Raw genomic sequence first — 115343 nt, forward strand, 5'->3', positions numbered from 1 at the left:
TGGTGGTGGGGGACGGGCATGTCCGCCAGCTGGCTGACATGAACGGGGGATGCTGCCGCCGCGGGGGCCGCGAGGGTGCCCCGTGTCCGCGAGATGGTGGTGGGGGACGCCCATGTCCGCCAGCTGGCAGACATGAACGGGGATGCTGTCGCCGCGGGGGCCGCGAGGGTGCCCCGTGTCCGCGAGATGGTGGTGGGGGACGGGCATGTCCGCCAGCTGGCTGACATGAACGGGGGATGCTGCGGCCGCCGGGCAGATGGGCGGTGGGCGTCCGGCGCTACGGGCTGACGGACGCGGCGAACCCGCCGACGAGCTCGGTGAGCCGCGCCGTCATGTCAGCGTCGGAGATTGTCGGGTCTCCGTCGCCGGGCTGCGGGCCGTAGTCGCCGAACGACGCGTGACCGGCACCGGGAATCTCGACGAGCTGGGCATCGGCCGGAAGCAGGTGGCGGGCGTCCGCGATCTTGTCGGGAGTCGACAGGCCGTCGTCGGTGCCGGCGATGCTGAGCACCGGCACGGCGGAGTGCGACAGGTCGTTCGCGCAGTAACTGGCGAAGAGCACGAGCGCATCGGCGTCGGGGGCGAGCTGGCAGGCCTTCACTCCACCCAGCGAGTGCCCGCCCACCATCCAGGTGTCGATCCCGGGCGCGAGCGCGGTGAAGGTCGACAGCGGCCGGAGGTCGAAGAAGGCCAGGTTCAACCACGGCTTGGTGATGAAGACCGTCACGTTGTCTTCGGCGACGATGCCGGACAGCTTCGAGGAGTAGGCCCACGGATCGACCTTGGCGCCGGGGATGTAGACCAGTCCGACCGTCGATTCGCCCACGGTCGGAGAAAGCACGATGCCCTCAGGGTGATCCGTGATCGTGATCGCCGGATCGGCCTGCACGGCGGCGAGAGGGTCGGGCTCTGCGGCCATCACGCCGAGCTGGCTCCACACGAGCACGCCGACGACGGCTGCGATGAGCACGGCCGCGATAGCGCCGAGCGTCCACCACAGGATCCTCCAGCCGCGCCGGCGCCGTCGCGGCGCCGGCGCCGGCACGGACGCCGCCGACCCGTCCCCGTGATCCGGCCCCGGATCGTCGACAGGCGGCACAGGCGCGCCGCCATCGGCAGGCGGGGGAGTGGTCACCTCACGACTGTAGTTCGGCCTGCCTGTCGCGCACGACCGATTCGACCTGTGCGAAGAGCGGATGCTCGGGCTCGAGGCCCGTCACGGTCGCGGTGAACGTCGCTGCATCCTGTTCGCGCAGCATCCGCTGCATGTCGACCGACTGCGCGTCCGCGTCGTCATCGAAGGCCAGCGCGGCACCCACCGCAGACACGAGTGCCGAGGTGGCGAGGCTCCGTTCGGCTGCTTCGGCGGCAGGGCCGACGAAGCGCTCGTGGCGCGAGAGCTTGCGCAAGGGCTGCCGGCCGACGCGCCACACGGTGTCGGGCAGCTCGGGGTTGCGGAACCGCGCCAGGATCTTCCGTCGATAGTCGGCCTGCACGACGGGGTCGAGCTCGTGCTTGGCCACCAGCAGCGCCGAGGTCTCTTCCAAGGCGGCCTCGACCTGGGCGGCGATCGCCGCGTCTGCCAGCACGTCGGAGATCTTCTCCACGCCGGCTTGCGCGCCGAAATAGGCGGCGGTCGCGTGACCGGTGTTGACCGTGAAGAGCTTTCGCTCGATGTAGGGTGTGAGGTCGTCGACGAAGTGCGCGCCGGGGATGTGCGGCGGCTCGTCGCCGAACGGGGGACGCTCGATCGCCCACTCGTAGAACGGCTCGACGGTGACATCCACGCCGCCGCCCTCGGGCTGGCCCGGAACGATGCGATCGACGGCGGTGTTGGCGAACACGGCACGTGCCGCGAGGGCATCCCACGCCTCGCCGGCGAGTTCCCGCACCGCGTCGCGCAGCACGTCCGTGGCATTGATCGCGTTCTCGCACGCCATGATCTGCAGCGGCGGCGACGACGGATCGCGCAGGGCGAGCCCTGCGACGATGTGCGGGGCGACGAACTTGAGGATCGTGGGGCCTACGGCGGTGGTGACGACGTTCGCGCCCGCGATCTCGTCGATCACCTCGTCGGGGTGCGTCGCGCTGTTGATCGCACGGAACCCGGTGACCATCGTGTCTCCACCCCCCTCGCCGACGGCGTGCACGGTGTATTCGTCGACCGCGTTGATGGCATCGACCAGGGGGGCCGCGACATCCGAGAACACCAGCTCATAGCCGCCTTCGTGCAGCAGGAGCCCGACGAATCCGCGACCGATGTTGCCCGCCCCGAAGTGGACCGCCTTCATCAGACGCCCGAGGCCGAGACGAGGGCGTACAGCTCGTCGGCGGTACCGGCCGCCTTCAGCTTGGCCACCTCGTCGTCATCGGAGAAGAGGACCGCGATCTGCGAGAGGATCTCGAGGTGCTCGTCGCCCTTGCCCGCGATGCCCACCACGAACGTGACCGGTTCTCCGCCCCAGTCGACACCGCCGTCGTAGCGCACGACCGACAGCGCCGATTCGAGGATCGTCGATTTCGTCTCGTTCGTGCCGTGGGGGATGGCCAGCTCGTTGCCCATGTAGGTCGACACGGTCACTTCGCGCTGCTGCATCGCGTCGTAGTAGGCACTGGTCACGGCACCCACCGCCTCGAGGATGTCGGCGGCCTCCTTCATCGCCTCCTCGCGCGTCGCGCCGCCGGAGTGGATGCGGACCTGGCCGATGCTCAGGACGTCACGTGCCATTTCATTCGCCTTTCGTAGGGGGATGCCGCGGCCCCCGCGGCCGCGGAAGACTCAGGGGTGGTGCAGGCAGAGGCTGTGGAGACGGGGGCGTCGCGCCACCCGTCCCCACAGCGGTCTCAGGGCCTACGCACCATCCTTGTGCTGCTCGCGCACGAGTTCCACGACCTCTTCGTACTTCGGCGAGTTCATGAAGTTGTCGACCGAGACGTGCACCGAGTTGGGCGATTTTGCGCGTGCGCGGTCGGTCAGCTGGTTCTGCGTGATGACCAGGTCGGCCGTGCCGTCCAGGGCGGCGATCGCCTGGTTGACGACCGTGACCCCTTCGATGCCGGCCTTCTTGATCTTGTTGCGCAGAACGCTCGCGCCCATCGCCGACGACCCCATGCCCGCGTCGCACGCGAACACGATGTGGTTGATCTCCCGCTCGGTCAGGACGGCAGGCTCGATGCCGCCTCCCGCCGAGGTAGCTGCCGCGCCGCGCAGGCTGCCGAGCGCGTCGGAGGACTTGCCCTTCGCCGCCTCGGTCTGCGTGATCGCCGCGCCGAAGGCGTCGTCGGTCACCGCCATCGCCGCGAGGTCGCGCTTGCGGGATGCGCGCAGCAACAGCGCCGCGAGGATGAACGTCACCCCCGCCGAGAGGATCACCGACAGGATGACGGCGAAGTACGAACCACTCGCCGTCTGGGCGAGGACCGCGAGGATCGAGCCCGGGGCCGCGGGCGCACGCAGGGCGCCGCCGAGGAGCATGTTCGTGGTGACGCCGGTCATGCCACCGCCGATGAGAGCCAGGATCAGGACGGGCTTCATGAGGGCGTACGGGAAGTAGACCTCGTGGATGCCGCCGACGAACTGGATCAGCGCCGCGCCAGGAGCAGAGGCGCGCGCGGCGCCGATGCCGAAGAACGCGAACGCGAGCAGCAGGCCGAGGCCCGGACCGGGGTTCGCCTCGAGCAGGAACAGGATCGAGGATCCGCTTTCGGCGGACTGCTGGATCCCGAGCGGTGTCAAGACGCCGTGGTTGATCGCGTTGTTCAGGAACAGCACCTTCGCCGGCTCGATCACGATGCTCGTCAAAGGCAGGAGGTTCGCCGCGACCAGCCAGTTGACGGCGTTGCTGAGAACCTGCATGAGCCCGTTGACGAGCCATGCGATCGGGTAGAAGCCCACGACCGCCATCACGAAGCCCCAGATGCCGGCGGAGAACATGTTCACGAGCATCTCGAAGCCCGACCTGATCTTGCCGTCCCACAGACTGTCGAGCCACTTCATCGTGTAGGCCGCGATCGGCGCCATGATCATCGCGCCGATGAACATGTGGACCTGCCCGAGCTGGTTGTCGGCGGGCTGGGTCGCGTTGATGTTCGCGATGAGCAGGTCCGAACCCGCGATCGCGCCCATCGTGGCGATCGAGGCGACGACGCCACCGCGGATGCCGTAGACGATGTTGCCACCGGTGTAGGCGATGATGATCGGCAGCAGATAGTGGATGAACGGCCCGACGATCGTCGACAGGTCGGCGTTGGGCGTGAAGCCGGCCTTGATGAAGAACGCGGTGAAGATTCCCCACGCGATGAGCGCGGGGATGTTCGGCATGATCATGCCGGACAGGAACGTGCCGAAGCGCTGGACTCCGACCCGTACCTTGCTTGCGCCCGGTGCGGGCGTCGACGTCATTGTCATGAGACGGTCTCCTTCTGGGTGATGGTGGTGGCGGTGGTAGCGGCCTGACGGGCCGCATCTCGGGCGGAGGCCGCGTCATCTGCGGCCAGGGCGGCCTCGGCGACGTTACGGGCGTCGTCGAGGGAGTGTTGCAGGAGGCTGGCGCGCACGTCGGCCAGCGCCGTGGGTGCCATCGACAGGCTGGTGGCGCCGAGGCCGACCAGCACGACGGCCAGGAGCGGATCGGCCGCGGCCTCGCCGCAGATACCGACCGGCTTGCCGTGCAGGCGCCCGGCGTCGCCGACCTCGCGGATGAGGCGGAGCACCGCGGGGTGCCACGGATCCTGGAACGACGCGACCGACCCGAGCAGGCGGTCGGCCGCCATCGTGTACTGGGTGAGGTCGTTCGTGCCGATCGAGGCGAAGTCGGCGTGGGCGAGCACCCGGTCGGCGAGCAGGGCCGAAGAAGGCACCTCCACCATGACGCCCGCGGTGCGGATGCCGTAGTCCCGCGCGAGCGCGGTGAAGTAGGTCGTCTCCTCGACGGTGGCCACCATCGGTGCCATGACCCACAGGTCGGCCGGGCCTTCCGCAGTTGCGCGGGTCGCCGCATCCGCTTCGGCCAGCGCCGTCAGCTGCTCGCGCAGGATGTCTTCGCTCGCGCGGAGCGCGCGGATGCCGCGAAGACCCAGTGCGGGGTTCTCCTCGTGCGCATCGTTGAGGAACGGCAGCGGCTTGTCGGCACCGGCGTCGAGCACCCGCACCACGACCTTCTTGCCGGGGAACGCCGACAGGAGCGCGGTGTACGACTCCTTCTGCTGGTCGATGGTCGGTGCGCTCCCCGAGCTCAGGAAGAGGAATTCGGTGCGGAAGAGGCCCACGCCTTCTGCACCGAGGGCCACCGCCTCGGCGGCGCCCGCGGGGTTGCCGAGGTTCGCGAGCAGCGGGATCGGGGTGCCGTCAGCCAGAGCGCCGGGCGTGATCGGTGCGGATGCAGCCGAGGCGCGGGCTTCGGCGCGGTTCTGCGCCCGCTCGAGCTCTTCGGGCGTCGGCGATGTCGTGACGACGCCGGCCGCAGCATCCACGATCACCGTCTCGCCGTCGACGAGGTCCTTCGCGGAGGCGACCCCCACGACGGCGACAATCGACTTCTCGCGGGCGAGGATCGCGGTGTGCGAGGTGGGCCCGCCCTCGGTGGTCACCAGGCCCAGCACCTTGTCGAGATCCAGCAGGGCGGTGTCGGCGGGCGCGAGGTCTTTGGCGACGAGGATGAACGGATGCCCGGGGTCGGGCACGCCCGGAGCCGGCACGCCTCGCAGACGTGCGATCACGCGCTGGGCCACATCGTCAAGGTCGGCCGCGCGCTCTCCGAGGTAGCCGCCCATCGCCGACAGGGTGTCGCGGAACGCGGCGAACGCGTCGAAGACGGCGAACTCGGCGGTCTTGCCCGCGCCGATCCTGGCGTCGATCTCGGCTTCGAGGCTCGGGTCTTCGGCCATCATCGCCTGGGCCTCGAGCACGTCCTGCGCGGCGCCGCCGGCCTGCGCTCCGCGCGCCTCGAGCTCGCGAGCGACCGCGGCGACGGCGTCGCGCACCCGTGCCGACTCCTCCGCCGCCGATGCGGTGCTCGGGGCATCGCTCGGCGCCGGCAGCGGCTCGGCCATCCGGGCGATCGGGCCCTGGGCGACGCCGAGGCCGATTCCGACCCCTCTGAGTTCTGCCATGTCTTTACTCCGCGTCGTGATCGGTCGTGAGCAGTTCGCTCAAGGTGTCAAGGAGCCTTTCGGCGCCGTCGCCGTCTGCGGTGAGAGTGACGTAGTCGCCCTGCTCGACCCCGAGCGCGATGACGCCCAGGATGCTGGCCGCGTTCACGGGCTTGCCCGCGTCCTTGGTGATCGTCACGGGCACGCCGGAGTCTTTCGCGGCCTGCGCGAACAGCTTGGCCGGCCGCGCATGCAGGCCGTGCGACGAGCCGATGCGCACCGTGCGGGTGAGCTGAGCCATGTCGATTCCTCTTCCTCGTGTGTGTGAGCGTCGTGTTCGACGCGGTGCCTGGGATGTTCGTGGGTCAGGTGGCGAGCGGGTCGGGGCTTCCGATCGCGTCGCTTACGAGCTGGAGCGTCCGCGTGCCGTCGAGATCCGTGAAGATGTCGGCCGGCAGCAGCACCACCGTCGTTCCGCGTGCGAGTGCATCCCTGCGGATGCGCTCGAGAGCATGGGATAGATGCGGACCCACCAGCACGACGTCTGCGCCGTCCAGATCTATCGGCAGCGAGAGCTCGGTGCCGGCGAAGGCCGAGTACGGCAGGCCGCGGTCCTGAGCGGCATGACGCACGCGCTGCGCCACGAATGTGCTCGATGCTCCCGCACCGCAGACCACGAGGATCCTCATCGATCCGCCTCCATGGGTCCATTCTTGTGAAAACGCTGAGAGCCGACAACCAGTGTTGTTTCCGCCCCTGCGGAATGCACTCTCCTGCCCCGGCCGCACGGGCGGTGGGGCGTGGTTGACTGGGGGCGGCGCTCGAGGACGGCGCGGACCACGGAGGACGACGTGACCAGAGCGCGACAGGATCGCCTGCTCGGGATCCTCTCGCGCGAGGGCGAACGGGCCACCGAATGGATCACCGCCGCGACGCTCGCCGATGCCCTCGGGGTCACTCCGCGCAGCATCCGCTCGTACGTCACCGCCGTCAACGCGCGCGTCGCTTCGGGCGCCGCGATCGAGTCAGGACCGCTCGGCTATCGCGCCGGGGTGGACGCGTCGGCCGCGCTGCGCGTGGGATCCGGAGGGGATGCCGGAACCCCGCGCGATCGCCTGCACACCGTGGTGCGGTCGCTCCTGGACACCCCCGACGGCATCGACGTGTTCGAGACGGCCGAGCGCCTGCATGTGAGCCCCGCGACCGTCGACGCCGATCTCGCGCGCGTGCGTGGACTGCTCGGGGGTACCGAGCTCACGCTGGAACGCTCGGCCGCACGGGCACGCCTGCGCGGCACCGAGATGGCGCAGCGGCGGCTGTTGAGCAGGCTCGCGCACGACGAGATGGACGCCGGGTCGTTCGACCTCGACGCGCTCCGCCGCACGCTCGGGGTCGGATCGGTCGGCGCGCGCGCCTTCGGACCGTTCAAGACCGACATGGTCGCCGAGCTCGGCGCGCTCGGCTACTTCGTCAACGAGTTCGGCATCGGCGACGTCGTCATGCACATCGCGATCGCCGCCGATCGCGTGCAGCGCGGGCGCGGGCTGGACGTACCGACGCTGGACGAGACGGCGTCGCAGCGCGAGATCGGCGAGATCATCGACCGTCTGGCCCTCCGCCACCTCGACGTGCAGCTGGGCGCCGGCGATCGCCAGCACCTCGCCACGCTCGTGCTCACGAGGGTTGTCGCCCCCGGAGCATCCGCTCCGTCGGAGGATGCGCGTGCACGGCTCGAGCCCGACGTCGCGAACGCGGTCCGCGATGTGGTGACGCTCGCCGCGTCCGAGTTCCTCGTCGACATCGCCCACGAGGATTTCGTCCTCCGCCTCGCCCTGCACGTGCAGAATCTGCTGCACCGCTCGCGCGAGCAGGCCTGGTCGCGCAATCCGCTGACCCGGTCGCTCAAATCGACCTACCCGATGATCTTCGAGGTCGCGGTGTTCATCGCGAGCGGGCTGCAGGAGCGCCTGGGCATCCCGCTCCTGGACGATGAGATCGCCTACATCGCGATGCACGTCGGCGGCCGGCTCGAACGCAGCAGGCGCGCCGACCAGCTGCTCACCGCGACGATCGTCTGCCCCGGCTACTACGAGCTGCACGAACTGCTGCGCTCGAGCGTCGACCGCTCGCTCGGTCAGGCGATCGAGGTCGTCGGCGTCGAGACGCGCGTCGACCCCGAGTGGGAGGCGATCGACACCGACCTGGTGCTCTCGACGATCGACCCGCCCGCCGCGAGCGACCGGATCGTGCGCATCCAGCCGTTCCTCACCGACACCGACATCGAACGCGTGCAGGCCGCGGCGGGTCGCATCCGGCGCGGCAGGCGCCTGGCGCGCCTGCGCACCGAGCTCGAGCGGTACTTCGACCCCCGGGCGTTCGTGCGCGGACTGGATGCCGAGCACGGCGAAGACGCGGTGATCCGGCGCCTGGGCGGCCTGCTCGTGGACGGCGGCGTGATCGATCAGGACTATGTCGAGCGGACCATCCAGCGCGAGGCGCTGTCGTCGACCGCGTTCACCGATGCGCTCGCCGTGCCGCACGCGCTGGGGATGACGGCGACGCGCACCGCGATCGCGATCGGCCTGGCCGATCCGTCGATCCCGTGGGGCGAGGCGCGCGTGCAGGTCATCGCGATGGTGGCGTTCTCCGAGACCGACCGCGAGGCGTTCCAGACCGTGTTCGAGCAGTTCGTCGAGGTCTTCTCCGAGCGAGACAGCGTGCAGCGGATCGTCCGCCGCGGCACCGACTTCGCCGGGTTCCTCGACGAGCTCGTCGCCGTCATCGACGGCTGAGGCGCTGTCCAGTCCTGGCCGCGTGTCCGGGAGTGTGTCGTCCGGCGCACGCATGTCCGCCAGCTTGCGGACATGGGTGGGACGCGTGAGGGTGCCGGCCGAATGCGGGCTCTCTCCTGCGAGTGACGGATGCTGCGGCATCCGCTCACCGACGGCTGAGGCGCTCCTCGAGGCCGCGCCGCACCGCGGGCCACTCGTGGGGGAGGATCGAGTACACCACCGTGTCGCGGAGCGTGCCGTCCGGGCCCAGCCGGTGGTTGCGCAGCACCCCGTCGCGCTTCGCGCCGAGGCGTTCGATCGCGGCCCGCGACTGGCGGTTGTGCCAGTGCGTGCGCAGCTCCACCGCGATCGCGTCGCACGCCTCGAACGCGTGGGCCAGGAGCAGCACCTTGGCCGCCGGGTTGACTGCCGTGCCCTGCGCTTGCACCCCGATCCAGGTGTGCCCGATCTCGACGTGCCGGTTGCGCTGGTCGATGTTGCAGAACGTCGTCATGCCCACGACGCGGCCGGTGTCGAGCCGGCGGATCGCCCACGGGTTCATCGATCCCTCGTCGCGCCATGTCAGGCGCTGGGCGATGTCGGCGTCGATCGCGTCGGGGGTCGGCACTGATGTGTACCAGGCGTGCTCGAGCCCCACCGCGGCGACGGCGAGGTCACCGGCGTGCACGGTGGTCAGCGGCTCGAGCCGAACGAACGCATTCTCGAGGGTGACCGGGGCGGTGAGGTCCATACGCCGAGCCTACGAGGTGGGCGGCGGGCATCTGGAAGGATGCCTGGGGCCCGAGTAGCCCCGGCGGGCCGTTCGCCGCATCACGAACCCGATTCATCGTTCGACGTGTCCGGCGCCGCCGCGCTACTCGCGTCCAGCAGCTCGCGCGCGCCCGCGGAGAGCGCCGAGATCCGGGCCGCGGCCTCGCCCGCCGACTCCCCACGGACGTCGAGGTACACCTTGAGCTTCGGTTCGGTGCCGCTGGGCCGCACGATCACTCGCGACCCGTCGGCGAGCCTGAAGCGCAGCACGTCTGCGGGCGGGAAGCCGTCGGCGCCCTCGATCAGGTCGTCGACGCTCACGACCTCCACATCGGCGATGCGTTCGGGATGCTGCGCCCGCAGCGCCGCCATGATCCGCGCGATCACGGACACATCGTCGACCCGCAGCGACACCTGGTCGCTGTCGAAGAAGCCGAACGTCGCCCCGAACTCTTCGAGGAGCTCGGGGATGCCCGCGCCGCGCCCCCGCGCCTCTGACACGAGGCCGAGCATCGCGACCGCCGCCGAGATGCCGTCCTTGTCGCGCACCGTGCCGGGGTTGACGAGGTAGCCGAGGGCCTCTTCGAAGCCGTAGACGATCCCCGGCGCGCGCGAGATCCACTTGAAGCCGGTGAGGGTCGTGTGGAACGCCAGCCCGTAGTGATCGGCGACCGCCTGCAGCCCCGGAGACGACACCAGCGAGCACGCCAGGGACGCGTCGCCGGTCGCGCCGAGTTCGCTCGCGTGACGTGCCGCCTGCCAGCCCAGCAGAAGGCCGATCTGGTTGCCGGTCAGGCGCCGCCAGCCCCCGTCCACTCCGGCATCGGGGATCGCGACCGCCAGCCGATCGGCATCCGGGTCGTTCGCGATGACCAGTTCGGCGCCCACCGAGCGGGCGAGCTCGAACGCGAGGTCCATCGCCCCCGGCTCTTCGGGGTTCGGGAAGGCGACGGTCGGGAATACGCCGTCGGGCTCGATCTGCGCGGCGACGAGGTGGGGGGCGGGGTAGCCCGCAGCATCCACGATTCGCGACAGGGTCTCCCAGCCCACCCCGTGCATGGCGGTGTAGACCCAGTTGAGGTCGGCTGCGCCGCCCGGTGCCGGAGCGACCTCGACCGTCGCTGCGACGTAGTCGGCCACCAGCGTCTCGGGCGCGGTCTGGTAGGCGACCGAGCGGGGGAGCACGGCGATGTCGCCGCCCGCGGCGACGCGGTCGATGTGCGCGGCGATCGCGGCGTCGGCGGGTGCGACGATCTGCGAGCCTTCGTCAGCGCCGCCGAGGTAGACCTTGTAGCCGTTGTCGTTCGGGGGGTTGTGGCTCGCGGTCACCATCACGCCGGCGTCGGCGCCCAGCGCGCGGACGGCGTAGGCGAGCACCGGGGTCGGCAGCAGTCGCGGCAGCACGATGGTCCGAAGCCCCGCGCCGGCGAACAGCTCGGCGGAGTCGATAGCGAACACACGCGAATTGCGCCGCCCGTCGTAGCCGACGATCACGGTCGGGGCCGCGGCATCCCCCGCCCTCTCGCGCAGGTATGCGGCGAGGCCCGCCGCGGCCTGCGCGACGAGCACCCGGTTCATGCGGTTGCTGCCCGCGCCGAGCTCGCCGCGGAGCCCCGCGGTGCCGAACGCGAGTCGCGCGGCGAAACGGTCGGCGAGAGCATCGGATGCCTCGGCATCGCCCCGCTCGGAACCGTCGATGAGGGCGCGCAGTTCGGCGCGGGTCTCGCCGTCGGGGTCTTGCGCCAGCCACGCGCGCGCGGTCGTGAGGAGGTCGGGGGCGGAGTCGGGCGCGGCTTCCGGGGCCGGCGGCTCCTCGGGCTCGGACTCTCGCTCGGCTTCCGCGGTGGGCGGCTCCTCGGGTTCGGGCTCGGGCTCGGGCTCGGGCTCGGGCTCCGGCTCGGGCTCGGGCTCAGCTTCGAGCTCTACCGGCGGCTCCTCGAGCTCTACCGGCACCTCTTCGAGCTCTACCGGCACCTCTTCGAGCTCTACCGGTGTCTCGGCGACCTCGGATGCGGCTTCCGGCTGGGCGACAGCATCCTCTCGACCATCGTCGAAGGAATCGGTCAGCACCGGCGTCTCAGGCCCGACGCCCGCGCGCTCGGCGGCGCGGGCGAGCTTGGCGGCCTTGCGCTCCGCCTTGCTCACAGTGCCCCGATCACGCGCGCCAGCAGGTCGGAGATGACCGGCTCGGCCTCGCGTCCCGCCTCGATCACCTCTTGGTGGCTGAGCGGAGTGGTCTGGATTCCGGCGGCCATGTTGGTGATCAGCGAGAAGCCCAGGACGTCCATGCCCGCCTGCCGGGCGGCGATGGCCTCGAGCGCCGTCGACATGCCGACGATGTGGCCGCCGATCGTCTTGGCCATCTGCACTTCGGCGGGCGTCTCGTACTGGGGCCCGCGGAACTGGCAGTACACGCCCTCGTCGAGGCTCGGGTCGATCGTGCGCGCGAGGTCGCGCAATCGCAGGGTGTACAGGTCGGTGAGGTCGATGAAGGTCGCGCCCTCGAGTGGCGACGCGCCGGTGAGGTTGATGTGGTCGCTGATCAGCACGGGCGTCCCGGGCTTCCAGTGCGACTTGATCCCGCCCGCGCCGTTGGTGAGCACCATCGTGCGGGCCCCGGTGGCCGCGGCCGTCCGCACGCTGTGCACGACGCGGCGGGGTCCGTGACCCTCGTAGAAGTGGGTGCGGGCGCCGATCACGAGCACCCGCTTGCCGCGCGGCGTGAGGACGCTCCGGAGCGTGCCCACGTGCCCCTCGAGCGCCGGCGCGCTGAATCCTGTCACATCGGTCGCCGCGATCGTGGCCGTGGTCTCGCCGACCAGCTCGGCCGCGCGTCCCCAGCCGCTCCCGAGCGTGAGGGCGATGTCGTGCCGCTCGACGCCGGTCAGGCGTGCGATGTCGGCGGCAGCGTCCGCCGCGATCGCGAACGGATCGGCGGCGGGATCGTCGAGAGGATTCGTGTCTGACATGCCCCTACCTTAGGAACGCCCGGCCGTCAGGGCCAGCAGCGGCGGGTCGCCGGTTCGGGCACGATCCCCGGCGCGGGTCATGGGGAGCCGGCCGCAGGTCATGAGGAGGCGGCCGCACCGGGCAGAATGGTCGCATGTCGTTGAGCTTCGAGAACACGCAGAGCGTCGCGATCATCGGCGGCGGACCCGGCGGGTACGAAGCGGCGCTGGCCGCGGCTCAACTCGGTGCCGAGGTCACGGTCGTGGAGCGGGCGGGCATCGGCGGCTCGGCCGTGATCACCGACGTCGTACCCTCCAAGACGCTGATCGCGACCGCCGACGCCGCCGTCGCCATCTCGCAGGCCGGCGACCTCGGAGTCCAGCTGTTCGCCCGCGGCGGCGAGGGCAAGCCGCTCAAGCCCGAGATCGCGATCAACCTCGCCGCGGTCAACAAGCGGCTCCTCTCGCTCGCCCGCCAGCAGTCCGACGACATGCGCGCCTCGCTCGTCGAGGCGGGGGTCCGCATCATCTCCGGCCATGGGCGACTCGACAGCGACAACGCCGTGGTCGTCTCGACGGGTTCAGGCGGGACCGACTTCGACCGCGTCGAGGCCGACACGCTGCTGATCTCGGTCGGCGCCTCGCCACGCGTGCTGCCGAGCGCCAAGCCCGATGGCGTGCGCATCCTCACCTGGACCCAGCTGTACGACATGACGACGCTCCCCGAGCACCTCATCGTGGTCGGGTCGGGAGTCACGGGGGCCGAGTTCGCGTCCGCCTACATGAACCTCGGCGCCAAGGTCACGCTGATCTCCAGTCGCGACCAGGTGCTTCCCGGTGAAGACACGGATGCTGCGGCCGTCCTCGAGCGGGTGTTCAAGCGCGGCGGGATGAACGTGCTGTCGAAGTCGCGCGCCGACAAGGTCGAGCGCGACGGCGACGGCGTGGTCGTGACCCTCGCGGACGGCCGCACGGTCGAAGGCAGCCACTGCCTGCTCGCCGTGGGGTCGATCCCGAACACCACGGGCATGGGATTGGAAGAGGCGGGCGTGCAAATGACCGCCTCCGGCCACATCCAGGTCAACAAGGTCGCGCGGACGTCCGTCCCGAACATCTACGCCGCGGGCGACTGCACGACATTCGTGCCACTGGCGTCGGTGGCATCGATGCAGGGGCGGACCGCGGTCTTCCACGCGCTGGGCGACGTCGTCATCCCGCTCGAGCGACGCCGCATCACCTCGAACATCTTCACCGCGCCCGAGATCGCCACCGTCGGCTGGCAGGAGAAGGACATCACCGACGGGCTCATCAACGGCGTCGTCCACAAGCTGCCTCTCGCGGCCAATCCGCGCGCGAAGATGATGGGCATCAAGGACGGGTTCGTCAAGCTCATCGCCCGCGAGGGCAGCGGTACCGTGATCGGCGGCGTGATCGTCGGGCCCCGAGCATCCGAACTGATCTATCCGATCGCGATCGCCGTCGAACGCCGCCTGACGGTCGACCAGGTCTCGCGTGTGTTCGCGGTGTACCCGTCGCTGTCGAGCAGCATCACGGATGCCGCGCGCGCGATGCACGTCGTCGACCACACGGTCTACGGCGGGGCCTGACCGCAGCCGGCGTGTCCGGGAGTTGGTCGTCTCGGGAGGTCGGTGGCCGTCGGGTGCCCGCGCTCAGGCGCCCGCGTCCGGGAGTTGGTCGTCCGGCGCGCTCATGTCCGCCAGCTGGTAGACACGGGATGCCGGGCCCGGCGGGTGCCCGCGCTCATGCGAACCCCGTGTCCGGGAGTTGGTCGTCCGCCGCGCTCATGTCCGCCAGCTGGTAGACACGGGATGCCGGGGCCGCCGGGCGCCCGCGCTCATGCGAACCCCGTGTCCGGGAGTTGGTCCGCCGGCGACCCCATGTCCGCCAGCTGGCTGACACGGGATGCCGGGCCCGCCGGGTGCCCGCGCTCACGCGAGTCGCGTGTCCGGGAGTTGGTCCTCCGGCGACCCCATGTCCGCCAGCTGGTAGACACGGGATGCCGGTGCCCGTCGCACGCCCGCGCTCATGCGAACCCCGTGTCCGGGAGTTGGTCCTCCGGCGCGCTCATGTCCGCCAGCTGGCTGACACGACCAGCGACGCCGGCCCGCCAGACCTAAGAGATCGTCAGCAGCTGGTGCCCGGCCGACACCGTCGTGCCGGGCGCGGCGTTGATCGCGCCGATCACGCCGTCCTTGTGGGCCTGGATCGGCTGTTCCATCTTCATCGCCTCGAGCACGACCACCAGGTCGCCCTTCACGACCGACTGCCCGTCCTCGACCGCGAGCTTGACGATCGTGGCCTGCATCGGCGCCTTCACCGCGTCGCCCGAGGCTCCGGCGCTCACGCTGGGTGCGTGCGAGCGGCGTGACGGCGGCACCGCGGCCGGTCGGCCACTGGTGGAGGTCGATCCCACGATGCGGTCGGGGAGGCTGACTTCCAGCCGCTTCCCGCCGACCTCGACGACCACAGTGTGCCGCGCCTCGGCGGCCTGCGGCGCTTCGAGCTCGCCGTCCCACGGCGGGATGTCGTTGACGAACTCGGTCTCGATCCAGCGCGTGTACACGCCGAACCGGCCGTCCTCGGCGGTGAAGGCCGGGTCGCGCACCAGCTTGCGGTGAAATGGCAGCACGGTCGGCAGCCCCGCCACTTCGAACTCGTCGAGCGCGCGTCGGGCCCGCTCGAGCGCCTCGGCGCGATCTCGGCCCGAGACGATGATCTTCGCCAGCAGCGAGTCGAACGCGCCGCTCACGCTGTCGCCCGCGGTCACCCCCGAATCGAGGCGGATGCCGGGGCCTCCGAACGTCTTGAAGACGTGGATCGGCCCGGGCTGCGGCAGGAACCCGCGGCCCGGGTCTTCTCCGTTGATCCGGAACTCGATCGAGTGGCCGACCGGCACGGGGTCGCCGTAGTCGAGCGTGCCGCCCTCGGCGATCCGGAACTGCTCGCGCACGAGATCGATTCCGGTCACCTCTTCAGAGACCGGATGCTCGACCTGCAGGCGCGTGTTCACCTCGAGGAAGGAGATCGTGCCGTCGGCGCCGACCAGGAACTCGCACGTTCCCGCTCCGACGTAGCCGACTTCGCGGAGGATGGCCTTGGACGACTCGTACAGCGTGCGGTTCTGCTCTTCGGTGAGGAACGGCGCCGGCGCTTCCTCGACGAGCTTCTGGTGCCGGCGCTGCAGCGAGCAGTCTCGCGTCGAGATCACGACGACGTTGCCCGCAGCATCCGCGAGGCACTGCGTCTCTACGTGCCGTGGCTTGTCGAGGTACTTCTCGACGAAGCACTCGCCGCGGCCGAAGGCGCTGATGGCCTCGCGGGTGGCCGACTCGAACAGCTCGGCGATCTCGTCCAGCTCGCGGGCGACCTTCAGGCCCCGGCCGCCGCCGCCGTACGCGGCCTTGATCGCGATGGGCAGGCCGAACTCGCGGGCGAACGCGACGACCTCGTCGGCGCCGTCGACGGGCCCGGGAGTACCGGGGGCCAGCGGTGCGCCGACCTTCTCGGCGACATGCCGGGCCGTGACCTTGTCGCCGAGCGCTTCGATCGCGTCGGGCGACGGGCCGATCCAGACCAGGCCCGCGCCGATGACCGCGCGGGCGAAGTCGGCGTTCTCGGCGAGGAAGCCGTATCCGGGATGCACGGCGTCGGCGCCGGAGCGCCGGGCGATCGACAGGATCTTCTCGATCGAGAGGTAGGTCTCGGCGCTCGTGGCGCCGCCGAGGGCGTACGACTCGTCGGCGAGCCTGGCGTGCAGGGCGTCACGATCCTGGTCGGCGTACACCGCGACCGAAGCCTTGCCCGAGTCGCGTGCGGCACGGATGATCCGGACGGCGATCTCGCCACGGTTCGCGATGAGGACCTTGGCAATCGAGGGCATGGAGGCCAGCCTATCCAGGTGAAGGCGGCGCCTTTTGACTGCTTCCCACAAGAAAGCCCGCGAAAGGTGTGGTTGAGTCTACGACTCAGTGCCCGTCAGACCCGGTTCCAGAGGTCGGTCCACGCGACGCCCACTTCGCCCGCGAGGCGCCGGACGGTCGAGAGCGACATGCCCACGACGGTCGACGGCTCGCCCTCGATGCGCTGTATGAACGCGCCGCCCAGGCTGTCGATCGTGAACGCACCCGCCACGTGCAGCGGCTCGCCGGTGGCGACGTACGCGGCGATCTCAGCATCCGTCACGTCGCTGCTGAACGAGACGGATGCCTCGGCCACCGCGTGCGCCTCGACCGGCGGTGCGCCGGGAGAGAGGCGCACGACGCTGTGTCCGGAGTGCAGCACGCCCGTGCGACCGCGCATCGCCCGCCAGCGGGCGGTCGCCGCCGCCGCGGTGTAGGGCTTGCCGAGCACCTCGCCGTCGAACTCGAACATCGAGTCTCCGCCGATCACGATGCCGTCGAATCGCGGATGCCGGGTCCCAACGGTCGCCGCGACATCGGCCGCTTTCCGCCGGGCGAGCAGCAGCACGTGATCGGCCGGCGCGAGCGGCCCCTGTGCCGCCTCGATCTCGGCGATGACCGCCTCTTCGTCGACGTCGGGCGCGCGCGTCTCCGGCTCGATCCCGGCCTGGCGCAGCAGCATGAGCCGAGCGGGCGAGGTCGAGGCGAGGCAGACGCGCATGGGTCAACGCTAGCCCGCCCTCCGGGCGCCGACGGGGGTGTGCGATGCTCGAAGCGTGAACCCCGGCGACATCATCGACCTCGAGATCACCGGCGTCGCGCACGGCGGGGTCTTCGTGGCGCGGCACGGCGCCGCCACCGACAGCCCCGGGCGGGTCGTCTTCGTCGCCGACGTGATCCCCGGCGAGAACGTGCGCGTGCGGTTGACCGATACGGGCAAGCAGTCGTTCTGGCGCGCCGAGGCGCTGGAGGTCGTGGATGCCTCGCCCCACCGCCGTCCGCACGTCTGGCGTGCCGCTGACATCGACGTGGCTCCGGAGGATCGCCCCGGCGGCGCGGAGTTCGGCCACATCGCGCTGGAGCATCAGCGCGACCTCAAGGAGCAGGTGCTCCGCGACTCGCTCGCCCGCATCGGCGGGCTGGACGTGCCCACCTCGATGCGTCCGCCCCTCGTTCCCGCGGGCGGGCCGGCCGAAGAGCCGGACGGCGCGGCCTGGCGCACCAGGATCAGCCTCCACGTCGACCGCGAGAGCAGGGTGGGTCCCTACGCCGCCCGCAGCCATCGCGTCATACCGGTCGATGACCTGCCGCTGGCCACCGCCGGGGTCGAATGGGTCGGCCTGGGGCTCACGACGGGAGCGCCGGGGCGCATCGACCTCGTGCAGCCGGCCGACGGCCGAGTGCGGGTCATCCCGCGCCCGGATCCGCCGCGCGCCGCCCGAGCACGCGGCGGGCGCAGGCCGCAGCATCCGATCGCGCCCGTCCCGCCCGAAGCGCATGAGGTGGTGCTCGAGCGGGTCGGCGATCGCGACTTCCGGGTCGACGCCGGCGGCTTCTGGCAGGTGCACCGCTTCGCCGCCCACTCGCTGACCCGGCTGGTCACGGGGGCACTGCAGGACGGTGCGCTCGTGGATCCGGATGCTGCGCACCTCGACCTCTACGGAGGCGTCGGCCTGTTCGCCGCGGCGATCGGCGATGTCGGTGGCGCGACGACCAGGGTGACCTCGGTGGAGTCCGACCCGCGGGCAACGCTCCACGCCGGCGAGAATCTCGCGGAGTGGGTCGGCGCGCGGGCCGAGACCGATCGCGTCGACCGGTTCGTCGCACGCCTGGCGGCGACCGCATCTGCCGCGGAGCGTGCGCGCCTGGCCCGCGGGGTCGTCGTCCTCGACCCGCCCCGTGCCGGAGCCGGCCGCGAGGTCGTCGAGGGTATCGCCGCGCTCGGCCCTGCGGCCGTCGTCTACGTCGCGTGCGATCCGGTCGCCCTGGCCCGAGACCTCGCGACATTCCGCTCGGCCGGCTACGAGACGCCTCGGGTGGACGCGGTCGACCTGTTTGCACACTCGCATCACCTCGAGGCGGTCGCGGTCCTGACCCGCGGATAGGCTGAGCCCATGACGACTCGGGTGGCGCTGATAGACGATCACGAGTCCGTTCGCCTCGGACTCGGGGCCGCGTGCGCCCGCGCGCACAAGACGGTGATCTTCTCGGGCGCGAACGTCGTGGACTACCTCGGCTGGCGGAGATCGAGCAAGTCGAGTCCTGCGGATGTCGTGGTCCTCGATCTGACCCTCGGAGACGGCACCACGATCACCGAGAACGTGCGCCGCCTCGTGGTCGACGGGTCGAGCGTGCTGATCCACTCCGTCGCCGATCGCCCCGCCGGAGTACGCGAGGCCCTGGTCGCCGGCGCCGCCGGCGTGATCAGCAAGTCCTCGCCCATCGACGAGGTGATCAGCGCCATCGGCACGGTCGCGCGCGGCGAGCCGCTCAACAACGTCGAGTGGGCCAGCGCCGTCGAAGGCGATCGCGCCTTCGCGGACGCGCAGCTCTCGGTGCGCGAGCGCGAAGTCCTGCGCCTGTACGCCGCGGGGCTGCCCCTGAAGATGGTCGCAGAGCGCCTCGGTGTGGCGTACTCCACCGCGAAGGAGAACATCACCCGCGTGCGGGTCAAGTACGTCGAGGTGGGCCGCCCTGCCCCGACGAAGGTCGATCTGCTGCGGCGCGCCATGGAAGACGGCATCGTGGGCCGGAGCGCGGGGGATGCCGGTGGCGGCTGACAGCGACCGCGCGGTCCTCGCCGACGCCTGGGGGCACATCCCCCAGTCGCGCGACACCACTGCCGGTCTCGGCTCGTTCACTCGCCGACGGATCGAGCGGATCATTGCGCCGGTGGTGGCGGCGGGGTGCATGGCACTCGGTGCGCAGGCTTTCCTTGCCGCGCTCGGCCCCGGCGATGAGCTGCCCGGCTGGCACATCCCGCTGATGGTCATGACGTTCGTGCCGCTGCTGGCGATGCTGATCGCGTGTTTCGTCGGGCGCGGCGTCGCGATCTTCGCGGGCGCGTTCGCTGTCATCTATGTCGTCGCGCTCCTCCTGTGGCCGTTCGCCACTGCGGGAATGCCGTCCGATCCGGTCGTCGAACCGTGGATCTGGTACCTCGTCACGGTGGCGACCGTCTCGGCCGTGCTCGCCTTCCGCTTGTCGCTGCAGATCCTCTGGGCGGTGATGGTTCCGCTCCTGTTCGGTCTCGTGCGGCTCATTCAGGGCAGCTTCGGCGTGGAGTACTGGATCGCGGTCGGACTCGACGTGTCGTTCGCACTGATCCTCGGTGGGGTGCTGCTGGGCGTGGGGTGGGTGTTCCGGGGCGTCGCGACCAACGTCGACGAGACCCGTGCCCGCGCCGTCTCCTCCTATGCGGGCGCGGCCGCGGCAGACGCCGCCGAGCAGGAGCGCGTCGCGGTCGCAGCGCTCATGCACGACAGTGTGCTCGCCGCCCTCATCGCGGCCGCGCGGGCGACCTCGCCCCGCGAGCGTCAGCTCGCCGTCGGTATGGCGCAGGAAGCGCTGACGCGTCTGGCCAACACCGAGCAGGAAGCGGGGGAGGGCAGCGACGAGCCACGGGATGCTGCAGCTCTTGCCGACGCGGTCGCCCGCGGTGCCGCCGACCTGGGTGTGGAGGGCCCGGTCACCCGATCGATCGACCCGGCCACGCCGGTCGTGCCCGGCCGGGTGGCGAGGGCGCTCGTGCTCGCCGCCATGCAGGCGATCGCGAATTCGATCGAGCACGTCGACGGCGTCGGCCTGCACGTCGACGTCGCGAGCACGCATGCACCCGGCGGGGTGCGCATCGACGTGAAGGACACCGGCGGAGGCTTCGACCTCGACCAGGTGCCCGACGACAGGCTCGGCATCCGGGCGTCGATCATTGCCCGGGTGGCCGCTGTCGGCGGCACATCCGAGATCGTCACGAACGCGCACGGCACGACGGTGACGCTCGAGTGGAAGCATCCGATCACGTGATCAGCGTCCGCCAGGTCCTCACCGCGCTCGGTTTCGCGTTCACCGCGTACCTGGCCGGCCGGGGTCTGTACTGGACGGGCCCGGTGCAGTACCCGTTGGTCATGATGGCGACGCTGGGACTGTACCTGCTCACCGCGTGGCTGTGTCTCTTCTGGTACCGCCGCCCAACCGAGGCCGACGCCGGGCCTGGGGACGGGATCCCCTCGCCGGAGCGCCTGCCCGCATGGGCGTGCGTGATGGCGCTGGCTGCCGCGCTGCTCGCCCCGACGACGATCGCGCTCGCCGTCGGACCGAATGCCCGCACCGCCCCCTACGCGACGTGGGCGATCGGCGGCATCGGGGTGCTCATGGTGATCGTCATGGTGCGCCGGCGCCCGTGGGTTGCCTGGGCAGGCATCGTGATCATGGGCGTGGAGAGCATGATCTGGATGGGCGCCATCCCCGCACTCGCGCTCGGTTTGGTGGGGTCGATCGTGTGGGTGGCGGGCACCCAGGTCATGATCGTGCTGCTGGACCGCGCCGCCCTCGACACCGCGCACCTGGCGACCCTGCAGCGCGCGGCGTCGGCCTGGCAGGCGTCGCAGACCGTGCGGCAGCGGGAACGCCGGCTGCAGGTGCAGCGTGCGCTCGTCGTCGCGGGCCCCGTGCTGACGCGCACCGTCGCATCAGGCGGTGAGCTCGACGAAGCCGATCGCATCGAGGCGCGCATCGCCGAGGGGCGCCTGCGCGACGAACTGCGCGGACCGCGGCTCCTCGACGACGACGTGCGGGCTCAGCTCGATGCCGTCCGGCGTCGCGGCACGGCCGTCACCGTGCTCGACGAGGGGGGACTCGAAGGTCTCGACGAGAAGTCGCTCGCCCTGATCCGCTCGCGCCTGGCCGACACGCTGCGCACGGCGAGCTCCGACCGGCTGTACATCCGCACGTCTCCGCACGAGCGGATCGCCGTGACGGTGGTGGGGCGCTCCGGGGCGGGCTCGGGGCTGTCGGAAGAGGATGCGGTCGACCTGTGGGCCGAGATCCCGCATGCGGTCGACGACGACCGCTGAGCTCCGACCCAAGCCACTCTTCCCCGCCCCGGCGGGGGAGGGAAAAACCGGGGCGGGGAAGCGTGAACGAAGGAGGCGAGGGGCGGCGAAGCCGCCCGCCCCTCGCCCGGCGGACGATTACCCGAAAACCGTCCGCGTGGCCGAACCTGGCTCGACAACCCTGCAGTCGAGCAGGCTGACCGAACGCAAGAAGCGTTCCAGCTCATCCAGTATCGAACACCGTCCGATCCGCGTCTGTAGGTACTTTGGGGGACACCGAATCCGAGCTCCGCAAGGTTTTCGCGGCCTTCGGGGGGATCTCGATACGCTCGCAAGCTCGCTACTCGATCACCGCGGCCCTGCGGCAAGCTCGCCACTCGATCACCGCAGGGATGCGGCGAGCTCGCTACTCGATTACCGCGGCCCTGCGGAGGTCGAGTAGGCGCGCCAGCGCCGTATCGAGACCCCAACGCCTGACCGCGTCAGCAGGCGGAGCGGCTCCAGCCCAGCTCGCGACGCAGCGGAGCGCGCAGCGCGCGCTGCGACACGCCCCACGCCGACATGCCACGCGAATCGTCGGCGACCGCGGCAGCCGCCTCGCGGGCGTAGGCGTCCGACACGACGGCTGTCAGCGCGGCCAGCTCCTCGGGCGTGGGGTCGCCGCGGCGCACGCCGATCGACAGTTCGTCGGCGCTCGGAGTCTCGTCGGCGGCGGGCGCAGCATCCATCCCCATCGTCGTGACGGTCATAGCGGGATGTTGCCGTGCTTCTTCGGCGGCATGCTCGCCCGCTTGCCGCGCAGCGAGCGCAGCGCCTTCGCGATAGCGACGCGGGTCTGCGCGGGTTCGATGATGCCGTCCAGTTCGCCGCGCTCGGCGGCCAGGAAGGGGGATGCGACGTTGTAGGTGTACTCGTTGGCCAGGCGCGTGCGTACTGCCGCGACATCCTCGCCGGCCTCTTCGGCGCGCTTGATCTCGCCCCGGTAGAGGATGTTGACCGCGCCCTGGCCGCCCATCACCGCGATCTCAGCGGTCGGCCACGCGAGGTTGACGTCGGCGCCGAGCTGCTTGGATCCCATCACGATGTACGCGCCGCCGTAGGCTTTGCGGAGGATCACCGTGACGAGGGGAACCGTCGCCTCGGCGTAGGCGTACAGCAGCTTCGCGCCGCGGCGGATGACGCCGGTCCACTCCTGGTCGGTGCCGGGCAGGTAGCCGGGCACATCCACGAGGGTGACGATCGGGATCGAGAACGCGTCGCAGAACCGCACGAAGCGGCTGGCCTTCTCACCGGCCTCGATGTTGAGGGTGCCTGCCATCTGCGACGGCTGGTTCGCGATGATGCCGACCGAGCGCCCCTCGATGCGGCCGAAGCCGATCACGATGTTCGGCGCGAACAGCGGCTGGACCTCGAGGAACTCCTCGCCGTCGACGAGGTGGCGGATGACGAAGTGGATGTCGTAGGGCTGATTGGGCGAGTCGGGGATGATCGTGTTCAACGCGCGATCGGCGTCGGTCGTCTCGAACTCGAAGTTCGACTCGTACACCGGCAGCTCGGCCATGTTGTTGTCGGGGAGGAACCCGACCAGGGTGCGGACATAGTCCAGCGCGTCGTCCTCGTCTTCGGCGAGATAGTGCGCGACCCCCGAGCGGGTGTTGTGCGTGTACGCGCCGCCGAGCTCTTCCATGCCGACGTCCTCGCCGGTGACCGTCTTGATGACGTCGGGGCCGGTCACGAACATCTGGCTCGTCTTGTCGACCATCACCACGAAGTCGGTGAGGGCGGGTGAGTACACCGCGCCCCCCGCGGCGGGGCCCATGATGATCGAGATCTGCGGGATGACACCGGATGCCGCGGTGTTCAGCCGGAAGATCTCGCCGTACTTGCCGAGGGCCACGACACCCTCTTGGATGCGGGCACCGCCGGAGTCGAGCATCCCGATGATCGGCATGCCACCGCGGATGGCGTACTGCATGATCTTGATGATCTTGTCGCCGGCGACCTCGCCGAGCGAGCCGCCGAAGGTAGTGAAGTCTTGCGCGTACACGGCGACCGTACGGCCCTGGATCGTGCCGACGCCCGTGACGACAGAGTCGCCGTAGGGCCTGCTGCGGTCCATGCCGAACGCGGTGGTCCGGTGGCGGACATACTCGTCGAACTCGACGAAGCTGCCCTGATCGAGCAGCAGCGCGATGCGCCGACGGGCGGTGAGCTTGCCCTTGGCCTCCTGCTTGCCGTGGGCGACCGCTTCGGCGTCCACCACGGCCTCGGTGTAGCGCGCGCGAAGGTCGGCGATCTTGCCGGCGGTGGTGAAGAGGTCGGGCTGATCGGTCACGCGTTCCACCCTAGCGGCGGGCTTCGCGCGCGCGTTGGAGGGTGCGTACAAGCACTTGCGGGATCCGCTGTGGATTGTCCCGCGGGGTGTGTCGACGCGAGCGACGTCGTTCGCACCATCTGCACCGGAACTCGGGCGAGCAAGAGCCGTACAAGTGGACTTCCGTCCCATCCGTCGCAAAGCGTCCTGCAGACGGCGCACCGCCACCGGCCATGTCAAGGCCGCGATGCTCTGCGCGACGCCGCGTAGGGTGTGGGCATGCCGATCCCCTCCGCGGGCTACCCCCGCTCCGCCGCCGTCAGCCCCCGCGTGCAGGTCGTCGAGACGACCGGCTCGACCAACGCCGATGTCGTGGCCGGCGTCGTCGCCGATCCGGACGGATGGCCGCACCTCTCGCTCGAACTGACCACCGACCAGCGGCACGGCCGCGGGCGGCTGGACCGCACATGGACGGCCCCTCCCGGCACCGCCCTGGCCGTGTCGGTGGCCGTGCAGGTGGGCGGCATCCCGATCGCCAGCCGCGGGTGGATTCCGCTGATCGCCGGAGCGTCGATGACCCGCGCCGTCGCTGCGCAGGTGCGCGGCACCGGTCACTCCGCGGGTCTGAAGTGGCCCAACGACGTCCTGATCGACGGGGCGAAGATCTGCGGGATTCTCGCCGAGGCCGTGGCGGGGCATCCCGATGTCGTCGTGATCGGGTCGGGCGTGAACACGACCATGTCGGCGGCGGACCTGCCGGTCGCCACGGCCACGTCGTTCGCCGCGCTCGGCCGCGAGGTCGACGACGACGCGCTGGTGGCGGCGTACCTGACCGCGCTCGACGAGCAGCTGACGGCGCTCGCCGCGGCGCACGGAGACGCGGCAGCGGCGGGAGTCCTCGGCGAGATCGAGGCGTTGTGCACGACGATCGGCTCCGACGTGCGGGTCGCCCTGCCCGGCGGCGCGACACTCGAGGGTCGCGCCCAGCGGATCGACCCGGAGGGCCGGCTCGTGGTCGTCGCCGGCGACGTCGAGACCGCGGTGGCCGCCGGCGACGTGGTGCACGTGCGCTGAGGCGTGCGCTGAGCCGCCGCGCTGACCTCTCCCCGCGGGAAGGCGGCGTGGGACGGCGGCGTGGGGCGGCGATGGTGTCGGCGCCCCGCGGCAGAATGGTGGGGTGACGCAGCCTACGACCTACGGAGGGCGTCCCGCCATGCCCGGGCCGGGTGCGCCCACGCCCGAGCTGCGCATCGCGCGGTTCCGCACGCACGCGCGCCGGCTGGCGTGGTCGGCGCTCGTGCTGATCGCGGTGGCCGCCGCCGTCGGATTCTTCCTCGGCAACCTCCCCGCACCTTTCGAAGACTGGATGCTGCTGACCGCCGCTGGCGTGGTCGTCGTTCTCGCGGTCGTGCTGCCGTTCCTGCTGTGGTGGGGGCACACCTTCACCGTCACGACGCGACGCGTGATGGAGCGCTCGGGCCTGTTCGGTCAGCGCCGTCGCGAGTTGTCGCATGTGCGCGGGTACACGATCGGCGTGCGGCGCGGCATCCTGCAGCGGATGTGGGGGGCCGGCACGCTGACGCTCTCGAACGGGATCGAGGCGCCGATGGTGCTCGCGAACATCCCGAGCGTCGAGCTCGTGCACGAAGCGCTGGTCGATCAGGTCGAGGTCAACCAGATCCTCGCGCATCGCGACGCCCAGGCGCTCCCCGGCATCCCGCCGATGCCGCCGCTTCCTGCCTGAGCCGGTCCTTCCCCTCTGACCGCTTCCCGGAGTGCACCCTCGATCGTCGGGGTGCACCCTCGGTCGTCGCAATGCACCCTCGGCCGTCGCAATGCACCCTCGATCCTCGGAATGCACCCTCGATGCTCGGAGTGCACCCTCGGTCGTCGCAATGCACCCTCGGTCGTCGGAATGCACCCTCGATTCCCGCAGTGCACCCTCGGTTCTCGCAATGCACCCTCAACCGTCGCAATGCACCCTCGAGACGCGGGTGCGCGAAGATGGGGGAGTCGGAAGGGGCACCAGCATGGTCTTGCGCGTCGGAGTCGTCGGAGGCGGTCAACTCGCCCGCATGATGATCGCGCCCGCTGTCGAGCTCGGCATCGAGCTGCGGGTGCTCGCCGAAGAGCCCGGCATGTCAGCATCCCTCGCCGCGACCGCGGTCGGCGACTACCACCACGCCGACGTGGTGCTCGCGTTCGCCCGCGAGGTCGACGTGATCACGTTCGACCACGAGCACGTCCCGCAGGACGTGCTGGCCGCGCTCGTCGAAGCCGGCGTCGCCGTCCACCCCGGCCCGCACGCGCTGCGGTTCGCCCAGGACAAGCTCGAGATGCGGGCGCGGCTCGCAGAACTCGGGATGCCGCAGCCAGACTGGGCGGCCGTCTCCGATGCCGGCGAGCTCGACGACTTCCTCGCGGCCCACGGCGGTCGCGGGATCGTGAAGACCCCGCGCGGCGGATATGACGGCAAGGGCGTGCGCGTGGTGAACTCGGGCGTCGAGGCCGACGACTGGTTCGCCGCGCTCGCCGAAGACGCCCGCGGCGGATCGCTGCTCGCCGAAGAGCTCGTCGAGTTCTCGCGCGAACTCGCGCAGCAGGTCGCCCGGCGGCCGTCGGGGCAGACGCGCGCGTATCCATTGGTCGAAACGGTCCAGCGCGGCGGCGTGTGCGCGGAGGTGCTCGCACCTGCCCCGCACGCGACCGACCGTCTCGTCGAGGTGGCCGCTGAGCTCGGCATCGCGATCGCGAACGGTCTGGATGTCGTCGGGATGCTGGCCGTCGAGCTCTTCCAGACGATCGATGACCGCATCCTCGTCAATGAACTGGCGATGCGCCCGCACAACAGCGGGCATTGGACACAGGACGGCGCGACCACCAGCCAGTTCGAGCAGCACCTGCGCGCGGTGCTCGATCTGCCGCTCGGCGACACCGCCCCGACGCAGCCGTGGTCGGTGATGGTGAACATCCTCGGCGGCCCGGCCGAGGGAGCGCTCGAGGAGCGGTTCGCCCCGGCGATGGTTGATCAGCCCAGCGCGAAGATCCACACGTACGGCAAGGCGCCGCGCCCGGGCCGAAAGGTAGGGCATGTCACCGTCGCCGGCCACGACCTCGACGACGTGGCGTACCGCGCTCGCGCCGCGGCGGCGTTCTTCACCGACTGATCCCCGCAATGCACCCTCGGTTCTCGCAATGCACCCTCGGCGAGGGTGCATTGCGACGGTTGAGGGTGCATTGCGACGGTTGAGGGTGCATTGCGACGGTCGAGGGTGCATTGCGGGGGTGCAGGACGGGCCGCGCCGTTGCGGGCTTCTTCCAGGGTCGCGCCCTAGCCTTGACGGGTGACTGCGCCCGCCCAAGGAAATGTGCCCCTGCACTCCTCCGACGCGCCCCTGGTCGGTGTCGTGATGGGCTCCGACTCCGATTGGCGCGTCATGAGCGATGCGTCGCAGCTGCTCACCGACTTCGGTATCGCCCACGAGGTCGAGGTCGTCTCGGCCCACCGCACGCCTGACAAGCTCATCCGTTACGGCCGCGAAGCACGGGGGCGCGGCATCCGCGTGATCATCGCCGGAGCAGGCGGCGCAGCGCACCTGCCCGGCATGCTCGCGTCCGTCACGGCGCTGCCGGTGATCGGCGTCCCCGTGCCGCTCGCCACGCTCGACGGTCTCGACTCGCTCCTCAGCATCGTCCAGATGCCGGCCGGCATCCCGGTCGCGACGGTCTCGATCGGCGGCGCGAAGAACGCGGGACTCCTCGCCGCACGAATTCTCGGTACCTCGGATGCTGCGCTCGGCGACCGCGTCGAAGCCTATGCCCGCGAGCTCGAGGCGCAGGTCGACGAGAAGAACCGCAGTCTGAAGGAGTCGCTGTGAGTGTCGTCAGCCCTCCCCGACAACGCCCGAACACCCCAGCGCCCCTGCTCGAGACCCGCCCGCTCCGTCGCCCCGACAGCTCGTCGCCTCAGGTGATGACGCGCCGGGCGTGGTGGCTCGTCGGTATGAACTTCCTCATCCCGGGTTCGGCGCAGATCCTCGCCGGCAACCGCCGCCTCGGCCGCTTCGGGCTCGCATCGACGCTCGTCATGTGGACGCTGGTCGTCCTCACGGTGCTGTGCGGCATCCTGTGGCAACAGGTGTTCCTTACGATCGCCACCAACTGGTTCGCGCTCCTGGTCGCCCAAGGCCTTTTCCTTGCGTACGCCGTCCTGTGGGTCGTGCTCACGGTCGACACCCTCAGGCTCGTCCGGCTCGTCAAGACCAAGCCCGCCGCGCGCTTCGGCGTCGCCGTGGTCGCGATCGCAGGCCTCGTGCTCGCGAGCGGCGGCGCGGTCTACGCCTCGCAGGTCGCCGGCACCACGCGTGACACACTCGGTGCGATCTTCGGCGTGAGCGCGCCGTCGGTGCCGCCCTCCGACGGCTACTACAACATCCTGCTGCTCGGCGGCGACAGCGGCGAGGGCCGCGACTCGATGCGCTTCGACAGCATCTCGGTCGTCTCGGTCAACGCCGTGACGGGCGCGACGACGATCACCGGCATCCCGCGTGACATGCCGGACTTCCCCTTCGCACCCGGCCCGATGCAGGACAAATACCCCGACGGCCACACCGGCTATGCCGATGACACGTGCGGGTGGGGGAGCGGCATCAACCAGCTGCGCACCGAGGTCGAGGTGTGCCAGGACGGCAACACGCTCTACCCTGACGCGGTCGCCAATGGTTCGGAGCCAGGCATCGAGGCCACGAAGGATGCCGCGGAAGGCATTCTCGGCATCCAGATCCCGTATTACGTTCTCGTCGACATGCACGGCTTCGCCGCCCTCGTAGACTCGCTCGGCGGCGTCGACATCACCGTCACCGAACGGCTGCCCGAGGGCTGGGGGCCGACGTACGACGGCGAACCGGCCGAAGACTGGGCGATCGGCTGGATCGAAGAGGGCACGCAGCACATGAACGGCGACACCGCGCAGTGGTACGCCCGATCGCGATACACCACGAGCGACTTCGACCGCATGGGGCGCCAGCGCGAGCTGCAGCAGGCGATCCTCGCGCAGTTCACCCCGCAGGCGGTGCTCACCCGGTTCCAAGATCTCGCGTCCGCGAGCACCAACCTGCTCCAGACCGATCTGCCGCAGTCGCTCCTACCCACGCTTGTCGAGCTGGCCATGAAGGCGAAGTCACAGCCGGTGACACCGATCGAACTCACCCCCGCGGGCGGAATCGACGAGTACAACCCCGACTTCGCCTACATCCAGCAGCTCATCCAGACCACCCTGCACCCGCCGACCGCGACGCCGGCGAGCGGCGGCTGACGCGAATGACGGCGACACTGAGGGTCGTGCTCGACCAGCTGGCCGCACCGACCGAACCGCACCTGGCAGACGCGACCCGCGAGCTGACGCACGCCCTGATCCTCGCGGCTCCCCGCGGTTGCGAGGTCGCGGGCATCGTCCCTGCGCTGGGGCAGGGAGCGCGGGATGCTGTCGCCGACGCCCTCCCCGGACTCGCCGATCTGCACGCCATGCCGCTCGCGCGCCGTGAGCTGGCGGGTTCGTGGCAGCTGGGCGTCGCGCCCGGTGTGGGTGGCGGGATGATCCATTCGCCCTCGCTGTTCGCCCCGCTCGTGCGGCACGACCGCGTGCACGACAACGATCAGACCGTCGTGACGGTGTGGGACCTCCGCCCCTGGGAGGCGCCGGACGAACTGCCCCGGACGACCGTCGCGTGGCACAAGGCGATGCTCAAGCGGGCCAAGAAGCACGCCGACGCCATCGTGGTGCCGACGCATGCGATGGCCGAGAGACTCAGCGATCTCGGTCGGGTGGGTGATCGCGTCCGCGTGATCTCGGGTGCGGCTCCCGTCGGCTTCGCCGTTCCTCGCGACGAGATCGGCCGCCGCCGCGAGCTGGGGCTCCCGGAAGGATTCGTGCTGCTCTCGGGCGGCGCGGCCGCCTCCGATGCCCTGTCGGACGGCTTCGAAGCGGTAGCCGCTGCCGGACTCGACATGCCCGTCGTGATCGTGGATGCACCCGAAGGCGAAGAGCCTGCGATCGTCGAGTTGGCGTCTGCAGGCGGCATCCCGGAGCGTCTCGTGCACGTGCGTGGAGCGCTCTCTGCGACGGAGCGAGGCGCGGTGTTCGGCGCCGCGGTCGCCCTGGTCGCCCCTTCGCGCCGCTCTGCTTTTCCATGGCGGGTCGTCGAGGCGCTCGCACTCGGGGTGCCGGTGGTCGCGTCCGATTCGCCGGTGCACACCGACGTTCTACTCGACGGCGGCGCCCTCGCCGCCGACGTCACCGCGCTGGGCGAGGGGCTGGCGCGCGCTCTCGGCTCTGCCACGGAGGTGGAGCGGATGTCGGTGCTCGCCGCCGACCGTGGGCGCGCGTTCTCGTGGCGCGACGCGGCCGACCGGGTGTGGCAGCTGCACGCGGACCTTTAGGGCCTTCTAGGCTGTTGTCATGCCCGCGCGCGTAGGAATCGTCGTTCGTACGGTCGACAGACCCGAGTTCCTCACTCGTGCCCTCGCAGACGTCGACGGTCAATCCCTGAACGACTGGCACGTCGTTGTGGTCGACGACGGGACCGATCGTGCGCGGGTGGATGAGGTCGTCGCCGCATCCGCGATAGCTGATCGCGTCACGGTGATCGGCGCACGAGAGCCCGGTGGGCGGTGCGCCGCTGCCAACAGCGGAGTTGAGTCCCTCGACACCGAGTTCATCGTCGTCCACGATGACGATGACTTGTGGGATGCCGAATTCCTCACGCGCACCGTTGGCTGGCTCGACGAGCATCCGACCGATGTCGGCGTCGGCGTCGCCACAGCCATCGTCTATGAAGAGCGGACGGACGGCGCCTGGGTGGAGACCTCCCGCGTTCCGTTCTGGGCAGACCTTGACGCGTTGCGGTTCACCGACCTCCTCGAGGTCAACCGGGCGGTCCCCATCTCCCTGCTCTACCGTCGCAGCATCCACGAGACAGTTGGGTTCTACGACGAGACGCTGGATGCCGTCGAGGACTGGGAGTTCTACCTGCGTGTGCTCGCCGTCGCGACTCTGGGGTTCATCGGCGGCGAACCGCTCGCATTCTGGACGCAGCGACCGGGAGTGACAGGTGCAGATGGCAATAGCATGACGGCGCTCGGTCATCTGCATGACCGAGATGACCTGATAATTCGAGATCGCAAGCTGCGCGAGTGGGTCGCCGTCAACGGGGCGGGACTGCCGCTGTATATCGCCGATCTGGAGCGCCGCATCCGTCGCGATCTGCGACAAGAAATCGAGAATGCCCTCGAGCGACAGCGTGCGGATATCCGTGCGGATATCGATTCGCACCAGCCCGTATGGTCCCGGCTCAGGCGTCTCCGCCGGAGGCTAGGTCGCTCGACACGGTGACATCCCCACTACCGCCCGGCGTGGGAGGGCTCGGTCGCTCGTGCGCGCCGTCACAATGATTGCGTGATGCGCACTCGTGAAGGCACGCCGGTCCGGCCGATCAACGCTCGTTTGTGGTTCGCCGGGTTGGCGGCGGTAGGCCTCCTAACCCTCGCGGCATGCGCTACGCCGTTGGGTGGCTCTACGTCGCAGACCGGCGGAGCCGAAAGCGCTGAGCCATCGCCGAGCCTGACCTCGCCGACTCCGACGGCCTCGCCGACTCCCACGGCCTCGCCGACTACCACGGTCACCCCCACCGAGACCTCGGCGCCCTACAACGGCGATGTGCTGATCGTCACGGCCGAGGTGATCGGGCAGGAAGTGCAGGTGACCGCAATGGTGCCCGGGATCAGCGAGCCGGATGGGACCTGCACGCTTGAGCTCATCGACTCCGGATCGTCCGCCCAGGTTTTGGGTACGGCCGGCAACGGGGTGACCTACTGCGGCGTCATGTCGTCGTCGCCCGACGCTCAGAGCGCTGGCGACGTGCGGTTCCGTGTCCGGTACGAGTCGGGATCGACCCATGCCGAGTCGGCCATCTCGACGGTCGAGCTGGGGCGGTGATTGGGTCGCGCGGCGTCCGATCCTGGGTCGCCGTCCTCGCGGCGTGCATCTGTGCCGCCGCTCTCATGGTGGGGCTTCCCGCTACGGTGACACCCGCGCCGTCCGCTGCGGCGGCCGACGCATCTGACTGGAACCCCGGCAACATCATCGACGATGAGGTGTTCTACAATTCCAATGCCATGGACTCTGCCGCTGTCCAGGCCTTCTTGGACGGGCAGGTGAAGATCTGCCGCGCGGGATACACATGTCTGAAGGACTACCGGCAGAACACTGACGATCGTCCCGTCGACCGCTACTGCGATGGATACAGTGGGCGAGCAAATGAGAGCGCCGCCACAATCATCGACAGGGTGGCTCGATCGTGCGGGATCAGTCAGCAGGTGATCCTCGTCCTGCTCCAGAAGGAGCAGTCGCTCGTCTCGTCGACCGCGCCGTCCTCAGACGAGTACTCCGCTGCGGCTGGCCAGGGTTGTCCCGATACGGCGCCGTGCGACCCGTCCACAGCGGGTTTCTTCTACCAGGTGTACTACGCCGCACGGCAGTATGAGATCTACCGGCTGAACCCGACGTGGTGGGGTTACCAAGCCGGGCGGTGGAACAACATCCTCTACTCGCCCTATGCCGACCGGAACTGCGGAACGGCGCGCGTGTTCATAGAGAATCAGGCCACGGCGGGGTTGTACATATACACCCCCTACACGCCAAACGCGGCCGCGCTGAACGACATGTACGGGGAGGGCGATAGATGCTCGGCGCACGGAAATCGCAACTTCTGGCGCCTCTTCACAGATTGGTTTGGCTCGACCCATGCGCCACGCAACCCATACGGTCCGTTTGGTGCCGTTGATGCTGTTATCGCGGTACCTGGTGGTTTCCAGGTCTCAGGATGGGCCGCGGACCCTGAAACGGCAGATCCAATCCCCGTCCACGTGTATGTCGACGGGGTCGGACACGCCACCACCGCCGACGCGTACCGACCGGACATCGCGGCGGCATATCCGGCACTCGGCGGTACACACGGATTCTCTCTCTTCGTTCCCGCCACCTCGATCGGAGTGAACGCGGTCTGCGTCTACGGCATTAACTTCGGCGCGGGCGGCAACTCGCAGCTGGATTGCTCGCGTGTAACGGCGATGGCGGGTTCGCCTGTCGGCGTCTTCGAAGCCGCGACCCCGGTGGACGGGGGGATTTCGGCAGCCGGCTGGGCGCTTGATCCGGATTCGACTTCGCCGATCGACGTCCACGTCTACGTCGACGGTGTCGGCACCATCGTCACCTCCGACCTCGCGCGTCCCGATGTGGCGAATGCCAGCCCGGGGTATGGACCGACCCATGGTTTCACCCGCACGGTGCCCGCCGCCGCTGGGTCTCATATGGTGTGCGTGTACGGAATCAATGTCGGGCTCGGCGCGAACGTCCAGCTGGGTTGTCGGGCCGTCGTCGTAGCGGCTGTGATCGACGGGGGTCGGGTTCCGATCGGCGCTCTCGACGCCGTCACGGCGAACGGAGCCGTGGTCACCGCGAGTGGATGGGCGATCGATCCCGACACGGCCCTGCCTATCCGAGTGCGCGTGGAGGCCTCGGGATCGACGACGACCTCGACGGCCGATGCGACCCGCAGCGACGTAGGAGCCGCCTATCCGGCCTACGGCACGGCGCACGGGTTCTCGACCCGAGTGTCGCTGATGGCCGGCACCCACCAAGTGTGCGTGTACGCGATCAACTCGGGCGTCGGTGGCGACACTTCGCTCGGGTGTCGCACGATCACGATTCCGATTCCCGAGTTGGGGACTGCTCCCATCGGAGTGATCGATGCCGTGGCCGTCAGCGGCCTGACGGCCACGGTGAGCGGATGGGCGCTGGACACCGACACGACTGCGGCGCTCTCCATTCACATCTACGTGGGCAGCCAGAGCGCTGCTTACGCGGCAGACAAGTCCCGCCCTGACGTGGGCAGCGTGTACCCCCTGCAAGGCCAGAATCACGGCTTCTCGGAGTCTGTCATCGTGCCGGCGGGGACCTCCTCCGTGTGTGTCTACGCGATCAACAATGCCGCGGGTGGCAACACTCTCCTGGGGTGCCGAACGATCGATGTTCCCGATCATTCCCGACCACCGATCGGGAACATCGAATTCGTCGGCGGAACGGCGGGGGCGATCGGCGTGAGTGGCTGGGCTTTGGACCCGGATACGGCGTCGTCCATTGACGTCCACGTGTATGTCGACGGTGTGGGCCGGTCCGTTCGCGCGGATGGATCACGCCCGGACGTTGCGGCAGCTTACCCCGGCTCGGGCGCCCTGCACGGATTCACGGTCGCCATCGCGGCATCGCGTGGGACGCACACCGTATGCGTCTATCCAATCAATGACGTGCCCGGCGCGAACACCCTGCTCGGCTGCCGGAGCGCTACGGTTCCATGAGTGAACTCAACGAGTGAGATACTCGGCGAGCGACTGCTGGCTGTCAGCTGGTTCGAAACCCGACTGCTCCACGCGTGTGAGGTCGAGCACGCTGTTGGAGGGTCGCGGTGCGATCGGACCCGTCGCCGACGCGAAGTATTCCGCCGTGGTTACGCCTGTCACACGAGCCGGATCGTGGCCTGTGAGGCGGAAGACCTCACGCGCCACATCCGCCCATGACATGGCCACACCGGAGCCGGTCAGGTTGTAGGTGCCGAACGCGGGGCGCGTGCTCAGAAGATGACGAATACCGCGGGCAAGGTCCCGCGTGAAGGTCAGTCGACCGACCTGATCCTCCACCACTTGCGGGTCGATGCCGCGCTCAGCGAGGGAGGCCATTGTGCGAATGAAGTTCTTGCCCTCGCCGATCACCCACGATGTGCGCACGTTGTAGTGGAGCGGGGCGACAGCGGCCGCCGCCTCCCCTGCCGCCTTCGTCTGCCCGTACACGCCGACCGGGCAGACTGGATCGTCTTCGCGGTAGGGGCGGTCGAGGGTTCCATCGAAGACATAATCGCTGGACACGTGCACCAGTGTGATGCCATGCTCCGCAGCGATGCGTGCGAGGACCGCCACGCCTGCGGCGTTGGCAGCCCATGCCGCGCGCCGACCCTTGGGTGACTCGGCGGCATCGACCGCCGTGTAAGCGGCGGCGTTGATTATGACTTCGTAGTCACGCCACCTGCGTGCAGATAGCAGATTCGGCGAAGTGAGATCGAGGTCGTCGCGCGTCGCGTACTCGACGTGGGATGCCGCGGAGAATTCCGCGCGCAACGACCGACCCAGCTGACCATCCGCACCGAGCACGAGAAATTTCCGCTGCGCGATCGGTTCAACCTCAGTGAGGCGAGGATGCGCCCTGTCCTTTGCGGAGACCTCGGCATCCGCGAGTGGAATGGGCCAATCGATGGCGACCGTCTCATCGCCTAGGTTGAGGAACGAGTAGGCGGCGTTCGGCGACCAGTGATCGTTCACGAGATAGGTGTAAGCGGTGTCCGGTTCGAGGGTCTGGTAGGAGTTGCCCACGCCTCGAGGCACAAATATCGCGCGCGAAGGATCGAGCTCTGCGGTGTAGACGGCCCCGAAGGTAGGCCCCTCGCGCAGATCCACCCACGCGCCGAAGATGCGGCCGGTCGCGACCGACACCCACTTGTCCCATGGCTCGGCGTGGATGCCACGTGTCGTTCCGATGGCATCGTTGAACGAGATGTTGTTCTGAACCGGATGGAAGTCCGGGACGCCGAGCGCGGTCATCTTCTCGCGTTGCCAGTTCTCTTTGAACCAGCCCCTCGCATCACCGTGCACGGCTAGCTCCATCACAACAAGACCCGGGATGACGGTACCCACTAGGGATGGCGCTTTGCCGAACTCCCAGGAGCTCGGATCGGTCATGTTACTGCCCCTTCGACGCGTAAAAGGCCTCGGTCGAATCTTTCGACGGGGACCACCACTCCTCGTTATTCCGGTACCAGTCGATGGTCGCGGCCAGACCCCTGTCGAAGTCGCCGTACGACGGCGACCATCCGAGTTGCGTACGCAGCTTCGTGGAGTCGATGGCATACCGAAGATCGTGACCTGCCCGATCGGTCACATGGTCGTACGCGTCGCGCGGCTGCCCCATCTTCTCGAGAATGATCTCGACGACCTCTTTGTTATTCTTCTCTCCGTCTGCGCCGATGAGATAGGTCTCGCCGATCGTGCCTCGCTGCAGGATCGCGAGCACGGCGGATGAGTGATCCTCGGCATGGATCCAGTCCCGGACGTTCTCGCCCCTTCCATATAGCTTTGGTCGGATGCCGCGGAGCACATTCGTGATCTGGCGAGGGATGAACTTCTCGATGTGCTGATACGGACCGTAATTGTTCGAGCAGTTGGAGATCGTTGCTTGCAGGTCGAACGAGCGCACCCAGGCGCGTACGAGAAGGTCGCTTCCCGCTTTTGTGGAGGAATATGGCGACGAGGGATTGTAGGGTGTCGTCTCGGTGAAGCGCTGCGGATCATCGAGCTCAAGGTCGCCGTATACCTCGTCTGTGGAAATGTGGTGGTACCTGCGCCCGTGGCGGCGAGCAGCCTCCAGCAGGGTGTAGGTGCCGATGATGTTCGTGTCGAGGAAGGGCCGGGGGTCATTTAGAGAGTTGTCGTTGTGCGATTCGGCTGCGTAGTGCACGACCGCGTCGGAGTGCTGCACCAGTTCGTCGATGACCGCGGCATCGACGATGTCTCCGCGTACGAACGCCACGCGCTCGTCCGGCAGGCCCGCCAGTGATTCTCGATTACCGGCGTAGGTCAGCTTGTCGACCACTGTTACGTGCATATCCGTGTGCGCAATGACGTGATGAACGAAATTCGACCCGATGAAACCCGCTCCGCCAGTGACGAGGAGTCTGTACATGCATCCAGGGTATCGGAGCGCAGAGAGGCATTTTGGCGACCACCGCCGATTGAGCAAGACTAGGAGAATGCGCGGCATTATTCTCGCGGGCGGCACGGGATCACGCCTGCATCCCATCACGCTCGGCGTCTCTAAGCAGCTCGTGCCGGTCTATGACAAGCCGATGATCTACTACCCGCTGTCGACGCTGATCCTGGCCGGCATCCGCGACATCCTCATCATCACCGCGCCGCACGACGCCGACCAGTTTCAGCGCCTTCTCGGCGACGGATCGCAGTTCGGGGTGTCGATCACCTATGTTTCCCAGCCGTCACCCGACGGCCTCGCCCAGGCATTCGTCCTCGGCGAGGAGCATATCGGCTCAGATTCGGTAGCGCTCGTGCTGGGCGACAACATTTTTTACGGCCAGGGCATGGGCACCCGTCTGCGGCAGTACAGCGACATCGACGGCGGCGTCGTCTTCGGCTATTGGGTTGACGACCCCAGTTCATACGGTGTCGTCGAGTTCGATGATGCCGGAAGGGTCGTCTCATTTGAGGAGAAGCCGACCATTCCCAAGAGCAACTACGCGGTGCCGGGGCTCTACTTCTACGACAACGACGTGATCGAGATCGCGAAGAATCTCAAGCCTTCGCCACGAGGGGAGCTCGAGATTACCGACGTCAACAAGGAGTACCTGAGTCGCGGCAGCCTTCGGGTCGAGATTTTGCCGCGCGGAACGGCGTGGCTGGACACCGGAACTTTCGACTCTCTTAGCGAGGCTACGGAGTTCATCAGAACTGTCGAGCGACGACAGGGCCTGTCGATCGGGTGCCCGGAAGAGGTCGCGTGGCGCATGGGCTTTCTCAGCGATGAAGACCTTCGCTCCCGCGCGGCGGCTCTCGCCAAGAGTGGCTACGGGGCCTACCTGTTGAAAGCGCTGGCGCAGGGGCTCGGCGCCTCGCAATGAGCGCGCCAGAACTACGGCCGGCATCCTTCCCGGCCGACGGCAGTCGCCTCGTCGTCTACGCCATGGATGACCGACGTGGCGGCGTAGAGGATTTCGTACTGTATGCATTGAAGGCGTTGCGGCCCTTCGCCGACCGCATTCTCGTGGTCGCGGTCGGGGACCTGACGGCTACCGCGCGCCAGGCGATCGAAACGACCGCCGACGAAGTGATCGTCGCGCGCGGTGGCAATCCCGGAATCTGGGCACACCGCGAAGCGCTCGCGCACGTGGGATCCGCTGTCACCGAATACGACGAGGTCCTCCTCACCGGGGACGGCTGGTTCGGCCCTGTGCACTCTCTTGGCCCTGTCTTCGAGACAATGGAGCGACGCTCTCTGGATCTGTGGGGGATAACGGACCGGCGAGATCGGTGGGACGACGACACGCCGAGGGACGGAGTTGTCAGTCTGAGTCCATACTGGCTGGCGGCGCGGAGCCGCCTCGTTCGATCGCAGGAGTGGGCGCACTACTGGCGCACGCTGCCGCCGCGTCGCCCGGCAGGATGGAGCGCGGAGCGGATGGAACTGGATCTGACCGCGCACTTCTTGGCGCGAGGCTTTCGGAGCGGCAGTGCTTTTCCTGAGGTGGACTATCCTTCCGATCACCCCGACATGTTCAACATCGAGCTGCTGATTGCCGATGGGTGCCCGGCCGTGGTGCGTAACGCCTTCGACAACTACCCGCTGTTCCTCGATCAGCACGCCGTGATCGGTCGCCGGATCGCTCGGGTGATGGGCGAGGCAGGATTCCCCCTCGAGCTTCTGTGGCGCACTCTCTCGCGCACGGTCGCTCCGAAGACGCTGAACACGTCGGCGGCCATGCTCGAGGTGCTCCCCGACTATCCCCGTATACCGTCGCGCACAGATCGTCGCATCCTGGTGGTGACGCACATCGCCCGAAACGAGGGCGTCACCGAATTGTTCCGCCGGATCCGCTCGATCCCGGGTCGGCTGAGTGTAGTTGCGACGGTCGCGGAGAGCGACTGGACGGATGACATCCGAGTGTGCTGGCAGCAATCCGGTGACGAGGACGAGTCGGTCACGTTCGAGGTTCGGACCGCAGCGGGACGTCATGGCCCCGACAGCGTCACCGTGTTCGCTGAGTGCCGGGACCTTCTGGAATCCGGACAATACGAGCTGGTAGTCGCCGTGCACACGGGCGTACCCGACGGCGTCGTCCGAAACACGCAACACTATTTCCGGAAGCAGCAGATCGAGAACCTGCTCCACACCCCGGGGTATATCGCCAACCTCCTCGGGCTGTTCGACCTCGAGCCTGGACTCGGCTTGGTCTTCCCGCCGACGCCGCACATCGGCATGTCCACGCTCGGGGCGGGCTGGGGGGATTTCCGGCCTGTCGCCGAGAAGCTCACGAAGCAGCTCGGAGTCGAAGTGCCGCTCGACTGGGCCTCACCCCACGGCCCCGTCGGCGGGATGTGGATCGGACGCCCTGACGCGGTCGCACCACTCGCGACGCTCGAGTGGCCACCGGATGATCTCGGCCGCACCGCCGCCCATTCCCGATTGCACGCATATGTGGCGGGCGAAAGAGGGTATCACACGCGCACGGTCGCGACCGCCGAGCATGCGGGACTCAGCCACTCATCGCTCGAATACACTCTCGATCATATGTCGATGACGATGTATGGGTACCCCGCAGGCTACACAGCGTTGCTCCACCGTGCGGGGCCTTTCGGCTCGGGGCGAGCGGCCGACTTCGCGCGGATGTACCTCGGCCTCCACCGTCCGCGCGTGCTGCGGGTCTTCGCACCCGTCAGGGGGCTGAGCAGGCGTCTGCGAAACGCCGTGCGCACGCTCAAGCGGCTTTCCGGTCCTCCTGCGGGAGCACAAGGATGACCATCGAACCTGGGCCCTCGTCCGCCTTGCCAGAGGTATCGCGACGTCTCGTCGTTTACGTGGTGTACGACCGCCGCGGCGACGTAGATGACTACATCCCGGTCGCGCTCGATCGATTGCGCGAGCACGCGGATTACATCCTCGTCGTGGTCAACGGACTGCTCACGGACGAAGGGCGCCGACGGCTGGATGCCTCCGCGGACGAGGTGCTCGTCAGAGAGAACGCTGGATTCGACATATGGGCGCACAAGGCTGCCCTGACCCACATGGGGGAGAGGATCGCGGAGTTCGACGAGTTAGTTCTCACCAACGACACTTGGTTCGGTCCGGTGCGACCGTTTGGCCCTGTGATTTCGGACATGGACGCGCGCGGTGTCGATTTCTGGGGACTCACCGACCACCCGAGCGTCCCGCAGGAAAGTTCGTGGACGGGCGCACCGATTCCCTACCATCTGCAGTCCTTTTGGATAGCGGTACGCAGACGGATGTTCCTCTCATCGCAGTGGGCGGCGTACTGGCGTGATCTTCCTGTCATCGCGAGTTGGACGGACGCGGTGATCAAGCACGAGGTCGAATTCACGGCACACTTCGCCCGCGAGGGCTTCACCCATGCTGCGGCGTTCGGTCACGAGCGCTACGACTCCGAGAACCCGTCCGTTTTCAATGCAGACGAGATGCTGGAGGACGGCTCTCCCGTGATAAAGCGCAAGGCGCTCTTCTTCTGGCCGCCCTCAATGGACCACTATGCGGCGGTCGGCAGGTGGACGCTCGCAAACGCCGAGCGCTTTGGCTATCCGCGTGAGCTCATGCTTCCAAATCTCGCGAAGAACTCGCCCCCCAGGGACCTCTCGACTGACCTCGGGATGCTGGAGATCTTGTCAGACGTGGACGAGTCATACGACGTCGATCGCCCGTTGCGCATCCTCGTCATTGCGCACGTGTTCTACGTTGACATGGCGCAGGAGCTACTGGAACGCAGTGACTTCGTACCGGGGCCCTACCGGCTCGTGGTGACGACACCGGACGCAGACCGGGCAGAGCGGATCGAGCAGATCATAGCCGCCCACCCTCGTCCTGGCCGAGAAGCGGAAGTGCGGGTGCTGCCGTCCAACGATGGTCGCGATCAGAGTGCTTTCCTCATCGCGTGTCGTGATCTTCTCCTGGGAGACGAATTCGACGTCGTAGTGAAGGTCCATTCCAAGAAGACTCCGCAGCAGGGCTATGCCGTTGGCCAGCACTTCAAAGAGCAGCAGCTGGACAACATCCTCCCCAACGCGGGGTATGTCGCGAATCTGCTCGCGCTGTTCCAAAAGGAGAAGGGCATCGGACTCGCGTATCCGCCGATGATCCATATCGGTCATGGCACTCTGGGTCATGCCTGGTGGGGTAACCGCCCTCGATTCGAGGTCGTCGCCCGCCAGCTCGGGATACGGATTCCCATCGACGGGGTGTCACCGCTTGCGCCCTACGGTTCTATGTATGTAGCGCGTCCGGCGGCACTTCGTCTCCTGGTGGAACATCCGTGGCGTTATGCGGAATTTGGCGGGTCGGACGCATACAAGGACGGGGGGCTGGCTCATGTCCTCGAGCGCATGCCTTCGTATGTCGCGGCCGAGCGCGGATTCCACACCCGGACAGTACTGTCGGCCGAGTATGCGGCACTCAGCCACACCTCCCTCGAATTCAAGATGGACGAGATGTCCGCGACGATCCCGGGCTCGCCCCGGGAGAAGATCGCGTTGCTGCATCGTGCAGGATGGATGGGCACTGGACGCGCCGCCGACTTCTTCTGGATGTACGTCCGCTATAACCACCCGGGTCGTGTGGCGCGGCTGGAGCGCATGCGCGACCTCATCACGTCACCCCGACTGTTGGCGAGACGAGCGAAGGGCGCGCTTCGCGGCGGATGGCGACGCGGCTGAATCGCAGTGTGCTGCAGATAGTATCGTTCCTTCCGACAGACACGGGTGAAGCATGGAGACAGCGGCGAGGTACGCGCGCATAGCGGCGCTTCCGTTCGCGACCGTAGATTCTCGGGGCATGAAGGTATCCGCTGCGGGAGGAAAGCTGCACGAACTCTTCTCCCGTCGCGATCTGCTTCTGTTGCTCGTCCGTAGAGATCTGCAGGCGCGCTATCGCGACAGCTTCCTAGGATTCCTCTGGACGGTCATCCGGCCCCTGATCCAGTTTCTGATGTACTTCATCGTCCTGGGCCAGTTCCTCCGGGCGGCCGAGGGTATCCCCGAGTTCGCGATCTACCTGTTCTCCGGTCTGACGCTGTATTCCTTCTTCAACGACATGGTCGCGGGATCGACCGGCTCCATCCTGACGAACGGCGGACTGGTCAAGAAGATCTACCTACCGCGGGAAATCTTCCCGCTGGCGAGCATCGGCGGGGCCGGATTCATGTTCCTCGTACAGCTGGGAGTTCTCGTCCTCGCGGCGCTGATCTTCCGAGCTCTGCCGGCGCCAGTGGAGATGTTGTGGTTCTTCCCGTCACTCGCGCTCATTCTGCTCTATGGGGTCGCGGTCGGCCTCCTCCTGTCGGCCGTGAACGTTTACCTTCGCGATATCCAGTACCTCACCGAGGTCGTCTTGATGCTCGCGATGTGGGCGTCGCCGATCGTGTACTCGTGGACGATGGTGAGCGACGTCATCAGCAGGTTGGGCCTGCCTTCCTGGTTCATGGAGCTGTATCTCGCGAATCCTCTCACGATCGCGGTACTCGGCTTTCACAAGGCCTTCTGGGGCGCGGGGACAGCATCGGATTACCCCGCGGGGCTCGGGTGGCGCATGGTAGCGGCGGGCCTCGTCGGCGCCGTGCTGCTCTGGGTGGCCCACAGGGTGTTCACGCGCCTCCAGGGCAATTTCGCGCAGGAGCTGTGAGCGAGATGGCAGCGGTGGGGCCAGAGATCGTCGTGCTAGATCGCGTACGCAAGAGGTTCCGCGTGCGCCGCGACAACAATCTCAAAGACCGCATCGTGCACTTCGGGCGGCACGGAAAGGCGCATCGTGAGGACTTCGTGGCGGTGGACGACGTTTCCCTCTCAATCAGGGCCGGTACGACGGTGGGCCTTCTCGGGGCCAATGGATCGGGAAAGAGCACCCTTCTGAAGCTCATTGGCGGCATCTTGTCGCCCTCGGCAGGCACTGTGCGCACCCGCGGCCGGATGGCCGCGCTGCTCGAGCTCGGGGCCGGCTTCCACCCGGATCTGAGTGGGAGGGAGAACATTTACCTCAATGCCTCGATCCTTGGACTGACCCGTGTTGAGATCGACCAGCGATTCGACGACATCGTGGAGTTCTCCGGCATTCGGGACTTTATTGACACCGCCGTGAAGTTCTACTCCTCAGGGATGTACGTTCGACTCGCTTTCTCGGTCGCGATCCACACCGATCCCGACATCCTGCTCGTCGATGAGGTCCTCGCCGTTGGCGATGAGGCATTCCAGCGTAAATGCATGGACCGGATCGCTCAGTTCCGGGCTGCGGGGTGCACCATCATCCTGGTGAGTCACTCGGCGCAGCAGGTCGCCGAGCTCTGCGACCGTGGGATCGTGCTGCGTGACGGCGCCGTCGTGTACGACGGGGCGACCGACGGGGCGATCGGTGTGCTTCGCGATGTGTTGCAAGGTCGGTCCGACGTCGACCTCGCCGATCAGTCCCATGCGCCGATCCGGGTCGACTCGGTCGAACTGCTGGACGCATCCGGAACGAGCAGGAATCAGTTTCGTACGGGTGAGACGGTCATCGTACGCCTGCACCTCGCGTCGTCACACCGGGTCGAGAGGTGGGCAGCGGGTTTCAGCATCAATACCCCCATGGGGCATCTAGAGTTCGCTTCGAACACCGATCTCATCGGCCACAGACTCGATCCCATCTCGGGCGAGCGTGAGCTCGACTTTCGCGTCGCCGATCTCCACCTCGGCGCCGGTCACTTCCACGTGCACGCGAACGCGGTGAGCGCGAGTGAGCCGGGCGACCACGGGATCTCTCACGGTGCGACCTTCACGGTCGTGACAGACTTTCCCACTCTGGGGACGGCCACGGCGGACGTAACCGTCGATCAGCCGTCCTGACGCTCGTCGAGCGCGAGCACGATGTCGACGAGCGTGCGTGCGCGGGCGTCAAAGGAATGATCCGCGCGTACCCGCGCTGCAATGGCTGCGAGCGTGTTGTCGTCGGGAAAGCGAGCATCAAGGTCGGCACCGAGAAGCTCGAGAAGCTCCGGGACGGTGCGATATGTCAGCACGGCATCACCGAACACCTCCGCGATTCCGTCGACATCATCGCTGACGGCGCGACCGCCCGCCGCAACGACGTCGTAAAGCCGGTTCGACACGAATCCTTCCGCTCGCATAGCTGGCCAGTGATCATTGAGCACCGCGAGCGCGGATTCGTAGAGTTCGGGAAGGTCGCGGTTCGGTACGCCCGATGCCCGGATCGCGGTCGCGGGGATGTATCCGCGCCAGTCGGGGCCATACACGTCGACGGGCATGCCGGCGCGGATCGGCTCGACGACCGACGGACGAGCGATTCCTCGGGCGGTGCCGACGAAGACGAGGCGATCGCCCCGGGCGGCACCCGTAGGGTGGAAACGAGTGGTGTCTGTGCACTGGAGCAGGGGAGCGACTTCTCGTCCGAACCGCACAGTCGCGGCCTCGGACCATGACTGCGAGGCAGCTAGCACGGCGTCGAAGCCGCCGATCTCCGAGGCGGTGACCTGGTCGGGGTGGCTGATGATCCACACGAGGGATCGCGCCCCTGGCTGCGGCTCGAACGGTTCAGGCCCTCGGAGGGCGAGGATCACGTCGTCGAGATAGGAGCTCGGTCGATTCCGTGCGGAATACGAATCGATGACCACTTCCTGGCCGAGCCGGCGCAGCGCATCTGCCACGCCGCGCGCGAAGTGAGTGTCGCCCCATGCCTCGCCCGGTCGCCCTGCAGGCGCGACGATCTTGATGGCCCAGCGCCGCGCTGGGGGCGCGCCGGCCACGTCGACCCGCGAGAACAGCGGCCCGTCGTCCGTCCACGCTCTCACCTGCAGCCCTGCAGGGGCGAGGATGCCATCGATGTCGTCGTCCGGCCAGTCGGAAACCCCACCCAAAGGTGATCGGGGGGCCCGCACGATCGCATCGATCACAGTGACACCGGGCGACCTCCGAGCGCCGGCAGGGCGCACGAAGGTGTCTCCGGCTGCGCCTGCCGTCACGATGGGGCCAGCCAGCCGGAGCGCGTCTTCGACCGGATGCCCCGCGAGCAACCCGAAGGCGCGACCCTCGTGAGAAACTAGGCCTGCCGCAGTTACACTCCCGTCTAGGTCCAGCCACAGTGGTGCAGCGGTAGAGGCCACGGCTGCACGGGCCACCGCGCGCAGCTCTTCAGCGGAGATCTCAGCGTCACGGCCTCTCACCGTGATAAGGCACCCGATCGGAAGAACGGACTCCACTCGGTCTGCGACATCCGGGGCGTCTCTGATTACCGAGGTCCCGTCGAGCCAGAGCTCCAACAGCAGCGCATCCGCCCATTCGCCCGCGTCTGTGTCGGCCAGTGCTAGCAGCGTGCGATGGCCCTCACCCGTAGCGAGCGCGACGGCGAGCCGGATCGCGCTCGCCGCGTCGGGCTCCCGGAGTCCGATCCGACAGATGGCGACGGAGGTGGCGCCGACGAGGGCGGGAACCGAGGGGACCCTGGCGCGCCGCGTCAGTCCGCCTGCCAGATGACGATGCACCTCTCTCCAGCGTATGGACCGCCGTCTAGGTCCGAATCCAAGTTCGATTTCGACGCCGTCGCGCGCGGCGCGCCAGGCGTGTCCGAGGGGGCCGCCGCGTGCGGCAAGCGATTCGGGGTGATGAGTGGCATACCACGGGGCATCCCAACTTGTACTCGTGTGCACGGTGCGCACGTCGTTCACGAGGTAGGCGTAGAGAGCGGGCACGCGATCTGCTTCGGACAGCTGCGAGGCGACGAGCCGTTCGAGGAAGAGCGGATTCAGCCCGAGTCCGCGACGATGCCCACCTCGGACATACGCGCGTATCGCCGCACTTGCACTGCGATGCCCTGTCTGCAGGCCGACGAAGTCCAGGTCGACGATGTCTGCCCTTCGGATGATCTCGGCCCACCACAGGCGATCAATCGCTGCGATCAGCGATCCCACGAGAAAGGACCTCCGGGCGCGACGCCAGAGTTCACGCAGACGTCGTTTCACGTTCTGAGTCTAGGAGGGGACGCCGACGGTGCAGCACGAGTGCCAGAAGAACGAATGCCGCGGCGAATGATACCGATCCTACAATCCACACCACACCCGGATGCGGGAACCCGGTCCACCACCACTCTGCTCGGGCACCCGGATTGACGGCTGGGTCATCCACACCCGTGGTGTAGCGCCGGATGTCCACGTGTAGGGCCACCACAAAGGCCACTGTGAGTGCAACGCCACCGGCCACGATGCGCGGCCCGCGCCACAGGTTGTCCATGCCGGGCGCAGCGGAGGCGACTCCCAGGAAGATGATGATCAGCGGAAGGATGTAGCGCGGCTGGACCTGTGTACCGATCACGGCCCGCGACTGCACCAGGAGGACGAAGGGCACGAGGTACATCGCGACGAGCGCGATGCCGAAGGCGATGCCCCGCCGCACGGACAGTCTCCTGATGCCGAGGAACACCGCGCCAGCGGCCACGGCCATTGACAGCGTGGACACCACGGCGGGCATATAGGTGTCGAGCCAGCCCAGCCCCCAGCCGCCCAATGCCCCGGCGAGGAGGGCGGGGACGTTGAGGAAGTTGCTGATGTGCTGGTCGATCGTCAGCGGCGGGTTGTCCGGAGCCAGTCCGGTTACAACGGCTCCGCTCTGGCTTGCTGACAGGTACAGTCCGATCGACACGATGACGACCGCGATGGCGGCGACAGCCGGGGCGAGAAGCGATCGACCCAATCGGGCGCCCAGCACAGCGGCGATCAGCACCGCCAGCACGGCGTACGCCGCGGCATCCGCCCGCGATCCAGCCCCCAGGATCGCCCCGAAGACGGCGAGCCCGGCGAGCGCCCACCGTCTTCGTCCAGTTGTGATCGCCGCCCCGTACAGGCAGATCCAGACCGTGGCAGCGGAGATGTATGCCCACGACGATGGATTGGTCGAGGCGACGACAGACAAACCCAGGGGCACGGCAGACCCGATCGAGGAGACGATCAGCGCCGGGCGCAATCGACGGGGCAGCGCAAAGAATACCGCGGAGAGCAGGCCGACGGCGATCGTGGAGTTGACGATGCGCATCACAATGACGGATACCTGCACGTCGTCGCCGACGAACAACGACATCGTCCCGTAGAAGAGCGGGGGATACAGGCCGAGGTTCACCCTCGAGGTCTCGGCTGTTCCTGGCCTACCCGGATTCCAACACGAGCCGCTGACGTCGGGTTTGAACGCGAAGCACGGCGCATCCGTTAGCGGCGCGGGCACCAGTCTAGTGTCGGGGTCACCGGTCGCCTCGCAGAGCCCGGGACGTTCACCGAGCCCGCACCATATCGAAGGGAGGTGGAAGTCGTCATCGGGAGAGCTACCCACCGGAGTGGCGAAGGCCCACGCTACCAGGCTGATAAGGAGCAGCACCGGAATCGTGATCGCCACGATCAGGGATCGCCTGCGTGTCTGGGGGGATGCCTCGATAGCGGTCGTCACCGTTGCATCGTAGTCGGCTCGCATCCGCGATTTCGGGCGCCGCGACAGCCGCGGATAGTATGAGCACGCCATGTTCCCGCCTGACGGATATTCCCCTAGGTGAGCGGCCCCTCCTCCTCGTCGGGAGCGCGAGGGCTCGCCTACATCCTGGGAGCAACGGTCGTCGCGGGTCTGGTCGGCTACCTCATCCAGCTTCTCGCGCCCGCTGCGTTGACCGACCCGGCGCGATACATCGCCTTCACTGTCTTCTGGTCGACTCTGTACCTGATGGTAGGGACGGTGGGCGGCCTCCAGCAGGAAGTGGCGCGTGCCACCACCGCGAGCGCAGAGGGGTCACAGTCGTCCCCGATGCTCCGGACGGTCACGCTGTGGGCGATCGTCGTGCTGGGCGGGATGGCCGTCATCATCGGGTTTCTGATCGGTCCTGCATCGTTCGCTGGAGACGCGGCGATCATGGCGGTGTGGCTCGGCGTCGGAGTTGCAGGCTACCTTCTGATCGCCGTGTTCTCGGGCGTCCTCTACGGGTTGCGGGCGTGGCGGATCATCGCTGCCGTCACCGTGATCGATGCCACCCTGCGCGGTGTACTCGTGACCGTGGGGCTGCTGCTGAACGCGCCGCCCGTCGTTCTGGGCGGGGCGGTCGCGCTGCCGTTCGGCTTGACGTTCCTCATCGTTTGGGCCATCGCACGACGTACCGTGATCGGCCGGTTCTCCGTGGACGTGCCGCGGCGTCGACTGGTGACGAATAGTCTCGGCACCCTTTCCGCGGCCGCGGCCACGGGTGTCGTCGTGACGGGGCTTCCCCTCGTGCTCAGCATCACGATGAGCACGCAGGACACCATCGCCGTCGCGACACTCATCTCGGTCGTCACGATCACACGCGCGCCTCTCATCGTGCCGCTCTTCGCGTTGCAGAGCTATCTCATCGTCGACTTCCGAGGCACTCGCGGGGTGGTGCGTCGACTGCTGCGCTATGGAGGACTGATAAGTCTGGCAACCGCGGCCGGAATGCTCTTCGCGTACTTCATCGGTCCAGCCATCATCTCGGGCATCTCGTCGGGTCGCTATGTCGTCGGGGCATGGCCGATTGCGCTCATCGTACTGAGCGCGGGCCTGGTCGCTCTCTTGTCGTTGACCGGCTCGGCGCTGCTCGCCGAGTCGCGCCATGCGGCGTACGCTGCGGGGTGGATCGTCGCGGCTGTCGCGACCGTAGTCCTGCTTCTCGTCCCCACGGATCCGACTCTCCGCACGCTGACGGCCGTGCTGGTCGCTCCCATTCTTGGACTCGCGGTACACCTTTGGGTGATCGCTGCCGAGGTGTCAGGCTCCGGAAGCCGGATCGAGCCGGCCCTCTAGGATTGACGCGACAGGAACGGAGCCGCCTACCCATGGTCGACGTTGAAACGCACGCCATCACCCCACTCGATCGAGACGCAACCGTCTACATCGCGGGGCACCGCGGGCTCGCTGGGTCCGCAATCTGGCGGCGCTTCGAAGCCGAGGGTTTCACCAACCTCGTCGGCCGCACCTCCTCCGAGCTCGACCTCCGAGACCGCCAGGCGGTATTCGCATTCTTCCGCGAGATCAAGCCGACCTACGTCGTGCTCGCCGCCGCGAAAGTGGGCGGCATTCTCGCGAACAGCACCTACCCGGTCGACTTTCTCACGGAGAACCTGCAGCTCCAGGTGAATGTGATGGATGCTGCGCTCGAGCAGCGTGTCGAGAGACTCCTGTTCCTCGGATCGAGCTGCATCTACCCGCGGGACGCGGCACAGCCGATCCGCGAGGACAGTCTCCTGACGGGCTATCTCGAGCCCACCAACGCCGCGTATGCGGTCGCGAAGATCGCCGGCATCACGCAGGTGCAGAGCGTGCGCCAGCAGTATGGACTCTCCTGGATCTCGGCCATGCCGACCAACCTCTACGGCCCGGGCGACAACTTCTCGCCGGCGGGTTCGCACGTCCTTCCTGCGCTCATCCGCCGGTATGACGAAGCCCGCGAGTCGGGCGCCACGTCGGTGACGAACTGGGGCAGTGGGCGGCCACGACGTGAGTTCATGCACGTCGATGACATGGCTGCGGCGTGCCTGCATCTGCTCGACGAATTCGATGGTCCGCAACAGGTGAACGTGGGAACCGGCAAGGACAGCACGATCAGCGAGATCGCCGAACTCGTCGCGGCTGTCGTCGGTTACGCCGGCGCCACGGAGTGGGACACCACGAAGCCCGATGGCACCCCGCAGAAGCTACTCGACGTGACCAAGCTCGCCGAAGCGGGCTGGACGGCGCAGATCGGATTGCGCGCCGGACTCGAATCGACCGTCGCCTGGTATCGCGGGCACCGCGATTCACTGCGGAGCTGAGCCACATGGACCAATCAGCAGACAACGGGATCCTGGTGGTGCTCCCGACGCTCGGCGAGCGTCTGGAGTTCTTGCGCGAGACCCTCGAATCGGTCGACGCGCAGCGCGCGAGCGTGGAGGTGACGGTTGTGGTCGTGGCACCCCCGGGCGCCGAAGCGGCGAGAAGTCTCGCGAGGGAGTTCGGCGCGCTGGTCGTGGACGACCCGAAGACCGGCATCTCAGCGGCCATAAACCGCGGATTGACGGCGCGGACAACGGAGCGGTACTACGCGTGGATCGGCGACGATGACCTTTTCCGACCGGGCGGACTTGCCCTCCTCCGTTCCCGTCTGCAGCAGGATCCGGACGCTGTAGTCGCCTTCGGGGGCTGTGAATACATCGATCCGCAAGGACGAGTCCTGTGGGTGAGCGCGGCGGGTCGGCTCGCGACCTTCCTGCTGCCCTGGGGCCCGGATCTGATTCCCAACCCCGCGGCCCTCATCCGATTCGACGCACTTGAAGCCATCGGCGGCTTCAAGGAGGAATTGCGATTCGCGATGGATCTGGACGCGTTCCTCTCCCTGCGCAAGCATGGCCGATTTATCGCTTTGCGGACACCGGTCGCCGCCTTCCGCTGGCATCCCGAATCGCTGACCGTGGCCAACAGACGACGGTCCAGCGCAGAATCGGAGGCGGTGAAGCACCAGCATCTTCCTCGAGTGATTCGTCCCTTTGCACCGGTGTGGGATCTGCCGGTGCGCTGGGCATCTGCGCTCGCGGCATCGCGCGTGACGGCGCGCGCGAGACGTGCTCGTCGCGTCTGAGACAGGGCGTCGAGGACGCATGAGATAGTCTTGGCCATCGCCCCGCGTGTCTCGCTGACAGCGGTCGACGTCCCCATTTCTAGCTGGAGCTTCACATGACGACACCCCCCGAATCGAAACGCGCCCTCATCACCGGCATCACCGGCCAAGACGGCAGCTATCTCGCGGAGTTGCTCCTCTCGAAGGGTTACGAGGTCCACGGGCTCGTCCGTCGCTCGTCGACGTTCAACACGGGCCGGATCGACCACATCTACGTGGATCCGCACACCGCCGGGGCCTCGCTGAAACTTCATTTCGCTGATCTCACGGACGGGTCGCGTCTCGTCACGCTGATCGACTCCATCCAGCCGCATGAGGTCTACAACCTCGCCGCGCAGTCGCATGTCCGCGTGAGTTTCGACGAGCCCGAGTTCACCGGCGACAGCACGGGGCTCGGCACGATCCGACTTCTCGAGGCGATTCGCGCCGCAGGCTCGACCACTCGCTTCTACCAGGCCAGCAGCTCGGAGATGTTCGGAGCGACGCCGCCGCCGCAGAACGAGGACACTCCCTTCTACCCGCGTTCGCCGTATGGGGTAGCGAAGCTGTACTCGTATTGGATCACCCGAAACTATCGGGAGGCATACGGCATCTTCGCCACGAACGGCATCCTGTTCAATCACGAGTCCCCCCGCCGTGGCGAGACCTTCGTCACGCGCAAGATCACGCGCGCTGTGGCGCGCATCAAGGCGGGACTGCAGTCCGAGCTGTTCATGGGCAACCTGGACGCCGTGCGCGACTGGGGATATGCCCCGGAGTATGTCGACGCGATGTGGCGGATGATGCAGCTGGACGAGCCCACGGACTTCGTGGTGGCAACCAACACCGCCTACACGGTCAAAGACTTCCTTCAGTTCTCGTTCGAGCACGTCGGGCTGGAATGGGAGAAGTACGTCCGTTTCGACGAGCGGTACTTGCGTCCCACAGAGGTCGACGCCCTCATCGGCGACCCCGCCAAGGCGCAGGAGCTGCTGGGATGGACCCCCAAGATCCTCACACCCCGTCTTGCGCAAATCATGGTGGACGCCGACATCGCCGCGCTCGAGATCGAGGGTCAGCGACACGTCGACACCGTCCAGTACGCGTGACTATGGCGAGCGCGCCATCCGTCGCCCTTTCCATGCTCACACTCGTTCCTGGCGGTATGGGGGGCAGCGAGACTTATGCTCGCGCGCTCACCCGGCAGCTCGCCACCGTGCGCAGCGTCACCGCCACTGCGTACGTGCCCGCGAACGCCGTGGGATTCAGTGAAGGGATCGCTGAAGTCGTCGTTCCGCAGGTGCGAACGGGGTCTTCCACCCGTAAGCGCCTCGGGGCTGTCGTGACCGCTTCGCTTCGGAGACGGAGCATTGCACGGTTGTACGAGTCGGCACAGGTCGTCCATTACCCCTTCACGATCCCCGTCCCTCCCCCCGGCCGGGATCAGGCTTTCGTCCAGAGCCTCCTCGATGTTCAGCACCTCGACCTTCCTCACCTGTTCGGCAGGGCTGAGCTCGCTTTCCGAAGACGGTTCTACGAAGGGGCGGCCAAGCGAGCGGACGTCGTCATCACGATCAGCGAGTTCGCCAAGACACGGATGGTCGAGCTCTTGGGGATCCCGCCCGAGCGCATCACCGTGGCCCTCCTCGGGGTCGACGCCGATGACTTCTCGCCGTTCACGGGGCCCCGACAGGAGTTCGTGCTCTACCCGGCTCGCGGATGGAAGCACAAGAATCATGCTCGTCTGATCGAGGCGATGCACATGGTGCGCTCGGAGTATCCGGGAATGCGCCTCGTTCTCACCGGCGGAGGGTTATCCACCTTGGGTGATGTGCCGGAATGGGTCGATGTGCGCGGCCTCGTGCCCCGAGCCGAACTTCGCGAGCTGTATCGCTCCGCGTCGGTGCTCGCTTTCCCGAGTCTTTATGAAGGATTCGGGTTGCCACCTCTCGAGGCCATGGCGTCAGGATGCCCGGTGGCCGCGACGGATGCGGGTTCCGTTCCCGAGGTATGCGGTGACGCTGCTGTGCTCTTCGACGCAAAGGATCCCGCGGCGATAGCCCAAGGAATTCTGCACGCGCTCGCCGATGGGGAAGATCTGGCCAAGCGTGGCCTGGAACAGGTTCGACGGTTCACCTGGGAGCGATGCCGCGACGTGCATCTGGGCGTGTACGGAGCAGTTGCGTGAGCGCCCAACGCCATCTCGTCACGGGAGCCAACGGCCAGGACGGCGGATACCTCGTCGATCGCCTGCTGACGGCAGGCCATGAGGTGCACGCGATGTGCCATAACAGGGACGGCTACGACCGGATCGCGAACCAGCATCCCCGTGTCATAGGGCACGTCGCCGATCTCGCAGACTCGACGGCGATCGGCCGCCTCGTGGCCGATGTCGTGCCGACGCACATCTACAACCTGGCGGGCAACACCTCGGTTGCACGGTCGTGGGAGTTCCCGGCTGAGACCGCGGACGTTCTGGGGCTGGGGCCGGTGCGCCTCCTCGATGCCGCCTGGCATCAGACGGCCGCGGGTTCGCCGGTCCGCGTGCTTCAGGCCTCGAGCGCCGAGATCTTCGGCGACGCGACGGAAATTCCTCAGACGGAGATGACCCCGCGCCGACCCGTGACGCCGTACGGCGCGGCCAAGTCCTTCGCGCACGAGATGGTGGCCATCTACCGCGCGCGCGGTATGCATGTGAGTGGTGCGATTCTGTACAACCACGAGTCACCTCGACGACCGGCGACATTCGTCGCCCGCAAGATCGCCATGGCAGCGGCTCGCATCTCGCTCGGACTGCAGGACGACGTCGCGTTGGGAAACATCGATGTCTACCGGGACTGGGGTTACGCGCCCGACTATGTGGACGCGATGATTCGCATCGTCGAGCAACCCCATGGCGACGATTACGTCGTGGCCACCGGCGAGGCACGCTCAGTTCGTCAGTTCGTCGCGGAGGCGTTTCGGCACGTCGGCATCGACGACTGGAGCCGTTTCGTGCGAATCGACCCGGCGTTCTACCGTCCGGCAGATCCGCAACGACTTGTGGGAGACTCGGCGAAGCTCCGAGGGCTGGGCTGGGAGCCGAGCGTCGGATTCGCAGACCTCGTCCGTACGATGGTCGACGCAGAGCTTGCATCTCTCGCCGGAACTGAGCTCTGAAGGGTTCTACTGTGAGTTGGGTTCCGTTCGCGGGGGCGTCCGTCGTGGCGCTGGGGCTTTTCGCGGTGCTCGGCGTGCCCATCGCCTATGCGCTCGGACTTCGCGGCTTCGCGCCGTTCGCCTTGGCGCCGGTGTTCGCGACGACCATCGTGTGCGGTGCGTCCATCGTGCTGCCCAGGATCGGAATCGGCTGGTCGCCGTTCGCGGTTGTGGGCGTAGAAGCGCTGGTCTTGGCGGCGCTCCTCATCTGCCGCAGGGTTCTCCCGGTATCTTCCCCGGTGCCGCCCCCGCGGAGACGATTCGATATCTGGTTGGCCTTGGCGATCGCTGCGGGGGCTGCGTTGATCACCGCACGCATAGTCACGATCCTGGGCGGGCCGGATGCCATCTCGCAGACCTTCGACAACGTCTTCCATTTGAACGCTGTCCGATGGGTTCTCGATACGGGGTCGGCGTCGTCCTTCGACATCGGCTATATGACCAACCCGGATGGGCCGGCGCCGTTCTACCCCGCCGGATGGCATGGCTTCGTCGCATTGGTCGCGCAGTTGTCAGGTGCTTCCGTGCCGGTGGCGATCAACGCGTTCGTGACCGTGGTCTCGGCTCTCGTCTGGCCGCTCGGCGCGATCTACCTCACCCGTTCGCTTTTCGGACGGTCACCGGCCCTCACTCTCACCGCCGCGCTTCTGACGGCGTCGATCCCCGCATTTCCCTATCTGCTCATGGACTACGGGGTGTTGTATCCGTTCCAGTTCGGGGTCGCGCTGCTACCTGGCACACTCGCGATCACCGCACATCTCCTGCGAGTGACTCGCGGCCGCGACGCGGTGGGGGCGGGATGGTGGGCGGTAGCGCTCCTGGGTGCGCTTCCTGGGCTCGCCCTCGTGCATCCCGGTGCTTTCATGGGGTGGCTCGCTCTCGGTGCGCCACTCGTCGTGATCTTCGTCGTACGCGCCTGGATTCGGACGGTATCAGTACGGGGTCGCATCGGCATCGCCACTGCGACGGTCGTCTATCTCGTCATCGGCGTAATCCTCGTGCACGCGCTTCGCCCGCCCGCCGAGGCACGCGGATGGCCCCCACAGATGAGCGTGGGGGAGGCGCTTCGCCAGCTGCTGACCGTCGCTCCGTGGTACGGAGTCGCCTCAGGGCTCGTGGCGCTGGTGGTGGTCGCCGGTATCGTGTGGGCCTGCGTCGTACGCTCGCCGTCTGCACTCGCTGCGCTGGGCATCTACGTCGTCGTGGGCGTGCTGTTTGTCATCGTCTCCGCAGTGCAGTTCCCGCTTCGAGACATCTTCACGGCACCCTGGTACAACAACATGCCGCGAATCGCGGCCATGCTCACCATCGCGTTTGTGCCCCTCGGGGCCTATGGCGTCGCCTGCACCGCATCGGTCGGCCTCCGCGCACTTCGTCGCGTCGGGTGGCGGCGCCCGGCCACGACCGCGCTCCTGACCGTTGTCGGGCTGACTGTGGTGGTGGCAACTCAAGTCGGGCCGTTGTCGCCGATGCCTGTAGCGCAGGCCGCGATATCGGGTGCCTATGCGCTCACGCCGGACTCTCCGCTTCTCTCGAGAGATGAAGCTGCACTCATCGCTCGTATCGACAGCCATGTTCCCGAAGGGGAAGCGATCGCCGGTAGCCCCTGGACGGGTACATCGGTGGCCTACGCTCTGTCGGGTCGCAAGACCCTCATGCCTCACGTGCAGATGACGCTCTCCGACGACATCGAGACGATCAACGATGGCCTCGCAGACGCCAGGCCCGGCGATCCTGTGTGTGAGGCAGTCGCCGACCTCGATGTGGGATTTGTGCTCGATTTCGGCACGCGAGAGGTCCACGGCGGCGATCATGTCTACCCCGGCCTGCGCGGCCTCGATCACTCGGACGCCGTACGTCTGGTGGACAGTGTCGGCGACGCACGCCTCTACGAGGTGACGGGCTGCACGCCGTGAGTGAACGGGTCGCTGGAAGGTCCCCCGGTATGATGGGCGTGCTATGACCGACTCGTCCGATCGCGTCCTGATCATCGTCCCCGCATGGAATGAGTCACGCAACGTGGGTCACACCGTCACTGAGATCCTCAGCGCTCGACCAGGCTATGACGTCGTCGTCGTCGACGACGGTTCGACCGACGACACCGCGGCTGTCGCGAGCGACGCGGGGGCCACCGTGGTCCGACTCCCTTTCAATCTCGGCGTCGGTGGAGCGATGCGCACCGGCTTCACGTATGCGCAACGTCTCGGCTATCGTCGCGCGATCCAGGTCGACGCGGACGGTCAGCACAATCCGGCCGACATCGACCGCGTCCTCGCGGGACTCGATGTTGCCGATATCTCGATCGGCGCCCGCTTCGCCGACGTCGGCGACTACGAGGTGCGCGGGCCGCGACGCTGGGCCATGATCTTCCTCGCACGGGTTCTCTCACGGGTGGCCAAAACGCGCCTGACGGACGCGACCAGTGGGTTTCGTGCCGCCGGCCCTCGAGCGATCGCGCAATATGTGCGTTACTACCCGGCAGAGTATTTCGGCGACACCCTCGATTCCCTCGTGGCCGCGTGTCACGCGGGCCTGACAGTGACACAGGTCCCGGTCGCGATGCGTGAGCGCATGCACGGCACGTCGACTCAGGGAACAGTCGGTGCCATGGTCTATCTCACGCGCGCAGTCTTCGCATTGAGCCTGGCAGTGACCCGTCGTCGCACGCGTCCGTGTCGGAATCACGGGACAGAGGAGGTGGCATCATGATCGTCATCGGCGGCATCGTTCTCGCGCTGATCATTCTCGTGATCGTGATCCGGATGCTCCTGACTCGCACCTTGCGTGAGAAGTATGCCGTCATGTGGCTCGTGATCGGCGTCGTCGTCCTCGTGCTGGGGCTCTTCCCGCAGCTGCTGCTCTGGCTCACCAACTCGCTGGGTGTGCAGGTGCCGGCCAACCTCCTTTTCGCGCTGGCGATCGTCCTTCTGCTCGGGGTCGCGCTCCACCTGTCCTGGGAGCTGTCCCAGGCCGAGGGCGAGATCCGGCGTCTGGCCGAAGAGGCGGCCATTGTTCGCGCCGAGGTCGAGCGGACGAATCGGCGACTCGACGCGCTTCAGCATCGTCTCGACGACAAGCACGTCGACGAGGAGAAGCTGTGAACGAAGGCACCTCCCTCCCGTGAGGGCCGCGAGCGGCGAATCGCCGATCGCCATCTGACCCGTCACACATCGAAAGCGCACTGCATGGATCTGCTCATCGTCGGTTCGGGCTTCTTCGGCCTCACTATTGCGGAGCGCGCCGCCGCGTCCGGACGCAGGGTCACCGTCATCGACAGGCGTCACCATATCGGTGGGAACGCCTACAGCGAAGACGAACCCGAGACGGGAATCGAGGTGCATCGCTACGGCGCGCACCTCTTCCACACCTCCAACCCCACGGTCTGGGAGTACGTCAACCGCTTCACGACCTTCACGAACTACGTGCACCGCGTGTACACGAACCACCGAGGCGTCGTATTTCCGCTGCCGATCAATCTCGGCACAATCAACCAGTTCTTCCAGGCGGGGTATTCACCCGACGAAGCAAAGGCGCTCATCCAGGAGCTGGCGGGCGAGTTCGACGTCAAAGATGCTGCGAACCTCGAGGAGAAGGGAATCGCCCTGATCGGGCGGCCACTCTACGAGGCATTCATCCGCGACTACACCGCCAAGCAGTGGCAGACCGATCCCAAAGACCTCCCGGCGGAGGTCATCAGCCGCTTGCCCGTCCGTTACAACTACGACAATCGCTACTTCAACGACACGTGGGAGGGGCTGCCCACTGACGGGTACACAGCCTGGATCGAGCGGATGGCAGACCACCCCGGCATCGAGGTCAAGCTGGGCACCGATTTCTTCGACGACGCGCAGCCGTTGAATAAGGCGGCGACGGTCGGTCAGGTGCCGATCGTCTACACCGGGCCCATCGACCGGTACTTCGACGACGCGGAGGGCGCGCTGTCGTGGCGAACACTCGACTTCGAGCAGGAAGTCGTTCCGGTCGGGGACTTCCAAGGCACGCCGGTCATGAACTACGCGGATGCCGAGGTGCCCTACACGCGTATTCACGAGTTCAAGCATTTCCACCCCGAGCGCGCCGACCGATACCCGCGAGACAAGACGGTCGTCATGCGCGAGTACTCCCGTTTCGCTGATCGCGACGACGAGCCCTACTACCCGGTGAACACTGCGCAGGACAGGGCTGGGCTGCTGGCGTACCGCGAATTGGCGAAGGGGGAGCGGGACGTCTTCTTCGGTGGACGGCTCGGCACCTATCAGTACCTCGACATGCACATGGCGATCGGTTCGGCGCTCTCGATGTGGAACAACCAGCTCGCGTAGGAGCGAGGCAGACTATCCCCCACGGGACGCGGGCTCACGACTCGGCGTCGAAGATCCGCCGCCACGATGCGACCGAAGTGATCTCGGGGAGCGCGGCACGGTACCGCCGCGACAGCTCGGGCCACTCGCGCACCAGACGACGATGCAATCGCAGCGAATCGATCAGCATTCGCCGGTAGGTCTTGCGATCACGGGTGTAGACGTTCTTCCCGGAGCCGTCCGCGGCGCTCACCAGCGCACTGTCGAACAGCGGCACACGCCACCAGTGCGCATCGCCTTTGCCGAACTCGACCTCGGGCTGCCGCACATTTTCCGGTCTCGGCTCGTGCAACCAGTGGGCCACGAGAGTCGAGAGGGTGAACCAGCGCAGGCGCAGTCCTGTGGGGCTGTCGAACGTGTGCTTCCGCAGGCGTTTGAAAATCTGGCGCCCTCGGCGCGACTGCAACGGGACCCCCGTCTCACGATGGACCTTCGTCTCGGGAAACCCCGCTGCGAGGGCACGTGACTCGGGCATGGCTGTGCGGATGTTGCGTCGCATGTGATCTGGACCCGACAGGACGTCGCGAATAGCCTGATGGCGCAGCGCGACGGGGTAGTACTGCATCATCATCAGATGCTTCAGGTCGAGTCGTCTGCTGTGCCGGGGAAGTGTCCCCCCTCTCGACGAGTTCGAATGCAGGAGTGCCGCTACGATTCGATTCCGCGCGTGGAAGTAAGCCTGCCAATCGATCGAATCGTCCTTGCCCACCCAGGAGACATGCCACAGCGCGACACCCGGAACTGAGACGGTGGGGTACCCCGCATCGCGTGCGCGAAGGCAGAACTCCGCGTCATCCCACTTGATGAACGCGGGGAGCGACAGGCCGATCTCGCGGATGACCTCCACAGGGATCAGGCACATCCACCACCCGTTGTAGTCGGCGTCCAACCGCATGTGAAGCGTCTTGGTCTGACGGAGATTCGCCACGCTGAAGTCGTGCGGCATCTCCTCCTGCGCCAGGGTCCGCCACATGAACGGGGCGTCGTCTACGACCTCAGCCCAAGCGTGAAGCTTCGGACGATCGAGAAGATCGAACATGTGAGCGCCGACAAGCGTGGGGATCGCGGCGTACTGACCGAAGAGGATCGAACGCCTGACAGACTCCGGTTCGATCCGAACGTCATCGTCCAGCAGCTGCACGAACCCGCTCTCTGGCCGCTCCAACGTCTCTGCCATGGCGCGGGAGAACCCCCCGGACCCGCCGAGGTTGGGCTGAGTGACGATCTGGAGGGTCTCCCCGAGAGCACCCGCGACACGCGGGTAGTCGGGTTCGTCCTCGACGCGTTCCGTTCCCTGGTCGATGACGAAGATGCGGTCCACCAGTTCCAGCAGGCCGGGATCGTCTGCGAGGCTCTTCAGCGTACCGACGCAATAGTCGGGCTTGTTGTACGTCGTGATTCCCAATGAGGCCTTGCCCGTGCGGACTGGGGCCTGCTCGGTCCACCACTCCGCACCCTCGAACACGGCGTGGCTCTCATCGGCGACGATGTCGAACCAGATCCAGCCGCCGTCGCTGTACTGTCCGAGTGTGAGTTCGAACGTGGACTCCGCCGAACCCCCGACTTCTCGGCTCTCGATGCGCTGTTGCGTTCCGCTCCCATTGGACCGATAGACAAGAATGGTCGCGGATCCGGTCGTGCGGACTGTGAGTCGAAGGTCTCTGACCGTCGTCCAATGCTGCCAGTACGACGCGGGGAACGCGTTGAAGTACGTGCCGAATGACACGCGGCGACCAGCGACGACTCGAGCTCGCCGTCGGCCGAGGATGTTGCCCAGATGAGCTCGACTCGACACCCGGACGGGCTGCTCGTCGATGACCGACCACGTCTCGGGGTCGGCGTACAGCGGGAGGAGGTCGGGGTCTCGCTCGAGCGGGAAGACGACGTTCTGAAGGATGTAGGGCACTGGGTTCTCCTTGATCAGCCCGCCAGCACCGGCATCGGCCGCCACAGCGCGTCGTGGTCGATCCGACGGGCATCACGAAGCCCACGGAAAAGATTCGAGGTGCCGCGCACGGTGCGCTCGACCAGCACGAGGCGGATGAGCTCCTTGGTGAACGTGAGCAGCGTGCCCAGGGCGAAGCGCACGGGCCGGTAGGCGCCCTGCGAACGAAAGTAGTGCTTCATGAAGCCGCGGTTGCGCATGATGAAGTACCGGTACGCGTTGCTCGAGGCGTTCAGATGCCGGATGCCCATGTCCCACTGCTTGATCTCGCGGGTGCGGCGCAGCACGAACTCGTTGACGATCACGGCGGTCGTCTTCAGCGAGGCGAGCCAGCCGTAGATCGAGTCGTCCCAGTAGATGAAGAAGCGCGGGTCGGGCAGGCCGATCTGCCGCACGATGTCGCGATGGATGAACATGCCCTCGAAGCATCCCGAATTCATCTCGCGGTAGTTCGACGAGTCGAAGCCGGCGGGAGCGAACGGGATCGGGATGCCGAACGGGATCGACAGGCGGTACTGCCAGTAGAACTCGCTGCCGTCGTAGTCGAAGCGGCGGCCCTGGATGCTGCGGAACCGCGGTGCCCAGTCGCCCATGCGCGCGAGGCCGTCGGTGATGACCTCGACGTCGTCGTCCATGACCCAGATCCACTCGGAGCCGATTTCGTACGCGATGCGCATGCCCTCGCTGAAGCCGCCCGAGCCACCGGTGTTCGTGTCGAGGCGCTGGTAGACGAGGTCGATGCCGAGCTTGTCGCGGTACGACTCGACGAGGGCTGTGGTGTCGTCGGTGGACGCGTTGTCGACGATGACGACGTGCCCGGGCTGGGGATCCATCACGATCAGGCTCTCCAGCAGCTTGGTCAGAAGCGCGGAGCGGTTGTAGGTGACGATCGCGATCGTCGCAGTGCTGGGATCGAAAGCGGAGCTCGGATCGAAAGCGGTGGCGGGATCGAATGGTGGGGAGGACTCGGAGATGTCGGCTGCAGGCGGCATGGCCTCAGCATCCTATCGCGGCGGCCCTTGGCGACCCCTGAGCGGCTACGCCGACGGGTTGAGCTCGCCGCGCTCGATCGCGATGCTCTGCTCGGCGGGGCCGAACCCGATGTGGGGCGCCTGAATGATCTTGAACGCGAACATGACGAGGAACATCCACCCCCACAGCAGCAGCGGCCCCGACTGCGCGACGCCCTGCACGAGCAGCACGGTGGCCAGGAGCGACGGGAGCAGGGTGAGCGACGAGTACGGGCGATCCGCCCGCAGATCCCAGCGCGGCCGGTCGACGGCGAAGAACCACGCGCGCCAGACGAAGACCAGGTAGCTGAGGGTGAGCAGGATCGCCCCGGTCACCCCGAGGCGTGAGGAGACGTCGACCCAGACGTTGTCGCTGGCCCGCTCGAGGGCGGTGAAGATCGCGTCGTGCCAGATCCAGACCGCGGCCACCCCTGCGGCGGCGACCACGACGTACCCGATGTAGTACCGCGTGCGCTCGCCCGGCCGCTTCGCGCGGCGCATGAGGAGGACGGTGATGAGGACGACGGTGACGGCCGCCGCGGCGACGTAGGCGGCGCCGGACTGCGCGCGCACCAGGAGGTAGGCAGACACGGCGATCCAGATGCCGAGTTGGATGCGCCCGGCGCCGTACGCGATCCGGATGGCGAACACGATGATCGCGATGAGCGCCATGACGGCGAGGAGGTTCGAGTCGCCGAAAATGCCCTGGATGCGCCCGCCGGCGAAGAGCTCGCCGCTCGACCACGCGGCGCCCGTGCCCGGAGCGAGCCCCGACGTGAGCGGCCCCTGCACGAAGATCGCGACCGCCAGTTCGAAGACGAGCGACAGGCCGATCGCCCATTTGAGGGCCGAGGCGACGGCACGCACGAGTTCGCGCCACGTCAGCACGCTCGCGACGAACCCGGCCTGCAGCATCGTCACCGCCAACATGACCCAGCTCAGAGCGGATGCCGCGACCGAGGTCGACCAGATGATGCAGAGCGCCGCCCACAGGAGGTAGGCGATCGGAAAGACCGGGAGGCGCCGCCACTCGACGTACGGCCGCACCGCGAACCACAGACCGACCGAGAGCGCGCCGGCCGCGACGGCGATGATCGATGCGAAGGTCGCGCCGACGGCGTCGACCCACGCGGCCCCGGTGAAGGCGAGGAAGAGCACGAAGACGCACCACCCGCGCAGCAGCAAATGGCCGGTCTTCTCGCGGACCGGTGCGGCCGGCGGGGCGGAGACCGGATGCTTCGTGTAGACGGCCATCGTGCACCCCAGGGTACCGGCGAGAAGGCACGGCGTAGCGCAGGAGCGCCTTTAGGCTGGGGAGCATGCTCGCCCCCCTCTCGAACACGCCCCGTGATTCCGCGTGGGGATCGCCCACACTGCTCGCCGAGCTCGAGGGCCGTGAGCCCAGCGGGGCGCCGGAGGCGGAGGTCTGGTTCGGCGATCACCCGAGTTCGCCGGCTCAGGTGCAGGACGGCAGCGGACGTGCGCTGGACGCCTGGCTCGTGGAGCATGCCGCCGAGGCCGGGGTTCCTGCACGCCTGCCGTTCCTGCTGAAGCTGCTGGCCGCGGCATCCACTCTGTCTATCCAGGCGCACCCGTCGAAGGCGCAGGCCGAAGCGGGGTTCGCCCGAGAAGACGCCGCGGGAGTGGCGCGCGACGCACCGGCGCGCAACTACCACGACGACAACCACAAGCCCGAGATGATCGTCGCCCTGAGCGACCGGTTCGAGGCACTGTCGGCCCTGCGCGACCTCGATGCCACGCGCGACCTGCTCGCCGAACTGGGCGAGGGGGCAGCGACGCTGCGCGACCGCCTCTCGGCTCCGGATGCCGCGGCCGACCTGGGCGAGACGATCGGTTGGCTGCTGTCCGGCGATGCGCAGCGCGTCGTCGACGACGTGATCGCCGCGGCATCCGCTGCCTCATCCGTCCGCTTCGGTGCCGAGCTCGCGCTCACTCGGCGCCTCGCCACCGAGTACCCCGGCGACGCGGGTGTCGTGGTGGCCCTGCTGATGAACCTCGTGACCCTGCGCCGCGGCGAGGCGATCTTCGTGCCCGCCGGCGTGCTGCATGCGTATCAGTCGGGCCTCGGCGTGGAGATCATGGCGGCGAGTGACAACGTGCTGCGCGGCGGTCTCACGCCCAAGAACATCGACGTCGACGAACTGGTCGCGGTGCTGGATGCCTCGACCGGGCCGGCTCCGCTGCTGCAGCCGGAGGCGTTGGCCGCCGGCGTTTCGCGTTACGCGCCGCCGGTGCCCGACTTCGCCCTGGTGCGCGTCGAGGCGCCCGACCACATCGCTGATGTGCAGACCTCCGGCGTCGCGATCGTCCTGGCGACCTCTGGCGAAGTGTCGGTGGGGGGAGCGCGGACGACGGATGCCGTCATCCTGCGCCCCGGCCAGGCACTGCTGGCCTCGCCAGACGAATCGCCGCTCCGCATCGGCGGGGGAGAGGCATTCATCGCCGAGCCCGGCGCCTGAGCCGGACGCTGATCACGCGCGACACGCCGGTGGCGCGTCGTGAAGCTTCAACCGCGGGGTGAGGCTTTAGTATCTGCGACTTGACCCCGGCGAACTACACCGGTGTAATTACCTTGTACACGCACTCGGGCGTGGGGGGATACAAGGTAGGGGAGAACGAGATGACGGGGTCACAATACCGTTCCGGCGTTCCCGATAACTGGTTCGTCGATCCGGTCCAACTCGGCGTTCCGGGGGTGCGTCGCCCTCTCGAGGGCGATGGCAACACCCTGTCGTGGCAGACCGATGCGCTCTGCGCGCAGACCGACCCAGAGGCGTTCTTCCCTGAAAAGGGCGGATCGACCCGTGATGCGAAGCGGATCTGCACGACGTGCGACGTTCGGGGCGAATGCCTCGAATACGCGCTGCAGAACGACGAGCGCTTCGGGATCTGGGGCGGCCTCAGCGAACGCGAGCGCCGCAAGCTGAAGCGCCACGCGAGCTGATCCGCACGCCGGCCGGCGGCTCGCCGACCCATCGTGCATATGCGGCGCATCGGCGCGCCTCAGGCAACGACACGGTTCTCGCCGCGTCGGCGCGTGCGCCCGGTTCACCGGGTGGGGCCCGCCTAGGCTGACCACGTCATGCCGTCGCGAGTACACGCAATCCTCGTCGCGCGCCCAGACGGGCGCGCTCCTGCGGCGTTCCATCTGCGCCGGACGCTCGCCGCCCTCCAGGCCCAGGAGCGCCCGGTCGACGCGCTGACCGTCGTGCTCTGCGGTGCCGACCAGACGCTGGTCGAGGTGGCAGCGGCCTCGGGGGCGGAGTCGGTGATCACGGCGCCCGCCTCCACGCGGTTCGCGGCCGCCACGGCGCTGGCCACCCTCCGGCTGACCGGCGATGCGGTCTGGCTCCTCGCCCAAGACACCGCGCCCGAGCCCGAGGCGCTGGCACGCCTGGCCGGCGCGCTCGAGCTGTCGCCCTCGGCGGCCTTCGTCGCGCCCAAACTCGTGCAGTGGGACGATCGCACCCACATCGTGTCGCTCGGGGTGAGCATGACGACGTGGGGCCGGGCGATGGGCCTCGCCGACGGCCAGCTCGATCAGGGCCAGCACGACGCCGAGGAAGATGTGCTCGGTGCCGACGTGCGGGGGCTGCTCGTGCGCACGGACGCGTGGCGCGAACTGGGCGGCATCGACCCTGCACTGTACGGTGCCGATGAGGGGCTCGATCTCGGCGTGCGCGCGCGCCTGGCCGGCGCCCGGATCGCGCTCGTGCCGACCGCCCTGATCGCGGTGGCCGGAGACGGCGTCGCAGGTGTCCCCGGCGGCGAGCCGCGGCGCGGAGCGCGGGCGTTCGCGCAGCGCACCGCGCAACTGCATCGGCGCCTGGCCTACGCCCGCTCGTGGGCGGTCGTGTTCGTCTGGCTCGCGATTCTGCCGATCGCGCTCTGGCGCACCGTGCTGCACCTCGTGGCCAAGCATCCCTCCCTCGTGGCGACGGAGTGGGGTGCCTCGGTACTGGCCCTCGTGCGCGTCGGCGCTGTGGCACGGTCTCGGCGCCGTATCCGCGCGGCACGGCGGGCGTCGTGGGGTCAGGTCGCCCCGCTCCGGGTCACGCGCGCCGATCTGCGCGAGCGCTTCGACATCGATGGCGAGGAGTCGGCCGCCCCGGTCGGCGAGCACATCCGCAGCGACATCCGGTTCTTCTCCGGCGGCGGAGCGTGGCTCGTGCTAGCCGCGCTCGTCATCTCGGTCGCCGCCTTCCCCGCGCTGCTGGCCTGGCCCGTGCTCGGGGGCGGCGCCCTCGAGCCGCTGCGCGCGACCGTCGCGCAGCTGTGGGCCGACGCCTCTTATGGGGTGCGCGCTACGGGGCTCGACGCCATAGGCCCCGCCGATCCGTTCGCCGCGGTCGTGGCCGTGATCGGCAGCCTGTGGCCGGGCGACCCGTCGCGCGCGATCGTGCTGCTGTGGCTCGCCGCGCTTCCCCTCGCCGCCCTCGGGGGCTGGTTCGCCGCCACCCGGGTCACCGAGCGGAGCGTCCTGCGCATCGTGGCAGGAGTGGTGTGGATGCTCGCACCCACCTTCCTCGCGGGCCTCGCGCAGGGGCGGCCGACTGCCGTGATCGTGCACCTGCTCCTGCCGTGGCTTTTCTACGCCGGAGCCGTCGCGCATCGATCGTGGGCGGCGGCGGGCGCAGCATCCCTCCTCTTCGCCGCCGTCGTGGCGTGTGCTCCCTCGCTCGCCCCTGCGCTGGTGCTGATCGTGATCGGCGCGATCATCGTGGCCGTCGCGAGCCCCGGCGCGCGTGCCGGCCGCGGCATCGCGCGCCAGGTGTGGGTGCTCGTTCCCGCCGTCGTGCTGTTCGCGCCGCTCGTCTGGAATCGGTTTCGCAGCGCCGACTTCTGGGGCCTTGTCGCCGACCCCGGTGTGCCCTTCCTCGGCGACCGGGTGACCGCCGACCCCGTGGGTCGCGCGCTGCTGGCTGCCGGGTTCCCGACGAGCGATCCCGCGGGGTGGTCGGCGTTCCTCTCCGGCACGGGCGTGCCGGTGTGGTGGGTGCCGCTTCTGGCCGCGCCCCTCGCCCTGCTCGCCCTGATCGCGCCGCTCACGCGGCGCTGGGCGGCAGGTGTCACCCTCCTGGTCGTCGCGGCGGTAGGCCTCGCGACCGCGTTCGTCGTGGTCGGTGTTGCGGTCGCCTCGACGCAGGCGACGATCATTCCGCTGTGGGCGGGCCCGGCGCTGAGCCTCGCGTGGCTCGGCGCACTGGGGGCGGCGACCGTCACCCTCGACACCGCCCTGGTGCCACAGATGCGCGCGGTCAGAGCGGTCGCCGCGGCCGTGGTGCTCCTGGCCGTCGCAGTGCTGGCGGCGCCCACGCTCGCGACGATGACGCGCGGCTCGTCGGCGCTCACCAACGGGCCGAGCAGCACGCTGCCCGCCTATGTCGATGCGGCGGGTGCGACCAACCCCGACGTCGGAACGATCGTGCTGACGCCGCTGAGCGATGGGGGAGTGTCGACCCGGATCGTCTGGGGAGCCAGCGAGACGCTCGGCGGGCAGTGGACCGTCGCGGCCACCCACTCCACCGCCACCGAGGCCGACACCGTCGTCGCGGGCATCACCGCAGATCTGGTGACCTCCACCGCCGATGACGTGATCGACCGCCTCGCCCAGGCGGGAGTAGGTTTCGTGCTGCTGGCACCTTCCGTCGCCCCCGAGTCGGATGCCGCACGCGCGTTCCGGCTCACCGCCGAGACCGCGATCGATCAGCGCGACGCCCTCGATTCGGTGGGCGCCACCCCGAAGGGCGAACTCTGGCGCGTGACGCGCGACCTGCAGCCGCGGGGCGGGGCGACCGAGGCGGTGCAGGCCTCCGCGCGCTGGATCGCGATCGGGCAGTTCGCGGTTGTCCTGGCCGCACTCCTCTTGGCGGTGCCGACCCGCGCGTCGCGCCGGCAAGCACGGCGCACGCCGCGCATCGTCGGGCCGTACGACGGGCCGTACGCGGAGGAGGACCGATGAGCGATCGCCGCGTGTTCGGCTGGGCGAGCACGAGTGCCCGGATGCTGGTGGGCACCCTCGTGGCCGTCGGCCTCGTCGTCGGTGTAGTCACCGCCGTGGCCGCGCCGTGGCCGACCCTCGCCCGCGAGCCGCTCGCCGTGGACGGAGCCCCCGTGCCGTCGGAGACCGTGCTGTCGTGCACGGGCGGACTGCTGGCGATCGGGCGCGACGCCAGGAACGCCGCGCAGCTCAGCGTCGCGGCCGAGCAGGGCGTGACGGTCGGTTCGGACGCCGGCGCGCCCGCCCCGGTGCAGAGCCGGCTCGCCGCGCCCTTCCTCGGCGGCGCCCCCGGCGCGGCCGTCTACACGGCGCCGCCGACCGGATCGGCCGTCACCGACGCGGCCGCGGCCGGATCGGCCTCCGTCACGGCCGCCGACCTGAGCGGTTTCGCCGCATCCGCGTGCCTGGCCCCGATGATGGAATCATGGCTCGTCGGCGGCGAGAGCACGACGGGCGCCGCCGACATCGTGCTGCTGGCCAACCCCGGTACGGTGGCGGCCACCGTGCAGCTGGTCGTCTACGGCTCGCGCGGCCAGCAGTCCCCGCCCGGCGGACGCGACGTGATCGTGCCCGCCGGTCAGCAGATCGCGATCCCCCTGGCCGGGCTGAGCCTCGGCGAAGAGAGCCCCGTCGTGCAGGTCACCGCCGCCGGGGCCCCCGTGCAGGCGTCGCTGCAAGCATCCCTCACCCGCACCCTCGTCCCCGGTGGCGTGGATCAGGTCGAGGCGGTCGCCCAGCCCGGCATCGATCTCGTGATCCCCGGCATCGAGGTCACCGCGGAACCGGGCCCGATCGGGGCGTCGAACGCGGCGACGCTGGTGCGGATGCTGTCGCTTTCCGCCGACGTGACGGCCACGGTGACGGTAACCGCCGTGGGCAGCACCGCGCCGGCGCTCGCGCCGTCGTCGCTGCCGCTGACCGGCGGCCTGCCCGCCGAGCTGCAGCTGGGCGGTCTGCCGATCGGCCAGTACGTCGTGCGGGTGCAGGCCCCCCAGCCGGTGCTCGCGACCGCGTGGCAGACCACGGGGTTCGGGGCGGGGTCGGACTTCGCCTGGTACACCCCAGCCCCCGAACTGGCCGGGACGAGCATGTTCGCCGTCCCGGGCGGGGCGTCCGCCTCTCTCACTGTCACGAACGGGGGGGAGGTCGCGGCCACCGTGTCGTTGCAGTCTTCTACCGGGTCGTTCTCGCAGCAGCTCGCTGTCCCGGCCGGCGGATCAGTCGCGGTGCGACTGCCCACGCAGGGCGTGTACATGCTCGACACCGGAGGGGTCGCCGGCGTGCGCGCAGGGCTGTCGTTCGCGGGCAGCGGCGCGCTCGCGGGCTATCCCGTGCAGCCGCCCGCTACGGCGACGGCGCCGATCCGGGTCTACCCGTAGCCGGGGGCGCGTTACTTACCGTCGACGACGCGCTCGACGGGTCAGAAGAACCGGAAGCGCTCGGGCCCGAGGTCCCACGGATCGCGGTCGAGATACTCGGCGGCAGCACGGAACACGCAACCTTCCACCAGCATCCGACGATGCATGTCGTCATTGCGATGCAGGTGGCTGAGACGCTCGATCGGCAGGCGGTAGAGGATTATGCGCTTCTCCTCGGTGAGCACCTGCCAGCGGGGGATGCCGTCGTCATCGGATGCCGGGGGCATTTCGCCGACCTCGAAGCTGACGTCGCGCAGCTCGGTCCAGGCGGAGCGGAGGAACTCGGCGGCCGAGCCGACGGCCATGTCGAACCTGTCGACGCGGGTGTCCAAGGGTGGGAGGGGCGGGCGGACCACGGGGCTGCGGTCTTCGCGGCCGTGCCGCCCGTGGCGGGATGGGCGCGGGGCGGAGGGTGCGGAGCTCGTCGCGCGTCGCCAGGCCATGCGACCATCCTAGGTTCTGGGGATCGCGGGGGCCGGGCTGTTCCCCCATGTCCGCCAGCTGGCGGACATGCGTGCGCCGGGCGACCATCTCGCGGACGTGGGGATCGCCGCTCGCGCGAGGGGGCCTGGGCGTGCCTGCCAGCTGGCGGACATGCGTGCGCGGGGCGACCGTCTGTCGGACATGCGCGTCGCCGGCTGGGCGTCGACTCTCCGGCATCCCGCCTCCGTGCCTACCAGCTGGCAGACATGAGTGCCCGGGGCGACCGTCTCCCGGACATGGGAATCGCCGGTCCCGCGAGGGGGCCCAGGTATGACTACCAGCTGGCGGACATGCGCAGGCCGGGCGACCGTCTGCCGGACATGTGGGTCTTCGGCTGGGCGTCGACTCCAGCATCCCGCCTCCGTGCCTACCAGCTGGCGGACATGCGTGCCCGGGGCGACCGTATGCCGGACATGGGGATCGCCGCTGGGGCGAGGCGGCCTGGGGATGCCTACCAGCTGGCGGACATGCGTGCCTGGGGCGACCGTGTGTCGGACATGCGCGTCTCCGGCTGGGCTTCGACTCTCCAGCATCCCGCCTCCGTGCCTACCAGCTGGCAGACATGCGCGCCCGGGACGACCATCTTCGCGACACCAGCGGTCGGCGGCGGCGCGGCATCCCGGCTCTGTCGGCGGCCGCGGATAGCGTGAAGGCGATGCGCGAGAGACTGTGTTCGAAAGTGGCCTGCGCCCGCGAGGCCGTGTCGACCCTGACGTACGACTACGGCGACCAGATGGCCGCGATCGGGCCGCTGGGCGCCGGCGACGATCCGCACGCGCACGACCTGTGCGCGATCCACACCGACCGGCTCTCGGTGCCGCGCGGCTGGGTGGTCGTGCGCCACGAAACTCTCCGCGCCTGAGCGGGCGGGAACGACGGCACCCGCGCGAACACACGCCGCGCTCGCATGGAACAATAGGAGTATGTCGACCCAGATCGTCTCCGCAGCCCCGTTCACCGTCGCCGACCTCTCGCTCGCCGAGTCTGGCCGTCACCAGATCCGTCTCGCCGAGAACGAGATGCCCGGTCTCATGGCTCTCCGTGAAGAGTTCGGGCCGACGCAGCCGCTGCGCGGCGCCCGGATCGCCGGATCGCTGCACATGACCGTGCAGACCGCCGTCCTGATCGAGACCCTCGTCGCGCTCGGCGCGCAGGTCCGCTGGGCCAGCTGCAACATCTTCTCCACCCAGGACGAGGCCGCCGCCGCCGTGGCAGTAGGCCCCACGGGCACCGTCGACGCGCCCGCGGGCGTTCCGGTGTTCGCCTGGAAGGGCGAGACGCTCGAGGAGTACTGGCAGTGCACCGACCGCATCTTCGACTGGTCGGCTGAGGGCTTCGACGGCCCCAACCTGATCCTCGACGACGGCGGCGACGCGACGATGCTGGTCCACAAGGGCGTCGAGTTCGAGGCCGCGGGCGCGGTGCACGACGCCGGCGTGGACGACTCACACGAATACCGCGTGGTGCTCGACACGCTCCGTGTGAGCCTCGCCGCCGACCCGCAGCGCTGGACCCGCATCGCGGAGGACCTCATCGGCGTGACCGAAGAGACGACCACGGGCGTGCACCGCCTCTACGAGCTCGCGGCGTCCGGAAAGCTGCTGTTCCCCGGCATCAACGTGAACGACTCGGTCACCAAGTCGAAGTTCGACAACAAGTACGGCATCCGCCACTCGCTGCCCGACGGTCTCAACCGTGCCACCGACGTGCTCATCGGCGGCAAGACGGTGTTCGTTGTCGGCTACGGCGACGTCGGCAAGGGCGCTGCCGAAGCCCTCCGCGGCCAGGGCGCCCGGGTGATCGTGAGCGAGATCGATCCGATCAACGCGCTCCAGGCGGCGATGGACGGTTACCAGGTCGCCCGGCTCGACTCGATGATCGGCGACGTCGACATCGTCGTCACCGGCACCGGCAACCAGGGCGTCGTCACGGTCGAGCACCTGCTGGGCCTCAAGCACCTCGCGATCGTCGCGAACGTCGGCCACTTCGACGACGAGATCGACGTCGCCGGCCTCGAGTCGCTCGAGGGCGCCGAGGCGATCGAGATCAAGCCGCAGGTGCACGAATGGCGTCTGCCGAACGGACGCAGCGTGCTCGTGCTGAGCGAAGGACGCCTGATGAACCTGGGCAATGCCACGGGGCATCCGTCGTTCGTGATGAGCGCCTCGTTCACCAACCAGGTGCTCGCCCAGCTCGAGCTGTTCACGAACATCGCTGACTACCCGATCGGCGTCTACACGCTGCCGAAGGCGCTCGACGAGAAGGTCGCGCGGCTTCACCTCGCCGCGCTCGGCGTCGAGCTCACCGAACTGACTCCTGCGCAGGCCGCCTACATCGGCGTCCCTGTCGAGGGCCCGTACAAGCTCGACCACTACCGCTACTGATCCGGGCGCGGCCGCCTCTGATCCGGGCCCGGCCGCCTCTGATCGAGCCCAGCCGCCGCTGATCCGGACAAAAGGCCGCGCGTCAGTGTCCGGAATCGCGTTCCGGAAAGCCGCGGGGGATGCCGGTGGCCACGGTCAGCGCGGCGACGCGCTGGGTTTCTCGCACGAGCGCCTGATACTCGCGGTCGCGACGCACGGCTGCGACGCCGCGGAGGAGTGTCTCGGGGTCGACCACCGGCAGCGGTGAGACGAAGGGGGCAGCCTCGGCGCCGAGGGATGCTGCGACCCGCGCCCGCGCGGACGGCTGCATGCGCTCGGCCTGGGTCACGAATTGCGCGATCCGGCGGTTCAGACGGTCGGGGAGGCGTGCGACGTCGGCGGTGGCCGCCCATCCGGCGAGGACAGCGGGAGCCCCGGGGAGCGCGGGCGGCAGGGCGGGAACCCGGGTGCGCTCGGAGTAAGTGCCGGCGAGGAGGTCGCCAAGGCGCTGTGACCGCGGCGTGAAGGCGCCGACTAGGGCGGCCACTGAGCCCAGCGTCATCCAGATCTCGAACACGCCGACGAGGGCCCGGATGAACGCGTGCCGGAATCCGGTCGCGCCGCCGTCCGAGCGCACGATGCGTCCGCCGACCACGAGTTTGCCGACGCTCCTGCCCCGCGTCGCCGTTTCCACGGCGGTGGGGATCACGACCATCACGATCACGGCCAGCACGATCGACACGATTCCGAAGACGGATGCGGGCAGCGCGCCCTGCGACCCCAGCCAGGTGGCCACCAGAGCGAATATCACGAACACCGCGACGCCGATGACGACATCGATCAGCGTGCCGAGGGCGCGCAGGAAGAACCCCAGTGGCTGCACGTCGAGCGCGACGGCCTCGCCCGTGAGCACCTCGTCCTGCCCGATCTCGATCAGCCGGACCGGCGCGACGGAATCCGGGGTCTGTGCGTGCGGCATGGGTACAGTAAACCAGTGGACCTCGACGCGCTGGCCGCCGCCCGACGGCACGAGTGGGAGCGACTCGACGCGCTCGGCCGCACGCGGCGCCTGCGCGGGCCGGAGGTCGACGAACTCGTCACTCGGTATCGCTCGGCATCCGCCGACCTGGCCGACATCAAGACCTCCGCCGGTCGCACTCCGCAGGGCGACCACGTCTCGACCCTCCTCGCCCGCGCGCGGCTGCGGATGACCGGCACTCCTGAGAACGTCCTCCGGCAGATCCCTCGGTTCTTCGCACTGCAGCTGCCGGCGGCCCTCTACCGCGTGCGCTGGACCACGCTGGTGATCGCCGTCTGCTTCGTGCTCGTGGCCGCCCTCGTCGCGTTGTGGATCTCGGGCGACCCCGCACTGGTCGCGTCATTGGGCAGCCGCGCCGAGCTGCAGTACTACGCCGAGAACTCGTTCACCGGCTACTACAGCGAGAACCCCGCTGCCGTGTTCGCCGGCACGGTGTGGACCAACAACGCCTGGATCGCCGCGCAGTGCGTGCTGTTCGGCGTCACGGGCATCTGGCCGCTCATGGTGCTCGTGCAGAACGCCGTCGGGGTCGGCACCGCCGCCGCCGTCATGATCGCATTCGGGCGCGGAGACGTCTTCCTGCAGTTCATTCTCCCGCACGGGATGCTGGAGCTCACGTGCATCTTCGTCGCCGCCGCGGCGGGGCTGCACATCTTCTGGGCGTGGGTCGCCCCCGGCGCCCGCTCGCGTGGCGAGGCGCTCGCCGCCGAAGGACGATCGCTCGCGACCGTCGCGATCGGCCTCATCTTCGCGCTGGCCCTGTCGGGCATCGTCGAGGGCTTCGTCACGGGCCAGACCTGGCCGTGGCCGGTCAAGATCGCCATCGGCGCCGCCGCGCTCGCCGTCTTCCTCGTGTACATGCTCGTGATCGGCGGCCGCGCCTCCCGGCGGGGCGAGACCGGTGACCTCGAGGAGTATGCGGCCGGTACGCCGAGGCTCGTCGCGGGCTGAGCCGCTCTTCGCCGGTCGCCTCGCGAGCCACTTCGTGCCGGTTTGCGCTCGCCGAACCGACCACACCTGGCTCGCGAGTGGGAGGGGGCCGGGTTCGCGAGCCACTTCGTGCCGGATGGCGGCCACTGAACCGACCACACCTGGCTCGCGAACGCCCGAGCGGAGGGACGACCCGTCGCACGCGAAAGGGCCGGCCGCGTGAGCGACCGGCCCTTTCGTGAGGGATGCTGCGATCAGCCCTTCTTGGTGCCGTCGAACAGTGCCCGGTAGGCGAAGCCGGCGATGAGGGCGCCGATGATCGGGAACACGATGAACACCCAGAGCTGCGCGAGCGGCGTGCCGCCGCCGTACACGGCCGTGGCGATCGAGCGGGCCGGGTTCACCGAGGCGTTATCGATCGGGATGATCGCGAGGTGGATCAGGGTCAGGGTGAGGCCGATGACCAGACCCGCGAAGGTCGTGCCGCGGGTCGAGTGCGTAACGCCGAGGATCACGATGACGAAGAGCGCCGTGAAGAGCACCTCGACGATGATCGCCGCGCCGATGCCGAACCCGCCCGGCGATGCCTCGCCGAAGCCATTGCTGGCGAAGCCGCCGTCCTGAGCCTTGGCGAGCCAGCCGTCGGGGCCGAAGAGGCCGATCAGCACGATGAGGGTCGTGGCCACGAGGCCACCGACGATCTGCGCGATGATGTAGCCGAGCACGCCGCGCCAGGGGAAGCGTCCTGCCGCGGCCAGGCCGAAGGTGACGGCCGGGTTGAAGTGGCCGCCCGAGATCGGACCGAACGCGTAGGCGCCGGCGATCACGGTGATGCCGACGGCGAACGAGACGCCGGTGAATCCGACGCCCAGCGGGGTGCCGGCCGCGAGCGGGCTCCCGGCCGCGCTCGTGCCGAAGTTGGCGGCGAACAGCGCAGTGCTGATGACACCGAGGACGAGAAGGAACGTGCCGAAGGCCTCGGCGACGAGCGTTGCTGCGGTCGACGGCGCGGTGGGTGTGTGGTCAAGGCGAGTGGGAGTGACTGGTTTTTCAGGACGAGGATCGCTCACGGCGGATCTCCTTCGAAAGGGAATATGCGGGCAAAGTGGCGCCCACCCGGGAGCCTAGAGCACACTCAGCCGATTCTCAGGTATCCGCACCGGGGTCGACGACATCGCGGGTCACAGTCGACCTGCCGCCTTCAGCGAGAGGTACCGGTCGGCGATGCGCGGCGGGAGCGCGTCCGGAGTGTCGGCGAGCGCCTCGCCGCCCGCACGCACGATCGCCGCCGCCACGAGGTCGGCATCGCGGCGGGTGCGCTCCACCGCCGCGGCGCGGTAGACATCCTCCGCGGTCGCGCGGACCGGCTCATCGAGCACTGCGCCGGCACCCAGCACACTGTCGGTGGCGGCGCCGACGAGCACGTGCGCCCGGCTCGTGAGGGCCGGAAGCGAACCGAGCAGGCCGCGGGCGGCTTCGGGGGCGTCCTGGGCCGTGAGCAGCACGACGAGGGATGGACGGGTCGAGAGCGCGCGCACCTGGGCGATCGCGGCATCCCAGTCGGTATCGATGAGCTGTGCCTCCACCGGCGCCATCGCGTCGACGAGGGCGGGGAGAAGGGCGGCCCCGTCGATGCCCGTCACGCGTGCGCGCACGACGCGGTCGAACATGACGAGGTGCACGTGATCGCCCGCGCGGGTGGCGAGGGCGGCGAGCAGCAGGGCGGCCTCCATAGCCGCATCCAGACGGATGCTGTCGCCCACGCGTGCCGCGGCGGTGCGGCCGGTGTCGATCACGATCACGACGTGCCTGTCGCGTTCGGGGCGCCAGGTGCGCAACATCGTGGTGCCGGAGCGGGCGGTGGCGCGCCAGTCGATCGAGCGCACGTCGTCGCCGCGCACGTACTCGCGGAGACTGTCGAACTCGGTGCCCTGACCGCGCACCTGCACGCTCGTGTTGCCGTCGAGCTCGCGCAGGCGCGCGAGGCGCGAGGGGAGATGCCGACGCGATGCGAAGGGCGGCAGCACACGGATCGCGCCGGGAGCGGACAGGCTGGCCTGGCGCCCGGCGAGCCGCATCGGCCCGTCGCTGCGGACGACGACGAACTCGCTGCGCAGCTCGCCGCGACGGCGGGGGAGGAGCGGCACCGTGATCCGGCGCCGTTCGCCCGCCGGCACGTCGAGCACGATTCGCGCGTCCGGCGCGCCCGCCGTCGGCTGCCATGCGTCACGGGCCCGCCCGCGCACGCGCCGGGTCGACGGGTTGTGCACAGACAGCGTCGCCTCAACCGGCTCGCCGAGCCGGACGCGCCGGGGGAGCGTGCGGACGATATCGAGCGATCGTGGGTCGGCGGCGGCCAGAGCATCCGCTCCGGCGGCCAGGGTACAGAGCACGAGCCAGCCGAGCGCCGCGAGCCACGCGTGCACTCCCGCGACCGACAGCAGGATCACGGGCACGACGCCCGTGGCGACGAGGAGCGGGAGGCGGCCGGTGAGGTACATGTTTCAGATCGGAACGCGGGTCTGCTGCAGCACCGACCCGAGCACGGCGTCGACCGACACGCCCTCCAACTCGGCATCGGGCCGAAGGCGGATGCGATGCCGCCAGGCGGGCACGAGCATCGTCTGCACGTGATCGGGCGTGATCGCGGGGTAGCCGCCGAGCCAGGCCCACGCCTTCGCCGCCGCGAGCAGGGCGGTGGACGCGCGCGGACTCACGCCGAGCTGCACCGAGGGGCTCTGCCGCGTGGCACGCGCGAGATCGACCACGTAGGCGAGCACGTCATCGGCGACCGCGACGGATGCTGCGGCCCGCTGCGCGGCGCGGATCCCGGCCGCATCGACCACGGGTTCCAGCCCCGCAGCGGCCAGGTCGTGCGGATCGAAGCCCGAGGCGTGGCGGCGGAGCACCGTGAACTCGGCGTCACGGGACGGCATGTCGATGACCAGCTTGAGGAGGAACCGGTCGAGCTGCGCTTCGGGGAGCGAGTAGGTGCCCTCGTGCTCGATAGGGTTCTGCGTCGCGGCGACCAGGAACGGCTGGGGCAGGGGCCGGGTGACGCCGTCGGTGGAGACCTGATGCTCTTCCATCGCCTCCAGGAGCGCCGCCTGCGTCTTGGGCGGCGTGCGGTTGATCTCGTCGGCCAGCACGATGTTCGTGAAGACCGGGCCCTCGCGGAATTCGAACTCGCCCGTCCGCGCGTCGTACACGAGCGAGCCCGATACGTCGCCCGGCATCAGGTCGGGGGTGAACTGGATGCGCTTCGTGTCGAGGCCCAGCGCACGGCTGAACGACCGTACGAGCAGGGTCTTCGCGACGCCCGGCACGCCCTCCAGCAGCACATGGCCGCGCGAGAGCAGCGCGATCAGCAGCCCGGTGATCGCGCCGTCCTGACCGACGACGGCTTTGCCCACCTCGATCCGGACGCGGTTCATCGACTCGCGCAGGGCGGCGTCGTCGGGTAACGCGGTGTAGTCGGTGAGGGTGCTTTCGGGAGTGTCGGTCATGGCCGGTTCCTTTCCGGACGGACGGCGCTGCGCACCGCCGCCTCGAGGTCGCGCAGGCGGTCGCTGAGGGCGACCAGCTCGGCATCGGTGGCGGGAAGATCATCGATCAGGATGCTGCGCACCTGCGCAGGCGAGGCGTTCAGGCGTGCTGCTGCGGCATCGGCGATCTCGGTCGCCGATGCGGCGGTGGTGTGCGCGGCGCCGCCGAGCCCCAGCATCCGCGCGAGGCGGCCGGCCGTGCCGATCCGCAGCTGGTCGGCCGCGTGGACGGTGTCGCGCGAGCGCGCGTACAGGCGGGCGCGACCCTCGGTCGTCTCCGACGCGCGCACGGTGACGGGGAGCCGCTCGTGCACGAGCGGGCCGAAGCGCCGGCCGCGCCAGATCGCGGCTGCGAGGGCGGCGCCCAGCAGCACCACGATCGCGGGGCTCACCCATGGGGGAGTGAGGTCGCCGAGCGACTGGGTCGCGCCGGCGCCTTCGCCGTCGGAGAGTGCGGGCACGTACCAGACCACGCGAGGGTGCATACCGAGGAGTCCGATGCCGAGCGCGGCGTTGCCCCCATCGGCGAGGTGCTCGTTCGTGAACAGGGCGCGGCCGTCGACGGCGGTGACGTGCCCGGTGCCGCCGACGGTGCGGGTGAGCAGCCCGAAACCGTCATCCACCGGGTAGCAGCCCGCGACGTCGTGCCCGGCGAGCAACACCGCGCCGGGTGCGACCGATCCGGCTCGCTGCGCCACTTCGAGATCGCACGCGGGAGCGACCCGAGCCTCGGGAGCGACGCCCGCCGGCTGCGACCCTGGCAGCAGCACGCGCAGCCCCCGCGCACGCGGATCGACGAGGACGACGTCGGTCGCGGCATCCGTCACCTCGCGCAGCCGATCGTCGCTGAGGAGCGGGCTGTCGGCGAGGACCAGGGTCGCATCGCCACCCGCCAGCGCCGCCAGCGCCGAGTCGCGGTCGCGGACGACGCTCACCGCGACGCCGTGCGCGCGGACGACCTGGGCGAGCGCCCGTGTGCCCTGCGGGCCGGCCGATTCGGGGTCGAGTGCGTCGCGCTCCGACCAGCGGCCGACGCCCGACACGATCGTGCCCGCGATGCCCACCACGACCAGGGCGGCGACGATCGCGGCCCACGCGAGGGCGCGCCGGCGTCGGGGCGGCGCGTCGGCCGTCGTGGGCGGGCGCTCGTCGCGCACCTTCCCGTCGAGCACCTTCCCGTCTGAGTTCACCGCGATACCGCCAGGGCGACGTCCTGCGTCGGATGCTGTACCGACACCGCCTCGTCGATGTCGACGACACGGTGGTACAGGTCGGCCGTGCCCGGGCGGCGGAGGTACCGCACGTCGTCGAACGCGGTGGCCGCAGCATCCAACCCGTCCCGTGCGGCGGGCAAGCGTCGGCCCGCCGCGCGCGCGAACGAATGCACCGTGGCGCCCGGCGGCGCATCGACGATCCCGCGCTCGTCGAGTCCGCGGGCGAGCGCCCGGAATCGCAGGACCACCGCGGCGTCCCATTCTTCACGTGCGGCGTGGGATGCCGCGTCGCGGCGCAGCTCGGCGGCGCTCCGACCCTCGGCTTCGCCGAAGAGCGTGGTGGCGGCAGCGTGCGATCGCCGGGTGGCTCGCGGGCGCCCCCAGATCGCGAAGGCGACGACGATCAGCACGATGACGACGATCGCCGCGATGACGGCGAACGCCGACCCCCAGCCGCCGGACAGCTGTGCGTTGAAGATGTTCGCGAAAAAGTCTCCGACCGCGCGAGCGGCCCGGTCGAACGGGGTCGGCTGCGCGATCTCGTACGCCCGGTCGGAGAGCTCCTGCTCGGCCCAGCGGCGCGCTTCATCGGCGTCGGGCGTGAGCGGAGGCGCGTCGGTGTCGGCCGACGCGCCGCCCGCCCAGGCGAGCATCCGCCCTACGACCACGGCGACTCGGGGTCGGTCTTGCCCGGCTGTTCGGGCGCGGCCCATTGCGTCGCGTCGGGCTGTTGCGTCGCGTCGGGCTGGGGCGCCGCGTCGGGCTGTTGCGCCGCGTCGGGCTGGCGCGCCGCGTCGGCAGCCGGGTACGGGGCAGGCGGGGCGACCGGGTACGGGGGAGGCGGCGGGGGATAGCGCTGGCCGTACGCCGGAGGCGCGTAATGCGGGGGGTACGGCTGCGGGGGGTACGGCTGGGGCGGGTAGGGCGCGGGCGGATAGCCGGGGTAACCTGTTGGGGCGCCGTACGCGGGTGCCGGATGGCGGGGCGCGATCACCCGGCCGATGTTCTCGGCATAGGGGTCGGCGAGAGCCGTGGCCCCGGCATCCCGTCTCTCGACGTAGGCGAGCAGGTCGAGATCGAGCCCCTCGCGCCGCATGCGGCAGTCGACATAGATCAACGCGGTGGCCGTTGACTGCACGATCACGGCGACCGACTGGATGAGCAGGGTCACGACCTGCGTCAGGAGGCTGCCCACGATGAGGGTGATAAACGTGCTCGCATCGCTCGCGCCTGTCGGAGCGATGACGGTGGACAGCCCCGCGGACAGGAACGAGAAGGGGATGCTGACGACCTGCGCGACCGTGCCGAACACGAGGGAGATGATCACGATCACGCCGAGCGCCGCCCAGAACCGGCCGCGGATGAGCGTCCATGACCGGGTGATCGCGCCGCCGATGCTCGCCTGCTCGAGGATGATCGTCGCCGGCACAAGGAGCAGCTTGGTCGACAGCCACAGCGTGAGCGGGATCGCCGCGAGCACGGCGAGGACGCCGAGGCCGATCGCCACGGGTGGAGCGGCGAAGCCGATCGCGATGATCGCGCCGATCACGACCGCGATCACGACCAGGGCCGCCAGCGAGAGGAGGAACGCGTAGCCGATCAGGCGCCAGGCGACCGGGCGGACGCGCTGCCACAGCACCCGCAGCGACAGCTTCTCGGCCACGACGGCGTGTGCCACCTCGCTGACCACGACGCCCTGCACGATCACGCCGAGAGCGCCGGCCGCGAGCCCCAGCACGAATCCGGTGACCGCGGTCAGGGCGATCGAGCCCGTCATGATGGTCTGGAAATCGGCGCTGCCGGGCCGTACGGTGTCGAGGCGGGTGAATGAGCTCCACGCCACGAGGCCGACGCCGAGGAGGACGAGCAGGTAGGCGCCGGTCTGCACGCACAGCGCGAACCCGAGCAGCACACGCGGATTCTGGCGGAGAGCGGCGAACGAGCGGCCCAGGATCGTGCCGAACGACAGCGGATGCAGGGGGACGATGCCGGGCTTCGACGCAGGCGTCCATGCGGGGTACGCGGTCACGTGTCCTGAACCATCTGTCGGACCACCCTTCGCCTTCTGTGCGGAGACTCGGTGCGCCATGCGGGCGCGGTCCTATCGTGTCATGGTCCTCACATGAGGGTCATCTCCCCTCGAGGGCCCGCGCGTACTCGGGCTCTGCCCAGCGACCGTCTATTACTCTGTGAGAGCGGCAGGGGAAGGCGCGCGCACCGTCGCGCACCCCGGTCGGTCGCACATGCCTCACCGGCAAGAAGGAAAACCGCTGTCCATGACTTCACGCATCCTGGTTGTCGATGACGACACCGCCCTCGCGGAGATGATCGGTATCGTCCTGCGGACCGAGGGTTTCGAGACCGCGTTCTGCGCCGATGGCTCCAAGGCCGTCGAGGTGTGGCGGGAGGAGCGTCCCGACCTGATCCTGCTCGACCTCATGCTCCCCGGCATGGACGGTATCGAGATCTGCACGCGCGTGCGCGCCGAGTCCGGCATCCCGATCATCATGCTGACCGCACGCACCGACACGGCCGATGTCGTGAAGGGCCTGGAGGTCGGCGCCGACGACTACATCGTGAAGCCCTTCAACCCGAAGGAGCTCGTGGCCCGCATCCGCACCCGCCTCCGCCCGGCCGCGCAGTCGGCTGCGGAGGTGCTGCGCATCGGCGACCTCACGGTAGACGTGGCCGCGCACGAGGTGCGCCGCGCTGAGAAGCACGGTGAGATCGCGATCGCGCTCACGCCGCTCGAATTCGAGCTGCTGGTGGCACTTGCCTCCAAGCCTCAGCAGGTCTTCTCGCGCGAGATGCTGCTCGAGCAGGTGTGGGGCTACCACTACAAGGCCGACACGCGTCTGGTGAACGTGCACGTGCAGCGCCTGCGCGCCAAGGTCGAGCTCGACCCGGACAACCCGACGATCGTCACCACGGTGCGCGGCGTCGGCTACCGCGCCGGCGCCGTCGTCTGAGGCCACCATGGCCGGCTCGAACGCGCGAACGACGAAGACCACGTCGACGTCTGGGATCGCGATCACGGCCGGCCCCACGCCCCTGACCGGATGGCGCGAGTTGCGCGCGTGGCCGGGCAATCTGACGGCCCTGTGGCGGCGTTCGCTGCGCTTCCGCACGATCCTCATCACCGTTGCGCTGACGGCCCTCGCGATCCTCATCGCGTGCATCTGGATGGCCCTGGCCATCCAGAACGACCTGTTCCAGTCGCGGCTGCTGCAGGTGCAGACCGACGCGCGGCGCGCCACGACGGCCGCACAGGAGACGCTGGACTCTTCGGTCGTGCAGGGGGATGTCTTGCAGATCCAGAATCTGATGACGAGCGTGCAGAACAACCTCGCGCAGCAGTCATCCAGCGATTCGATCACGGTGCGACGGATCGACCGCACGCCCTCGGTCCTGGCCCCGCAGGACTTCAGCTCGGGCCTGCTCAGCGACCAGAACCTGATCTCCGCTCAGCTGCGCTCGTCTGTGCAGGCCGAGCCGCAGAATCAGTGGTGGCAGTCGGTCGCCCTCCCCACCGAGAGCGGCGTGCTCCCCGGCATCATCGTCGGCCAGCAGCTGGTCGTGCCCGATGTCGGCGCGTATGAGCTGTATCTCGCGTACGACCTCGGGAGTGCCTCGCAGACCCTCGGATTCATCCAGGGCACACTGTGGATCGTCGGCATCGGGCTCATCCTCCTGATCGGGGCGATCTCGTGGTTCGTGCTCCGATCGGTCACGATCCCGATCGGCGAGGCCGCCGACACGAGTGCCCAGCTCGCCGCCGGTGAGCTGGGGGTGCGGCTGCCGGTGCGCGGTGAGGACGAGCTGGCGACCCTGGGCCGTTCGTTCAACGCGATGGCCGACAGCATCGAGTCGCAGATCAAAGAGCTCGCCGATCTGTCGCTCGTGCAGCAGCGATTCGTATCGGATGTCTCGCACGAACTGCGCACGCCGCTCACGACGATCCGGCTCGCCGCCGACATGATCAACGACCGGCGGGAAGACTTCGATCCGTCGACCGCGCGGGCGGCCGAGCTGCTCAACGCGCAGGTGCAGCGCTTCGAGACACTGCTCACCGACCTCCTCGAGATCAGCCGCTACGACGCCGGGTCGGTGCAGCTTGAGCTCGAGCCGACGAGCCTCGCGCATCTGGCCGAAGACGTCATCGAGTCGATGCAGCAGCTCGCCGACCAGCACGGCACCGACGTGCGTCTCGTGGCCCCCGGCGGATATTCCCCCGTCGACATGGACCCGCGGCGGGTGCGCCGGGTCGTCCGCAACCTGCTCGGCAACGCGATCGAGCACGGCGAGGGCCGGCCGATCGTCGTGACGGTCGACAGCGACCAACAGGCGGTCGCGATCGGAGTGCGCGACTTCGGGCTGGGCATGAAGGCCGACGACGTCGATCGCGTCTTCGACAGGTTCTGGCGCGCCGATCCGTCGCGCAAGCGCACGATCGGCGGGACGGGGCTCGGCCTCTCGATCGCCCTGGGCGATGCGCGCCTGCACGGCGGCGAGCTGGCGGTCTGGTCCGAGCTCGGCCGCGGCACGAACTTCGTGCTCACCCTGCCGCGCACGGCGGAGCGGATCGCCGGGGCATCGCCGATTCCCGTCGACGCGGGCGACGACGGCGCGGCCGGCATCGATGCGCTGGGGCTGACGCAGCCCATCGAGATCCCGCGGGATGCTGCGGCCACCACCCGCGGCGGAGGTGCCTCGTGAGCATCCACAGCGCCGCACGCCGCCGCCTCGCTGCCGTCGCCCTCGCGGTCGTCACGGCCACCCTCCTCACCGCATGCGCGGGTCTTCCGACATCGGGCCCGGTCGAACCGGGTCTCAACGCCGGCGATGACGGCGCCGCGCCCGCCTTCGTGTTCGAGCCCGACAGCCCGCAGCCGGGTGCCTCGCCGCAGCAGATCGTGGATGGCTTCATCCGCGCCGGTTCGGGCCCGGGGCCGGCGAACGGCTGGAGCGTCGCGCGCGAGTACCTGGCGCCCGGCATCCGCGACACCTGGAAACCGACGACCGGTGTCACGATCGACGTCGGCACCCGCAACTACGGCGAGGAGGCGGATGGCTCTGGCTCGACCGGCACTGGCTCGGGCGGCACTGGTTCGCCGGCTGCCTCCGACGCGGCGATCGCGCTCACCCTGACCTCGGTGGCGAGTGTGGATGCCACCGGCGTCTACACGGTCGATTCCGGCTCGACGCGGCTGCTGTTCCGCCTGGCCAAGCAACCCGACGGCGAATGGCGGATCAGCGAAGCGCCCGACGGCATCGTGCTGGATCAGAACGTCTTCCCGAGCGTCTACCACCGCTACTCGCTCATGTACTTCGATCTGGGCCGGCAGTTCCTCGTGCCCGACCTGCGCTGGTTCCCCACCACCAACTCCACCACGAGCATCGCGAGCGCGCTCCTGGGCGGAGCGTCACCGTGGCTGAAGGACTCGGTGTTCTCGGCATTCCCTGACAGCGTGCAACTCGACGCGCCCTCCGTCCGCATCGTCGACAGCGTCGCGCAGGTGCAGTTGAATCGCGCGGCCTTGACGGTCGACCCGCAGGCCCTCGATCGGATGCAGACGCAGCTCGAGGCGAGCCTGAAGACGGCCACGGTGACCGGTGTGCAGATGTCGGTGGGCGGCACGCCGCTGAACGCCACGACCGTACCGGTGCGCTCGACGCAGGTCGATGCGACCCCCCTGGTACTCACCGCGGCCGGGTTCGGCTACCTCAACGGCGACACGGTGCAGAGCGACAGCATCCGCGGTCTCTCCGATGCAATCGTCAAGGCCGCGCCCGTCGCGGTGCAGGTCGGTCCTGATCGCGATGTCGCGGCCGTGCGATTCGCGTCGGGCTCGGTCGGGCGGATTGCGGCGACCGGCGTCGTCACGGAGCTGGACGACCGCTCCGAGCTGATCGACCCCACGATCGACCCGCTCGGCTTCGTCTGGAGCGTCCCGCGCGATCAGCCGGGCGCCCTGGCCGCCTACGACGGCAACGGGCAGCGGATAGCGATCGCAGCGACGTGGAACGGCGCGACGCAGGTGTCGTCGATCGCACTGTCGCGCGACGGCACGCGCCTCGCCGCGCTGGTGACGAGCGGCGGGCGCTCGGCCGCGTGGATCTTCGGCGTCGTCCGCGATACGGCAGGCGTCCCGCGTCAGCTGGGCGGGCCGCTTGAACTCAGCCAGCCGCAGGGGTCGGGCATCGGCATCGCGTGGCTCGATGACACCACGGTTGGAATAGTGACGTCGTCGGGAGACACGGCGGTCGTCACGGAGCAGCCGATCGGCGGTCCGTCGACCACGGTCGCCGGTCCGAGTGCGATCACCGCGGTCGCCGGAGCAAACCAGACCACCACGGTCCGCATGCGCGATCAAGCCGGCGTGCTCTACGCCAAGCGCGGGTCGAACTGGCAGCAGATCGCCGCGGGCGTGCTCGTGCTGGCGACGCAGCAGGGGTTGCCGCAATAGGTCGTGCCCTCCCCAAGGGCATCGCGGAGGCGGTCGGTGCACGGATGCTGTCGCCCCGCGCGTGACGCCGGCGCAGCGCCTGCACGATCGGGGGATGCGTGATCGCGGATCGACCCGTCCCGCCGACGCCGCATGGCTCGAGGCGACCGTGCGGACGGCGCTCGCGCAGGCGCTGGCGCTCGCCCTCCCCGTCGACTGCGCGGGATGCGACGAGCCGGACGTCGGGTTGTGCCGCGCCTGCCGGGCGGCGCTGGCGCCCCGCGTGCAGCAGCGGCGGCTCGAATCGGGCCTCCCGGTGTGGAGCGGCGTGCGGTTCGAGGGGGTGAGCGCCGGCGTGCTGCGTGCGCTCAAGGAGGAGGGTCGCACCTCGCTCGCGCGGCCGCTCGCCGGCGCCCTGCGCGAGGCCGCAGGCGCAGCCGCCGGCAGTCGTGGGGCGGGGGCCGGTGCCCGGTCGATCGTCTTCGTGCCCGTACCGACGTCGCGGGCGGCGTACCGCCGCCGCGGGTTCCGCGTCGTCGACCTGGTTGCCCGTCGCGCCGGCCTTCCCCTCGCGCGGCTGCTGGTGATCCGGCGCGGCACGGCCGATCAGCGATCGCTCGGGCGGACCGCTCGCCGACGCAACGTCGCCGGCAGCCTGAGGGCGCGCAATGCCGCCGCCATGCGGGTGGTGATCATCGACGACGTTGTCACCACGGGTGCGACGCTCGACGAGGCCGCTCGAGCGCTGCGTGCGGCGGGAGCCGTCGTACTGGGCGCCGCGACCATCGCGGCGACGCCGCGTCTCGGCCGGAGTCCTCGATGAACGCCGGGTTACGGCATCCCAAACCCATAGGTGACATGCCGACCGCCCCGGGCTAGCGTGGGGGGCACCAAGGCGACTCGCGGTCCGCCCTTGACCCGGCGGACCCGGAACAAGGAGGTCAAGGATGGAAACCAGCATCGTCGGCGTGGGAGTGAGCATCACGGATCGATTCCGCTCAGTCGTCGAAGAGAAGGCCGTTCGCATCGACAACCTCGCGCCTCGCGCGCAGCGACTCGACATCAAAGTCACGCACAGCGCCTATCACAACGGTCACGTGGAAGACGACACCGTCGAGCTCACCCTGACGGGCAAGGGCCCGGTCGTGCGTGCCGAAGCGGTCGACGGCGACAAGTTCGCCGCCCTCGACCTCGCCGTCGACAAGATGACCGAGCAGCTGCGGCGTGCCAAGGACAAGCGGGTGGACGCGCGCAACCACCCGCGCGGCGCGAACTTCGACAAGGGCAGCGGCGAGCTGCAGGGCATCGACGTGCGTCCGGCATCCGCCGACGTGCTCCGCGCCGTCGCGACCGGTGAGATCCCGGTCGTCGCAGTCGACGACGAGGCCGACTACACGCCGGTGGTGATCCGCACCAAGAACTTCGATGCGGAGTGGATGACGGTGGAGGAGGCCGTCGACCGCATGGAGCTGGTCGGGCACGACTTCTTCCTCTTCATCGATGCCCGCAGCGATCACCCGAGCGTCGTCTACCGCCGCAAGGGCTGGGACTACGGTGTGATCTCGCTGACGGCCGCCGCGCCGCCGATCGAGCTGGCCTCGTAATTCTTCGCGCTCCCCGCGGCGCGGTGATCGAGTAGCGAGCGCCAGCGAGCGTATCGAGATCCCTCGGACCGACGTATTACGCAGGTCTTGATCTCGGTACGGCGCTGCGCGCCTACTCGATCACCGCCGCCGGCGGCGGCGCTGGCGACCGCCAAAAAGGGGGCAGGTCAGCCGTCGAACATGTCGCCGAGCAGGCTGCCGATCACGAGACCGCCGAGGATGCCGCCCATCCCGCCCATTCCGCCGCCGCGACCGCCTCCCTGCTGCGGCCCACCACCCCAGCCGCCGTTCTGCGGTCGCGATGAATCGATGTCGCGCTGCGCGAGCTGCAGCGCTTCGCTGGCCAGGAGCGCCGATCGCCGCGCCATCTGGAAGGCGGGCTCGAGCGAGTCTTCGCCGCCGGGCAGCGCCTCCATGTCGACACGGATCCGTTCGGCCTCCGCGAGCCGGGTGCGCGCATCCGCTCCGATCCAGCCACGATGCCCGGCGATGACGCTGCGGGCGACCGCGAGCTGCCGGTCGGCGTCGTCGACGGCGTGCCGGATCTGCTCCACGGTGGGCAGCGGATGCGCCGCACGTTGCTGAGCGACGGCGATCGCAGCATCCAGAGCCATGTTCGCCTCGCGCAGCTGGGTGAGCTCGGCGAACGGGTCGGTCTTCGCAGCGGCAGGCGGCAGCGCTGCGAGAGCCTGCTCGAGCGCCTTCGCGGCTGCCGTGACGGCGGGCACCTGCGGCGCGGAGCGCGCGACGATCAGGTCGTCGCGCGAATCCTCCACGACGGCGGCGAGAGTGGACTCGGCGCGCAGCGCCTCGATCTCGAAGGACTCGACGGCGTCCAGAAGCACGCCGGCGCGCCGCACCGCTTCAGTTGCGGTCTCCAGAGCCAGGTTCGCCTGCTCGCGCTGCCCGGCGTTGCGGCGGCGCTCCGACACGTCGGCGCTGTGCTCGGCGAATGCGAGCAGCTGCTCGGTCTCGTCGGGGTTTGCGGCCACCTGCTTGAGGGCGTCGGCGCTGTAGCGCTCCGCGACCCGTGCGACGGTCTCGCGCGCCTGGGGGAGCCGATCGCGGAAGCGGACAGCATCCGCCCGCACTCCCGCGATGATCTCGGGCGCGCGACGCGCGGTCGCGATCTTGTCGGCGAGTACCGAGGTCTTGGCCTCGATGAGATCCTCGGCCCATTCGCACAGCTGCACGATGCGGGCGTTGCGCGTGCGCAGCTCCTCGGCCGTATCGGGGATCTCGTCGTGGTTCAGCTGGTTGAGCTGGAAGGCCTCGCCCATATGGTGGCGCACCGATGCGAGCGAGGTGCGCAGCTCGGAGGTGGACCCGACGCCGAGTTCTGCCTCGGCGAAGTCGAGTTCGTCGGTGGTGAGCCGGATCTTCTCGTCAGCTGCGACCAGGGCGGATTCGGCGCGACGCGCGAGATCCGCATCCTGGGCGGCGAGCGCCTGCTGCTCTTCACGTTTGCGCTTGCCCCAGAATCCAGCCATGTCTCGATCCTAGGAGTGCCTGCTCGGAGCGGCCTGCATGCCGGGAAAGTGCACGACGGGACGTGAGGGTGCACTGCGGCGATCGAGGGTGCACTGCGGCGATCGAGGGTGCAATGCGGCGATCGAGGGTGCATTGCGTTGACGGGGTCAGTCCTTGTGGCGGGGCTTGCGGGCGGGGCGGTCGTCGCCCTGCCGGCGACCCGGGCCACCGGTGTCGAGGCGGAGCTGGATGAGCTGGCCCGAGATCCGTGTGCCCGACAGGCGGTCGAGGGTCTCGCGCGGCAGGTCTGCGGGCAGCTCGACGAGCGAGAAGTCGGGGCGGATCTGAATCACGCCGAAGTCTCCGCGGCCCAGACCCCCCTCATTGGCGAGCGCGCCGACGATCTGGCGCGGCTCGACGCGGTGACGCTTGCCGACCGCGATGCGGTAGATGGCCATCGGCCCGCTCGTCGGGCGCGGGCGGCGCTCGGGCCGCTCGCCGCGGTCGTCGCGGTCGAACCGGCCGGGTCGGTCGCCACGGTCGCCACGGTCGCCGCGGTCCTCGAACCCGCGCTGGGGCCGGACGGGCTCGGGCTCGAGCAGGAGCGGAGACTCGCCCTGTGCGACGACGGCAAGGGCGGCCGCGACATCCACTTCCGGCACGTCGTGGTTGCGCACGTAGTGGGCGATCACATCGCGGAAGCCCTCGATGCGCTCGGTCTGATCAAGTGCCGCGGTGATCCGGTCATCGAACCGTGCGAGGCGGGTGACGTTGACGTCGTCGGCGGTGGGCAGCTGCATGAGCGTGAGCGGCTGTCGCGTAGCCCGCTCGATCGCATTCACGAGCCCGCGCTCGCGCGGAGTGACGAAGCTGATCGCGTCACCCGAGCGCCCCGCGCGGCCGGTGCGGCCGATGCGGTGCACGTACGACTCTGGGTCGGTCGGGATGTCGAAGTTAACGACGTGCGAGATGCGCTCCACGTCGAGGCCCCGGGCCGCGACATCCGTCGCGACGAGGATGTCGAGCTTGCCCGACTTCAGCTGGTTCACGGTGCGCTCGCGCTGCACCTGCGCGATGTCGCCGTTGATCGCGGCGGCGGAGTACCCGCGGGCGCGGAGCTTCTCGGCGATCTCTTCGGTGGCGCTCTTCGTGCGGGCGAACACGATCATGCCCTCGAAGTTCTCGACCTCGAGGATGCGGGTCAGGGCGTCGATCTTCTGCTGGTACGACACGATCAGGTAGCGCTGGGCGATCGTGGCCGAGGTCGTGGTCTTGGTCTTGACCGTGATCTCTTCCGGGTCGTTCAGGTACTGCTTCGAGATGCGCCGGATCGCGGCGGGCATCGTGGCCGAGAAGAGCGCCACCTGCTTGGTGTCGGGGGTATCGGCCAGGATCGTCTCGACATCCTCGGCGAAGCCCATCTTGAGCATCTCGTCGGCCTCGTCGAGCACGAGGTACTTCAGCTCCGTCAGGTCGAGCGTGCCCTTGTCGAGGTGGTCCATGATGCGGCCCGGGGTCCCGACGACGATGTGCACGCCGCGGCGGAGCGCGGACAGCTGCACGCCATAGCCCTGCCCGCCGTAGACGGGCAGCACGTGGACGCCCTTGACGTGCGCGGCGTACTTCTCGAACGCCTCGCACACCTGCAGGGCGAGTTCGCGGGTGGGGGCGAGGACCAGCGCCTGCACGCTCTTCTGCGACACGTCCAGCCGATCGAGGATCGGCAGCGCGAACGCCGCCGTCTTGCCGGTGCCGGTCTGGGCGAGCCCGACCACGTCGCGGCCTGCGAGCAGCGTCGGGATCGTCGCCGCCTGGATCGCGGAGGGGGTCTCGTAGCCGACATCGCTGAGTGCCTTGAGCACCGCGTCGCCCAATCCCAGATCGGAGAAAGTCATCGCGGCGGGCTCAGCAGGAGCCTCGGCCTCGATCGAGACATCGTGAGTGGACACAATTCAGGGTAGTGGGTCGTGGCTGAGTCGAAACAGGACAGCGAACACAGGACGGTGAAAACAGGACAGGATGCTGCAGCCGCCGCCTCTCAGCCAGCTCGAGGGCGCCCGGGCGCGGGAGCACCCCGGGGCCGGCATCCCCAGCCCATTCCAAGGTCACAGGCAGGTAACATGGCCCCGTATGCCTGAGTGCTGAGCGCCGGCACTGGCGCTTCCGGCGCCACCACCAGACAGATGGAGTACCTTCGTGGCCAATCCTCTCGAGAAACTGCTCCGTGCCGGTGAGGGTCGAATCCTCCGCCGTCTGCAGCAGGTCGTGAAGGCCGTAAGCGCCCTCGAAGAGGACTACGCGCAGCTGACCGACGACGAGCTGCGCGGTGAGACCGCCGTGCTGCGTTCGCGTCTGGAAGCGGGCGAGACACTCGACCAGCTCATGCCCGAGGCGTTCGCCGCCGTCCGCGAGGCCGCCAAGCGCACGCTCGGCCAGCGCCCGTACGACGTCCAGCTGATGGGCGGCGCGGCCCTGCACTTCGGCAACATCGCCGAGATGAAGACCGGTGAGGGCAAGACGCTGACCGCCGTGTTCGCGGCCTACCTCAACGCGATCGCCGGCAAGGGCGTGCACATCGTCACCGTCAACGACTACCTGGCGAGCTACCAGTCCGAGCTCATGGGCCGCGTGTACCGCACGCTCGGCATGAGCACCGGCGTGATCGTCGCGGGCCAGACCCCCGACGTGCGCCGCGAGCAGTACCTCGCCGACATCACGTACGGCACGAACAACGAATTCGGCTTCGACTACCTCCGCGACAACATGGCATGGCAGTCGCAGGACCTCGTGCAGCGCGAGCACTTCTTCGCGATCGTGGACGAGGTCGACTCGATCCTGATCGACGAGGCCCGCACCCCGCTGATCATCTCCGGGCCGTCGTCGGGAGAGGCCAACCGCTGGTTCGTCGAGTTCGCCAAGATCGCCAAGACCCTCGAGGCAGGCGTCGACTACGAGGTCGACGAGAAGAAGCGCACGATCGGCGTCCTCGAGCCCGGCATCGAGAAGGTCGAGGATTACCTCGGCATCGAGAACCTCTACGAGTCGGCGAACACCCCGCTCATCTCGTTCCTGAACAACTCGATCAAGGCCCTGGCCCTCTTCAAGCGCGACACCGACTACGTCGTGATGAACGACGAGGTCATGATCGTGGATGAGCACACCGGCCGCATCCTCGTCGGGCGCCGCTACAACGAGGGCATCCACCAGGCGATCGAGGCCAAAGAGGCGGTGCCGGTCAAGGCCGAGAACCAGACCCTGGCCACCGTCACGCTCCAGAACTACTTCCGCCTGTACGACAAGCTCGCCGGCATGACCGGTACCGCCGAGACCGAGGCGGCCGAGTTCATGTCGACCTACCAGCTCGGCGTCGTCCCGATCCCGACCAACCGCCCGATGGTGCGCAAGGATCAGTCCGACCTCGTCTACAAGAACGAGCAGGCCAAATTCGCCCAGGTCGTAGAAGACATCGTGGGGCGCCACGAATCGGGTCAGCCCGTGCTCGTCGGCACGGTGAGTGTCGAGAAGAGCGAGTACCTCTCGCGGCTGCTGGCCAAGAAGGGCATCAAGCACGAGGTCCTCAACGCGAAGAACCACGCGCGTGAGGCCGAGATCGTCGCCCGGGCCGGACGCCTGGGTGCCGTCACCGTCGCCACGAACATGGCCGGTCGAGGCACCGACATCATGCTCGGCGGTAACGCCGAGTTCCTCGCCGTGCAGGAGATGAAAGCCCGCGGGCTCGACCCGGTCGAGACGGCCGAGGAGTACGAGGCCGAGTGGGAGAGCGTCTACGAGCAGATGCGCGAACGTGTCGCCGGTGAGAGCACCGAGGTCGTCGCCGTCGGCGGTCTCTATGTCCTCGGCACCGAGCGCCACGAGTCGCGCCGCATCGACAACCAGCTGCGCGGTCGATCGGGCCGTCAGGGCGACCCCGGTGAGAGCCGCTTCTACCTGTCGCTGACCGACGACCTCATGCGGCTGTTCCAGTCCGGTGCGGCCGAAGCGATCCTGGCCCGTACGAACTTCCCCGACGACGTCGCGATCGAATCGACGATGGTCTCGCGGGCCATCCGCAGCGCGCAGACGCAGGTCGAGGCCCGCAACGCCGAGCTGCGCAAGAACGTCCTGAAGTACGACGACGTGCTGAATCGTCAGCGTGAGGCGATCTACTCGGATCGCCGTCACATGCTGCAGGGCGATGACATCGCCGACCGCGTGCAGCACTTCATCGAAGACGCGATCAACGCCGTCATCGACGATCACACCGGCAGCGGGCACACCGAGAGCTGGGACTTCGACGCGCTCTGGACCGAGCTGAAGACCCTCTACCCGGTCAGTGTGACGATCGATGAGGTCGTGGCCGAGGCCGGCACGAAGGGTCGCATCACGACGGATGGACTCAAGCGCGAGATCCTCTCCGACGCCAAGATCGCCTACGCCACCCGCGAGGCGGGGCTCGGCGAAGCCGCGACCCGTGAGCTCGAGCGGCGCGTGGTGCTGCAGGTCCTCGACCGGCGCTGGCGTGACCACCTGTACGAGATGGACTACCTCAAGGACGGCATCGGCCTGCGGGCGATGGCACAGCGCGACCCGCTCATCGAGTACCAGCGCGAGGGCTACCAGATGTTCCAGGCCATGATGGGCCAGATCAAGGAAGAGTCCGTCGGCTACCTGTACAACCTCGACGTCGAGGTCCGCCGCGCGGCGGACGGCGAAGAGGCGATCCCGCAGGTCGAGGCGAAGGGTCTGGGCGCGGTGCCCGTCGAGGGCCAGCGCCTGGAGTACTCGGCGGCCAACGACGCCGGCGAGGTGGAGGTGCGCAACGACCGCGGCCAGGTGCAGCAGGGGTCGACGAACCGCGTGCGCCAGGCCGCTGCGGCTGCCTCAGCCGCCCCGGCCCAGGCTCCGGAGCCGGCCCCGACGCGTGGAGCGTTCGGCCAGCGGACCGACGTGCCCGCCGGCGCTCCCGCTCCGCAGAACCGAGCGGACCGTCGCGCCGCCGACAAGCGCAAGTAGCCGTCCCGGCGGGCAGCACGCGGCGCGAGGAGCTGGCCCCCCGCCGGGAGAGAACGTACGGTGGGGGGATGCCCGGCGACGTCACGGAGTACCGTCTCCCGTCCGCACGGGCCGTCGCGATCGTGGCGGTGCTTGCCGTGATCGCCTCGGTGATCGCCGCCGTGTTCGTGCCTTCGCCCGACCTGCCGGCCCTGATTCCGGTCATGATGCTCGCCGGGTGGGTGGCATGGATGCTGTTCTCCGTCCCCCTGATCCGCTTGTCGCCGACCGAGGTCGTCGTGCGCAACTCGCTGCACTCGGTGACGATCCCGCTGACGGCGATCACCGAAGTGACCGGCGGCCGGCGCCTCACGATCCGCACGATCGACGGTCGGACCTACATCCCGGCCGCCGCGGCCGGGCCGGGTACGTCGTTCCTCGGGGGTGCGATGCGCCGCACCCAGGCATACGGCTCGTCGATCGTCCCGGTCCGAAACGTGGACGATCTGCGGCTGGACAGCGAACTGCTGCAGACGCCCGCCACCACGATCGCCCGGATGATCCGCAAGCGGGTCGACGACCTCGACGCCGACGCCAGGCGGGCTTCCCGCGGCCCGGACGGTGCGCCGCAGGGGGTCGCGCCGCCGGTGCTGAACATGAATGTCATCGTCGTCACGATCGGGGTGGTCGCGGCATCCGCGGCGCTCATCCTCGTGCTCCTGTGAGCGCGGGCTGTCGCCTGCGCACGGTCCACGCTCTGTCGATTGGCCGCATCGGGCCGGGGCTATCCTGAATCGATGAGCACCCTCCGCACGCTCGACCAGTCGTCGAAGCTGAAAGACGTCCTGTACGAGATCCGCGGGCAGGCGCTCGTGGAGGCCGGGCGTCTGGAGGCCGAAGGCCACCGCATCCTCAAACTCAACACCGGCAACCCGGCCGCGTTCGGATTCGACGCCCCGTTCCAGATCGTGCGCGACATGATCGCCGCCATCCCGCATGCCCACGGTTACAGCGAGAGCCGCGGCATCCTCTCCGCGCGCCGCGCGGTCGTCTACCGGTACGAGCAGATGCCCGGCTTCCCCGCGGTCGACCCCGACGACGTGTTCCTCGGCAACGGGGTGTCCGAGCTCATCACGATGACGATGCAGGCCCTCCTCGACGAAGGCGACGAGGTACTGATCCCCGCGCCCGATTATCCGCTCTGGACGGCGATGACCAGCCTCGGCGGCGGCACGCCCGTGCACTATCTGTGCGACGAGCAGAACGAATGGCAACCCGATCTGGACGACATCCGGTCGAAGATCACGCCGCGCACGAAGGCGATCGTCGTGATCAACCCCAACAACCCGACGGGCGCGGTGTACTCGCGCGCCGTGCTCGATGCCATCGCCGAGGTCGCTCGCGAGCACTCGCTGCTGGTGCTGGCCGACGAGATCTACGACCGCATCCTCTTCGACGACGCGCAGCACATCCCGATGGCGACGGTCGCGCCCGACCTGCTGTGCCTGACGTTCAACGGACTGTCCAAGACCTATCGCGTGGCCGGCTACCGGTCGGGGTGGCTCGTCATCACCGGGCCGAAGCAGCACGCCGCCGGCTTCCTCGAGGGCATCAACCTGCTGGCCTCGACCCGGCTGTGCCCCAACGTCCCCGCCCAGCACGCCGTGCAGGCCGCCCTCTCGGGCGTGCAGTCGATCGACGCGCTGATCGCGCCGATGGGGCGGCTGCACGAGCAGCGGGATGCCGCGTGGCAGGGTCTGGAGGCGATCCCGGGTGTGTCGTGCGTCAAGCCCGAGGGAGCGCTGTACGCATTCCCGCGCTTCGACCCCGAGGTCCACGAGATCCGCGACGACGCGAAGTTCGTCTACGACTTCCTGGTCGCCGAGCACGTCCTGCTGGTGCAGGGGACCGGATTCAATTTCCCGACCCCCGACCACGTGCGGATCGTGACGCTCCCGGAGGCCAGAGTGCTCACCGAGGCGATCGAGCGACTCGGAAACTTCCTGTCGTCGTACCGGCAGTAGCCGGCCCGTTCGCCTGCCGGAGGGTCTGAATCGGAGTCGGCGTCAGAGCAGCGCGAGCGAGGTGGCCCGCCAGCGCCGGTCCATGCCCTCGAGCCGGATCGCGACCGCACGGGTGCGCGCCGGCCCTGCGACGATCACCACCGCTTCCACGACGTGGTCGGCGGGCGATGAGTGGTGCACCGAGAGGATCGCGTGTGTGGGACGGGATGCCGGAGCCCCGCGTGCGCTGCGGGCACGGGTCGCGAGATTCGCGCGGGTGACGAGCTTGCGGTAGGCGTCCTCCGTCAGCCAGCGGGCCAGCTGATCGACCTCGCGGACACCGGCCAGCACTTCCAGCACGCCGCGCGTCAGATTGTGCAGAAACGGCTCGGGCTCGGGGAGCGCGTCGGAGCCGGTGCGCTGCGGTGCGAAGAACTCGGAGAGCTCGCGTGCGTCGCCGAAAGGGGACGGAACACGAGCAGGGCCTGCCGGCGTCGATGCCATGGATACCTGCCTGGGGGAGGAGATGTCCCAAGAGTAGAACACAGGGCGAACTCACAGGAAAGATCGATCTCCGGACTGTGGATAAGTTGTGATCCCGTCGTGATGAATCCCCTAGCCTCGCTTGCGTGCGCTGGGATCGATTATTCGAAGACCTCGAAGATCAGCTCTCCTCCGAGTGGGAGGCGGAGCGTGCCGCGCTCGACAGCGAAGCCGAACGGCTGCGGCTCTCCCGCGTCGTCCTCCGGGATCGGCTCCGCACCGCCGCAACCCGCGACCGGAGCACACCGCCCCCATCGTTCGAACTGGCGGACGGGACGGTCTTCACCGGCGAGGTGGCCGGCGTGGGTGCCGACTGGCTGGCGATCGAACCGGCGGGGCAGCGCGGAGGCATCCTCGCGCCGCTGAGCGCGATCTGCGCGATCGGGATGCCGCACGCCGACCTGCTGCGCTCAGCCCGCCCCGTCGAAGGGACTGCGCCGCTCGCCGACCGGATGACGTTCGGCTTCGTCCTGCGCGACCTCGTACGCAGACGTCTGGCTGTCACGATCCATCGCGTGAACGGCTCCCCGCTCGCCGGCACGATCGACCGCGCCGGCGCCGACCATCTCGACATCGCGCTGCACGATGCGGGCAGCGCACGCAGGGTGGACGCGGTGACGGGTCACCGGATCGTGCCGTTCATCGCTATCGCGTGGGTGCGGCCCGAGACGGCAGCACCTCTGATCTGAGCGAGGGCGGTGGCGACAGCATCCGCTCGACTCGGGCGATCAGTCGGGGTTGCGGATGATGCCGTGGCCCCACAGCTCGGGGAAGCTCGCCGCGTTGGACTGCTCCCACAGCGCCATGCGGCGCGCCTCTTCGGCCTGGTCGTCGAGGTAGCCGGCGATGCTCGTCTGCTCCACCCGCCATTGGGGCGGCGCACCCACGCGAACGCCGCGGAGACGCCCGTCCAGCACGAGCGCGATCACCTCGTCGACCGAGACGCTGAGCACCTCGGCCACCTGCGCGGGGGCGAGCAGGCGCGCGTCGGACGTCGGGCTTTCGGGCATGTCCCCATTATGGCCGCCACCCGTCGCGCAGCCTCCGTCGACACCGCCTTGTGGATAACGTGCGTCGCCTCCGCGGCGACTGCGCGACGATGGACCGCATGACAGCGCTCGAATCCGTTCGCCGCCGCCCACGCGCCTTCTGGAGCGACGCCCGATTCTTTCTCGGGGTTGTGCTCATCGCCGCCTCGGTCGCCGGCGTGTGGTTCGTCGTCGCCTCCGCCCGGCAGACCGTGCCGGTGTTCGCCGCCGCCCACACGATCGTCCCGGGAGAAGCCCTCTCCGGCGACGCGATGCGCGTGGTCGACGTCGCCCTGGGCCAGGTGGGCGACGCGTATCTCGCCCCCGAAGCGCTGGAGGAGGGGCAGGTCGCGACCCGCACGATCGAGGCAGGTGAGCTCGTTCCGCAGAGCGCCGTCGGGGCGGCCGGCGCCGCGACCGTGACCACCGTGGTCGTCCGCAGCACGGTCGACGTTCCCGCATCCGTCGACACCGGCACCGTCGTGGAGGTCTGGTCGGCGCCGCTGGTCGAGCGCGGCGTGTACGACACCCCGCGCATCCTCGTGGCGGATGCGACGGTGGCCGCTGTCACCCGCGACGACTCGATGATCGGCGGCGGGGCAGCGGCACTGGAACTCGTGATCCCCCGTGCGGATGTGGCGGCCGTGCTCGCCGCGATGTCGGCGGGGGCCGCCCTGTCGATCGTGCCGACGGCCGGAGCCGGCCGATGAGAGTGCTTGTCGCGGTCGACTCCCCTCACGGCGAGGCCATGGCGGCCGGGCTCGCGCGCGAGCGGATCGAAGTGATCGCGACGGTTCCGGCATCCGCGCTGCACCACGTCGCCACCGCCGTCGCGCGCGACGCCGACCGATTCGGCGAGCCGTCCACGGTCATCGAGCACCTGGCCGAGGCCGACGCGATCGTGCTGCACGCGACGCGCCGGACGCTGACCTCCGAGGTGGTCGCCCTGTGCGATCGGTTCGGCGTCCGCATCCTGCCGCTGTGCGCCACCGAGGCGGACGTCCGGCTCGCGGAGTCGTTCGGGGTGGGGCGCGCGATGCCGCTCGATTCCGAGCCGTGGCAGCTGGCCGAGGCGCTCGACGCCGCTCCGGCCCCGCTCGCGCCGCGCGCGACCGTCGTGCGCGCGGCGCCCGTGATCGCCGTGTGGGGGCCGGCGGGCGCCCCGGGCCGCTCGACGGTCGCGATCGAACTCGCGATGGAGCTGGCCAGGGGCGATCGGAGGGTGGGACTGGTGGATGCCGACACCCACGCCCCCTCGATCGCACTCGCGCTCGGGCTCGCCGACGAAGGCCCCGGCTTCGCCGCCGCGTGCCGCCAGGCGGAGCTCGGCGGCATCGACGCGCGCGAGCTCACCCGGATCAGCACGCCGCTCGAGGGCGGCGTGGAGGTGCTCACCGGCATCAACCGCCCGTCGCGGTGGCCCGAGCTCGGCGAGGCGCGGGTCACCGCCGCCCTCACGGCCTGCCGGGAGTGGGTCGAGCACACTGTGATCGACACGGCGGCCTCGCTCGAGCGCGACGAGGAGATCGTGAGCGACCTCGACGGCCCGCGGCGCAACGCCGCCACCCTGGCATCGCTGCGGGCGGCCGATCTCGTGGTCGCGGTCGCCGGTGCCGACCCGGTCGGCATGGCCCGATTCATCCGCGGCTACGCCGACCTGCGGGCCACGATCGGCACCACGAGGGTGGTCGTGGTCGCCAATCGGCTCCGCCCCGGACCCCTGGGCATCGATGCGCGCGGTCAGATCCGCCGCGCGCTGGACCGGTTCGCCGGTATCGAGGATGTCTGGTTCCTGCCCGCCGATCCGCGGTCGGCGGATGCCGCGCTGCTGGCCGCACGTCCGATCGCGGCCGTCGCGCCCCGCTCCGCGTTCACACTCGCCCTCCGGCGCTTCGTCGGCGAGGCCGTCGCGCCTGTCCCCGAGCCGGATCCCGCACCACGGCGGGGCCTCCGCCGCCATGTGCGCCTCGTGCACGAGGTCAACGAGCCGGAGCGCCAGAGTGACGCCGTGCGCAGTGCGCGCTCGGCGGATCGGCTCAGACTCTAAGCTGGAACGCGTGTCGACCCTCAGCGATCTCGTCTACGCGCAGGGGTGCTCCAGCGAAGCCGACGTGGAGTGGCTCCACCGCCTCGCCGGCGACGGCCAGCTCTTGGCCGACCTGGCCTTCGCCGACATCGTGATCTGGGTCCCGACTCCCGATGACTCGTTCGTCGCGGTCGCGCACACCCGGCCGGGCGGCGCCGCGACGCTCTTCTACCGCGATATCGTGGGCGACCGCGTGCGTCCGCAGTGGCGCACGCAGGTGCGTGAGGCCTTCCAGACCGGCCGCATCATCGATTCGGCCTCGCCCGACTGGTTCGAAGAGACGCCGACCCGCGTGCGCGCGGTTCCGATCGTGCGCGAAAGGCCGCGCGCGGGTGAGCCGCTTGTGACGGTCGGCGTGCTGACCCGGCACACCAATCTCGGTGAGACACGCACGCCGTCGCGGCAGCAGATCACCTTCAACGACTGCGCCGACGACCTGTTCGGGATGGTCGCGTCGGGCGAGTTCCCCGATCTGTCCGCGCCGACCTCGCCTCGCCGCGGTGCCCCGCGTGCGTCGGACGGCCTGATCCGTCTCGACGTCGACGGCATCACGACGTTCGCGAGCCCGAACGCCCTGTCGGCGTTCAACCGGATGGGATTCGACGACGAGCTGGAGGGCGAGTCCCTCGTCGAGGTGACCACCCGCATCCTGCCGTCCAAGCGACAGTTCGACGAATCGCTGCCTCTCGTGGTGACCGGCCGTGCGCCGTGGCGCGCGGACATCGAGGCGCAGGGGGTCTCGGTCGCCCTGCGGACGATCCCGCTCCGCGACCGCGGCACACGCATCGGCGCGATCGTGCTGAGCCGCGACGTCACAGAGATCCGCCATCAGGAGCAGGAGCTCATCACCAAGGACGCGACGATCCGCGAGATCCACCACCGCGTCAAGAACAACCTGCAAACGGTGGCGTCGCTCCTGCGCATCCAGTCCCGCCGCTCGCACTCCGACGAGGCGCGCGAAGCCCTCACCCAGGCGATGCGCCGCGTGTCGGCGATCGCCGTCGTCCACGACACGCTTTCGGAAGGCCTCGCGCAGAACGTGAACTTCGACGACGTCTTCGACCGGGTGCTCAAGCTCGCCGCCGAGGTCGCCGCCGCACCGACGACGCGGGCCCACACCACGACGTCGGGCGAGTTCGGGACGCTGCCCAGCGAATACGCGACGCCGCTGGCGCTGGCGCTGACCGAACTGGTCACCAATGCCGTCGAGCATGGCCTCGCCGGTCAGCAGGGAGACGTCCGGATCATCGCGCAGCGCAGCGAGGAGCGCCTGGAGGTGCGCGTCCGCGACAACGGCGTCGGCATGCCCGAGGGGCACGTCGGCCAGGGGCTGGGCACGCAGATCGTGCGCACCCTGATCCAGGGCGAGCTGGGCGGGACGATCGACTGGCACACGATCACCGGAAGCGGCACCGAGGTCACGATCGACATCCCGCTGCGCTACATCGCCCGGGGCACCGAGAGCTCGAACTGACGATCACCGGATGCTGCGGCATCCGGTGATCGGTGAGTCAGAGCCCTGCGCGTCCGGCGGTCAGCTGGCGCGCCTGGCGCGAGCCGCGCGACGCTTGAGCGCACGACGCTCGTCTTCGGACAGACCGCCCCAGACGCCTGAATCCTGACCGGTCTCGAGCGCGTACTGCAGGCAGACCTCGGTGACGGTGCAGCGAGCGCAGACCGACTTCGCCTTCTCGATCTGATCGACGGCCGGACCGGTGTTCCCGACGGGGAAGAACAGCTCGGGGTCGACGGTGAGGCAGGCGGATTTGTCGCGCCAATCCATGGTGGTGCTCCTTGATGACGAAGTCGGTGAGAGTCCGGAAGCCCGATTCGGGTCCGGTACCCTGTGAGATGTGCGAGCGACGCTCGCCCCACTTCGCTGTGGGAGCACACGGCTTGTTCAATGCTTCCACAGCGCGACGGCCTAATCAAGGACCGTTTTGCGGTGAATGTGCGGGATCAGCTGAGCATTCGCCGGGTGCACTGGAGGATTCGCACAACGACGACACCAAGCGTCGGAAGGATCGTCGGGAATGGGAACAAATCCGGCCGCCCGCGCGGCAGCCGTCGTGGTCGGGCTCGAGGGCCTCGCGGTCATCGCCCTGGTGGTCGTCCAGGTGCTGGCGCTGTTCGGCGGAGACGCCGGAGACCCGACGAGCGGCATCGCCCTGATCGTGCTGACGGCGGTCTCAGCCGCGGCACTGTGCGCATTCGCCGTCGCGATCGCGCGCGGTCAGTCATGGGGCCGGTCGGGCGGGATCGTGTCGCAGCTGCTCATCCTCGCGGTGGCGCTCGGCGCGGTCACCGGCGCATATGCGCACCCGCTGGTTGCTCTCGCCCTCGCCGCACCGGCAGTGCTCGGGCTCGTGCTGCTCATCTTCGCGGCGCGCAGGGCCGCAGCCCTGAAGACCGGTCGTGGCGAAGCCGACGGCGACCGATAGCTCTCCGGGCCGACAGGACGACCGACGGAAAGCCGGGTGTGAGTCTCAGGCGCCGACGAGCGTGCGGAGCCGTGCGACGTGCCCGGTGGCCTTGACGTTGTAGAGCGCGTGCACGATGCGCCCCTCGGCGTCGATCACGAACGTCGAGCGGATCACTCCCTCGACGAGCTTGCCGTAGTTCATCTTCTCGCCCCACGCGCCGTACGCGTCGTGGACGGCGTGGTCGGGGTCGCTCAGGAGCGGGAAGGTGAGCCCGTCGCGCTCGCGGAATTCGCGCAGGGTCGACGGCTCGTCGCGCGAGACACCGAGCACGGTGTAGCCCGAACCGGCGAGCGAGCCCATGCTGTCGCGGAAGTCGCACGCCTCGGTGGTGCAGCCGGGTGTCATCGCGGCGGGGTAGAAGTACAGGATCACGTTCTGCCCGCGCAGATCCGCGAGCGAGACGGAATTCTCGTCCTGGTCGACGAGGGTGAACAGGGGAGCGGCATCGCCGGGAGTGAGCTGCACGGTCATGCCTTCAGCCTAGGACTGATCCTCGCGCGTCTTCCGCTCGGCGAACGTCGCGAGCAGGCGCTGCAGCGAGTCCAGGCGTGCCCGGCCGCCCGGGCCGAGCCGGCCATCGGCGACGGCTTCGATGATCGCGCAGTCGGGAGCATCCGGCAGATGGGTGCACCCGCGCGGGCACCGTTCGGCGATGAGTGCGAGCTCGGTGAACGCGTCGATGATGCGCGCCGGGTTCACGTGACCGAGTCCGAACGAGCGCACACCCGGAGTGTCGATCACCCAGCCCTTTCCGGTCGGCCCCTGATAGCGCAGCGAGACCGTCGACGACGAGGTGTGCCGCCCGCGACCGGTCACGACGTTGACGTGCCCGGTGGCGCGGTCGGCGCTCGGGACGAGCGCGTTCACGAGCGTCGATTTGCCGACCCCCGAGTGCCCGACGAACACCGTGGAGTGCCCGACGAGGCTCGCGCCGATGCGCTCCAGCGGCATCTCGGACTGAGCGCTCGTGAACACCTCGAGGTCGAGCCCCTCGAAGTGGGCGAGGAACGCGGTGGGGTCGGCGAGGTCGGTCTTGGTGACCACGAGGAGTGGCCGGATGCCGGCATCGAGCGCCGCGACGAGGTAGCGGTCGACGAGCCGCTCGCGTGGCTCGGGGTCGGCGGCGGCCACGACGACGAGCATCTGGTCGGCGTTGGCGACGATGATCCGCTCGACCTGGTCGGTGTCGTCGGCGGATCGGCGAAGGAGCGACGTGCGTTCCTGGATGCCGATGATCCGCGCGAGCGTGCCCTCGTCGCTGCTGAGATCGCCGACCACGCGCGCGCGATCGCCCGTGACGATCGCGATCTTGCGCAGTTCGCGCGCTCGCGTGGCGAGCACCCGCCTCTCGCCGGGGAGCTCCTCATCGACAAGCACCGAATACCGTCCGCGATCGACGCCGATCACCCGGGCGATCTGCGCGTCGGCGTGCGCGGGCCTGCGCTTGGTGCGGGGGCGGTTGGCCTTCGGGTTGGGACGTGACCGGATCTCGTTCTCGTCGAACTCGTCCTGGTCGTCGTCGTCATCGTCGGCGAGCCAGCTCACGCGAGGGCGCCCTCCGGCGAGCCGGCGAGCATCTGCTGCCACAGCTCGGGGAACTCGGGCATGGTCTTGGCCGTGGTGCCGATGTCGTCGACCTCGACGCCGGGGACCGCGAGGCCGATGAGGGCGCCGGTCGTGGCGAGGCGATGGTCGTGGTGGGCATGCCACGTGCCGCCGTGCAGGTCGCGCGGGACGATCCGGATGCCGTCGTCGAGTTCGTGCGCCTCGCCGCCGAGGGCGCGCAGCTCGCCGATGAGTGCGGCGATGCGGTCGGTCTCATGGCCGCGGATGTGGCCGATGCCGTAGAGGGTCGTCGGGCCGTCCGCGAATGCGGCCAGGGCGAAGACGGTGGGGGTGAGCTCGCCCGCCGCCGAGAGGTCGAGATCCACGCCCAGGATGCCGGAGCCGCCGGTGACCGTCAGCGCACCGCCGCGACGAGTGACGCGTGCGCCCATCAGAGCGAGGATCTCACCGAGCATCGCGCCGGGCTGCGTCGAGTGCGCCGGCCAGCCGGTGACGGTGACCGAGCCCCCGGCGATCATGGCTGCGGCCAGGAACGGCGCGGCGTTGGACAGGTCGGGCTCGATCGCGATGTCCTTGGCCCGGATGGGCCCGGCCGGCACGATCCACTCCGCGGGAGCGGGGCGTTCGACGTGCACGCCGCGGTGGGCCAGCGCCTCGATCGTCATGTCGATGTGCGGCTGGCTCGGCAGGCGCGCGCCGGAGTGGATCAGGTGCAGCCCGACGTCGTAGCGCGCGGCTGCCAGCAGCAGTCCGGACACGAACTGACTCGAGCCGCTCGCATCGATGGTGATCTCGCCACCGCGGGTGTGCCCGCGTCCGCGCACGTCGAAGGGAAGGGCCCAGTGGCCGCCGTCGTCGACGTCGACGCCGACGTCGCGCAGGGCCGTGATCATGGCGCCCATGGGGCGGTGCAGGGCGCTGGGGTGCGCGGTCATCGTGACGTCGCCCTGCGCCAAACCGGCCAGGGCCGCGACGAACCGCATGACGGTGCCGGCCTGTCCGCAGTCGATCACGGTGTCACCGCGCAGCGGCCACACCGGCGTGACCTCGAGATCGGGACCGAACGCGCCCGCCCCCTCCACCTCGTCGATGCCGACGCCGAGGGAGCGGAGGGCCTGGACCATGCGCGCGGAGTCGTCGGAATGCAGCGGCGCGGTCAGGCGGCTGGGCCCGTCGGCGAGGGCGGCGAGGATCAGCTCGCGGTTGGTCAGCGACTTCGAGCCGGGCACCGAGACGGTCGCGTGCATGACGCCGTTCGCGACGGGCGCGCTCCAACCGCCGCGGACAGCAGAAGTCCGCGTCGCTGGAAGGGAATACCCGTCGGCACTCATCGGGTTCTACCCTACTGAACCCCTGTGGGACCTGACGCCGGAAGGAGACCGATGCCTGCTGTGATGGAGCGTGTCACCCTGGATCGCCCCGTGCTTACGTGGGACGGCACCGACGGAGAAGCGAAGCGCCGCGACGTAGAATTGCGCGTGATGAACGACGAGGCCGATACCCGGGCGGACGCGCGCACCCAATTCGAGGTGCAGGCGCTTCCGTTCATGGACCAGCTGTATGCGGCCGCGATGCGGATGACCCGCAACCCGGCGGACGCCGCCGATCTCGTGCAGGAGACGTTCGTCAAGGCGTTCGCATCGTGGAAGACGTTCACGCAGGGCACCAACCTCAAGGCGTGGCTGTATCGGATCCTGACGAACACCTACATCAACACGTATCGCAAGAAGCAGCGCGAGCCCTATCAGGGCACGATCGACGAACTCGAAGACTGGCAGCTCGGCGGAGCCGAGTCGACCACGGCCACGAGCAGCCGATCGGCGGAGGCTGAGGCGATCGATCGGATGCCGGCATCCGTCGTCAAAGACGCACTGCAGGCCATCCCGGAGGATTTCCGACTGGCGGTGTACCTCGCAGACGTCGAGGGCTTCGCGTATCAGGAGATCGCCGACATCATGAAGACACCCATCGGCACGGTCATGAGCCGTCTGCATCGTGGCAGACGGATGCTTCGTGAACTGCTCGCCGACTACGCGAAGGAGCGCGGCATTCAGACTGCCGCGCCGAAGGAACGCGGCGTGAGCGCCGCCACAAGGAGCGCGAAATGACCGACTGCGGCTGCGAGAAGGCCAGACGCGACCTCGAAGAGTATCTGCGCCACGAGGTGTGCGAGACCTCGGCGATCGAGATCGCCGATCATCTGAAGACCTGCCGGCAATGCCAGGACGAGGCGCTAGTGGCGCGCACGCTCACCGACGTGGTGGCGCGCGCGTGCAAGGAGAGCGCTCCCGAGGAGCTGCGCGACCAGGTGCTCGCCCGGCTGCGTGACGTCCAGGCGACGCACTGACCCCTCAGGGTTCACTCATACTCCGCGCATAGCCGCGCGGCGCAACGTCTCAGCGCCGGGCCATAGGGTCTCCTCGGTGAAGAGACGGGGAGTGCATGGACGGACCCACCGTCGACGCGGTCGAGCGGCGCGATGACGCGCGCGCGACCCCGTCGTGGGCTCGTCGCCGGCTGAACGGTCTGCGCGTCTACGCGCGGCGCAATCCTCTCGCCGTCGGCTTCGCGCTCGTCATCGTCCTCGCCTCCGTCTGCACGGGGAGCCTGTGGGGAGCCCAGGTTCCCGGGGCGCTCGGTTGGGGCGCGGGCACGCTGCTGAATCCGGCCGGGTGGTGGGCCGTCGTGACGGCGCTGGTCATTCCCGACTCGCCGGTGGATGCCGTCCTGTCGATCCTGCTCGCACTGACCGCGCTGGCGGCGACGGAGCGCATCCTCGGCTCGGCACGTACGCTGATCGCGATGGGCGTGACCGGCGTGGTGGCGCTGCTGGTCGGTGCCGGCGTCCAGGTCCTGCTCTCCGATACGCCTGAGGTCAGTGCCGCCGCCACGCAGGCCACCGTGCTCGACCCGGCGATCGCGATCACCGGAGCGCTCCTGGCGGCCTCGGCGCTCGCCGGAGCGCTGTGGCGCCGGCGCATCCGCGTCGTCGCGTTCGCCGTCCTCGGGATGTTCGCGCTCTACGCCGGCGACGTCGACTCGTGGTACCGCCTGATCGCCGCGCTCACGGGGCTCGCGCTCGGGCTGCTGTTCGCGCGCGGTGTGCCGCGGCGCCCGTGGCATCGCAGCTCCACGCGTGAGACGCGCTCGCTCGTCGCGACGATCGTCGCCGTCACGGGGCTCGGTCCGATCGCCGCCCTGATCGCCGGCGGCGGGCGCGGCCCGCTCTCGCTGGTGGCGACCTCGTTCGCCCAGTTCGACCAGGAGATCGTCGACCGCTGCACGACCCGGTACGTGCGCGCGTGCGATCACCAGTTCGCGCTCCTGGTGACCCGAGGCGTGGGGCCGGCGCTGCTGGCGATCGTGCCGCTGGTACTGCTCCTCGTCGCGGCGTGGGGCCTGCGGTCGGGTCGCCGTGCGGCCTGGATGATCGCGGTGGGCGTGAACGCCGCGCTGGCGCTCCTGGCGATCGTCTCGGTGGTCTTCGGGCAAGTGTTCTTCGCCGACCCCGTTGACGGAGCCGCGTTCGAGTGGGTGCTGTGGGCGATCTCCACGGTGGGCGTTCCGGTCGGGATGCTCGTGACTCTCCTCGCGACGCGCCGCCGGTTCCAGGTGCACGCCCCGCGGGCGGCTCTGCGCGTCATGTGGATCACGATCGGCACGGCGTTCGTGCTGTGCATCGTCGTGTTCCTGCTCGTCGAGTCGCTGGTCCCGCGCGCGTTCGTCGTGCAGCCCGGCGCGGGCGACCTGCTCATCGAGGCGGTGCGCCGGTTCATCCCTCCGGCCTTCCTGCAGGGCATCGCCGAGCCCCCGTTTCCTCGGCACGGTGCCCCCCTCGTCGTGTACCAGTGGACGGGCGTGGCGTTCTGGCTCGTCGCGATCATCGCGATCCTGCGCCTCAACCGCGCGACCTCGCGGCCGGCCGACGCCGCGGCGGAGTCGGCGACGCAGTACCGCGCGCTCCTGCGGCGCGGCGGCGGCACACTGTCGTTCCTGGGCACCTGGCAGGGCAACGAGCACTGGTTCAGCGACGACGCGCAGGCGGCGGTGGCCTACCGCGTCGTCAACGGCGTCGCGCTCGCCGTCGCCGATCCGCTCTGCACCCCGTCGCGCGCATCGGACACGGTGCGCGGATTCGCCGAGTTCGCGATCGGCCGGGGGTGGACGCCGGTGTTCTACAGCATCCATGACGACTACCTCCCCGCGTTCGCAGAGATGGGATGGCACGTCGCCTCGGTGGGGCAGGAGACCGTGATGCACCTGCCCGAGCTCGAGATGGTCGGCAAGGAGTGGCAGAAAGTGCGTCACCCGCTGAACCGTGCCGAGCGCGAGGGCATGACCGCGGTGTGGACGAGCTGGCGCGCGCTGACGCCGGCGATGAGCTCGCAGATCGCGGCCATCAGCGAGCAGTGGGTCACCGACCGCGCGCTCCCCGAGATGGGTTTCACGCTGGGCGGCATCGAAGAGCTCGCCGATCCGGACGTCGCCCTGCTCCTGGCCGTCGACGCGGATGGCCGGCTGCGTGCGGTGACGAGCTGGCTGCCCTCGTGGCGCGACGGCGTGCGAGTGGGGTGGACCCTGGACTTCATGCGGCGCGAAGCCGGGGCCCCCAACGGCGTCATGGAATTCCTGATCGCGAAGGCCGCTCTGCTCATGAAGGAGGGGGGTCTGGAGCTCCTCAGCCTCTCCGGTGCGCCGCTGGCGGCCAAGCCGATCGCCGACGGCGAGGTCGCACCCGACCCGACGACGCTGTCGTCGTTCCTGGCCTGGCTGGGCGCGGCCCTCGAGCCGGTGTACGGGTTCGCCTCGCTGTTTCGTTTCAAGAGCAAGTTCCATCCCGCGTACCGCACGCTGTACATGGCCTACGCCGATCCGGTGTCGCTCCCGGCGATCGGTTCCGCCGTCGGTCGCGCCTACCTTCCCGACGCATCGCCCCGCGAATACGTCGCCCTCGTCCGGAGCCTCCTGTCGGGCCCCGCTCCCGCCCACCCCGGTGCGCAGCGGTGATCTACTGGCTCCTCGGACTCGAACTCATCGACGGAGGACTGCTGCCGGGATGCGGCATCCTCACCACCGTCCTCATCGTCGTGGTCGCCGCGTCAAGGCCCCGGCATCCTTTCCGGCTCCTGATCGGTGCGCTCGCGGGCGCTGCGCTCGCCGTGGGACTCGTAACGCTGTTCGATGTGCAGAAAACGTTCGGGGTGCAGATTCCGGCGTCCGCGCAACTGTGGACCGTCATCGGCCTCGGGTCGATGGGGGTCGGTGTCGCGGCGCTCTGGAGCGGGCCATGGTGGCGGCGAGCGCTCGCCGTCGTGCTGGTCCTCGCCTCGCTCGTCCTGGGCGCGCTCGGGGTGAATCGTGCGTTCAGCATCACTCACACCGTCGCCGCGATCATCGGGGTCCAGTCTGTCGGGCCCATCACGCTGCCGGCCAAGACGACGGCGGTGCCGACCGCGGAGCCGCTGTACACCACTTGGTCGGCGCCGGCGGGCATGCCGCAGAAGGGCGAGGTGGGCGCGCTCACCGGCGATGACGCCATCCCGGCGCCGGGGTTCGCCGCCCGCGACGCCTCGATCTACCTGCCGCCCGCGGCGCTCGTCGCCGATCCGCCCGCGCTGCCCCTGCTGGTCTTCATGATGGGGCAACCCGGCTCGCCCGAGCCGAATGCGATCGCGAAGGCCATGGATGCGTATGCCGCCCAGCACGACGGTCTCGCGCCGATCACGATCATCGCCGACCAGCTCACGAGCCCGACCGTCGATCCCGCCTGTCATGACTCCGCGACGTTCGGGGCGGTCTCGACCTACTTCAACACCGAGATACCCGCCTGGGCCCGGACGCACCTGAACATCGCCCGTTCCGCGGCGTCGTGGGTGATCGGCGGCTACTCCAACGGCGGCGCGTGCGCGACGCTCTGGGGCAGCCAGCATCCCGAGATCTGGGGAAATCTGGTCGACGTCTCGGGCAATGAGTTTCCCGGCTCCGAGACCGTCGACGGGACGATCGCCAAGGTCTTCGGGGGCGACAAAGCCGCGTTCGAGGCGGCCAAGCCCGCCGCGATCATGGCGGCCGCGCCCGCCGGCACGTACGACGGCCATACGGCGGTCTTCACCACGGGCGCCGACGACGCGCAGTTCGGCGCGGGAATCGTGGCCAACGCCGACGCCGCTCGCGCGGCCGGGTTCACCGTGTTCCTCGAGACGGTGCCGGGTGCAGGGCACGTGGGCCCCGCGCTGGACGGCGGGCTCGCGCTCGCGATCCCGCCGCTCGGCCAGGCGCTGGGTCTTGCGGCTCCCTAACGGGAGTCCGCGCCCCCGGGCGCGTACAGCGACAGCGCGCCGGGCACGACGTCGACCACGAGCGGCAGTGCGCCGATCGGGTCTCCGTCGGCATAGGCGGTGACGCCCGGCGAGGCGAGGCGGGCGCTGCGCACCCGGAACATCGACACCTGCTCCACCGACGCGTGCGTGCCCCTGTAGACACGCGGCAGCAACCTCAGAAGGCGCAGGCGGCCCGCGGGCCGCACGATCGTGACGTCGAGCACGCCGTCCGAGGGGTCGGCGGTCGGACAGATCGGGATGCCGCCGCCATACGTGTCGCCGTTGCCGATCGTCGCCATCACGAGGTCGCCCGAGATGCGCTCGATCGATCCGTCTTCCAGCGTGAGCTCGACGTCGTACGGGATGCCGCGGAGGGTCAGGAACTCGATGAGGAGCGCGATGTTGTAGCGCGACCCGCCGCGCGGCCACCGCATCGCGTTCGCGCGGTCATTGACGCGCGAGTCGAAGCCGCTCGCGAGCACACTGGCGAAGTACTCCGTCGTGCCGTCCACCCGCGTCACCCTGGCGAGGTCGATGCGGCGCGTGCGTCCGGCGGCGATCGTGTCGGCGGCTGCGGCGACGTCGAGTTCGCGCAGCCCGACGGCCGCGGCCATGTCGTTGCCCGTGCCGGCGGGGATGATGCCCAGCGGCACGCCGCTGCCTGCCAGCTCCTGGATCGCCAGATGCACGGTGCCGTCGCCGCCCGCGACGACCACGGCGTCGGTGCCGATCTCGATCGCTCTGCGCAGCAGATCGGTGGACTCGGCGGCACTGCCGCCGCTGATGATCGTGGTGCGGATGCCGTGTGCCCGCAGCCGCTCGGCCGCCTCCGGTGCCGCTCGGGTGTGGGCACCGGAACGCGCGGCCGGGTTGGCGAGGAGGGTGACGTTCATCGCTCTGGGGCGGCGTCGACGAGCGCGCCCGGATTCATGATCCCGCGCGGATCGAGCGCCGCCTTCACGGCGCGGAGCACGGCGATGCCGAGCGGGCCGATCTCGGTTTCCAGGTAGGGGCGGTGATCTCGGCCGACGGCGTGATGGTGGGTGATCGTCGCCCCCGCCTCGAGCATCGCGCGGGAGGCGGCATCCTTGGCTCGTGCCCACTGATCGCCCGGATCGGGGGTGAGGGCGGCGATCACGGTGAAGTAGAGCGACGCGCCCGCCGGATACACGTGCGAGATGTGGCACATGATGATCGGCTTCGTCCTATCGGCGGTCAGGCTCGCGATGAGCGCTTCGGTGACGGCCGATTTCACCGCATCCAGTCGCGCCCACGTCGCCGCAGTTTCGAGCGTCTCGGCCAGGACCCCGATGTCGAGCAGGGTGTCGCGCAGCGCGGGGGAGGCGAATCGACCGCGCTCCCACGAGCGGGCCGGATCCTCGCCCCGCGACTTCGCGCCGTGCGAGGCGAAGATGGACGCGGTCAACTCGGCCGGTATGTCTGCGTCGTCGCTGGTGAGGAGACTCGTTCCCTCGAACGTCGCCACCGCGAGGCATCCGCGCAGCCGCGTCAGGTGCCCGCCCATGAGCGCGTTCACCCGGGTCTCGGACTCGTCGCTCAGCCGGAGGACGGTGGGGCGGATGCCGCGCTGCGTCAGTTCTCGGAAGGCCGCGGCGCCGGCCGCGAAATCGGGGAACGTCCACGCGCCGTAGCGCGTGACCTCGGGGGTCGGGCGGATGCGGACCGTGACCTCGGTGATCACGCCGAACGCGCCCTCCGAGCCGAGGAACAGTTCGCGCAGATCCGGCCCCGCGGCGCTCGCCGGAGCGCGGCCTAGGTCGAGCGCACCCACGGGGGTGGCGACGCGCAGGGAATGCACGACATCGTCGAATCGGCCGTACCCGCGCGACGCCTGGCCGCTGGAGCGCGTGGCCGCGAAGCCGCCGATCGAGGCGAACTCATAGCTCTGCGGGAAGTGGCCGAGTGTGTAGCCGCGCGCGCCCAGCAGCTCCTCGGCCTGAGGGCCTGTGGTGCCTGCGCCGAAAGTGGCCAGGAACGAGACCTCGTCGAGATCCCAGAGCGCGGCGGTATGCACGAGATCCAGCGCGATCACCGCGGCGTGGCTGCCCGCTTCCGGATCCACCCCGCCCACGACGCTCGTTCCGCCGCCGAAGGGGACCACGGCGATGCCGCGCTCAGCGCACACGGCGAGCACGGCGAGGGTCTCATCGTGCGTCGCGGGGCAGGCGACAGCATCCGGCGCCTGCTGCACGGCCGCGAGGCGCCGACGCAGCAGATCGGGCGTGCTCTTCCCGCCGAGGTGCAGCCGCCGGGCCTCGTCGTCGCGAGTGGCGTTCGCGGGGCCAACGATCACGCTGAGCGCGTAGAGGTCGGCATCGGAGATCCGGGAGGCGCTGAGCGGAGCATCCCGTGCCGGACGGCGGGGGATCGGGTGCGCCTTGCCCGGCAGCACGGTGGCCACCAGAGCCTTGGCTCCGGGCGGGAGATGCGCGGGATGCGTGCCGTCGCCCCAGGCGTCCCACAGCATGCGAGGTCGGGGCGTCGGGAGAGCGAGAGGCTGTCGCTCCGCCCGGATCGCGCCGCGGTGCGAGTCGTCCGTCGTGGGGGAGTGCGGCACCGTCGCGTCCATGGCCAAAGTATGCCATGGCGGCGCATGCGAATGTGACAGTGAGACACCGTATGTATGGTTGTCACATGGCGGATGCTCGCTCCAAAACCGACGACGCCGGCTCGACCGATGCCGGCACGGGCACCGAGAGCGCCATCCTCGACGCTGCGCTCGCCGAAGTGCTCGCGCACGGCATCCGCCGCACCACGATCTCCGACATCGCCCGCCGGTGCGGCATCGCGCGTCAGACGCTCTACCGGTACTGGCCGGACGCCCAATCGGTGTTCGCCGCGCTCGTCACCCGCGAGCTCGTCGCGATCCTTCCCGTCGCGGGTGCGGCACCGGCGTCGCTCGATGAGCTCGTGCAGGTGCTGGTCGGTACGGCCGATCGCGTGCGCGGCATGGCGCTGATCGCGCGGTTGCGCGAGACCGATCCCGAACTTCTCTCGCGCTACATCCTCGACCGGCTCGGCACCAGCCAGTACGCGATCCACGCCGAGCTGCGCCGCCGGCTGGAGGCGGGGCAGAGTGCCGGATTCGTCCGCGACGGCGACCCGGTGCACATGGCCGCGATGGTGCTGCTGATCGCCCAGTCGGCGGTGCAGTCCGCTCCGCTCGTGCGGGAGTGGCTCGACGACCCGGCCTGGACGGCGGAGCTGGGTCGGGCCCTCGCGGGATACCTCGGCAAGGATGCCGGATGAGCGCGCGCATCATCGGTCGCACCCCGTTCTCCACGGCGCTCAACGCCGCTCGTCGCGTGCGCGAGCTCGCCGCGCTCGGTGACCGACCGGAGGTCGACCTGCTCGTGGTCGGCGGCGGGGCGACCGGTGCGGGGATCGCGCTGGATGCGGCATCCCGCGGTCTTCGCACCGTGCTGGTCGAGCGTCACGACCTCGCGTTCGGCACGAGTCGCTGGAGTTCGAAGCTCGCTCACGGAGGCCTTCGCTACCTCGCGTCCGGTCAGTTCGGCATCGCCCACGAGAGCGCCGTGGAACGCCATCTGCTGCTGACGCGCATCGCCCCGCACCTGACGCGACCGCTCGCGCAGGTCATGCCGCTGTATGCGCCCGGGCATATCGCCCGCGGGGCATACATCGGGCTGGGCTACGGTCTGGGCGACGGCCTGCGCCGTGTCGTCGGCACTCCGGATGCTGTGCTCCACGCCCCCGCCGCGATCGGCCGCGACGAGACGTTGCGTCTGGCGCCCGCAGTGCGCGCTGACGCACTGCGCGGCGGGCTGCGCGGGTGGGACGGACAGCTCATCGACGACGCCCGGCTGGTCATCGGCATCGCACGGACCGCGGCGGGGTACGGAGCATCCGTCCTCACCCGTGTCGAAGCGCGCGAACTGGACGGCGGCGGCGCACTGCTGCGCGACACGATCACCGGCGAGACTCTGCGGGTGCGCGCGCGTGCCGTGCTCAGCGCGACCGGCGTGTGGGCCGGCGACCTCGACCCGGACGTGCACCTGCGGCCGAGCCGCGGCACCCACCTCGTGGTGGAGTCGGCGCGACTCGGCGGCTCGGATGTGTCGCTCACCGTGCCCGTCGACGGCTCCGGCAGCAGGTTCGTCTTCACCGTGCCGTCGATGCACGGCCGCTCGTACATCGGGTTGACCGACGTCCCCGCCGACGGAGCGCTCCCGGATGTGCCGCTCGCGACCGATGCCGAGATCGACATGCTTCTCGGAACCGTCAACTCCGTGCTGGCCGAGCCCCTCACGCGCGCCGATGTGATCGCCACGTTCGCGGGGCTGCGGCCGCTGCTCACGGACGAGCGGGGGAGCGAGGATGCCACGAGCGACGTGTCGCGGCGGCACGCGATCATCGAGTCGTCGACCGGTGTGCTGAGCGTGGTCGGCGGGAAGCTGACGACCTACCGGCGGATGGCGCAGGACGGCGTGGATGCGGCCTACCGCCGCAGGCTCGGCGGTGAGATCGTGCCGAGTCTGACGCGCACCCTCCCGCTCGCGGGTGCATGGCCGCGCGAGCGCGCCGGCGAGATCTCGGCGCTGCCGAGGTACGTCCGGCGGTACGGCGCGGAAGCGCCGTTCGCAGCAGCTCTGCCCGAAGGACCGGTCGGGGCGCGCGGAGTCACCGCGCAGGAACTCCAATGGGGAGTCCAGGTCGAGGGTGCGCTCTCGGTGGACGACCTGCTCGACCGCCGGACGCGACTGGGGCTGGTCGCGGCCGATCGCTCCGCATCGGTCGAGGCCGCTCTTGACGCGTTCGCGCGGGCCGGAGTCGACCCGATCGGCTGAATCGCTCTGCACGACGTCGGAGATCTGCGTGGCTTCGGGCCGTGCGGCGCATGCGGCGCCGAAGAGCCGCAGATCTCCGAAGAACCGCAGATCGCCGCGGGCCGCAGCGCGCCGACGTGGCAGTCACCCTCGGGAGGTTGGCCGTACGGCAGCACGCGCGTGTCGCCGGGGCGCACCAGACTCGACTGGTGAGTATCGAAGCGGATGCTGTCGCAGAAAGCGCAGCGGAGCACCACGGCTCGTTGGGGGTGGTGCAGGGCACTGCCCTGTACATCGCCGCCGTGCTCGGCACGGGTCTGCTCGTCCTGCCCGGGGTCGCCGCCGCGGCGGCGGGTCCGGCATCCGTCATCTCGGTCATCGTCGTCCTCGTGCTGTCGATCCCGCTGGCCGGCACATTCGGCGCCCTCGCGGCCCGGTACCCCGACCCGGGCGGGGTCGCCAGCTACGTGCGCCGTGCACTCGGCCCCACCGCGTCGCGCATGACGGGGTACTGGTTCTACTTCGGAGTCTGCGCCGGCACGCCCGTCGTCGCTGTCCTCGGCGGCGAGTACATCGTCGCGGTCGCGGGCATCGATCCGGCCGGCATCCCGATCATCGCGCTCGCGCTCTTCGCCCTCGCGTTCACTGCGAACCTGTTCGGGGTGCGCGTGGCCGGCTGGGTGCAGTTCGTGCTCACCGGACTCCTCCTCGCCGTCGTGGTCGGAGTCGTAGCGCTCGCGCTGCCCGCGGTCGAACCCGCACGATTCAGCCCGTTCCTGCCGCACGGCTGGGGCGGGGTGGGGACGGCGGTGCTGCTGTTCGTCTGGGCTTTCGCCGGCTGGGAAGTGGGCACGCACATCTCGGCGGAGTTCCGCAGGCCCCGCCGTGTGATCCCGATCGCGACGGCCATCGCACTCGTGGTGACCGGGGCCTCGTACCTGCTGCTGCAGATCGCGACGGTGGGTGTGGTCGGCAGCCCGGCGAGCCACGACGCCGTTCCGCTCCTGACCCTCGCGTCGGCGGTCGCACCCGGCGTCGGTCCCCTCGCCGTGGGGGTGGTCGCCGCGATCGTCTCGCTCGGCGTGATGAACGCGTACCTGGCCGCCTTCGGCAAGCTCGGCGCCTCACTCGCGCGCAACGGCGACCTGCCGCGGTGGTTCGAGCGCGGCGCCGACCCCGGCACCGTCCCACGTCGCGCGCTCATCCTGACTCTGTGCGTCGGGCTGGTGTACTTCGGCTTCATGGTGTGGAGCGGCCTCGATCTTCAGCCGTTCATCCTGATCCACACGAGCAACATGGTCGCGATCTATGCGGCGGGGATGCTGTCGGCCGTGCTCATCCTTCCGCGGCGCACTGCGGGGTGGTGGATGGCCGTCGTCGCCACTGTCCTGTCCGCGGGCCTGCTCGTGCTCGCCGGTGGAAACCTGCTGCCGAGCATCCTGCTCGCCGTCATCGCGATCGCGGTGACAGTGTGGCGGCGCGTGCGGAGCCGCACGGAGGCGCCCGCTCCTTCGGAACGACTGCGGCCACCGATAGCCTGAATCAATGGCGACTCTCGACGCACGCACGCTGCCGCTCGATCCCACGACGACGCAGACCCTGGCCGGATCAGGGTTCGAATATCGCGAAGTGGATGTGCGCAGCGCCGAGTTCTCGCCGTTCACCCGCGCGATCGCGCGTGGTTTCCTGGGCGAGGATCTCACCGACGAGCAGGTCGAGTCTTCGCGCGAACGGGTCGGAGGCCGCCGGCTGACCGGCGTCTACGACCCGCACGCCGCAGACCCGGCGACTCCCGTCGCCACCGTCGACTCGTGGGTGACCGCCCTGAGCCTGCCGGGCCGCCGCACGGTGCCGATGTGGGCGATCAGCGGCGTCACCGTCTCACCCACGCGCCGCCGCCGCGGTATCGCCCGCGCGATGGTCGAGGGCGAGCTGCGGGCCGCGGCAGGGGGCGGCGTCGCGGTGGCCGGCCTCACCGTGTCCGAGGCGACGATCTACAGCCGATTCGGCTTCGCCCCCGCCGCCTTCAGCACAGACTGGACGATCGACA

Annotated in this window: 97 protein-coding genes (1 of these 97 only partly in view); 58 read left to right on the forward strand and 39 right to left on the reverse strand. The window is 69.2% G+C overall.

Features of this window, described 5'->3' with window-relative positions; translation table 11 throughout:
- Positions 1–277 precede the first annotated feature (277 nt).
- The 7 genes from ACFE6Z_RS05430 to ACFE6Z_RS05460 all read right to left on the reverse strand — a co-directional run bounded on the left by ACFE6Z_RS05430 (position 278) and on the right by ACFE6Z_RS05460 (position 6779).
- Entirely contained in the window at positions 278–1135 is an 858-nt protein-coding gene (locus ACFE6Z_RS05430) for an alpha/beta hydrolase (protein WP_375384695.1), read from the reverse strand.
- A gap of 1 nt (position 1136) precedes the next feature.
- Positions 1137–2291, reverse strand: a complete 1155-nt coding sequence (locus tag ACFE6Z_RS05435) for a mannitol-1-phosphate 5-dehydrogenase (protein ID WP_375384696.1) — start codon at positions 2289–2291, stop codon at positions 1137–1139.
- Positions 2291–2728 carry a PTS sugar transporter subunit IIA gene (locus ACFE6Z_RS05440; protein WP_375384697.1) on the reverse strand — a complete coding sequence of 146 codons (438 nt, stop codon included), beginning with the start codon at positions 2726–2728 and terminating at the stop codon, positions 2291–2293. Before ACFE6Z_RS05440 ends, ACFE6Z_RS05435 begins: the two co-directional genes overlap by 1 nt.
- Positions 2729–2851: 123 nt before the next feature.
- Positions 2852–4408, reverse strand: coding sequence for a PTS mannitol transporter subunit IICB (locus ACFE6Z_RS05445; RefSeq protein ID WP_375384698.1), 1557 nt, complete (start codon positions 4406–4408; stop codon positions 2852–2854).
- Positions 4405–6111 carry a phosphoenolpyruvate--protein phosphotransferase gene (ptsP, locus tag ACFE6Z_RS05450; protein ID WP_375384699.1) on the reverse strand — a complete coding sequence of 569 codons (1707 nt, stop codon included), beginning with the start codon at positions 6109–6111 and terminating at the stop codon, positions 4405–4407. Before ptsP ends, ACFE6Z_RS05445 begins: the two co-directional genes overlap by 4 nt.
- A gap of 4 nt (positions 6112–6115) precedes the next feature.
- The gene (locus ACFE6Z_RS05455; RefSeq protein WP_375384700.1) at positions 6116–6391 is read right to left on the reverse strand and encodes an HPr family phosphocarrier protein; all 276 of its coding nucleotides are present in this window, start codon (positions 6389–6391) and stop codon (positions 6116–6118) included.
- Between the two features lie 64 nt (positions 6392–6455).
- Positions 6456–6779, reverse strand: a complete 324-nt coding sequence (locus ACFE6Z_RS05460; protein WP_375384701.1) for a PTS sugar transporter subunit IIB — start codon at positions 6777–6779, stop codon at positions 6456–6458.
- 162 nt (positions 6780–6941) lie between these two features.
- On the opposite strand from ACFE6Z_RS05460, the gene ACFE6Z_RS05465 reads away from it, so the two are divergent.
- On the forward strand, positions 6942–8882 hold the full coding sequence (locus ACFE6Z_RS05465) for a BglG family transcription antiterminator (protein ID WP_375384702.1): 1941 nt from the start codon (positions 6942–6944) through the stop codon (positions 8880–8882).
- Positions 8883–9027: 145 nt separating this feature from the next.
- Here the strand turns inward: ACFE6Z_RS05465 and ACFE6Z_RS05470 are convergent, their stop codons facing one another.
- The 3 genes from ACFE6Z_RS05470 to ACFE6Z_RS05480 form a co-directional block, all read right to left on the reverse strand.
- Entirely contained in the window at positions 9028–9612 is a 585-nt protein-coding gene (locus ACFE6Z_RS05470; protein ID WP_375384703.1) for a GNAT family N-acetyltransferase, read from the reverse strand.
- An 80-nt stretch (positions 9613–9692) separates the two neighbouring features.
- The gene (locus tag ACFE6Z_RS05475) at positions 9693–11378 is read right to left on the reverse strand and encodes a phospho-sugar mutase (RefSeq protein ID WP_375384991.1); all 1686 of its coding nucleotides are present in this window, start codon (positions 11376–11378) and stop codon (positions 9693–9695) included.
- Positions 11379–11773: 395 nt separating this feature from the next.
- A complete protein-coding gene (locus ACFE6Z_RS05480) occupies positions 11774–12601 on the reverse strand; it encodes a purine-nucleoside phosphorylase (RefSeq protein ID WP_375384704.1) in 828 nt (275 codons plus the stop codon).
- Positions 12602–12735: 134 nt separating this feature from the next.
- Between ACFE6Z_RS05480 and ACFE6Z_RS05485 the strand changes: the two genes are divergently transcribed.
- On the forward strand, positions 12736–14187 hold the full coding sequence (locus ACFE6Z_RS05485; protein ID WP_375384705.1) for an NAD(P)H-quinone dehydrogenase: 1452 nt from the start codon (positions 12736–12738) through the stop codon (positions 14185–14187).
- Positions 14188–14714: 527 nt separating this feature from the next.
- Here the strand turns inward: ACFE6Z_RS05485 and ACFE6Z_RS05490 are convergent.
- Together ACFE6Z_RS05490 and ACFE6Z_RS05495 are read right to left on the reverse strand one after the other, a co-directional pair.
- A complete protein-coding gene (locus tag ACFE6Z_RS05490; protein ID WP_375384706.1) occupies positions 14715–16481 on the reverse strand; it encodes an acetyl/propionyl/methylcrotonyl-CoA carboxylase subunit alpha in 1767 nt (588 codons plus the stop codon).
- Between the two features lie 95 nt (positions 16482–16576).
- The gene (locus ACFE6Z_RS05495) at positions 16577–17221 is read right to left on the reverse strand and encodes a Maf family protein (protein WP_375384707.1); all 645 of its coding nucleotides are present in this window, start codon (positions 17219–17221) and stop codon (positions 16577–16579) included.
- Between the two features lie 55 nt (positions 17222–17276).
- Between ACFE6Z_RS05495 and ACFE6Z_RS05500 the strand changes: the two genes are divergently transcribed.
- The 4 genes from ACFE6Z_RS05500 to ACFE6Z_RS05515 are packed head-to-tail and all read left to right on the forward strand — an operon-like array spanning position 17277 to position 21572.
- Entirely contained in the window at positions 17277–18605 is a 1329-nt protein-coding gene (locus tag ACFE6Z_RS05500) for a class I SAM-dependent RNA methyltransferase (protein ID WP_375384708.1), read from the forward strand.
- Between the two features lie 9 nt (positions 18606–18614).
- Positions 18615–19280, forward strand: a complete 666-nt coding sequence (locus ACFE6Z_RS05505) for a response regulator (protein WP_375384709.1) — start codon at positions 18615–18617, stop codon at positions 19278–19280.
- Positions 19270–20523, forward strand: a complete 1254-nt coding sequence (locus tag ACFE6Z_RS05510; protein WP_375384710.1) for an ATP-binding protein — start codon at positions 19270–19272, stop codon at positions 20521–20523. The genes ACFE6Z_RS05505 and ACFE6Z_RS05510 overlap by 11 nt, the downstream gene beginning before the upstream one ends.
- Complete coding sequence (locus ACFE6Z_RS05515) at positions 20520–21572, forward strand: hypothetical protein (RefSeq protein ID WP_375384711.1); 1053 nt, start codon at positions 20520–20522, stop codon at positions 21570–21572. The genes ACFE6Z_RS05510 and ACFE6Z_RS05515 overlap by 4 nt, the downstream gene beginning before the upstream one ends.
- Before the next feature lie 461 nt (positions 21573–22033).
- Here the strand turns inward: ACFE6Z_RS05515 and ACFE6Z_RS05520 are convergent, their stop codons facing one another.
- Positions 22034–22300 (reverse strand): acyl-CoA carboxylase subunit epsilon, encoded by a 267-nt coding sequence (locus ACFE6Z_RS05520; protein ID WP_375384712.1) that lies wholly within the window; start codon positions 22298–22300, stop codon positions 22034–22036.
- Positions 22297–23886 (reverse strand): acyl-CoA carboxylase subunit beta, encoded by a 1590-nt coding sequence (locus ACFE6Z_RS05525; protein WP_375384713.1) that lies wholly within the window; start codon positions 23884–23886, stop codon positions 22297–22299. Before ACFE6Z_RS05525 ends, ACFE6Z_RS05520 begins: the two co-directional genes overlap by 4 nt.
- Before the next feature lie 258 nt (positions 23887–24144).
- On the opposite strand from ACFE6Z_RS05525, the gene ACFE6Z_RS05530 reads away from it, so the two are divergent.
- The 9 genes from ACFE6Z_RS05530 (at position 24145) to ACFE6Z_RS05570 (ending at position 34278) form a co-directional block, all read left to right on the forward strand.
- Positions 24145–24939, forward strand: a complete 795-nt coding sequence (locus ACFE6Z_RS05530) for a biotin--[acetyl-CoA-carboxylase] ligase (protein WP_375384714.1) — start codon at positions 24145–24147, stop codon at positions 24937–24939.
- Positions 24940–25042: 103 nt separating this feature from the next.
- Positions 25043–25609 carry a PH domain-containing protein gene (locus ACFE6Z_RS05535; protein WP_375384715.1) on the forward strand — a complete coding sequence of 189 codons (567 nt, stop codon included), beginning with the start codon at positions 25043–25045 and terminating at the stop codon, positions 25607–25609.
- A gap of 286 nt (positions 25610–25895) precedes the next feature.
- Positions 25896–27032 carry a 5-(carboxyamino)imidazole ribonucleotide synthase gene (locus ACFE6Z_RS05540; RefSeq protein WP_375384716.1) on the forward strand — a complete coding sequence of 379 codons (1137 nt, stop codon included), beginning with the start codon at positions 25896–25898 and terminating at the stop codon, positions 27030–27032.
- A gap of 243 nt (positions 27033–27275) precedes the next feature.
- Positions 27276–27743 (forward strand): 5-(carboxyamino)imidazole ribonucleotide mutase, encoded by a 468-nt coding sequence (purE, locus tag ACFE6Z_RS05545; protein ID WP_375384992.1) that lies wholly within the window; start codon positions 27276–27278, stop codon positions 27741–27743.
- Positions 27740–29179: an LCP family protein gene (locus ACFE6Z_RS05550; protein WP_375384717.1), complete on the forward strand. Its 1440-nt coding sequence runs from the start codon at positions 27740–27742 to the stop codon at positions 29177–29179. The genes purE and ACFE6Z_RS05550 overlap by 4 nt, the downstream gene beginning before the upstream one ends.
- Positions 29180–29184: 5 nt before the next feature.
- On the forward strand, positions 29185–30303 hold the full coding sequence (locus ACFE6Z_RS05555; protein ID WP_375384718.1) for a glycosyltransferase: 1119 nt from the start codon (positions 29185–29187) through the stop codon (positions 30301–30303).
- A 19-nt stretch (positions 30304–30322) separates the two neighbouring features.
- On the forward strand, positions 30323–31255 hold the full coding sequence (locus ACFE6Z_RS05560) for a glycosyltransferase family 2 protein (protein ID WP_375384719.1): 933 nt from the start codon (positions 30323–30325) through the stop codon (positions 31253–31255).
- Positions 31256–31321: 66 nt separating this feature from the next.
- Positions 31322–31858 (forward strand): hypothetical protein, encoded by a 537-nt coding sequence (locus ACFE6Z_RS05565; protein WP_375384720.1) that lies wholly within the window; start codon positions 31322–31324, stop codon positions 31856–31858.
- Between the two features lie 179 nt (positions 31859–32037).
- Positions 32038–34278: a hypothetical protein gene (locus tag ACFE6Z_RS05570; RefSeq protein ID WP_375384721.1), complete on the forward strand. Its 2241-nt coding sequence runs from the start codon at positions 32038–32040 to the stop codon at positions 34276–34278.
- A 6-nt stretch (positions 34279–34284) separates the two neighbouring features.
- Here the strand turns inward: ACFE6Z_RS05570 and rfbD are convergent, their stop codons facing one another.
- Positions 34285–35709, reverse strand: a complete 1425-nt coding sequence (gene rfbD, locus ACFE6Z_RS05575; protein ID WP_375384722.1) for a dTDP-4-dehydrorhamnose reductase — start codon at positions 35707–35709, stop codon at positions 34285–34287.
- A gap of 1 nt (position 35710) precedes the next feature.
- Positions 35711–36709, reverse strand: a complete 999-nt coding sequence (gene rfbB, locus ACFE6Z_RS05580; protein WP_375384723.1) for a dTDP-glucose 4,6-dehydratase — start codon at positions 36707–36709, stop codon at positions 35711–35713.
- A 67-nt stretch (positions 36710–36776) separates the two neighbouring features.
- Here rfbB and rfbA point away from each other — a divergent pair, with 67 nt between their 5' ends.
- The 5 genes from rfbA (at position 36777) to ACFE6Z_RS05605 (ending at position 43632) form a co-directional block, all read left to right on the forward strand.
- Entirely contained in the window at positions 36777–37658 is an 882-nt protein-coding gene (gene rfbA, locus ACFE6Z_RS05585) for a glucose-1-phosphate thymidylyltransferase RfbA (protein WP_375384724.1), read from the forward strand.
- Complete coding sequence (locus ACFE6Z_RS05590; protein ID WP_375384725.1) at positions 37655–39553, forward strand: rhamnan synthesis F family protein; 1899 nt, start codon at positions 37655–37657, stop codon at positions 39551–39553. The genes rfbA and ACFE6Z_RS05590 overlap by 4 nt, the downstream gene beginning before the upstream one ends.
- 146 nt (positions 39554–39699) lie before the next feature.
- Positions 39700–41475, forward strand: coding sequence for a rhamnan synthesis F family protein (locus tag ACFE6Z_RS05595; protein ID WP_375384726.1), 1776 nt, complete (start codon positions 39700–39702; stop codon positions 41473–41475).
- A 118-nt stretch (positions 41476–41593) separates the two neighbouring features.
- Positions 41594–42439, forward strand: a complete 846-nt coding sequence (locus ACFE6Z_RS05600) for an ABC transporter permease (protein WP_375384727.1) — start codon at positions 41594–41596, stop codon at positions 42437–42439.
- 5 nt (positions 42440–42444) lie between these two features.
- Positions 42445–43632 (forward strand): ABC transporter ATP-binding protein, encoded by a 1188-nt coding sequence (locus ACFE6Z_RS05605; RefSeq protein ID WP_375384993.1) that lies wholly within the window; start codon positions 42445–42447, stop codon positions 43630–43632.
- Here the strand turns inward: ACFE6Z_RS05605 and ACFE6Z_RS05610 are convergent.
- Together ACFE6Z_RS05610 and ACFE6Z_RS05615 are read right to left on the reverse strand one after the other, a co-directional pair.
- Positions 43620–45761 carry a glycosyltransferase gene (locus tag ACFE6Z_RS05610; RefSeq protein WP_375384728.1) on the reverse strand — a complete coding sequence of 714 codons (2142 nt, stop codon included), beginning with the start codon at positions 45759–45761 and terminating at the stop codon, positions 43620–43622. The two genes, ACFE6Z_RS05605 and ACFE6Z_RS05610, sit on opposite strands and share 13 nt — an antisense overlap.
- A complete protein-coding gene (locus ACFE6Z_RS05615; protein WP_375384729.1) occupies positions 45742–47232 on the reverse strand; it encodes a DUF2142 domain-containing protein in 1491 nt (496 codons plus the stop codon). Before ACFE6Z_RS05615 ends, ACFE6Z_RS05610 begins: the two co-directional genes overlap by 20 nt.
- Before the next feature lie 99 nt (positions 47233–47331).
- Between ACFE6Z_RS05615 and ACFE6Z_RS05620 the strand changes: the two genes are divergently transcribed.
- The 10 genes from ACFE6Z_RS05620 (at position 47332) to glf (ending at position 57936) form a co-directional block, all read left to right on the forward strand.
- Positions 47332–48588, forward strand: coding sequence for a hypothetical protein (locus ACFE6Z_RS05620; protein ID WP_375384730.1), 1257 nt, complete (start codon positions 47332–47334; stop codon positions 48586–48588).
- 32 nt (positions 48589–48620) lie between these two features.
- Positions 48621–49595, forward strand: coding sequence for a GDP-L-fucose synthase family protein (locus ACFE6Z_RS05625; RefSeq protein WP_375384731.1), 975 nt, complete (start codon positions 48621–48623; stop codon positions 49593–49595).
- Positions 49596–49600: 5 nt separating this feature from the next.
- Positions 49601–50398, forward strand: a complete 798-nt coding sequence (locus tag ACFE6Z_RS05630) for a glycosyltransferase (RefSeq protein ID WP_375384732.1) — start codon at positions 49601–49603, stop codon at positions 50396–50398.
- A gap of 95 nt (positions 50399–50493) precedes the next feature.
- Positions 50494–51525 carry a GDP-mannose 4,6-dehydratase gene (gmd, locus tag ACFE6Z_RS05635; RefSeq protein ID WP_375384733.1) on the forward strand — a complete coding sequence of 344 codons (1032 nt, stop codon included), beginning with the start codon at positions 50494–50496 and terminating at the stop codon, positions 51523–51525.
- A gap of 56 nt (positions 51526–51581) precedes the next feature.
- On the forward strand, positions 51582–52604 hold the full coding sequence (locus tag ACFE6Z_RS05640) for a glycosyltransferase family 4 protein (RefSeq protein ID WP_375384734.1): 1023 nt from the start codon (positions 51582–51584) through the stop codon (positions 52602–52604).
- Complete coding sequence (locus ACFE6Z_RS05645) at positions 52601–53575, forward strand: GDP-mannose 4,6-dehydratase (protein WP_375384735.1); 975 nt, start codon at positions 52601–52603, stop codon at positions 53573–53575. Before ACFE6Z_RS05640 ends, ACFE6Z_RS05645 begins: the two co-directional genes overlap by 4 nt.
- Before the next feature lie 11 nt (positions 53576–53586).
- A complete protein-coding gene (locus tag ACFE6Z_RS05650; protein ID WP_375384736.1) occupies positions 53587–55530 on the forward strand; it encodes a DUF6541 family protein in 1944 nt (647 codons plus the stop codon).
- Positions 55531–55573: 43 nt separating this feature from the next.
- Positions 55574–56323 (forward strand): glycosyltransferase family 2 protein, encoded by a 750-nt coding sequence (locus ACFE6Z_RS05655; protein ID WP_375384737.1) that lies wholly within the window; start codon positions 55574–55576, stop codon positions 56321–56323.
- Positions 56320–56715 carry a DUF2304 family protein gene (locus ACFE6Z_RS05660; protein WP_375384738.1) on the forward strand — a complete coding sequence of 132 codons (396 nt, stop codon included), beginning with the start codon at positions 56320–56322 and terminating at the stop codon, positions 56713–56715. Before ACFE6Z_RS05655 ends, ACFE6Z_RS05660 begins: the two co-directional genes overlap by 4 nt.
- Positions 56716–56799: 84 nt before the next feature.
- Entirely contained in the window at positions 56800–57936 is a 1137-nt protein-coding gene (gene glf / locus ACFE6Z_RS05665) for a UDP-galactopyranose mutase (protein WP_375384739.1), read from the forward strand.
- A gap of 34 nt (positions 57937–57970) precedes the next feature.
- On the opposite strand, the gene ACFE6Z_RS05670 is transcribed toward glf, so the two are convergent.
- The 3 genes from ACFE6Z_RS05670 to ACFE6Z_RS05680 are packed head-to-tail and all read right to left on the reverse strand — an operon-like array spanning position 57971 to position 62184.
- On the reverse strand, positions 57971–59881 hold the full coding sequence (locus ACFE6Z_RS05670) for a glycosyltransferase (protein ID WP_375384740.1): 1911 nt from the start codon (positions 59879–59881) through the stop codon (positions 57971–57973).
- A 14-nt stretch (positions 59882–59895) separates the two neighbouring features.
- Entirely contained in the window at positions 59896–60912 is a 1017-nt protein-coding gene (locus ACFE6Z_RS05675) for a glycosyltransferase (RefSeq protein WP_375384741.1), read from the reverse strand.
- 45 nt (positions 60913–60957) lie between these two features.
- Positions 60958–62184, reverse strand: coding sequence for an O-antigen ligase family protein (locus ACFE6Z_RS05680; protein WP_375384742.1), 1227 nt, complete (start codon positions 62182–62184; stop codon positions 60958–60960).
- 65 nt (positions 62185–62249) lie between these two features.
- Between ACFE6Z_RS05680 and manA the strand changes: the two genes are divergently transcribed.
- From manA to ACFE6Z_RS05700, 4 genes are all read left to right on the forward strand, one after another.
- Positions 62250–63410, forward strand: a complete 1161-nt coding sequence (manA, locus tag ACFE6Z_RS05685; RefSeq protein WP_375384743.1) for a mannose-6-phosphate isomerase, class I — start codon at positions 62250–62252, stop codon at positions 63408–63410.
- A gap of 161 nt (positions 63411–63571) precedes the next feature.
- Positions 63572–63895: a WhiB family transcriptional regulator gene (locus ACFE6Z_RS05690; RefSeq protein WP_375384744.1), complete on the forward strand. Its 324-nt coding sequence runs from the start codon at positions 63572–63574 to the stop codon at positions 63893–63895.
- A gap of 138 nt (positions 63896–64033) precedes the next feature.
- Positions 64034–66913 carry a glycosyltransferase gene (locus tag ACFE6Z_RS05695; protein WP_375384745.1) on the forward strand — a complete coding sequence of 960 codons (2880 nt, stop codon included), beginning with the start codon at positions 64034–64036 and terminating at the stop codon, positions 66911–66913.
- The gene (locus ACFE6Z_RS05700) at positions 66910–68331 is read left to right on the forward strand and encodes a DUF5719 family protein (RefSeq protein WP_375384746.1); all 1422 of its coding nucleotides are present in this window, start codon (positions 66910–66912) and stop codon (positions 68329–68331) included. Before ACFE6Z_RS05695 ends, ACFE6Z_RS05700 begins: the two co-directional genes overlap by 4 nt.
- Before the next feature lie 41 nt (positions 68332–68372).
- On the opposite strand, the gene ACFE6Z_RS05705 is transcribed toward ACFE6Z_RS05700, so the two are convergent.
- Positions 68373–68813: a metallopeptidase family protein gene (locus tag ACFE6Z_RS05705; RefSeq protein ID WP_375384747.1), complete on the reverse strand. Its 441-nt coding sequence runs from the start codon at positions 68811–68813 to the stop codon at positions 68373–68375.
- 695 nt (positions 68814–69508) lie between these two features.
- Here ACFE6Z_RS05705 and ACFE6Z_RS05710 point away from each other — a divergent pair.
- Together ACFE6Z_RS05710 and ahcY are read left to right on the forward strand one after the other, a co-directional pair.
- Complete coding sequence (locus ACFE6Z_RS05710) at positions 69509–69715, forward strand: DUF3499 family protein (protein ID WP_375384994.1); 207 nt, start codon at positions 69509–69511, stop codon at positions 69713–69715.
- Between the two features lie 61 nt (positions 69716–69776).
- The gene (gene ahcY / locus ACFE6Z_RS05715) at positions 69777–71237 is read left to right on the forward strand and encodes an adenosylhomocysteinase (RefSeq protein WP_375384748.1); all 1461 of its coding nucleotides are present in this window, start codon (positions 69777–69779) and stop codon (positions 71235–71237) included.
- 82 nt (positions 71238–71319) lie between these two features.
- Here the strand turns inward: ahcY and ACFE6Z_RS05720 are convergent, their stop codons facing one another.
- Positions 71320–72195, reverse strand: coding sequence for an RDD family protein (locus ACFE6Z_RS05720; RefSeq protein ID WP_375384749.1), 876 nt, complete (start codon positions 72193–72195; stop codon positions 71320–71322).
- A gap of 15 nt (positions 72196–72210) precedes the next feature.
- On the opposite strand from ACFE6Z_RS05720, the gene ACFE6Z_RS05725 reads away from it, so the two are divergent.
- Positions 72211–73206: a stage II sporulation protein M gene (locus ACFE6Z_RS05725; protein WP_375384750.1), complete on the forward strand. Its 996-nt coding sequence runs from the start codon at positions 72211–72213 to the stop codon at positions 73204–73206.
- A 233-nt stretch (positions 73207–73439) separates the two neighbouring features.
- On the opposite strand, the gene ACFE6Z_RS05730 is transcribed toward ACFE6Z_RS05725, so the two are convergent.
- The 6 genes from ACFE6Z_RS05730 to ACFE6Z_RS05755 form a co-directional block, all read right to left on the reverse strand.
- On the reverse strand, positions 73440–74255 hold the full coding sequence (locus ACFE6Z_RS05730; protein ID WP_375384751.1) for an aquaporin: 816 nt from the start codon (positions 74253–74255) through the stop codon (positions 73440–73442).
- A gap of 111 nt (positions 74256–74366) precedes the next feature.
- Positions 74367–75686, reverse strand: a complete 1320-nt coding sequence (locus ACFE6Z_RS05735) for a DUF58 domain-containing protein (protein WP_375384752.1) — start codon at positions 75684–75686, stop codon at positions 74367–74369.
- Between the two features lie 3 nt (positions 75687–75689).
- Positions 75690–76691, reverse strand: a complete 1002-nt coding sequence (locus tag ACFE6Z_RS05740) for an AAA family ATPase (protein WP_375384753.1) — start codon at positions 76689–76691, stop codon at positions 75690–75692.
- Positions 76688–77920 (reverse strand): DUF4350 domain-containing protein, encoded by a 1233-nt coding sequence (locus ACFE6Z_RS05745; RefSeq protein WP_375384754.1) that lies wholly within the window; start codon positions 77918–77920, stop codon positions 76688–76690. Before ACFE6Z_RS05745 ends, ACFE6Z_RS05740 begins: the two co-directional genes overlap by 4 nt.
- A complete protein-coding gene (locus ACFE6Z_RS05750; protein WP_375384755.1) occupies positions 77917–78597 on the reverse strand; it encodes a DUF4129 domain-containing protein in 681 nt (226 codons plus the stop codon). Before ACFE6Z_RS05750 ends, ACFE6Z_RS05745 begins: the two co-directional genes overlap by 4 nt.
- 5 nt (positions 78598–78602) lie before the next feature.
- The gene (locus tag ACFE6Z_RS05755; RefSeq protein WP_375384756.1) at positions 78603–79973 is read right to left on the reverse strand and encodes a glycerophosphoryl diester phosphodiesterase membrane domain-containing protein; all 1371 of its coding nucleotides are present in this window, start codon (positions 79971–79973) and stop codon (positions 78603–78605) included.
- A gap of 247 nt (positions 79974–80220) precedes the next feature.
- Between ACFE6Z_RS05755 and mtrA the strand changes: the two genes are divergently transcribed.
- The 5 genes from mtrA to hpf all read left to right on the forward strand — a co-directional run bounded on the left by mtrA (position 80221) and on the right by hpf (position 85994).
- Positions 80221–80913 carry an MtrAB system response regulator MtrA gene (gene mtrA / locus ACFE6Z_RS05760; protein WP_375384757.1) on the forward strand — a complete coding sequence of 231 codons (693 nt, stop codon included), beginning with the start codon at positions 80221–80223 and terminating at the stop codon, positions 80911–80913.
- A gap of 7 nt (positions 80914–80920) precedes the next feature.
- On the forward strand, positions 80921–82660 hold the full coding sequence (gene mtrB, locus ACFE6Z_RS05765; protein WP_375384758.1) for an MtrAB system histidine kinase MtrB: 1740 nt from the start codon (positions 80921–80923) through the stop codon (positions 82658–82660).
- On the forward strand, positions 82657–84411 hold the full coding sequence (locus ACFE6Z_RS05770; protein WP_375384759.1) for an LpqB family beta-propeller domain-containing protein: 1755 nt from the start codon (positions 82657–82659) through the stop codon (positions 84409–84411). The genes mtrB and ACFE6Z_RS05770 overlap by 4 nt, the downstream gene beginning before the upstream one ends.
- A gap of 94 nt (positions 84412–84505) precedes the next feature.
- Complete coding sequence (locus tag ACFE6Z_RS05775) at positions 84506–85213, forward strand: ComF family protein (protein ID WP_375384760.1); 708 nt, start codon at positions 84506–84508, stop codon at positions 85211–85213.
- Between the two features lie 124 nt (positions 85214–85337).
- On the forward strand, positions 85338–85994 hold the full coding sequence (hpf, locus tag ACFE6Z_RS05780; RefSeq protein ID WP_375384761.1) for a ribosome hibernation-promoting factor, HPF/YfiA family: 657 nt from the start codon (positions 85338–85340) through the stop codon (positions 85992–85994).
- Positions 85995–86161: 167 nt separating this feature from the next.
- On the opposite strand, the gene ACFE6Z_RS05785 is transcribed toward hpf, so the two are convergent.
- On the reverse strand, positions 86162–87484 hold the full coding sequence (locus ACFE6Z_RS05785) for a hypothetical protein (RefSeq protein ID WP_375384762.1): 1323 nt from the start codon (positions 87482–87484) through the stop codon (positions 86162–86164).
- 147 nt (positions 87485–87631) lie between these two features.
- Positions 87632–89359: a DEAD/DEAH box helicase gene (locus ACFE6Z_RS05790; RefSeq protein WP_375384995.1), complete on the reverse strand. Its 1728-nt coding sequence runs from the start codon at positions 89357–89359 to the stop codon at positions 87632–87634.
- 301 nt (positions 89360–89660) lie between these two features.
- On the opposite strand from ACFE6Z_RS05790, the gene secA reads away from it, so the two are divergent.
- The 3 genes from secA to ACFE6Z_RS05805 all read left to right on the forward strand — a co-directional run bounded on the left by secA (position 89661) and on the right by ACFE6Z_RS05805 (position 94480).
- Positions 89661–92477, forward strand: a complete 2817-nt coding sequence (secA, locus tag ACFE6Z_RS05795; RefSeq protein ID WP_375384763.1) for a preprotein translocase subunit SecA — start codon at positions 89661–89663, stop codon at positions 92475–92477.
- A gap of 68 nt (positions 92478–92545) precedes the next feature.
- Positions 92546–93181, forward strand: coding sequence for a hypothetical protein (locus ACFE6Z_RS05800; RefSeq protein ID WP_375384764.1), 636 nt, complete (start codon positions 92546–92548; stop codon positions 93179–93181).
- A 72-nt stretch (positions 93182–93253) separates the two neighbouring features.
- Positions 93254–94480, forward strand: a complete 1227-nt coding sequence (locus ACFE6Z_RS05805) for a pyridoxal phosphate-dependent aminotransferase (RefSeq protein WP_375384765.1) — start codon at positions 93254–93256, stop codon at positions 94478–94480.
- A 42-nt stretch (positions 94481–94522) separates the two neighbouring features.
- Here the strand turns inward: ACFE6Z_RS05805 and ACFE6Z_RS05810 are convergent, their stop codons facing one another.
- On the reverse strand, positions 94523–94963 hold the full coding sequence (locus ACFE6Z_RS05810) for an Rv3235 family protein (RefSeq protein ID WP_375384766.1): 441 nt from the start codon (positions 94961–94963) through the stop codon (positions 94523–94525).
- Between the two features lie 125 nt (positions 94964–95088).
- Between ACFE6Z_RS05810 and ACFE6Z_RS05815 the strand changes: the two genes are divergently transcribed.
- Positions 95089–95691: a hypothetical protein gene (locus ACFE6Z_RS05815; protein WP_375384767.1), complete on the forward strand. Its 603-nt coding sequence runs from the start codon at positions 95089–95091 to the stop codon at positions 95689–95691.
- A gap of 39 nt (positions 95692–95730) precedes the next feature.
- Here the strand turns inward: ACFE6Z_RS05815 and ACFE6Z_RS05820 are convergent, their stop codons facing one another.
- Complete coding sequence (locus tag ACFE6Z_RS05820; RefSeq protein WP_375384768.1) at positions 95731–96012, reverse strand: helix-turn-helix domain-containing protein; 282 nt, start codon at positions 96010–96012, stop codon at positions 95731–95733.
- A gap of 98 nt (positions 96013–96110) precedes the next feature.
- On the opposite strand from ACFE6Z_RS05820, the gene ACFE6Z_RS05825 reads away from it, so the two are divergent.
- From ACFE6Z_RS05825 to ACFE6Z_RS05835, 3 genes are read left to right on the forward strand one after another with little or no spacing between them, the layout of a single operon-like run.
- Positions 96111–96740, forward strand: coding sequence for an SAF domain-containing protein (locus ACFE6Z_RS05825; protein ID WP_375384769.1), 630 nt, complete (start codon positions 96111–96113; stop codon positions 96738–96740).
- Positions 96737–98077: a CpaE family protein gene (locus ACFE6Z_RS05830; protein ID WP_375384770.1), complete on the forward strand. Its 1341-nt coding sequence runs from the start codon at positions 96737–96739 to the stop codon at positions 98075–98077. Before ACFE6Z_RS05825 ends, ACFE6Z_RS05830 begins: the two co-directional genes overlap by 4 nt.
- A 10-nt stretch (positions 98078–98087) precedes the next feature.
- Positions 98088–99590 carry a sensor histidine kinase gene (locus ACFE6Z_RS05835; protein ID WP_375384771.1) on the forward strand — a complete coding sequence of 501 codons (1503 nt, stop codon included), beginning with the start codon at positions 98088–98090 and terminating at the stop codon, positions 99588–99590.
- A gap of 60 nt (positions 99591–99650) precedes the next feature.
- On the opposite strand, the gene ACFE6Z_RS05840 is transcribed toward ACFE6Z_RS05835, so the two are convergent.
- The gene (locus ACFE6Z_RS05840; RefSeq protein ID WP_055967481.1) at positions 99651–99899 is read right to left on the reverse strand and encodes a WhiB family transcriptional regulator; all 249 of its coding nucleotides are present in this window, start codon (positions 99897–99899) and stop codon (positions 99651–99653) included.
- Between the two features lie 250 nt (positions 99900–100149).
- Between ACFE6Z_RS05840 and ACFE6Z_RS05845 the strand changes: the two genes are divergently transcribed.
- Positions 100150–100557: a histidine kinase gene (locus ACFE6Z_RS05845; RefSeq protein ID WP_375384772.1), complete on the forward strand. Its 408-nt coding sequence runs from the start codon at positions 100150–100152 to the stop codon at positions 100555–100557.
- A gap of 45 nt (positions 100558–100602) precedes the next feature.
- On the opposite strand, the gene bcp is transcribed toward ACFE6Z_RS05845, so the two are convergent.
- Genes bcp through aroA form a run of 3 tightly spaced genes read right to left on the reverse strand, consistent with a single transcriptional unit; the run spans position 100603 to position 103496 of the window.
- Positions 100603–101070, reverse strand: a complete 468-nt coding sequence (gene bcp / locus ACFE6Z_RS05850; protein ID WP_375384773.1) for a thioredoxin-dependent thiol peroxidase — start codon at positions 101068–101070, stop codon at positions 100603–100605.
- A gap of 9 nt (positions 101071–101079) precedes the next feature.
- Entirely contained in the window at positions 101080–102144 is a 1065-nt protein-coding gene (gene rsgA / locus ACFE6Z_RS05855; RefSeq protein WP_375384774.1) for a ribosome small subunit-dependent GTPase A, read from the reverse strand.
- Entirely contained in the window at positions 102141–103496 is a 1356-nt protein-coding gene (gene aroA, locus ACFE6Z_RS05860) for a 3-phosphoshikimate 1-carboxyvinyltransferase (protein ID WP_375384775.1), read from the reverse strand. Before aroA ends, rsgA begins: the two co-directional genes overlap by 4 nt.
- Positions 103497–103547: 51 nt before the next feature.
- Between aroA and ACFE6Z_RS05865 the strand changes: the two genes are divergently transcribed.
- The 4 genes from ACFE6Z_RS05865 (at position 103548) to ACFE6Z_RS05880 (ending at position 108464) form a co-directional block, all read left to right on the forward strand.
- Positions 103548–104273 carry a sigma-70 family RNA polymerase sigma factor gene (locus ACFE6Z_RS05865; RefSeq protein ID WP_375384776.1) on the forward strand — a complete coding sequence of 242 codons (726 nt, stop codon included), beginning with the start codon at positions 103548–103550 and terminating at the stop codon, positions 104271–104273.
- Positions 104270–104512 carry an alpha-ketoglutarate decarboxylase gene (locus ACFE6Z_RS05870; RefSeq protein ID WP_375384777.1) on the forward strand — a complete coding sequence of 81 codons (243 nt, stop codon included), beginning with the start codon at positions 104270–104272 and terminating at the stop codon, positions 104510–104512. The genes ACFE6Z_RS05865 and ACFE6Z_RS05870 overlap by 4 nt, the downstream gene beginning before the upstream one ends.
- 95 nt (positions 104513–104607) lie before the next feature.
- Complete coding sequence (locus ACFE6Z_RS05875; protein WP_375384778.1) at positions 104608–107172, forward strand: bifunctional lysylphosphatidylglycerol flippase/synthetase MprF; 2565 nt, start codon at positions 104608–104610, stop codon at positions 107170–107172.
- Positions 107169–108464: an esterase gene (locus ACFE6Z_RS05880; protein WP_375384779.1), complete on the forward strand. Its 1296-nt coding sequence runs from the start codon at positions 107169–107171 to the stop codon at positions 108462–108464. Before ACFE6Z_RS05875 ends, ACFE6Z_RS05880 begins: the two co-directional genes overlap by 4 nt.
- Here ACFE6Z_RS05880 and ACFE6Z_RS05885 read toward each other — a convergent pair.
- Both ACFE6Z_RS05885 and ACFE6Z_RS05890 read right to left on the reverse strand, forming a co-directional pair.
- Complete coding sequence (locus ACFE6Z_RS05885) at positions 108461–109378, reverse strand: diacylglycerol kinase (protein ID WP_375384780.1); 918 nt, start codon at positions 109376–109378, stop codon at positions 108461–108463. The genes ACFE6Z_RS05880 and ACFE6Z_RS05885 overlap by 4 nt on opposite strands.
- The gene (locus ACFE6Z_RS05890; RefSeq protein WP_375384781.1) at positions 109375–111075 is read right to left on the reverse strand and encodes an FAD-binding oxidoreductase; all 1701 of its coding nucleotides are present in this window, start codon (positions 111073–111075) and stop codon (positions 109375–109377) included. The genes ACFE6Z_RS05885 and ACFE6Z_RS05890 overlap by 4 nt, the downstream gene beginning before the upstream one ends.
- A gap of 65 nt (positions 111076–111140) precedes the next feature.
- On the opposite strand from ACFE6Z_RS05890, the gene ACFE6Z_RS05895 reads away from it, so the two are divergent.
- From ACFE6Z_RS05895 to ACFE6Z_RS05910, 4 genes are all read left to right on the forward strand, one after another.
- On the forward strand, positions 111141–111755 hold the full coding sequence (locus tag ACFE6Z_RS05895) for a TetR/AcrR family transcriptional regulator (RefSeq protein ID WP_375384782.1): 615 nt from the start codon (positions 111141–111143) through the stop codon (positions 111753–111755).
- A complete protein-coding gene (locus ACFE6Z_RS05900; protein ID WP_375384783.1) occupies positions 111752–113314 on the forward strand; it encodes a glycerol-3-phosphate dehydrogenase/oxidase in 1563 nt (520 codons plus the stop codon). The genes ACFE6Z_RS05895 and ACFE6Z_RS05900 overlap by 4 nt, the downstream gene beginning before the upstream one ends.
- 188 nt (positions 113315–113502) lie before the next feature.
- Entirely contained in the window at positions 113503–114834 is a 1332-nt protein-coding gene (locus ACFE6Z_RS05905) for an APC family permease (RefSeq protein WP_375384784.1), read from the forward strand.
- Between the two features lie 4 nt (positions 114835–114838).
- Positions 114839–115343 carry the 5' end (the start) of a GNAT family N-acetyltransferase gene (locus ACFE6Z_RS05910; RefSeq protein ID WP_375384785.1) on the forward strand. It continues 794 nt past the right edge of the window, so 505 of the gene's 1299 nt are visible here — the first part of the coding sequence; the start codon lies at positions 114839–114841; its stop codon lies off the right edge, out of view.

It is taken from the genome of uncultured Microbacterium sp., assembly GCF_964244775.1.
Classification (GTDB): domain Bacteria; phylum Actinomycetota; class Actinomycetes; order Actinomycetales; family Microbacteriaceae; genus Microbacterium.

Coding starts and splice junctions, on each gene's coding strand:
- ACFE6Z_RS05435 (WP_375384696.1), bottom strand. CDS start 2,291: ATGAAGGCGGTCCACTTCGGGGCGGGCAACATCGGTCGCGGATTCGTC.
- ACFE6Z_RS05440 (WP_375384697.1), bottom strand. CDS start 2,728: ATGGCACGTGACGTCCTGAGCATCGGCCAGGTCCGCATCCACTCCGGC.
- ACFE6Z_RS05445 (WP_375384698.1), bottom strand. CDS start 4,408: ATGACAATGACGTCGACGCCCGCACCGGGCGCAAGCAAGGTACGGGTC.
- ptsP (WP_375384699.1), bottom strand. CDS start 6,111: ATGGCAGAACTCAGAGGGGTCGGAATCGGCCTCGGCGTCGCCCAGGGC.
- ACFE6Z_RS05455 (WP_375384700.1), bottom strand. CDS start 6,391: ATGGCTCAGCTCACCCGCACGGTGCGCATCGGCTCGTCGCACGGCCTG.
- ACFE6Z_RS05460 (WP_375384701.1), bottom strand. CDS start 6,779: ATGAGGATCCTCGTGGTCTGCGGTGCGGGAGCATCGAGCACATTCGTG.
- ACFE6Z_RS05470 (WP_375384703.1), bottom strand. CDS start 9,612: ATGGACCTCACCGCCCCGGTCACCCTCGAGAATGCGTTCGTTCGGCTC.
- ACFE6Z_RS05480 (WP_375384704.1), bottom strand. CDS start 12,601: ATGTCAGACACGAATCCTCTCGACGATCCCGCCGCCGATCCGTTCGCG.
- ACFE6Z_RS05485 (WP_375384705.1), top strand. CDS start 12,736: ATGTCGTTGAGCTTCGAGAACACGCAGAGCGTCGCGATCATCGGCGGC.
- ACFE6Z_RS05490 (WP_375384706.1), bottom strand. CDS start 16,481: ATGCCCTCGATTGCCAAGGTCCTCATCGCGAACCGTGGCGAGATCGCC.
- ACFE6Z_RS05495 (WP_375384707.1), bottom strand. CDS start 17,221: ATGCGCGTCTGCCTCGCCTCGACCTCGCCCGCTCGGCTCATGCTGCTG.
- ACFE6Z_RS05505 (WP_375384709.1), top strand. CDS start 18,615: ATGACGACTCGGGTGGCGCTGATAGACGATCACGAGTCCGTTCGCCTC.
- ACFE6Z_RS05520 (WP_375384712.1), bottom strand. CDS start 22,300: ATGACCGTCACGACGATGGGGATGGATGCTGCGCCCGCCGCCGACGAG.
- ACFE6Z_RS05530 (WP_375384714.1), top strand. CDS start 24,145: ATGCCGATCCCCTCCGCGGGCTACCCCCGCTCCGCCGCCGTCAGCCCC.
- ACFE6Z_RS05540 (WP_375384716.1), top strand. CDS start 25,896: ATGGTCTTGCGCGTCGGAGTCGTCGGAGGCGGTCAACTCGCCCGCATG.
- purE (WP_375384992.1), top strand. CDS start 27,276: ATGGGCTCCGACTCCGATTGGCGCGTCATGAGCGATGCGTCGCAGCTG.
- ACFE6Z_RS05555 (WP_375384718.1), top strand. CDS start 29,185: ATGACGGCGACACTGAGGGTCGTGCTCGACCAGCTGGCCGCACCGACC.
- ACFE6Z_RS05560 (WP_375384719.1), top strand. CDS start 30,323: ATGCCCGCGCGCGTAGGAATCGTCGTTCGTACGGTCGACAGACCCGAG.
- ACFE6Z_RS05565 (WP_375384720.1), top strand. CDS start 31,322: ATGCGCACTCGTGAAGGCACGCCGGTCCGGCCGATCAACGCTCGTTTG.
- ACFE6Z_RS05570 (WP_375384721.1), top strand. CDS start 32,038: ATGGACTCTGCCGCTGTCCAGGCCTTCTTGGACGGGCAGGTGAAGATC.
- rfbD (WP_375384722.1), bottom strand. CDS start 35,709: ATGACCGATCCGAGCTCCTGGGAGTTCGGCAAAGCGCCATCCCTAGTG.
- rfbB (WP_375384723.1), bottom strand. CDS start 36,709: ATGTACAGACTCCTCGTCACTGGCGGAGCGGGTTTCATCGGGTCGAAT.
- rfbA (WP_375384724.1), top strand. CDS start 36,777: ATGCGCGGCATTATTCTCGCGGGCGGCACGGGATCACGCCTGCATCCC.
- ACFE6Z_RS05590 (WP_375384725.1), top strand. CDS start 37,655: ATGAGCGCGCCAGAACTACGGCCGGCATCCTTCCCGGCCGACGGCAGT.
- ACFE6Z_RS05600 (WP_375384727.1), top strand. CDS start 41,594: ATGAAGGTATCCGCTGCGGGAGGAAAGCTGCACGAACTCTTCTCCCGT.
- ACFE6Z_RS05605 (WP_375384993.1), top strand. CDS start 42,445: ATGGCAGCGGTGGGGCCAGAGATCGTCGTGCTAGATCGCGTACGCAAG.
- ACFE6Z_RS05625 (WP_375384731.1), top strand. CDS start 48,621: ATGGTCGACGTTGAAACGCACGCCATCACCCCACTCGATCGAGACGCA.
- ACFE6Z_RS05630 (WP_375384732.1), top strand. CDS start 49,601: ATGGACCAATCAGCAGACAACGGGATCCTGGTGGTGCTCCCGACGCTC.
- gmd (WP_375384733.1), top strand. CDS start 50,494: ATGACGACACCCCCCGAATCGAAACGCGCCCTCATCACCGGCATCACC.
- ACFE6Z_RS05640 (WP_375384734.1), top strand. CDS start 51,582: ATGGGGGGCAGCGAGACTTATGCTCGCGCGCTCACCCGGCAGCTCGCC.
- ACFE6Z_RS05655 (WP_375384737.1), top strand. CDS start 55,574: ATGACCGACTCGTCCGATCGCGTCCTGATCATCGTCCCCGCATGGAAT.
- ACFE6Z_RS05660 (WP_375384738.1), top strand. CDS start 56,320: ATGATCGTCATCGGCGGCATCGTTCTCGCGCTGATCATTCTCGTGATC.
- glf (WP_375384739.1), top strand. CDS start 56,800: ATGGATCTGCTCATCGTCGGTTCGGGCTTCTTCGGCCTCACTATTGCG.
- ACFE6Z_RS05675 (WP_375384741.1), bottom strand. CDS start 60,912: ATGCCGCCTGCAGCCGACATCTCCGAGTCCTCCCCACCATTCGATCCC.
- ACFE6Z_RS05680 (WP_375384742.1), bottom strand. CDS start 62,184: ATGGCCGTCTACACGAAGCATCCGGTCTCCGCCCCGCCGGCCGCACCG.
- manA (WP_375384743.1), top strand. CDS start 62,250: ATGCTCGCCCCCCTCTCGAACACGCCCCGTGATTCCGCGTGGGGATCG.
- ACFE6Z_RS05690 (WP_375384744.1), top strand. CDS start 63,572: ATGACGGGGTCACAATACCGTTCCGGCGTTCCCGATAACTGGTTCGTC.
- ACFE6Z_RS05695 (WP_375384745.1), top strand. CDS start 64,034: ATGCCGTCGCGAGTACACGCAATCCTCGTCGCGCGCCCAGACGGGCGC.
- ACFE6Z_RS05700 (WP_375384746.1), top strand. CDS start 66,910: ATGAGCGATCGCCGCGTGTTCGGCTGGGCGAGCACGAGTGCCCGGATG.
- ACFE6Z_RS05705 (WP_375384747.1), bottom strand. CDS start 68,813: ATGGCCTGGCGACGCGCGACGAGCTCCGCACCCTCCGCCCCGCGCCCA.
- ACFE6Z_RS05710 (WP_375384994.1), top strand. CDS start 69,509: ATGCGCGAGAGACTGTGTTCGAAAGTGGCCTGCGCCCGCGAGGCCGTG.
- ahcY (WP_375384748.1), top strand. CDS start 69,777: ATGTCGACCCAGATCGTCTCCGCAGCCCCGTTCACCGTCGCCGACCTC.
- ACFE6Z_RS05720 (WP_375384749.1), bottom strand. CDS start 72,195: ATGCCGCACGCACAGACCCCGGATTCCGTCGCGCCGGTCCGGCTGATC.
- ACFE6Z_RS05735 (WP_375384752.1), bottom strand. CDS start 75,686: ATGTACCTCACCGGCCGCCTCCCGCTCCTCGTCGCCACGGGCGTCGTG.
- ACFE6Z_RS05740 (WP_375384753.1), bottom strand. CDS start 76,691: ATGACCGACACTCCCGAAAGCACCCTCACCGACTACACCGCGTTACCC.
- ACFE6Z_RS05750 (WP_375384755.1), bottom strand. CDS start 78,597: ATGCTCGCCTGGGCGGGCGGCGCGTCGGCCGACACCGACGCGCCTCCG.
- mtrA (WP_375384757.1), top strand. CDS start 80,221: ATGACTTCACGCATCCTGGTTGTCGATGACGACACCGCCCTCGCGGAG.
- mtrB (WP_375384758.1), top strand. CDS start 80,921: ATGGCCGGCTCGAACGCGCGAACGACGAAGACCACGTCGACGTCTGGG.
- ACFE6Z_RS05775 (WP_375384760.1), top strand. CDS start 84,506: ATGCGTGATCGCGGATCGACCCGTCCCGCCGACGCCGCATGGCTCGAG.
- hpf (WP_375384761.1), top strand. CDS start 85,338: ATGGAAACCAGCATCGTCGGCGTGGGAGTGAGCATCACGGATCGATTC.
- ACFE6Z_RS05785 (WP_375384762.1), bottom strand. CDS start 87,484: ATGGCTGGATTCTGGGGCAAGCGCAAACGTGAAGAGCAGCAGGCGCTC.
- ACFE6Z_RS05790 (WP_375384995.1), bottom strand. CDS start 89,359: ATGACTTTCTCCGATCTGGGATTGGGCGACGCGGTGCTCAAGGCACTC.
- ACFE6Z_RS05800 (WP_375384764.1), top strand. CDS start 92,546: ATGCCCGGCGACGTCACGGAGTACCGTCTCCCGTCCGCACGGGCCGTC.
- ACFE6Z_RS05805 (WP_375384765.1), top strand. CDS start 93,254: ATGAGCACCCTCCGCACGCTCGACCAGTCGTCGAAGCTGAAAGACGTC.
- ACFE6Z_RS05810 (WP_375384766.1), bottom strand. CDS start 94,963: ATGGCATCGACGCCGGCAGGCCCTGCTCGTGTTCCGTCCCCTTTCGGC.
- ACFE6Z_RS05820 (WP_375384768.1), bottom strand. CDS start 96,012: ATGCCCGAAAGCCCGACGTCCGACGCGCGCCTGCTCGCCCCCGCGCAG.
- ACFE6Z_RS05825 (WP_375384769.1), top strand. CDS start 96,111: ATGACAGCGCTCGAATCCGTTCGCCGCCGCCCACGCGCCTTCTGGAGC.
- ACFE6Z_RS05830 (WP_375384770.1), top strand. CDS start 96,737: ATGAGAGTGCTTGTCGCGGTCGACTCCCCTCACGGCGAGGCCATGGCG.
- ACFE6Z_RS05840 (WP_055967481.1), bottom strand. CDS start 99,899: ATGGATTGGCGCGACAAATCCGCCTGCCTCACCGTCGACCCCGAGCTG.
- ACFE6Z_RS05845 (WP_375384772.1), top strand. CDS start 100,150: ATGGGAACAAATCCGGCCGCCCGCGCGGCAGCCGTCGTGGTCGGGCTC.
- bcp (WP_375384773.1), bottom strand. CDS start 101,070: ATGACCGTGCAGCTCACTCCCGGCGATGCCGCTCCCCTGTTCACCCTC.
- aroA (WP_375384775.1), bottom strand. CDS start 103,496: ATGAGTGCCGACGGGTATTCCCTTCCAGCGACGCGGACTTCTGCTGTC.
- ACFE6Z_RS05865 (WP_375384776.1), top strand. CDS start 103,548: ATGCCTGCTGTGATGGAGCGTGTCACCCTGGATCGCCCCGTGCTTACG.
- ACFE6Z_RS05870 (WP_375384777.1), top strand. CDS start 104,270: ATGACCGACTGCGGCTGCGAGAAGGCCAGACGCGACCTCGAAGAGTAT.
- ACFE6Z_RS05875 (WP_375384778.1), top strand. CDS start 104,608: ATGGACGGACCCACCGTCGACGCGGTCGAGCGGCGCGATGACGCGCGC.
- ACFE6Z_RS05885 (WP_375384780.1), bottom strand. CDS start 109,378: ATGAACGTCACCCTCCTCGCCAACCCGGCCGCGCGTTCCGGTGCCCAC.
- ACFE6Z_RS05890 (WP_375384781.1), bottom strand. CDS start 111,075: ATGGACGCGACGGTGCCGCACTCCCCCACGACGGACGACTCGCACCGC.
- ACFE6Z_RS05895 (WP_375384782.1), top strand. CDS start 111,141: ATGGCGGATGCTCGCTCCAAAACCGACGACGCCGGCTCGACCGATGCC.
- ACFE6Z_RS05900 (WP_375384783.1), top strand. CDS start 111,752: ATGAGCGCGCGCATCATCGGTCGCACCCCGTTCTCCACGGCGCTCAAC.